Here is a 115,343-nt window from a genome sequence, read left to right on the forward strand (position 1 = left end):
TTCTTGTGTCGACAATGTCAATAACCTATATTAGGTGGTTATTGCAGTGGGGTCCCACCTCTTCCCATTCCGAACAGAGAAGTTAAGCCCACCTGCGCCGATGGTACTGCAATGCAATGCGGGAGAGTAGGAAGCCGCCGTCTTTTTTTAAAGAAAAGCCTCGAGGATACAATATCTTCGGGGCTTTTTCGTTTTATATATGTATGCAGTGGACAGACAGAATCAGACAAACCAAGATTATCGCTTTTGTAAGATATTTTAGTATGTTCTTGTTGGTCGTGCTTAAGCGTGTCGGCCTTAAAAGTGCGAGCTCCAAGCGGTTGATGACCTCTTTCTTACGTGAGATCTTTAGAATACTTTCTTTCATGTTTTTATTTATTGATTAATTAATACTATTTTCTAGGTTGATTATTACTCTTTTCTAACTTGAAAAGTACCCATTTCTAACTTAGAAAATAACGTTTTCTGCCTTAGAAAACGGTTGTTCCGAGGTTCCTGGCCCTGAATAGGGATAAGCTGATTGCCGCTTAGCATGCTAGTAGGGTATAACTCCCGCTCTCTTAACTTCTAAACAAAAGAAAATGCTCTTTTTCCTGAATAAAGCTTTTGTATTTCAAATTTGTTTTGTATTTTTGCAGTATGAAACGATTACTAACCCTACTTTTGGCGGTTTCACTTGCAGTGCCCGCCATATCTCAAACCCTATTTCAGCATCCTTGGCAGGGCAAGCGTGTGGGCTATTTTGGCGATTCTATCACCGACCCTCGCAACAAGGCTGCCAATAAGAAGTATTGGAGCTATCTGCAGGATTGGCTCCAGATTGCACCCTATGTTTATGGTGTGAGCGGTCGGCAGTGGAACGACATTCCCCGTCAGACCGACAAATTGAAAGCTGAGCACGGTGATGATGTGGATGCCATCTTGATTTTTATCGGCACCAACGATTATAATGCCGGTGTTCCCATTGGTCAGTGGTTCACCGAAGTCTCAGAGCAGGTGATGGCCGGCATACACGAGCCCAAGCACATGGTGGATCGTCGTCATCGTTATCCCGTCATGGCCGACTCTACTTATCGTGGTCGTATCAATCGAGCCCTCGATTATGTCAAACGCATGTATCCTGGAAAGCAGGTTGTGTTGCTCACTCCCATCCATCGCGCTCAGTTCTATGCCAACGATCAGAACTGGCAGCCTCGCGAAGACTATACCAATAAGTGTGGCGAGTATATCGATGCCTACGTACAGTCGGTCAAGGAGGCTGGCAACCTGTGGGCAGTTCCCGTTATCGACCTCAATGCCCTGTGCGGCCTTTATCCTCTGATGGACGAGCACGCAGAGTTCTTCAACAACGCTGCCACCGACCGCCTTCATCCCAACAACGAAGGTCATCGCCGCATGGCCCTCACCATCATGCAGCAGCTCCTGGCTCTGCCAGTGTTTTAGCAATCTGATTTTTATTAACTTTTTGATATATAACTATAGGAATGAAAACATTTAAAACATGGATGAATGCCGCTTTGCTTTTGGGCGGTTTGCTGTTAACAGCTTGTACTAACTATGATTCACCTGCCAGTTCACCTACCGGCGATGTTGAGCAACAACTACGAAAGATGACCCTTCGCGATAAAGTAGGACAGATGTTCTACGTACGCCCTGAGGCCCTCGACACCACCATCCACTGGAGCAGTTTCGAAGAGCTTTCGCCCTACAAACTGCAGCAGATTAACAGTGTTATGTCAGGCGTTGTCAAGAATTATCCCATAGGTGGCATGATTCTCTATGCCTGGAACATCGAAGACGAAAACCAGCTCGAAGCGTTTATCTCGCAGATACGTACACTCAACGGTAGTCCGCTGTTGTGTATCGACGAGGAGGGCGGTCGCGTGTCACGCCTAGCCAACCATCCTAACTTCGATCTGCCCAAATATACGTCGATGGAGGCGATTGGCGAAACCGGCGATCCCGCCAATGCCTATGAGTGCGCTAACACCATCGGCACCTATCTTACCCGTTATGGTTTCGACATTGATTTTGCCCCAGTGGCCGATGTCAACACCAACCCCGACAATGTAGTGATTGGTGCGCGTGCCTTTAGTGGCGATCCTGCTGTGGCAGCACCCATGGTAACCAGTTATCTGCAGGGACTTAAAGATGCCGGTATTACAGGCTGTATCAAGCATTTCCCCGGACATGGCGACACCACCGCCGACACCCATTATGGCTATGCCCAATCGATGAAGACCTGGGCCGAGATGATGGATTGCGAGATGGTTACCTTCCGTGCAGGAATCGCTTGGGGCTGCCAGCTGATTATGACCGCCCACATTGCAACCCCCAACGTCACCGGTAGCGATGAGCCCGCCACCATGTCGCCCGTCATCCTTGAAGATAAGTTGCGTGGTGAGTTAGGCTATCGTAACATCATCGTTACCGATGCCATCAGTATGGGCGCCATCACCAATCAGTACACCAACGCCCAGGCAGCTGTCGGCTGCATTAAGGCCGGTGCCGATATCGTGCTCGATCCCCGCAACTATGTCGAGGCCTTCGAAGCCGTGATAGCTGCCGTTAACGATGGCACCCTCACCGAGGACCGCATCAACCAGAGTGTTCGCCGCATCCTGAGACTCAAGAATCAGATACGTAACCGCATGAAGTAACAACCTGATGGAACATGTCAAAAAACTTATAGCCCTTGCTCTGCTGGGCGCCATGGCACAAGGCGCATGGGCCCAGATAGAGCGCTCGGCCGCCTTCAAGACCAAGTATCAACTGAAGCAAGTGGTAGTGATGAGCCGCCACAACATCCGTTCGCCGCTGACGTCGGGTGGGGCAGTCCACATGCGTGTCACCCCCTATCAGTGGTTCCAATGGACCTCTCCCTCCAGTCAGCTGTCGTTGCGTGGCGGTCTGGCCGAAACCGTCATGGGGCAGTTCTTCCGCAAGTGGGTAGTAGGCGAGGGATTGCTGCCCGACAACTACCGTCCTGAAGGCGAAGAAGTGCTGTTTTACGCCAACTCTCGCCAGCGCACTTTTACTACAGCCAAGTATTTCTCGGCTGGTTTCCTGCCCTTTGCCAATGTAGAGATAACCCACAAGTTGGCCGAGGACAAGATGGACCCCGTGTTCACGCCCCAGTTCACCAAGATGAACGATGCTTACCGCCAGCAAGTGCTCAGCGAGATCAACGCCATGCATGGCGGTCCCCAGGCTTGGATGCAAAGCATGCGCCCCACCTTGCAGTTGATGGAGCAGGTGATAGATATGGCCCACTCGCCAGCCGCCCAGAACGACACCACCCATTTCTGGTTTGACGACACAAAGTTTGTCATCGAGAAAGGCGATGAGCCCCGCATGACGGGCGGTTATAAGCTGGCCAACAGCGTGGCCGATGCCCTGGTGCTGCAGTGTTACGAAAGTGAGAGTATGACAGCCTTCGGCACCGAGCTCACCACCCAGCAGTGGCGCGATATCTGCCGTGTAAAGCAGGTTTACGATGCCCTGCTTTTCACCACCCATTCGGCCGCCATCAACCTGGCTTATCCGCTGATTAGTCGCATCCGTCAGGAGCTCAACCGCACCGATCGTAAGTTCATGTTCCTGTGTGGTCACGATAGCAATCTGGCCAGTATCGGCGCCGCCTTGCGCCTTATCTATCCCGAAACCCAGAACGCCTTTGAGATTCACACCCCCATCGGTTCAAAGCTGGTGTTTGAGAAGTGGAGCGATGGCAGCGAAACCTACGTAGGCATCAACATGGTATTTGCCAAAGTCAGTCAGCTGCAGAACCGCTCGTTGCTCACCCTCCAGGAGCCACCTATGGTGCTGCCCGTAACCGTTGATGGCCTAACGCCCAATGCCGACGGCCTCTATCGTCTTTCCGACCTCGACCACCGCATGCAGGAAACCATAGCAGAGTACGAGGCCATCGAAGATGCCGCCACCGTCATCAACAATACATCGACCGCTGCCGCCACTCCAGACACCTATATGACCTATACCCTGAGTGGCATGCCAACCACCGATAGCACCCACGGCTTAGTCATCAAAAACAAGCGCAAGGTATTCAGGAAATAACGCCTAGATATTTTTTAGGAAATACAAATAATAAGGTGAGCATAACTAATATGCTCACCTTATACATCATTTAAACTAACAAACTCAAACTCTTTAAAATTGATGTACGCGTCCATATCATCATTCTCCATCTCCCATTCTTCGATAGCATCATAAACATCCTCTTTCGTAGGTTCAATTTTGCGACCGATGTAGTTGCCAACGCGTTCTGCCACTTCTTCGATGGTATCATAATAGTCGTTTTCTGGTGGCATGTCGAGTTCAAACCTACTCGTAAAGAAGCGTCCTTCGGCATCATTGGTTAGATATGTGTCCCAGCCATCCCCCTCAGCCGAAAAGTATATCTCCAGTCCCGGATACACCTTTTTAATTAAGTGTAGCACATCAAAAGGCGCTTGCCAAGCTGACTCTGTGAAAAAGTAAAGACTTTTGTTGTTAATCTTTAAGTAGTCCCACGTGCCACGGCAATACACCTCATGCCAATCTCCACCTAGTCTCGCTACCAGGTTACCCAACCAACGTTTAGGGTAGTAGAAACCATTCTCAATCAGTGGTACTTTACGATTTTGCAGTCTAAGCATCTTTTGATAAAGCGACCTCATTTGTCGCCTATCGCCCACGATGCTAACGGACATAAAAGCAGGGTTACTCATTTTTTGTAGCAAAGGTAGAAGATCGCACTAACCTGGCCAAACAATTTTGATCAGTTTAGATCAAATTTGAATTGTTTAAATCAGTTTAGAATATGTGAGGTTAAAGCTAGATTATACTCTTGAATTATTTTTCATTGTGACAAATTGGCAATATATTAAATTGGCTTAGTTTTTGTTATTATTACTATAATAAAACTAACCTTTATGAGAAAAAAAGTAAACGCAAAAAATCCACAAGGAGTTAAATATTCAGAGGCAAATCTTGCCGATGGGTCGATAGTTTATGCACATAAAATAGATAAGTCTCAAGAGGAATGGAAAGGGATTCGTTTTTATTTCCTTGGATGCGAAGGTGATGATGAGGAGGAAATGGTATTTGTTAAGAGGAAGAACGGAACTGGTTTTACAAAGTTTTTCCGCCATCGTCCTGGATATATTAAGACAAGAAACGAACCAGACAGATATCTTCATAACTATTCGGAGCTAAGGATAAAACAACGCTTTGACGACAGTAATGAATTCTTGATAGAATACTATGAGGAAGAAATTTGTCCTAACTATAAAACATGTAAACTTGCAAAAATAATTGATTGTAAAGCTTCTGGGAAAGCACGTAAAAAGACAATAAATCTTAGAGACATGTATGATACATGTACGCCGGAGAAAAGTGAAGATAAGTATATTGCAGATTTGCTTTTAACTAATAGTAAAGATGATACAATACCTCCCCTTTTTTTAGAAATATATGTCACTCATAAATGCTCGAAAGAAAAAATAAATTCTGGATATAAAATTATAGAAATCTCAGTAAGTAAGAAAGAGGACGCAGAATGTGATATAATTGAGAATATGGGTGATGTGGTAAATAGTTACAATTTTTTGAGTTATGCTAATCAAATATTGCCGCCACCAATATGGTTTCATGGTTTTGTGAGGGATTCTTCGTTCTATGATTATATTCAATTCGCTTTTTTCTATTTAATTGCTAATGGTGACGGTAGTTATAGAGGGGAATGTAAACAGGTTAATTGTCTAGAAGTCAATACTTCTTCTATACCAGAATATGAACGGTGCCTTTATAGACCTTTAAGTGATATCTCATGTGCTGACCTCTATGAATTGGGTATTGCAAAGGCTTACATTGAAAAATATAATGTACGGGACTGCTCTATATGTACAAAAAGAAATCAATGCAAAGATAGAGGAATGATAGATATTTCTTTAGGTTGTTTTTTATTTGAAGTAGACATTAATCATGTCAGAAATATAATTGATAGTAGGGATACTAGATGGATAGATTTAAGATAAAAAAGTATTTAGAATGGCTCTTTTATGGCTGTTCCAACTATCCTAAGTGTAGATATAGTGTTAAGTAAAAACTATCTTTTTTTGTCATTTATCTGTCTTTTAGAAAAAAAGTTTTATCTTTGCAAGCAATTAGATAAATTGCTATATGATTGAGCTGGGATTATACGAACAGATAATCAATAAATTATTCGAGGTGAAACTTGGTGAATTGGATCACCAAGAGTTTTATATTGGCAAACAGCCGATGACAAAGGATAATGTGGCTACTTACCTGTCACGATACCTTTATGGGTTGTTTGTTGATGTTTTTTCTCAGTTCAATCAGGATGATGAAAGTGTTGAGAAGGCAGTTAAACTTGCAAATGATATCATTAAGCATTTAGCTCAAAAATTCTATATTGAAGATACTAACCTGCTGTCGGCTAAATCAGAGATTCTTACAGCTGTAATTGACAAAACAAAGTGCGAATTTCCAGATATAGCAGAACATATTTGCGAGATAACTCCAATAACATCACTTGTTCGCAGTACATTGTTTACTGGTTCAAGTAAACAGGTTTCGTTAGAAAGTGAACTGAAACGCGAAATATTATCTGCCGACGAGATATGCTTGCTGGTGTCATTTATTCGTAGCTCGGGTTTGAATCTGATTTTTAATCAGCTGAAGGATTATACCCAGAGTGGAAAGAAACTTCGAGTAATCACCACCACATACATTGGAGCAACTGACTATAATGCTATCAAAAAGTTGGCCACATTGCCAAATACGGAGATTAAAATCTCATATAATTCTTCTCTTGATAGACTACATGCTAAATCATATCTGTTTCTCAGAAATACAGGTTTCCATACGGCTTATGTAGGTTCGTCAAATCTTTCTGAACCAGCATTGACCGAGGGCCTGGAGTGGAATGTAAAAGTTACCCAACAAGAGTTACCACATATCATTAAGGAAATACGCCATACTTTTGAGTCATATTGGGGAAATCCCTTGTTTGAAACCTTTGTTTCTGGTAGGGATGACGAACGATTAAAGGAGGCTTTGTCGGGGGTAAAGACTGAGACGATAGATTATAGTGTGCTCGATTTGATAAAGGCGCATGATTATCAGGATGAGATATTGGAAAAGCTAAAACTTGAACGTGAGGTGTTTGGGCATTATCGCAATCTGGTGGTAGCTGCTACAGGTACTGGTAAAACGGTTATTGCTGCATTTGACTATAAGAATTTTAGGGAGCATAATAGTCGATCCAACTTCTTGTTTGTTGCTCATCGTGAAGAGATCTTGAAGCAATCTTGTAGAACGTTTAGAACTGTATTGCAGGATGAGAACTTTGGTGACTTGTGGTATGGTGATGTGGCGCCTCAGGCTTACACACATCTGTTTGCTTCGAAAGATATGTTGAATAATCATTTGGATGAGTTAGAATTAACTGACGATTTCTTTGATTATATAATTTTCGATGAGGTACATCACATTGCTGCTGATTCTTACAGAAAGATACTTAGTAGGTTTAAACCAAAGATATTGCTTGGCCTAACTGCAACGCCAGAACGTATGGATGGTGAAGATATTACCAAGGATTTTGATGGGAAGATATCTGCAGAAATTCGTCTTGATGATGCTTTGAATAATCGCCTGCTGGCTCCATTCCATTATTATGGAATAACTGATAGAGTTGACTTGACTACTGTAACTTGGCGAGGCGGAAGATATGTAATATCAGAGCTCTCGAAAATATATACAGAAAACGACTTACGTACAGGATTGATTCTTAGAAAGATTGAAGAATACCTCCCTAATTATCACGATGTGCGTGCACTTTGTTTCTGTGTGGATGTAGAGCATGCAAAAAATATGGCTGCTAAGTTCCAACTGGCCGGATTAAAATCGGCATATCTTGTTAGTGACAATGGGGCTGAGCGTGTGAAGTGGAGCAGACAGCTAAGAGAAAAGAAAATAAACTATCTGTTTGTAGTAGATATGTTCAATGAAGGTGTAGATATACCAGAGGTTGATACTATCTTATTCTTACGTCCTACTGAAAGTTTGACTGTATTCTTGCAGCAGTTTGGACGTGGACTTCGTAAAGCAGAGGGTAAGGATTATGTAACTATACTCGACTTTGTTGGTCATTGCAATAAGGAGTTTAACTATACTGATAGATTTAGAAGACTCATAGGACGAACATCTATGAGTGTAGCCGAAGAGTTTGAAAAGGATTTTCCACATTTGCCATTAGGTTGTCATATAACCCTCGAAGCAAAAGCTAAGGAGTATATCCTTGAAAACATCAAGGCTGCAATAGGCACTTTCCGTAAGAACAAAGTTATTACATGGATTCAGGCGTATAGTAGCGAAACTGATAGACCGCTTACGTTAGCAAACTTTATTCATTTGCATCAGATTCCACTTGAAAAATTTTATAAGAACTTTACTTGGCAAGGAGTGCTTAATTTGGCCGGAAAAATATATCGCAGGTCTCGATTTGAAAATGAGTTGAAACGTGCTGTGTATAAAAAATGGTTGTCAACAGATTCGTATACCTATTTTTCTTTCATAGAACGAATAGCATCTCAAAGTTTTAAAGTAAGAGTCGATGACATGAATTACATAGAGCAGAAGATGGCTCTGATGCTTTATTATGATATGTTCCAAGAGGCCGGTAAATACACAAATTTGCAAGGTATGTTTGACGACCTTTCTTTGGATGATCTTTTTTGTGAAGAAATGAGGGAGCTTGTTGGGCTGCTTAAAAATAGATGTGAAGCATATGAGATGGTAGATAATTCTTCTATCATGAATTTCCCGTTAAAGCTTCATGGTGTTTATACCAAAGATCAGATTTTTGTTGCATTGGAGACTTCAAGTATTGATAAGAAGTCTTCATGTCGTGAAGGATGCGAAAGAAATAAACGTTTGAATCTCGAAGCCATGTTTGTTGATATTATCAAGGATAGGGAAGAGGGCTCAAATACTAATTATAACGATTTCGCTATTAATGAGTTGTTGTTTAACTGGGAAACACAGAACAAAGTCAGTCCTACGTCACAAGCCGGTAAGAACTATATTAATGAAACCCAAACGATGCTTCTCTTCGTGCGTCAACAAGATAGCTATCCTGATGACAAAGGTAGAACCATGGGATTTACATATCTTGGAGAAGTAAAGTTAGTTAAGTGGCAAGGTGCAAAACCAATAGAGATTGTTTGGCGACTTAAGACACCAATGCCTGCATCAATGTTGAATATTGCTAAACATAGAGCTGTAGTATAAAATATGAAAAAAATAGAAGTAGTAGCTGCGATTATTCGCAAGGATGATAAGATATTTGCCACGCAGCGTGGATATGGGGATTTTAAAGACGGATGGGAGTTTCCTGGGGGCAAGGTTGAACCTGGCGAAACGCCTGAAGCAGCTTTGAAACGTGAGATACGCGAAGAACTCTCTACAGAGATTAGCGTGGATAGTTTCGTGTGTACCGTAGATTATGATTACCCGCAATTCCACCTTACCATGCATTGTTATTATTGCAGTTTGCTGGATGATGCCTTGCACCTTAATGAGCATGAGGCGGCGCGATGGTTAACCAAAGAACAACTTGACAGCGTGGATTGGTTGCCTGCTGATTTGGAGGTAGTTGAGAAAATTGAAAAAGAGGAATAAGCATCGCTGCTGATTCCTCTTTTTATTTTCTTTTTATTGAAGCAACTTCTCGGCTTGGAGCTTTAGTTGTGCTTTCTGTTCATCGGTGAGGGTGAGCACGTCTGTGGTCCAGGCCTCTGGTGGTACGGCGACGCCGGTTTGTTCTGGGAGTACGTCGGCCCTGATGAAACTAAGCAGTTCTGATAGTTTCTCACGGCATTTGGCTGTAGCCAATTTTCCGCCTGCACCACTCAGCGCCACGCGCTTGCCATTGATGCAAGTGGGCGTTTCGTAATCCAGTGGTTTTACGGGGCGAGAGAGCCAGTCGAGTAGATTCTTCAGATGGCCGGGATAACTGAAGTTGTACTCGGGGGTGAAAATCCACAGTGCGTCGGCCTCTGTTATGGCTTTGCGAATGCGAGCCACCTCGGCTGGTTCGGGCTGCTCGATGTCTTGGTTTACCCAGGGTAAACGACTGTAATCAAGCTCCTGCACTTCGGCCTGATTACCAATAATCTCCTTAGCCACTTCGGCCATCTGGCGGTTAAAGGACTTGGCCCTTAACGAACCGATAATAAATAAAATTTTTTTCATATTCATTCCATCATTAGACTGTTTGGTTGCAAAGATAGTATTTTTTATTGAAATAAAAATCAAATAATGAATTTTTCTATTTTTTTTTTATATCTTTGCAGAATGAAAAAGAAAATATTACTAGTAGCTATGGCTGCCATAATGGCGCTGGGAACAAAGGCGCAGGTGGTGATGCCGAAAGAGACGCCGGAATTGGAATTTGCCTTGCAGCTGAAAGTGACGCTGGGCGAGGCATTTGGTATTAACAACATGCAGCACGGACGCCGCACGGTGATTCCTATCACTGGGGGTACCTTTGAGGGGCCGCACATCAAAGGCACTATCATGAATGGTGGAGCCGACTACCAGTTGAATGCGCCGGATGGGCGTACGGAGCTGGAGGCTATCTACTGCATAAAAACTGACGACGGGGTGTATATCCACGTGAGAAACCGTGGTATCATTGCCAATGGTAAGGATGCTGACGGTAAACCTACTTTCTACTTCAAGGCGGCACCGCAGTTTGAAGCGCCTGCCGACAGTAAGTATGGTTGGCTGAACAACACTCTGTTTGTATGTGCGCCTGATTTCAATCAGGATTTTAAGGGCATCGTGCTCAATGTGTGGCGCGTAAAATAAATCAAAAAAATATAATCTGTGAATATCGGTATTATAGGTACTGGCTGGATAGCCGAGAAGATGGCACTGACCCTGCAGGGATTGGCTAAGCGAGAAGACGGACGCGACTGTAAGGCTTACGCCGTGAGCTCGCGTAGTAAGGAGAAAGCTGAGGCTTTTGCCCAGCAGTGGGGATTTGAGAAGGCCTATGGCTCGTATGAGGAAATGGTGTGCGACCCGGCGGTTGACTTGGTGTATGTGGCCACGCCGCACTCGCACCACTATGCTCACACCATGCTGGCACTGCAGCATGGCAAGGCGTGCCTGGTGGAGAAGGCGTTTACGGCTAATGCCCGTGAGGCTGAGGCTCTGCTGGCTGAGGCCAAGCAGCGCAAACTACTGGTAACAGAGGCTATCTGGACGCGCTACCAGCCTATGCGCCAACTGATTCAGCAGGTGCTGGATGCTGGTACGATAGGACCGGTGAAGATGGTGTATGCCAGTCTGGCTTACTCGATGGGGCAGAAGGAGCGCATCATGCGGCCTGACCTGTGTGGCGGCGCGTTGCTGGATCTGGGGGTGTATGCCATCAACTTTGTACGTATGTTTTGTGGGGGCGACTGGCGCGAGGTGCACTCACACTGCTCGAAAGCTGAAACGGGAGTGGATCTGCAGGATGCCATCTCGGTGGTTTACGGCGATGGTATGATAGCCAACCTGCAGGCTTCGGCTTGTTGTGCCAATGACAAGCACGGCGTGCTGAGTGGCGAAAATGGATATATCGAGGTGGATAACATCAACAATCCGCAGCGGGCCACAGTGCACGGCCGGGATGGCGAACTGCTGCGGGTGATAGACTGTCCGCCACAGATAACGGGCTACGAATATCAGGTGCTGGCATGCCGCGACGCGCTGGAGGCCGGACAGCAGGAGATAGCTGCCATGCCTCATCAGGAGACACTGGAGGTGATGCGCATTATGGATGCGCTGAGAAAAGAGTGGGGCGTGGTTTATCCAATGGACTAAACGGAGGGACGGAGCTACTTGCGCTTGAACTCGAGCGTCTTGGGTAGCTTCTGCCACTTACCTTTGTTGGGCACCTTGAGGGTGCTGCCGCTTTCTTGTTTGAGGATATACACAGAGTCGTTCTTCTGGGTGAGGGTGGCGGTGAGGTCTTCGCTTCCGTAATCGTTGATGAGCTGCAGCTCGGCCTTATGGCCTTTCACCTCAGCCGAAGTGATAATCCAGGCAAAGGGATTGTAGCGCTTACTGAGGAATCCGGGCACCTGCCCGATGAGGTCCTGACCGGGGACGGTGATATCCTGTTCGTAAAGATTAATGCGCAGAAAAACATCAAACTCACTATTTATGAGGTATGCACGAAAAGGCTCTTTGGCGTTCTGGCCACTGGCTGAAAGGGTGGCCAAACAGAAAAGTGCTATCGTAATTAACTTGTTCATAATTTAATACTTATGGATTTTTGGGTGCAAAGATACCTAATCTATATCATCTTTTAAACGTTTACGGAGAAAAAATTGCAATAAATGTTGTATATTTAAGTATTTTTTAATTATCTTTGCAGCGAATTAGTTAGTTTATCTATGGTTAATAATCGATTAGTGCCGGACTACATCTTCGAGTCAAGTTGGGAGGTCTGCAACAAGGTAGGGGGAATATATACAGTGCTTTCGACACGAGCCAAGACCCTACAAGACACTATGAAGGACAGGATTCTTTTTATAGGTCCTGATTTTTGGAACGAACATGAGTGTCCCTATTTTAAGGAAGATGCCTCGCTGTTTGCTGATTGGCAATGGGAGGCTAAAGAGCAGGGACTGAAACTTAAAGTGGGTCGCTGGACTATTCCAGGAGAACCTATTGCTATTCTAGTAGATTTTAAGCCGTTCTTTGAAAAGAAGAATGAGATATATGGCTGGCTGTGGGAACACTACGGCGTGGACTCATTGCATGCTTATGGCGACTATGATGAGGCCTCGATGTTCTCGTATGCTGCTGCGCTGGTTACGGAGAGCTTCTATAAATGGAAGAGCGTGAAAGGCGAGTGGAACGAGAAAACAAAGGTGATATACCATGCCAACGAGTGGATGTGCGGACTGGGTGCACTGTACCTGAACAACCGATTGCCACAGGTTGGTACGATGTTTACAACCCACGCTACTAGCATCGGAAGATCGATCGCTGGCAACATGAAACCTCTCTACGACTACCTGTTTGCCTATAATGGCGACCAGATGGCCGGCGAGCTGAATATGCAGAGCAAACACTCGATTGAGAAGCAGACTGCTCACTACGTGGACTGCTTTACAACGGTGAGCGACATTACCGCCAAGGAGTGTGTGGAGCTGCTCGACAAGCCCGTGGACGTGGTGCTGCCTAATGGTTTTGATAATAGTTTTGTGCCAAGCAGCGCGCAGCAGTTTGCTCGCAAGCGCAAGGCTTCACGACAGAAGATGCTGCAGGTGGCTAGTGCACTGCTGGGTGAGGAACTGACCGACGACACGCTGATTGTTTCTACATCGGGTCGCTACGAGTTCCGCAATAAGGGTATCGACGTGTTTATTGAGGCGATGAACCGGCTGAGGTTCGACAGCAGTCTGAACCGCAAAGTGGTGGCTTTTATCGAGGTGCCCGGTTGGGTAAGTGAGCCCCGCAAAGACCTTCAAGATCGTCTTCAAACCACCACCACCCATCACCCATCCCCCAATACTCCGCTCGACTTGCCAATGGTGACCCACTGGCTGCACAATATGGATCACGACAACGTGCTGGGCATGATGAAACATTACGATATGTATAACCGTAAGGACGACAAGGTGAAGGTGATATTCCTGCCTTGCTATCTTGATGGTAATGATGGTATCGTAAACATGACATATTATGATGTGGTGCTGGGTAACGACTTGTGTATCTATCCATCCTATTATGAGCCTTGGGGCTACACACCGCTGGAGGCTGTTGCCTTCAAGGTGCCTTGCATCACGACCGACCTGGCTGGATTCGGACTCTGGGCCAACACCGTGTTTGGCAAGGAGGGGCAGCTGGCTGACGGCGTGAAGGTGATACACCGCACAGACTACAACTACAGCGAGGTGGCTGATGCCATCAAGGAGACTGTGGCAGAATTCTCAAACATGACTAAAAAGCAGGTGGATGCCTGCCGCAAGAATGCTGAGGCTCTGTCGAAGAAGGCGCTATGGAGTGAATTCATAGCCTACTACTATGAGGCTTACGATATCGCACTCAGCAAAGCGGAAGAACGTAAGAAGAACTATCTATAGAAATAATAATACATGTTTAAATAATACGTAACATTATGAAAATTAAAGCTGATTATGCAAATGCTCCAATGTGGAAGGACCTGACCGTGAAGTCGAGTCTTCCTGAACAACTGAAGTGTTTGGACGAGATTGCCCACAATATGTGGTGGGTATGGAACTACGAGGCACGCGACCTGTTCCGCGACCTGGACCCTGAGCTTTATCATGAGGTGAAACATAACCCAGTGATGCTGCTGGAACGCTTGAGCTTCTCGCGTAAAGAGGCTATCGTAAAAGATAAGGCGCTGATGAAGCGTATCAAGAATGTTTATGACTTGTTTCATCAGTATATCGACGTAGAGCCTGACAAGAAACGTCCTTCAGTGGCTTACTTCTGTATGGAGTATGGTATCCACTCTGCTCTGAAGGTTTATTCTGGTGGTCTGGGTATGCTGGCCGGCGACTATGTGAAAGAGGCTTCTGACTCTAATGTTGATATGTGTGCTGTAGGTTTCCTGTATCGTTTCGGCTATTTCACACAGAGCCTCTCGATGGAGGGACAGCAGATTGCTAACTACGAGAGCCAGAACTTTGGTAGCCTGCCTATCGAGCGCCAGCTGGACAAGGATGGCAACCCAATGGTGATCGACGTGCCTTACACCAACTACCAGGTGCACGCTTATGTTTGGCGTGTGAACGTAGGTCGTGTGAAGCTGTATCTGTTGGATACCGACAACGATATGAACTCTGAATTCGACAAGCCTATCACCCACAGCCTGTATGGTGGCGACTGGGAGAATCGCTTGAAGCAGGAGATTCTGCTGGGTATCGGTGGTATGCTGCTGCTGAAGAAGCTGGGCATCAAGAAGGATATCTATCATTGTAACGAGGGACACGCTGCTCTCTGCAACCTGCAGCGCTTGTGCGACTATATTGATGAGGGCATGACTTTCAACCAGGCACTTGAGCTGGTTCGTGCTTCTTCACTCTACACTGTTCACACTCCTGTACCTGCTGGTCACGACTACTTCGACGAGGGCCTGTTTGGTAAGTATATGGGTGGCTACCCACAGAAGTTGGGTATCTCATGGGATGAGTTCATCGGCATGGGTCGTACCAATCCTGACGACCACAGCGAGCGCTTCTGCATGAGTACATTTGCCTGCAACACCTGTCAGGAGGTTAATGGTGTGTCTATGCTGCATGGATGGGTTTCACAGAAGATGTTTGCACCTATCTGGGCTGGCTACTATCCAGAGGAGAACCACGTGGGCTACGTGACCAACGGTGTGCACTTCCCAACATGGTGTGCTACCGAGTGGCGCAAGGTGTATGCTAAGTACTTCGATCCGAAGCACATGAGCGACCAGAGCAACGAGGAGATCTGGCACGGCATCTATAACTGTCCTGATGAGGAGATCTGGGCCACACGTATGGCACTGAAGCAGAAGTTGTTCGACTATATCAAGGAGCAGTTCCGTGAGACTTGGTTGAAGAACCAGGGTGATCCACAGCGTGTGGTTGGACTGATGGAGCGTTTCAATCCAAACGCACTGGTGATTGGTTTCTGCCGCCGCTTTGCTACTTATAAGCGTGCTCACCTGCTGTTTACCAACCTCGACCGTCTGTCGAAGATTGTAAACGATCCTGAGCATCCAGTAGTATTCCTGTTTGCCGGTAAGGCTCACCCAGCTGATGGTGCTGGTCAGGGTCTGATTCAGCGCATCTACGAGATCTCGCAGCGTCCTGAGTTCCTGGGTAAGGTGCTCTTCCTGGAGGACTACGACTTCCTGCTGGCTCGCCGACTGGTATCGGGTGTAGATATCTGGATGAACACCCCAACACGTCCGCTCGAGGCTTCGGGTACATCTGGCGAGAAGGCCGAGATGAACGGTGTGGTAAACCTGTCAGTAAAGGACGGCTGGTGGCTTGAGGGCTATCGCGAGGGTGCCGGATGGGCGCTCACCGAGAAGCGTACTTACAACAACCAGGGTTATCAGGATCAGCTGGATGCTGCTACCATCTACCACCTGTTGGAGAACGAGATTATACCTCTTTATTATAATAAGAATAAGAAGGGCATCAGCGAGGGCTGGATCAAGGTGATCAAGAACAGTATCGCACAGATCGCTCCTCACTACACTATGAAGCGCCAGCTGGACGACTACTATGAGAAGTTCTACAACAAACAGGCTAAGCGCTTCAAGGAGTTGGCTAAGGACAACTGCCGTCTGGCTAAGGAACTGGCTCAGTGGAAGGAGACCGTGGCTGAGCGTTGGGATGCTATCAACGTGGTTTCATGCGAGTGGGATTATCCTGCTGCTGGTATTGAGACCGCTCAGAAGTACACCATCCGCTACGTGATTGACGAGCAGGGTCTGGACGATGCTGTAGCTCTGGAGAAGGTGAATGTGCACATCGACAAGGAGGGCGAAGAGCGTGTATTCTCTATCGAGCCTCTGAAGATGGTAAAGCGCGAAGGCAACCACTATACCTTCGAGGCTACACTCTCACCACAGCAGGCCGGACAGTATAAGAGTGCCATCCGTATGTATCCTACACATAAGGCACTGCCTCACCGTCAGGACTTCTGCTACATCAAGTGGCTGGAGCTGCCTAACCACACCGTATAATAAGAGGTGGTTACATCATAAAAAAAATCCCGGGTTCAATGTTTATTTGAACTCGGGTTTTTTATAGTTTTCTTGAATGTATTTTCCTAATACGTTGTCGCGGTTGCGCTGACCTGTCTCGATGATGCAGTCTGACAGGCGACGGTGCATGCTGTCGATGCGCTGCTGCAACTGCTGGCGCGGCAAGGGGGGATGCTGCAGGGTGGAAACCTGAGCCAGGCGGATGAGCTGGGTGCCCAGCTTCTGGACGGTGTCGTTGAGGGCCTGCCATTCGTTGTTGAGTACGGTGCCCGACACGCGGGATGGCTTGGGGTGGCGATTCAGCTCGATGGTGATATTGCCAGGCTCAAGAAAGAAGCTGATGCTGGTGAGCCGGTCGCTGTTGAGATATGCACGGCAGAAAAGGGTAGTATCCGTGGTGCCGGCAAACTTGAACACGCCATCCTCGACATAGGCTTGGCCCAGAACCTTCTGGGGTGGGTCTTCGAATGCCAAAGTGATGGTGTCGCCATTGTGCAGCTGGGGCGCGCAACCATTTATCTGATAAACATCAGACTGGCAGGAGCACAGCACAAGGCCGGCTACTACCAGTCTGAAAAGGTTCTTATTATTCATTTACTTATACGATGTACAAGTCGCTGATGCTCTTATTGTCGATGACGCGGCGGATGGCCTCGGCAAACATGTCGGCTACTGAGAGCTGCTTAACCTTGGCGCAACGCTGGGTATATGGAATTGAGTCGGTGAAGACAATCTCTTCGAGAGATGACTCCTGCACACGATCGCTGGCAGGACCGCTCATCACGCAGTGGCTGGCACAAGCGCGAACGGTGAGTGCACCATTCTCCTTCATCAGGTCGGCTGCCTTGGTGATGGTACCGGCGGTGTCAACCATATCGTCGATAATCACAACGTTCTTACCTTTCACATCACCGATAATCTGCATAGAAGCTACGACGTTGGCACGGGCACGTGTCTTGTTGCACAGTACCAGTGGGCAACCCAGATACTTGGCGTAGGTGTTGGCACGCTTTGAACCACCAACGTCTGGCGAAGCGATTACCAGCTCGTCGAGATTAAGCGACTCGAGGTAGGGGATGATAACGTTTGACGCATACAGATGGTCAACAGGTACATCGAAGAATCCCTGAATCTGGTCGGCATGCAGGTCCATTGTGATAACACGGTTTACACCTGCAGCGCTCAGAAGGTCGGCCACCAGCTTGGCGCCAATGCTAACACGTGGTTTGTCCTTGCGGTCCTGACGGGCCCATCCGAAGTAAGGGATAACAGCATTGATGGTGCGGGCAGAAGCACGCTTGGCTGCATCAATCATCAGCAGCAGCTCCATCAAGTTGTCAGAATTGGGGTAGGTGCTCTGTACCAGGAATACATCGCGACCGCGGATGCTCTCCTCGTAAGAAACAGCAAACTCTCCATCAGAGAATTTAGTGATTTGCAACTGGCCTAATGGGCAACCCAGACTTTGGCAGATTCGCTCTGCCAGGTATCTCGTTGCTGTACCTGAGAATACCATATAAGAGCTTTGTTCACTCATTTTTAATACCTATTTATATTTTATATATTAGTACTTTAGTTTCGCTAATCTATCGTTTTGCGCAGTTTCTCAAAGTGATTGAGCAAGGCTTTGTAGTCGATTTCATTGTGAATGTTGAACCTGTTCCACAGGTCGCCACATATCACCATGCCACCGAAACCTAGTTCCTTGATCTCTTTCACACGATCGAGATTCATACCTCCCAGAGCATATACTTTCTTATCGATAAGGCCCTGACTGGCTGCCTGACGCAACTCATCCATTGTGAACGACTGCTTCTCGTTTGCGTTGGTCTGACTGTCGAAGATAGAGTGAAGAAAAACGTAATTCGATTTCTTCTTGGTTTCCTTCAATTCACTGATAGCATGACATGTGCGACTGATGTTGCCTTTATAGCCAACAGGAGCCTCGGTGTAAGCATCGTCTATATGAATGCCGCGCAAACGGTACTCTTCTTTCAGATAGAAGTGTCCATGCACGGTTATCTTGCTATGATAGTCGGAACCGAGTAGGGTCAATAAACGCTCAGAATACATGGGCGATGCACCTGGCTTGTACAGGTGCAGATTATCCAATCCCTCCTCGAAGAGGTTCGCTAGAATCTTGTCCTCTTCGACGAAGAATGTGGGTTTCGTCATTACAATAAGCTTCATTTTTGCCATCTGTTCTCTTTCTAACTGCAAAATTACACAGATTTTTCGATATTCAGACTACTTTCAGCAAAAAAATGGCTATTAGGGTGCATTTTTCAGAAAGTTTTAGTAATTTTGCATCCTGAAAATAGCAAAATCGCTAAATTATCTCAATTAGAAATAAATAATAATTAGTAAATTCATAAATTGTAAATTAAGATGAAAGCATTTGTTTTTCCCGGACAGGGAGCACAGTTTGTAGGAATGGGTAAGGATCTGTATGACACAAACCCACTGGCAAAGGAACTTTTTGAGAAGGCTAACGAGATTCTCGGTTACCGCATCACCGATATTATGTTCGAGGGTACCGATGAGGAGCTCAAGCAGACTAAGGTTACTCAGCCTGCCGTGTTCCTTCATAGTGTTATCTCTGCACTCTGCATGGGCGAGGCTTTCGCTCCTGAGATGACTGCTGGTCACTCTCTGGGTGAGTTCTCGGCTCTGACTGCTGCTGGTGCTCTGAGTTTTGAGGACGGACTGAAGCTGGTTTACGCTCGTGCAATGGCTATGCAGAAGGCCTGCGAGGCTCAGCCATCTACCATGGCTGCCATCATCGCTCTGCCCGACGAGAAGGTTGAGGAGGTTTGCGCTGAGGTGAGCAAGCTGGGTAAGGGTATCGTTGTACCTGCCAACTATAACTGTCCTGGACAGCTGGTTATCAGCGGTAACGTTGAGGCTATCGAGGAGGCTTGCGAGCAGCTGAAGGCTGCTGGTGCTAAGCGCGCATTGGTGCTCAAGGTGGGCGGTGCTTTCCACTCGCCACTCATGCAGCCTGCTAAGGACGAGCTCCAGGCTGCTATCGAGGCTACTGAGATCAAAACTCCAAAGTGCCCTGTATATCAGAATGTTGATGCTAAGCCTCATACTGATCCTGCTGAGATCAAGGCTAACCTCATTGCACAGCTCACAAGCTCAGTTCGCTGGACTCAGAGCGTACAGAACATGATTGCTGATGGTGCCGACGACTTCACAGAGTGTGGTCCTGGTAAGGCCCTCCAAGGCATGATCGCTAAGATCAACAAAGAGGTTTCTGCCCATGGCATCGCCTAAGATTATAGTTTATCAGGTTTTTACGCGACTTTATGGCAATCGTTGCACTAACCGCATAGAGGATGGTACGATAGCCGAGAATGGTTGCGGAAAACTGAACGACTTCACGCCCACTGCCCTGAAGAAAATCAGGGAGATGGGCGTGAGCCATATTTGGTATACGGGTGTCATCAGGCATGCGTCGCAGACTGACTATAGTGCCTATGGTATTCCTAAGCAGCATCCGGCTGTGGTGAAGGGTAAGGCTGGATCGCCTTACGCCATCACCGACTACTATGATATCGACCCAGATTTGGCCGAGAACGTAGCGCAGCGTATGCAGGAGTTTGAAGCGCTTGTGGAGCGCACACATAAGGCAGGGATGAAGGTGATTATCGATTTCGTGCCTAACCACGTGGCGCGCCAGTATCACTCGATATGTAAGCCCGAAGGGGTGAAAGACTTGGGTGAGGGCGACAACCCACAGAACGGATTCGACCCGCAAAACAACTTCTACTACTGTCCTGGTCAGCGCTTTGCACCTTATCTCGACCTGTATCATGGCGAGAATGAGGCGTATCTGGAAGAGCCGGCGAAAGCTACGGGCAACGATTGCTTTAATAACGCACCAGGCATGAACGACTGGTACGAAACGGTGAAGCTGAACTACGGTCTGGACTACTATGCCGGCAGAGTGGGGCATTTCGACCCTATACCCGACACATGGAACAAGATGACGGAGATTCTGCTGTTCTGGGCGGCTAAGGGTATCGACGGTTTCCGCTGTGATATGGCTGAGATGGTGCCTGCTGCCTTCTGGCACTGGGCTACCAGTAAGGTGAAGAGCCGCTATCCCGACTGTGTGTTTATCGGTGAGGTGTATAATCCCGCAGAATATCGCAACTACCTGGGGGCTGGCTTCGATTATCTATATGATAAAGTGGGCATGTATGACACGTTGCGCGGTGTGATGTGCGGATATCAGAACGTGCACGCTATCACTGGCGCCTGGCAGCAGACTGATGATATCAAGCAGCACATGCTCTACTTCCTGGAGAATCACGACGAACAGCGTATTGCCAGCGACTTCTTTGCTGGCGATGCACGTAAGGGTGTACCGGCACTTGTGGTGTCGGCCTTGCTGCAGCAGAACCCGCTGATGATTTACTTCGGACAGGAGTATGGCGAGCGTGGTATGGATAAGGAGGGCTTCAGCGGCTGCGACGGACGCACCACCATCTTCGACTACTGGAGTGTGGATACGATAGTACGGGCGGCTCAGCGCAAATACACGCTTCGCGAAAAGCATCTCTATGATACCTACTGCAAGGTGATGAACCTGGCGAAGAGTCAGAAGGCGGTGACCGACGGACTGATGTTCGACCTGATGTATGCCAACGGTCATCTGCAGCGGCAGTTTGCCTTTATTCGTAAGGCGGGAACTGAGGCGCTGTTGGTGGTGGTCAACTTCGACGATGCACCAGCTGCCATTGATGTGAACCTGCCTGCTCATGCCTTTGATTATCTGGGGCTGAAAGAGAAGACGGCAACGGCCGCAGATCTGCTGAAAGCACAAAAAGAAAAACTCGCTCTTAAGCGCGATAATGCGGTTAGATTAGAACTTGAGCCGCTTGGCGCTAAAGTGCTGAGTTTTAGAGTATAAACAAATCATCCCAACCGGTCTGGTTGGGATGATTTGTTTTAAAGTTCACTGATGCTACCTATACCCGTTCGCTTGGTGTTTTTATGTTTGGGATGACCAGCATAATCGAGTGAGCCAACACCTGAAACGTTGCCGTCAATCTCGTCGCTGGCATAGCACTTGATGCTGCCCACGCCTGATACATTGGCCCTTACTTTCTGAACTTTGAAGTGCTCGGCTTCGATGCTGCCCACGCCGCTGTTGATCAGTACTGCTTCGTCGGCCACGCCGCTGATTGCAATCTCGCCAACGCCACTGACAACGGCTTCAAGGCGGTCGGTATCCAGGTTGTCGATGTTGATGCCAGAAGCACCGCTATTGATCACTTTGGTAAGGTCGGCAGTGTAAACCTTGATTTTTACATCTTTGGTATCGAGAGAGAGATTCTTCTTGGTGTAGCCGATGCGGAGCGCACTGTCGGCGCTGTCAAATTTGTAGTATTCTACATAGTTGTCGGGGGCGATGAGCTCTATGGTACCGCTCTTTTTCACGTCCTGAATGATATCTACATGACCCACGCAACTCATGTTTACTGCTTCGAAAGCATCTACCTTATAGGTCTTGGTTACGATGTTGTCGCTGGGAGTAATCTTGTTGATACCCAGATCTACCTTACATGATGTGAGCGCTAAAACGCAAACCATCAGAAACAAAATCTTTTTCATACTCTTTCTTATTTTAATTGGTTATTTTATCTGTTAGACGTAACAGACTGCCGAAAAGTTGCGAATAATTTGTTTTTTATCGATTTAATTTGTATTTTTGTGCCCAAAAATTTAATGATATGGCTGATTACGTATTCAATGAGCACAACAAAGAGGAGTTTCCACCAGCGCATACTGCTGAGCATCTGCTGAATCAAACCATGATTAGGATGTTTGATTGCGGACGTTCGTTTAATGCCCATGTGGAACGCAAGAAGAGTAAGATGAGTTTTCATCTTGACCAGAAACCTTCGCGACAGGACGAGCGGGAGATAGAGCGCCGTATGAACGAGCTGATAGCAGAAGACCTGCCCGTGACCTTTGAGTATGTGACTCGCGACACATTGCCCGACGATGTAAGTGTCGACCGCCTGCCGGAAGATGCCTCAGAGACCATCAGATTGGTGCGTATCGGTGATTATGATGTGTGTCCCTGTATCGGTAAGCATGTGCGTTCTACCTCGCAGATAGGACGCTTCGAACTGTTGGGTACCAACTGGGACGAGCAGGAACGCTCGTTCAGGGTGCGTTTTAAGATAGTACAGTAACAAAAAAAGAATCCCACTCAAATGAGCAGGATTCTTTTTTGGGGTTTATTGCTTGTGGATGGCTATCTTAGAGAATACCGGGTTGTGGTCGGAGTAGTTGACGTCGCGCTTGTAGTAGCTTACGGCCTGCATACCCTTGTCGTGGAAGATGTAGTCGATACGTACTTTCTTGTTGCCACCACGGAAGGTGTACATAAATCCGCTACCAGCCTCAGTAAATCCGTCAACCTTATCGCCCAGCATGGTGTTATAGACGTAAGAGTAGGGCACATCGTTGAAGTCACCACATACGATGATAGGCTTTTCGCAATCACGCATGTCCATAGCCAGAACGTTGGCCTGGCCAGAACGGGCAATCATACCTAAGGTATAGTTGCCATAGAAGGCGCGCATCAGAGCGTTGCCCTCAATGTCGAGGCCCTGATTCATGAGCTTGCCGGCCTTGTGGAGTGTGCTGTTGATACCAGTAGTCTCCAAGTGGGCATTATACACACGGATGACGGTGCCTTGATAGTTTACCTCGGCCCACATAGCACTGTTGTTGGTCATCTCGAAGTTCATGTTCTTCGACTTGACGATGGGGTAGCGGCTATAGATCATCATGTCGCTCTCGCCCTGTGCCATATAGGGGAAATATTCTTTATACGATGTTGAGTTGAGTTTGTCGCCACACTGGTCGTTGTACTCCTGGAAGCAGACTACATCTACCTTCTGGCGCTTCATCTCGCTCAGGATGTCTTGTGCGATAAAGCCAGATGTTTCGCGACCGAACATGGCCACGTTGTAGGTGGCAATCTTGATGCCTTGAGTGGCTTCTGCATTCTCGTTGGCTGAACCGAACTGATAGATGGTTCCACTGTATGGAATACTGCTCAGGATGGCAATGACTGGAATAATGGCCCAGTGCCAACGGCGCATGATGAGCCAGTAGATAAGAAGCACTACATTGGCTGCTATCAGGATGGGCAGAGCATATACCAGCATGGCGCGTGCTGTATTACCAGCAGGCTGAACGTCACCTCCGTAGAGACCTACGATGGTGAAGATCATAACGAGAAGTGTAATAATAAGAATGGTGAATGAAAAGTACTTTTGTACAGCTAGTTTTCCCATAAAAAGATATTTATAAATCAATTGTCGAGATATTTGCCAACCAGCTCAATCAGGTTTTCTACCTTGAATGGTTTGGCCATGAACTCATCGCAGCCTGCATTTCTGGCATCGCGGATGTTCTCTTCGAATGCATAGGCGCTCAGAGCTATCACTGGGGTGTCGGTATCTACCTCTTTGATGATGCGGGTGGCATCAAGACCGTTCATCTCAGGCATACGGATGTCCATGAGTATCAGGTCGGGATGCTCTTCTTCGTTCAAAGTAACAGCTTCGATACCGTTGTGTGCACGAATCAGGCGATAACGCTTGTGGAGCACAATCTTTACCAGCTCGTAGTTGCTGTCCTCGTCTTCAGCCACCAGAATGGTCTTCTTGTTTCTGTCGTCGGGGCGACCGCTCACACGGATAGTACGCACATTGGATGTGGTGGTGTTGCGAGCTGGGGTCATGCCGCCAATGGTGCCCTCGAAGGGGAGAATGAAACGGAACAGGGCGCCTTTGCCAAGTTCTGACTCTACATAGATCTTACCGCCCAGCTTCTCAACGATAATCTTACAGAGTGCCAAGCCCAAGCCATAACCGTTGTTGCTGTTCTCGGCATCACGTGATACGTAGGTTGTGAAGATGTGCTGCAGGTCGTCGGGGGCTATACCTGTACCGGTGTCCTGAACAAAGAACTCGATATTTGTGCCTTCTTCGAGCATGCGGTAACCATACTTGATGCTACCCGAAGAGGTGTGTTTCAAAGCGTTGCTAATGAGGTTTGAGAATACCTGGGTGATGCGGTTGGCATCGGTATTGAATGTGACAGTCATGTTGGGCTGCTCCCATGAGAGCTTCACTGTCTCGGGGCAACGGAACTTAAAGAGGTTCTTGATGCTGTCGCATAGCTGGTTCAGATCGGTGCTGGTCTTCTTCATCACAATTTCGCCTGACTCTACACGCGAAAGGTCAAGAATCTCGTTGACAAGGCTCTGCAGACGATTGTTGTTGCTCTCGATAATCTCGAAGAACTTCATACGGTCGTCTTGTGAGTCGGTCTCAACAAGCACACGTGAAAAACCTTCAATAGCATTCAGTGGGGTGCGGATTTCATGGCTCATGTTAGCCAGGAAAAGCGATTTCATCTTACTCGCTTTTTCTGCCTTCTTAGCTTTCTCTTCATATTCGGTTAGCTTTTGATTCGCAATGTCTAGTTGCTCTTGGGCAATGGTAAGCTTGCGATTAGCATCGGCTAATTTTTGAAGCATAATTTCTTTTTCGCTGTATTCCATGAGTCTCTTTAGCGCTATATTTCGCGACAAAGGTAATGCTTTTTTTTTATATATGAAAGAAAAATGAAAAAAAAATCAACTTCTTTTTGCTTTTTCCCATGCTCCACTGTTATTTTGACGTGAAAGATATGCCATTCCGCGGAAAACATTGAGGTTCATGAACACAAAATAGTAAATCGTGTAGAAGAGTTTCTGCTTGATACCTCGGCGCCCTAAGAACCAGCCGATAAAGGCGCTGAAGTAGAATAAAACCTGCAGGATGAGCATGACGTCGAAGAAGACTCCGGCGCGAAGAATTGTTAGTAATGCGTTGGAAACCAGTAGGATAACCAAAGCAATTGGAGTGACGCTCCAACGCAGCACGCGATGACTGATATACTGGAAGCTGACCAATGGGTACTTGAAGGGGTTGAGCAGGCTGCGCAACCACCAGATGCTTTGAAGGCCTCCGGCGGCGATGCGGCGCTTGCGTTTGCTCTCTTCAAAGATATTGGCCGATCCGTATTCCTGTGCATAGGCATCTGGCGTGTAGGCTATTCTACTGCCATCTTTTACAACAAGCATCGACATCATGAAGTCGTCGAGCAGGGCATTGGTGGGTACCTGGTGTACGAGTTTCGGGTCGATGGCGTAAAGTTCGCCAGCTGCTCCCATGGCTGAATAGAGTTCGCTGTCCCAGCGCTTCAGGGTGCTCTCGTAGCGCCAGTAGAGGCCTTCGCCTTCGGCTGCCAGTTCGCCTTGCTGGCGTGCGGCAACGCGTTTCTCGCCCGACACGCAACCCACGGTGGGGTCTTCCATAAACAGGCGGGCTATCTCGCGCATCGCTCCTGGATTAATCATGGTGTTGGCATCGGTAAAGGCTACATAGCGTGTGCGCAGTTCCTGCAGTCCGTGCTGCAGGGCGGCTGTCTTACCGCGTCGCTCAGGACTGAACACGACATCTACTTCGGGGTAGGCTGCCAGGAGTTCGTTGGTGCGATCGGTGCTGCCATCGGTGACCCACATGATGCGGAATTTGTCGCGAGGGTAGTCGATGGCCAGTGTGTTGGCCATCTTCTCGGCTATAACGTCTTCCTCGTTGTAGGCACAGATGAGCAGTGTCATGGTGGGTAACTGTTCATCAGTAGGCATGACGGCTTTGCGGGGAGTACCCGCAAAGAGCCGTTTTAGCCTGATGATCATGTATAGTAGAATTCCATACCCGATGTAGGTGTAGAATGCTATGAGCAGCATGGCCCAAAATAGGATTTTAAGTGTCAGCATAGGCTTAGGTGTAAGTTCAATCGTTTTACTTTGTTTCGATTTCCTCCTTCATATCTATGAACTGTCCGTTGTTGTCATAGAACTCGTATTGGAGGAAAGCCAGCTTCTGCGAGGGGATGACCTTAACGCCCAGTCCGTATTTCATTTGCCATTTCATCTTCAGGCTGATAAGGCCTTGATTAATGTAGGCAGCCACGTAAGGATGGACGTGCAGGGTGAACTTGTGGATTCCAATCTTATTGACGAGGGTGTCAATCTTACTCTCCAGAGTATCAGTGAACAGGATGCTCGACTTGATAGTTCCTTTTCCGAAACAAGTGGGGCAGGTTTCTTCCACATTCACGCTCATGGCAGGGCGCACACGTTGGCGGGTAATCTGCATGAGTCCGAATTTCGACAGAGGCAGGATGTTGTGCTTGGCTCGGTCCTTCTGCATGTTCTTGCACATGCGTTCGTAGAGCAGCTGGCGGTCCTCGGGCAGTTTCATATCGATGAAGTCAACGATGATGATACCTCCCATATCCCTGAGTCGCAACTGGCGTGCCAACTCGTCGGCAGCTCCAAGGTTGGTCTCCAGGGCATTGGCCTCTTGGTTGTTCTCCTTTTTGATGCGCGTACCGCTGTTTACATCCACTACATGCATAGCCTCTGTGTGTTCGATAATCAGATAAGCACCATGCTTGTAGTTGACTGTCTTTCCAAAGCCCGATTTGAGTTGCTTGGTCACATCGTAGTTGTCGAAGATGGGCACAGAGCCATTGTAGAGCTTCACAATGTCCTTCTTCTCTGGTGCGATGAGACCCAGGTAGTTCTTGATTTCTTCATAAATGCCGCTGTCGTTCACGTGGATGCCGTCGTAAGTGGGATTGAAGAGATCACGCAACAATGCTACTGCTCTGCTTTCCTCCTCGAAGCAGAGTTGTGGGCGCTCTGTTGTCTTCTGTACTTTGGTGATCACGTCTTCCCAACGCTTCAACAGTACCTTCAGCTCGGCATCAAGTTCAGCTGCTCGCTTGCCCTCGGCCACCGTACGTACGATGACACCGAAATTCTTGGGCTTGATGCTCTGTATGAGCTGCTTCAGGCGGCTTCGCTCTTCGCCTTTCTTAATTTTGGTTGAAACAGAAACACCGTCTTCGAAAGGAATCAGTACCAGATAACGACCGGCGAAGCTCAGTTCGCAGGTGAGTCGTGGACCCTTGGTGTTGATAGGTTCCTTTACGATTTGAACAAGTATTTCCTGACCAACCTTCAGTGTGTTGGCGATGCTGCCATCCTTTTTCAGTTCTGGCTGGATGTGGGCTTTCTGGATAGGGTAGAGCTTCTTGCGGTCGCTCACAACCTGTTTCAGATATTTCTCGTAAGAGTTGAATTGAGTTCCCAGGTCAAGATAATGCAGGAATGCCACGCGCTCAGCGCCGACATCAACGAAACAAGCGTTGAGTCCTGGCATCAGCTTGCGAACCTTTGCCACATAAATGTTGCCCACCGAGAAGGATGCTGTGCGCTGCTCCTCCTGGTATTCCACCAGTTGTTTGTCTTCGAGCAGGGCGATGCTTATGTCCTTTGGTTGCACATCAATGATAACTTCACTTGTCATGTTTTCTTTGATTTGATTATTCTGACGGGTTGTCTCGTTAATACTAAAAAGGGTGTGCCGTAATCCTTGTGAGATTAGTTTGACACACTCCTTTCATTTCTTTTCTATTGGTCACAGAGGATCAAGATTTACTTGCTCTTATGACGATTCTTGCGCAGTCTCTTCTTACGCTTGTGTGTAGCCATCTTGTGGCCCTTCTTTTTCTTTCCGTTTGGCATAATACTAATAATTTATAATGTTAATTACTTCATTCTCTCAATAAAGCTCTTCGAGGGCTTGAAAGCGGGATAGTCGTGAGCCTCTACAACCAGGGTTGTGTTCTTAGATATGTTACGGGCGGTTTTTTGGGCGCGGCGCTTTACAACAAACGTACCAAAGCCACGGAGATAAACATTCTCTTTAGTATCAGCGAGACTCTCGCGAATACAGCTCATGAATGCTTCTACAGAGACTGCTACGTCTTTCTTCGCCAGGCCTGTTTCGTCAGCAATTCTGTTGATGATTTCTGCCTTTGTCATTTCTTTATTAGATATTTACTTCTTTATATATTAATAATGTGTAAACTCGAAACTCTTCGTTTTCGGACTGCAAAGTTACTAATTTTCAGCAGATTACGAAAATATTTCTCGTTTTTTTTTCAAAAAATGGTGAATTTCTATGCTTTTTGGGCGTTTTTTTGTACCTTTGCACCACAAAAGAACGAAAAATAACATGAAGCAGACAAAGATTGTAGCTAGCATTAGTGACAGAAGATGTGATCAGGATTTCATCCGTAGTCTTTTCGAGGCCGGTATGAACGTTGTAAGAATGAACACGGCACATGCCGACGAGAAAGGTATTAAGAACATTATTAGTAATGTACGTAGTGTGAGTCATCATATTGGTATCCTTATAGATACCAAGGGCCCCGAAGTGCGCACCACTGGTTGTGCAGAGCCTATCGCTTATAAGACCGGCGATGTGGTGAAGATTTTCGGACGTCCGGAAATGGACACTACACACGACATTATCAATCTCTCGTATGCCGACTTCGCAGCCGATGTGTATGAGGGTTGTCACATCCTTTTTGATGATGGTGCACTGGATATGCTTGTGATTGGCGTAAACGGTCCTGCCGTGATTGCACAGGTGCAGAACGACGGTGTGCTGGGATCGCATAAGAGTGTCAATGTGCCTGGTGTGCATATCGCTCTGCCTGCGCTGACCGAGAAGGATAGAAAGAATATCAAGCTGGCTATCGACGAGAATATCGACTTTATCGCTCACTCGTTTGTTCGTTCGGCTGCCGACGTACGCGCTGTGCAGGCTATCCTTGATGCCTATAACTCTGACATCAAGATTATATCTAAAATTGAGAATCAGGAGGGTGTGGATAATATCGATGAGATCATCGAGGCTTCTTATGGTATCATGATTGCCCGTGGTGATCTGGGTATCGAGGTGCCCATCGAGCGTATTCCTGGCATCCAGCGCCAGATTATCCGCAAGTGTGTGCGCGCCAAGAAGCCGGTTATCGTAGCTACACAGATGCTTCATACGATGATTAATAATCCTCGCCCCACACGTGCCGAGGTAACAGATATCGCCAATGCTATCTACTATCGTACCGACGCACTGATGTTGTCGGGTGAGACTGCCAGTGGTAAGTACCCTGTAGAGGCTGTGCGCACAATGGCTGCCATTGCAGAGCAGGCTGAGAAGGACAAGATGCGTGAGAACGACATCGAGGTGCCCCTGTCGGCCGACTGCGATATCCGCGAGTTTATGGCTCACTCGGCTATCGAGGCTACTGAGAAGCTCGGCGTAAAGGGTATCATCACCGATGCCAGCTCGGGCGACACTGCTCGCAACCTGGCTGCCTTCCGTGGTCCTAACCCTGTGCTGGCCATCTGTTATAATGATAAACTGCAGCGCCTGCTCAATCTCTCTTACGGCGTGATTCCTGTTTACCAGAAGGAGCATATCGCTCCCGAGGAGCTGTTCCACGCTGCTGTGCGTATGTTGCGCCAGAAGGGGTATGTGCAGGATGCTGATAAGATTGCCTACCTGAGTGGTAACGTAGGCGAGGGTGGTGGCACCAAGTTCCTGGAGATCAACACCGTGAAAGAGGTGATGACCAACCAGTATAAGTTCCACCTGCCACATACTAAGGGATGACCCAAAAACCAACTAAAGAATTAATGGATATGAAAGTAACAAGAAAGCTCATGACATTGAGTTTTGCAGCAATGATGCTGCCTACATTGGCTGCTGACAATCTGCCGCAGGGAGCGCCTGATTTCAGCAAGATTAAGGAAACCGACTATCTACCCGCTATCGAGAGTGCTATCAAGCAGAAGCGACAGGAGGTGGAGCAGATTGTGGCCAACAAGCAGAAACCAACCTTCAAGAACACCATTCTGGCTCTGGAGACCAGTGGCCTGGAGCTCGACAAGTGGCTGAATGTGTTTGAGGGCCTGACCAGTGCCCACAAGACACCAATTCTGGCTGATACCGAGAAGAAGGTGACGCCTCTGTTGACCGAGCTTGAGAACGAGATCTCGTTTAATAAGGCTCTGTTTCAGAAGATTAAGTTTGTTTACGACAAGGAGTATAAGAAACTGAAGGGCGAGGACAAGCGCCTCACCGAGGTGGTCTATAAGAACTTTGTGCGCTCTGGTGCTCTGCTCGACGACCAGAAGATGGCGCGTATGATGCAGATTAATCTGCGCATCTCTGAGCTTCAGCAGCAGTGGGGCGACCTGCTGCCCGCTGCTACCAACGGTTCAGTGGTATGGGTAAATACCAAGGAGGAACTGTCTGGCTTGAGCGAGGCTGACATTGCCCAGTGTCAGAAGGATGCTGAGAGTCGTGGTGCTATCACGCCATATGCTATCGTCATTGTGAATACCACCCAGCAGGCCATCTTGACCAATCTGGACAACCGCGACCTGCGCCGCCGTGTGTATGAGGCTTCGCGTCATCGTGCCGATGGTACCCGTCAGTTCAATACATTCCCCATCGTCGTTGAGATAGCCAAGTTGCGTGCTGAGAAGGCTGCACTGATGGGCTATAAGAACTATGCTTCTTACTCGTTGGAGCGCACGATGGCTAAGAACTCTGATAATGTGTATGGTTTCTTGAAGCAGCTCATTGCTGAATACACTCCTAAAGCCCAGGCTGAGACCAAGGCTATCGAGGATTTTGCCAAACAGCAGATGGGGGCCGACTTCAAGTTGGAGCCTTACGACCGCTTCTACTATTCGGCCAAGATGAAGCAGCAGATGCTGAATCTGAGCGATGATGATGTGAAGCCTTATTTCAATATCGACAGCGTGATTGTGAACGGCGTGTTCTATGCTGCTCACCGCGTGTATGGTCTGAACTTCGTACAGCGCAAGGATATCCCTACCTATCATCCTGATATGAAGGTGTTTGAGGTGCGCGACAAGGATGGCAAGATGCTGGCTCTGTTCTACAGCGATCCCTATCGCCGACCCACCAAGCGTGGCGGTGCTTGGATGAGCGCTTTTGCCAAGCAGAGCGGTCAGCGCAATCAGTTGCCTATTATATATAATGTGACGAACTATGCTAAGGCTCCTGATGGTCAGCCCACACTCATCACCTGGGACGAGGTGACAACCCTGTTCCATGAGTTTGGTCACGCCCTGCACGGTATGCTCTCTAACTGCTACTACAATACCCTGAGTGGTACTGCTGTGGCACGCGACTTTGTAGAGATGCCTTCGCAGTTCAATGAGAGCTTTGCTTCTATCCCCGAGATTTTTGACCACTACGCTAAGCACGCAGTTACTGGCGAGCCTATGCCTGCCGATCTGAAAGAGAAGATGCTGAAGAGCATCAACTTCCAGACTGCCTATGCGTTGGGTGAGAACCTGGCAGCTACCTGTCTTGATCTGGCTTGGCACCACCTGTCTGCCGACGAGATTCCAACAGCAGCCCAGGCACCACAGTTCGAGATCGACGCGCTGAAGCAGATTGGACTCTATGATACCCAGGTACCTCCACGCTATAGCACCTCTTACTTCAATCACGTATGGGGTGGTGGCTATGCCGCCGGCTACTATAGCTATCTGTGGACCGAGGTACTGGCCTGCAATGTGGCTGATACATTCCAGAAGTTGGGCGCACTGAAGCCCGAGACTGGTGATGCTTTCCGCCAGAAGGTGCTGAGCCGTGGTAATACCAAGGATCAGATGCTGATGTTTACCGACTTTACGGGCATGAAGAACCCCGATGCCTCAGGATTACTGAAGTACAGAGGTTTGTAAGAACTCGGCCTTTGGTTAATAATTCCTAAATGATAACCAAGATGTCGGTTAATGTCAAATAAATGGCGTAATTTTGTAGGTCAAAAAGAAGGATATATTAAGTTGTTTAACATTTAAATGTTTTATTATCAATGATTTATTCAAAAGAAGTGGAGAACATGTGTAGCGTTTGTAAGGGCGCTTACCATGGACCTGCACCTATCCCCGAGGAGGGCAAATGGGTAGCAGTAAAGGAAATCAAGGAGATCTCTGGTTACACCCACGGTATTGGCTGGTGTGCCCCTCAGCAGGGTGCCTGCAAGCTGAGCCTGAACGTGAAGGACGGTGTTATCCAGGAGGCTCTTGTTGAGACCATCGGTTGCACTGGTATGACTCACTCTGCCGCTATGGCATCTGAGATCCTGCCTGGTAAGACCATCCTCGAGGCTCTGAATACCGACCTCGTTTGCGATGCTATCAACACCGCTATGCGCGAGCTCTTCCTGCAGATTGTTTACGGACGTACACAGAGCGCTTTCTCTGAGGGCGGTCTGGCTATCGGTGCTGGTCTTGAGGACCTCGGTAAGGGTCTTCGTTCACAGACTGGTACACTCTATGGTACCGTTGCCAAGGGCACACGTTATCTCGAGCTCACCGAGGGTTACATCACCAAGCAGTACCTCGATGCTAACAACGAGGTTTGCGGTTACGAGTATGTACACCTGGGCAAGATGATGGAGGCCATCAAGAATGGCATGGATGCCAACGAGGCTATGAAGAAGTTCACCGGTTCTTACGGTCGCACAACCGAGGAGCAGGGTGCAGTTAAGGCTATTGACCCACGTAAAGAATAATAGGAGGATACGACAATGATTAGAAAAGTACAGTTTGAGAGTCAGGAGCGCCGTATCAACCAGGTTCTTGCTGCTCTGAAGGAGAATGGCATCAACTCTATCGAGGAGGCCAATGAGATTTGTGAAAAGGCAGGTATCGACCCATATCAGATGTGTGAGGACACTCAGCTCATCTGCTTCGAGAATGCTAAGTGGGCTTATGTTTGTGGTGCTGCTATCGCCATCAAGAAGGGCGTAAAGACAGCTGCCGAGGCTGCTGAGGCCATCGGTATCGGTCTGCAGAGCTTCTGTATCCCTGGATCAGTAGCCGACGATCGTAAGGTAGGTATCGGTCACGGTAACCTCGCCGCTCGTCTGCTCCGCGAGGAGACAGAGTGCTTCGCATTCCTCGCTGGTCACGAGAGCTTCGCTGCTGCTGAGGGTGCTATCAAGATTGCTGAGATGGCTAACAAGGTTCGTAAGAATCCTCTGCGCGTTATCCTGAACGGTCTTGGTAAGGACGCTGCTCAGATCATCAGCCGTATCAACGGTTTCACATACGTACAGACCAAGTTCGACTACTTCACTGGCGAGCTCAATGTTGTTAAGGAGGTTCCTTATGGCAACAACCCAAGCCGTCTGAAGGTTAAGTGCTATGGTGCCGACGACGTACGTGAGGGTGTAGCTATCCTGTGGAAGGAGAACGTAGATGTATCTATCACTGGTAACTCTACAAACCCAACACGTTTCCAGCACCCAGTAGCTGGTACTTACAAGAAGGAGCGCGTACTCGCTGGTAAGCCTTACTTCTCTGTAGCTTCTGGTGGTGGTACTGGTCGTACCCTGCACCCAGATAACATGGCTGCCGGTCCTGCTTCTTACGGTATGACCGATACCATGGGTCGTATGCACTCTGACGCTCAGTTCGCAGGTTCTTCTTCTGTTCCTGCTCACGTTGAGATGATGGGCTTCCTGGGTATGGGTAACAACCCAATGGTAGGTGCAACTGTTTCTGTAGCCGTTGCTATCGACCTGGCTATCAATAAGAAGTAATATTTGTTTTTCAACAATATTTAATCTTCTGAGAGGAATTTGCCACGAGGGTGAGTTCCTCTCTTTTTTTTAAAAAACAACATCTGATGAATATTGTAATACTAGACGGTTATACAGCCAATCCAGGCGATTTGTCTTGGAATGAGCTGGAGAAGTTGGGTGATGTAACGGTTTATGAGCGTACGGCACCCGAGGAAACAGTGGCGAGAGCAGCCGACGCTGAGGTGGTGCTTACCAACAAAGTACTGCTGACCAGCGAGGTGATGGCACAGTTGCCCAAGTTGAAGTATATCGGCGTGCTGGCAACAGGCTACAACGTGGTGGATATCCAGGCTGCGCACGAGCGCGGTATTGTGGTAACAAACGTGCCGGCTTACAGCACCGAGAGCGTGGCGCAGATGGTGTTTGCACATCTGCTCACAGTAACTAATCGCACAGAGCACTATGCACAGCAAAACCGTGAGGGTAAGTGGAGTAGGAGTAAGGACTTCAGTTACATCGATACCCTCCTGCCTGAGATAGCCGGTAAAACATTCGGTATTGTGGGCTTGGGAAACATCGGTATGCGTGTAGCCCAGATTGCACTGGCCTTCGGCATGAAGGTAAAGGCACTGAGCAGCAAAGAGGTGCTGCCCGATGGTATCGAGAAGGTGACGCTCGACGAGTTGCTGGCTACATCTGATGTATTGTCGCTGCATTGTCCGCTAACCGACAATACCCGACACCTTATTAATAAAGAGAGTATCCAGAAGATGAAGTCGTCGGCCATCCTGATCAATACAGGTCGTGGACCGCTGATCGACGATGATGCTGTGGCTAATGCACTGGCAGAGGGCCGACTTTATGCTTTCTGTGCCGATGTGATGACGGTAGAGCCACCTGCTGCCGACAATCCTTTGCTGAAGCAGCCTAACGCTTATATCACACCACATATTGCTTGGGCAAGTACTGAAGCAAGAGTGCGACTGATACAAATAGCAACAGATAACGTTCGCGGCTTTATTAATGGAAGTCCACAAAACGTTATCTGATAAGATTAAACTAAACTTGCGAAAGTTGAATGTAAGATATTAAATCTCGAAGTCAAGGCAGCTGCGCTGAACGGTATAAGGGCGAACCTTACCATTGGCTACGGCTACGTGTTCGGGGTGAACAGCATAAGCTTTCAAGGCCTCCTCGCTCTCCAAAGTGCTGTCGAGCATGACGTCGGCATTGGATGAAGCCAGGCGGCCTTCAATGTGTACCTTCACGTCGAGAAGTCCGGGCACCTTGCCTACCAATCCTTCCAAACCAGCCTTAATACCGGCCTTCACTGTCTGCTTCTCCTCTTCAGAGAGTTCTGGATTCAGAGTCCAGAGAATAATATGCTTTACCATAACTTTTAATTATTAATGTATTGTATCTGCAAAATTAGACAAAATAGTTGAATAATGCTTCTATTTTCACTTTTTTTTTGTATATTTGCCGACAAATCAAATAAATAGATATATATGGCAACAGTTGACGACAAGAAAGTGATATTCTCGATGGTAGGCGTGAGCAAAACCATTCAGCAGAATCAGAAGCAAGTGCTTAAAAACATTTACCTGAGTTTTTTCTATGGCGCCAAAATTGGTATTATTGGACTGAACGGTGCTGGTAAATCTACCCTAATGAAAATCATTGCAGGGCTCGACCAGCAGTATCAGGGCGACGTGGTGTGGAGCCCCGGCTACAGTGTGGGTTATCTGCCACAGGAACCACCACTGAACGAGGAAAAGACAGTGAAGGAGAACGTGATGGAAGGCGTGCAGCATGTGTATGATGCGTTGGCCGAGTACGATGAGATAAACGTAAAGTTCGGACTGCCCGAGTACTACGAGGATGCCGACAAAATGGATAAGCTGATGCAGCGACAGGCTGAACTGCAGGATATCATCGACGCTACTGATGCTTGGAATATGGACTCGAAACTGGATCGCGCGATGGCTGCACTGAACTGTCCGCCGGGCGACTGGAGCGTGAAAAATCTCTCGGGTGGTGAGCGCCGCCGTGTGGCACTGTGCCGACTGCTGTTGCAGAAACCCGACGTGCTGCTGCTTGACGAGCCTACCAACCACTTGGATGCTGAGAGCATCGACTGGCTGGAGCAACATCTGCAGCAATATGAGGGAACGGTGATTGCCGTGACCCACGACCGCTACTTCCTGGATGATGTGGCTGAGTGGATTCTGGAGCTTGACCGTGGTGAGGGCATCCCCTGGAAGGGCAACTACTCAAGCTGGCTGGAACAGAAGAGTCAGCGCCTGGCTCAGGAGGAGAAGAGTGCCTCGAAGCGTCGCAAGACACTGGAGCGTGAGTTGGAGTGGGTGCGTATGGCGCCCAAGGCCCGTCATGCCAAGGGTAAGGCCCGTCTGAATTCGTATGAGATGATGCTGAACGAGGAACAGAAACAGAAGGAGGAAAAACTGGAGATATTCATCCCCAATGGTCCACGACTGGGCAACAAGGTGATTGAGGCTGAACACGTGGCAAAGTCGTTCCCCGAAAAACAGCTCTTTACCGACTTGAACTTCAATCTGCCACCAAATGGTATTGTGGGTGTGATTGGTCCTAACGGTGCGGGTAAGACTACGCTGTTCCGACTCATCATGGGCTTGGATCAGCCCGATGCAGGTCAGTTCTCAGTGGGCGAGACGGTGAAGTTGAGCTATGTGGACCAGCAGCATAAGGATATCGACCCAACCAAGTCGGTCTATGAGGTAGTGAGTCAGGGCAATGAGACTATCCGTATGGGTGGCAAGGACGTGAACGTGCGTGCCTACCTGAGTCGATTCAACTTCAGTGGTGCCGACCAAGAGAAAAAGTGCGGCGTGCTGTCGGGTGGTGAGCGCAACCGTCTGCATCTGGCCATCGCGCTGAAGCAGGAAGGCAACGTGCTGTTGCTCGACGAGCCTACCAACGATATCGACGTGAACACCCTGCGTGCACTGGAGGAGGGCTTGGAGGCCTTTGCTGGTTGTGCCGTCATCATCAGTCACGACCGTTGGTTCCTGGATCGTATCTGTACACATATATTGGCATTTGAGGGAGAGGGCAATGTGTTCTACTTCGAAGGCAACTATAGCGAGTACGAGAGCAACAAGGCTCAACGCCTGGGCTTAGAGGAGCCTAAGCGTGCTCGATACCGTAAACTGATGGAAGAGTAATTCTTAAAACAAATATCATAACTAAAAAATGAAAAAACTAACTTTATGTGCTGTGCTTTTGGGGGCTAGTATGGGCACCCAGGCACAGACACAACAATTATTCGACAACGGCTGGCATTTCAGCCATGATGGCAAGACCATCAGTGTAAACCTACCTCATGATTGGGACATCTCGTATGCCTCTAATCCAGAAACCGGTGCCACGGGAACCGATGGCGGCTGGTTTCCTGCTGGCAAAGGTGAGTATCGCAAAGCTTTCGCCACCCCTAAGGGGGAACTGGTGAAACTGCACTTCGAGGGCGTTTATCAGCGTGCCGAAGTGTTTGTGAATGGTCAGAAGGCTGGGCAGCATGCTTATGGCTATACCCCCTTCACTGTGGACGTGACACCTTATTTATATAAGGACAAACGACTGAATGAAGTAGTGGTGAAGGTGGACAACAGTCAGCAGGTGAACTGTCGCTGGTATTCAGGTTCAGGTATTTATCGCCACGTGTGGCTGCAGACGATGCCTGCCCTGCACATCGCCGAAAACGGTGTGTATGTTACCACGAGTGACGTATCTGCCAAAGAGGCCACAGTGAATGTAGAGGTGACGGTGCAGAACGAGGCTGCCACCGCTGGTCAGGCCATGGTAGAAGTGGAAGGCAAGCAACAGCAGTTAGAGCTGCAGGCAGGCGAGAGCAAGACGGTATGCTTTAGCTATACCATCCAGAATCCCCGTCTCTGGTCGCCCCAGGATCCCTATCTCTACACCCTCAACACTAAACTCTCAACCCTCAACCCTCAACCCTCATCACTCAACATTAAACACTCAACAAAATTCGGCATACGCACTTTCAGCTATGATGCTGAGAATGGATTTGTGTTGAATGGCAAGCCTGTGCTGCTGAATGGTGCCTGCGTGCACCACGATGACGGTGTGATAGGCGCCATGGCCTTCGACGATGCTGAGATACGCAAGGTGCGCTTGATGAAAGAGGCTGGATTCAATCTGATTCGTACCAGTCATAACCCCACCACACGTGCTTTCCTGGATGCCTGCGACTCGTTGGGTATGCTGGTTATCGGAGAGGCTTTCGATGGTTGGCGCACAGCTAAGAAACCGTATGACTATTCTACACTTATCGATTCGTGCTATCGTGAGGATATCCATGCCATGGTGATGCGCGACCGCAATCACCCTAGCATCATCTCATGGAGCATCGGCAACGAGGTGATAGAGCGCAAGGAGATAGCTGTGGTAACCACAGCCCGCAAGTTGAAGGCAGCCGTGCTGGAGTGCGACAAGACACGCCCTGTGACCGAAGCCCTCTGCGCCTGGGATCGTGATTGGGAGATTTATGACCCACACTTTGAGGTGCTTGACATCGCAGGTTATAACTACATGATATTCAAGCATGCTACCGACCACAAACGCGACCCCAAGCGTGTGATGTGGCAGACAGAGAGCTATCCCCGTGGGGCTTTCCGCAACTGGGCTACCGTGCATGATTATCCTTACGTGATTGGTGATATGGTATGGACAGGTCTCGACTATCTGGGCGAGTCGGGTATCGGTCGCTACTATTATGAGGGTGAGCGCCCAGGCGAGAGCTATGCTGAAGGCGGACAACCCGATTGGCACGGCGCTTGCTGCGGCGATGTGGATATGACCGGTTGGCGTCGCCCCATCAGCCATTACCGCAGTATGCTGTGGAATGACAACGAACCTCTCTACATGGCTGTGAAGGAGCCAGATGGCTATCATGGAAAGATATATGAAACCTCTTGGAGCGTTTGGCCCACATGGGAGAGCTGGAACTGGGCAGGATGGGAAGGTAAGCCCATCGATGTAGAGGTGTATACCAAGGCGCCCGAGGTGAAACTCTATCTGAACGATAAACTGGTGGGCACTAAGAAGGTGGGCCGCGATACAGAGTTTAAGGCTGTGTTCAACTTGCCTTACGAGGCTGGCACACTGCGCGCTGAGGCTGGTGGCGAGAGCGTAATCCTGGCTACTGCTGGCGAACCTGCTAAGTTGCGCCTGACTGCAGACCGCACCAAGTTGACTGCCAACGGACAGTCGCTGGCCTATATCACCGTTGAGGTGGTGGATAAAGAGGGTAGGGTATGTCCTGATGCTGCTATTCCTTGTGAGGCTATCGTGAAAGGACAGGCCACGCTGATGGCTTTTGCTTCGGCCGACCTGAAGGACCGCGAGATAAAGACATTGCCACGCGCCACTACTTTTAAAGGTCGTGCCATCATCGTGGTACGTAGCACCAATAAGAAAGGTAAGGTACAGGTGAGTGTGAAGAGTAGTCTGCCTGTAGCCACTACAACCATCAATTAAATCCCGGATTATTGGGAATTTAATCGTCTGTCCGATATTTCTTTTAATATCGGACAGATTTTTTGAAAAAAAATATTTATATTTGCACCCGGGAACGTAATAAAGATAATAACTAAAGCATTGTAATCATGAAAAAACTACTGATTGTGATACTTACTATCCTGATGACGTCATGCGATGGAGCTTTTGATATCCATCCTTATGATGTGAATGTAAAGGGTGAGATTGGTATCAATGCCAAACAGATGGCCATCATCGAAAGTAGATTTGCCGATAAGGAAACACTACGCGTGGCCTTTATCAGCGATACCCACTTGTGGCTATCGGATGCGCGCGCCCAGGTGGCAGATGTGAATACCCGTAACGTGGATTTTGTGGTGCATTGTGGTGATCTGACCGACACTGCCACGAAAAACGAGTTCGAGTGGAGCCGTGACATCCTGCAGAAATTGAATGCACCATGGGTAGCTCTCATTGGTAATCATGACTTTCTAGGTACTGGCGATCAGACTTACGAGGTGATGTATGGCGCATTTGACTTTTCATTTATTGCCGGCCGTATCAAGTTTGTATGCCTGAACACCAATGCCACAGAGTACGACTATCTGGCCGCAGTGCCTAATTTCGACTATATGGAAGAGGAAATGACTAAGGACTCCGACAAGTTCGACCGCACGGTGCTGGTGATGCATGCACCGCCATATAGTGACCAGTTTAACAACAACGTATGTAAGGCATTCCGCCGTTATCTCGACTATTTCCCCGGTCTGATGTGCTGTGTCTATGGACATAATCACAACGACACTGTGGTTGACTTCTACGATGACGGACTGATTTTCTATGGCATCGACTGTGCACAGCATCGCAATTATCGTATCATGACTATAACACCCGAGGGCTATGAAATGGAACAAGTATTTTATTAGTATAACAATGCTGATGTGCTCAATATGCGCCACGGCTGCCGATAGTATCTCGGTTGTAGATACACTGAATAGTAAGTATGAGCAGCGCATGTTGCGAAAGCAAAAGGCATGGGCATCGCTGGTGCCTACACATTTTGTGATACAGAATGCTGGAAACATGGGTGTTGTGTCGATGGGATTGGGATGGAGCTACGGCAAGCGGCACCAGTGGGAGACCGATCTGCTGTTTGGATACATTCCTAAGCATCAGTCCACGCGCGGCAAACTCACATCAACCCTCAAGGGCAACTATATCCCCTGGCATCTTAATATTAATTCAAAGGCTGATCTGAATAAAACGTGCAAGTGGTCTTTCGAACCTCTTACTGTTAGTCTCTATATCAACACGGTATATGGGCATGAGTTCTGGAAAAGTCAGCCAGGGCGTTACCCCGACAAGTATTATGAGTTTATGAGTACCAAGTTTCGCTTGAATTTGGCTTTGGGACAGCGCATCACTTTTGATATCCCCAAGCGAAAGCGCCTCATGCACAATCGCATCACACTGTTCTACGAGGTGGGAACATGCGACCTCTATGTGCGCTCTATGTTCCAGAGCAGTATTCCGCTCAAGGATGTGTTAGGACTCTCTATCGGACTGAAATTCTATAATCTGTGAGTATTGATACCTATTTCATTTTCCTTGTGAAACTGTTGACAAATTAGATTTCTGAAATTCGGATGGAGTGACACCATATACTGCTTTGAAGTTCATGGTGAAACTCTTAACGGTAGTGAAGCCCACAGCATAAGCTATTTCCGTAATCTGCATCTGTGAGGATTCGAGCAAAGCACGACCTCGTTTGATGCGGATGGTACGGATGAATTCGGCTGGGCCTTGCCCCGTGATGGCCATGAGCTTCTTGTAGAGTGTAGAGCGCGACATAGCTACTTCGGCTGCCATCGCCTCTACTGAAAATTCGGAATCGGAAATATTCTTCTCTACCAGTGAAATAACTTTCTGGATAAACTGTTCGTCGAGTGGGGTAATGGTTATCTCGCTAGGTTCGATGTTGAGTTTCTGGCGGAACTGATGGTGATTGTTTTGCTCCCAGTCGATGAATTTCTGTACACGCAAGCGCAGCACTTCGACATTGAAGGGCTTGGTGAGATAATCGTCGGCACCCAACTGCAATCCTTCGATACGACTCACGTCGGTGGTGCGGGCTGTGAGCAGGATGACGGGGATATGCGACAGGTTGATATCCGTCTTAACCCGGCGGCAGAGTTCGAAACCATCTATTCCTGGCATCATCACATCGCTAATCACCAGATCTATCTGTTGCTGTTGCAGCACCTGCAGCGCTTCGGCGCCATCGCTGGCAGTATAAACATCAAAATACTCTTTCATGCAAGAGCTGACAAACGAGAGCATGTCCTGATTATCATCTACCACCAGAATCGACTTGCGGGTGTTGGACTGTGGTTCTACGAATGGTTCTGTCGTTGCAGCCCCATCTGTAGCTGCTTCGGCTTTGATCTGATGGCTATTGGAGGCTATCGGCAGGGTGATGGTGAAAATACTGCCCTTGGGATGATTGTCGGCTACGCTGATGGTGCCATGATGCAGCTTCACATAGTCGTTGGCGATATGCAGACCGATACCGCTACCTGTTTGTGAACTGTCGTTCGACGACGACTGATAGAAGCGCTTGAAGATGTTGGGCTTGTCGGCATCGGGAATGCCTTTGCCTGTATCGGCAACCGCTATCAATACATATGTTGATGTGAGGTTGATGCGTAGGGTGACGCTGCCGCCAGCGGGGGTGAACTTTAAGGCGTTGGAGAACAGATTATAGATTACCTTGTTCATCTTCTCACGGTCGTAGTCCAACACATAACTATCCACTTCGTGCTCGAACGCCAGATGGATGCCGCGTTCTTCGGCATAATCACCAAACGACACCAGAATGCTATTGAGATGATCCACGATATCACCACGTTGCAGGTTGAGTGTCTCACCACCAGCATCCAAGCGGCGAAAGTCGAGTAGGGAGTTGACTTCTTGCAACAGCAGTTGTGCATTCTTATATACATTGTGAAGCTGGGCTTGCAGACTGTTGATGGAGCTGCCTTGTTCCAACTTCTTAATGATCTGTTCTAAGGGTGAGATGATGAGGGTGAGGGGCGTGCGCAGATCATGACTGATATTGGTAAAGAACTGCAGTTTCATCTCTGTGATCTGCTCTATCTTCTGGCGTTCCATCATCTGGCGCTGCTGTTCGGAGCGTGCTTGCTGGCGCTTGTGCATCTGACTCCTGATGAAGAGCAGAATGGCTATCGCCATCAGGGCATAGACGCAGTACATCGGTATGGTGCGATAGAAGGGGGGCGCCACATTGATGGTTAGCTCCTGTGGCGGACTCATGCTGCCATCCTCGCGGCACACACAGAGCTGCAGCGTGTATTGTCCCGGTGGCAGGGCATGAAACGATACGGCAGGTTGGTCGGTCAGCACCCAGTCGCTTGTCTGACCTACCAGGCGATAGGCATAACGGGTGTGGCGCACATTCTCCAAACTGCCAGCAAAGAATCTCACCGAGAGATAAGCATCATCATAGTTCAGGTTGATGGTGGTTGTGCGTTCGTTGATCAGACTATCGCCAACAGCTATCTCGCTGATGCTGAGTGGACGGTCTTCGGCCTTGGATGCCATGAGCTGATGGGGATTGATGCTCATATATCCCTCGGTGCCACCCATCAGTATCTGACCGTTGGGCGAAAGGGTCATGGCATCACCATTGAAGTAGAACTGCGGCATGCCTACATAGGGTTGGAAACTGCGACGTATCAGCTCAATGCCGCCCCGATGGCGCTGTGGCAGAATACCTACTACCGTGCCGCTGGTGGTGCATACCCAGTAGGTGCCCTCGTGGTCGCTCACCAGACCTTTGATGATGTCGGTAGTACGCTGAATATAGCTGAGCGTGTCGCGCTTGGTATCAAATACTGTCATGCCATCAGGGTGAACGAGTATCATCAGCCCTTGGCGCTTGTCGGTCTTCACATCGATAATCATCTGGCTCATCCATTGCTGGGTTTGATGTTTGTTGCCGAATGACACACTGCACTTATTAGTGGCCAGTTGATAGCGCCACAAGCCATATACCGAACCGATATACATGGTGCCGTCACCATCATAACGTACAGCATTGCCGCGTATGTCCTCGCCATTGTCTGTGGTCACCACATGGGTGCTCTCATCCTGCGGGTTAAAGATAACTGTCTTGCCTATGGGTGATGACGACCATATACGTCCGTTGTTGTCGGCAGCCAATGTCCATACTGTTTCTGAGGGGAATGTGCCAAGCTCGGTGGCGTAGCGTTTCCATTGTGAGGCATTGACAAGGTGGTAGAGTCCCTGATTATAAGTGCCGGCCCACATGCCGCCATGACCATCGCTCAGCAGGCTCATCACTGTAATATTGGGTAGCGAGGTCTTGATGATGCTGCCATCGGCTTTCTCTATATACACGCCGTCGCCATCGGTGCCCATCCACAGATGGCCATGGGTGTCGTAGGCCATGGCTAGGATGTCGCCACACTTCAGGGCATGGGGCTGCATGATGTTATTGGCATTGCTGGTGTAGGAGAGACCTGCCTTGAGATGCCCCACCCAGATGGTGCCGTCGCGGTCGCTGGTCAGGCAGGTCACATTATCAGAGGGCAGCGAGAGCTGCTTTTCGCGTTGGTGGCGCAGCGACGTGATGGCACCTGTATTCTTATTATATATAAACAACCCCTTGTGGTCGGTGGCTATCCAGATATTGCCGCGCTGGTCGTCCATCATGTCGCGGATGGCATTGTTGAGCGATGCTCCTGAGGTGTAGGGCAGGTTTACCATCTCGTTTACGTAGCGCCCGCCAACAATCAATCTGCAGATATGCTCTTCGCGCGTGCTGTACACCCACAATGTTCCATCGGCATCAGCCATCATACTGGTCTCGCCAATTGACTGATTCATCACTTCGGGCAATTTCTCCTTATACAGTTCGCCCGTGCTGCTATGAAAATGCCACACTGCATGGTTGGCGCTGAAATACAAACCATCCGAAACTTCGGCCACCACATGAGCAGTCTTACCTGGTAGTGGCGTTTTTTTCTCCCACGAATTAAGTTCTTTGGTGTGATAGTCGTAGCGGAAGATACCATGCTCGGTGAGCACCCATAATGCACCTTTAGCACCTACTTTTACCTTGAAAGCACCATTGAAATGCATGCCAAGACTGTGGAGCAACTGGAGTGGGTTGGCATTGAACTGCGCTATGCGGGTGTCATAGATACTGTAGGAACCGCTTTCTGTTTCTATCCAGATATGACCGGCAGCATCCTCTTCTATCGAAGTGATGGTCTGGTCGAATACTTCATGCAGCTGGGGGATAGAACTCTCGGGGAAACGGATCTTCACCTGATGCCCATCGTAGCGATTCAAACCTTGGTAGGTGCCTATCCATAGATAACCTCTACTATCGGCCAACAAACTGGTGACGGCATTGCTCCGCAAACCATCAACGATTCCTAAGGTCTTGAATGTTGTGTTTGTGACGGATTGTGCCAGCATTATCTGGGTGAAGAATAGTAATAGAGGTAATAAATATCGTTTCATATTTACAGCGGTTATATTGACGTTGCAAAGTTAACACTTTTTTTGGTAATAGCTCATGCTGCGCCAGCTTTTTTGAGGGGGTGTAGGAGTCATCATGTTTCCAAAAAGGGAATTGATGTTTCGATGGCGACAAAAAAACGCGCTGCAACACAAATCTTCCTTTTTTTGAAACATCGTTTCCCCTTGCTTCGGAATAAACGTACTACATTTGCGGTGTGATCAGATTTAAAAACTTGAGACCAATAATTAATTAACAAATTCTACTTATGCAAAAAAACAGTTTAAAGCAATCTATGCTCATCGTGCTCTTTGTCACGATGCAAGCTGTGTTTAGCACCCTTTCGGCTAAGCCGATTACTGGTAAAGTGACATCTGCTACAGATGGCGAACCACTAATTGGCGCAACCATTCAGGTGCAAGGAAGTCATGCAGGTATCGTTACCGATCTGGAAGGTAACTATACCATCAATGCAGAACAAGGTCAGACCTTGGTATTCTCGTATGTGGGTTATCTCACTAAAAATGTAAAAGTTGGTAATGGCAGTACTATCAACGTAGTGCTGGAAGAAGACCGACAGTCGCTCGACGAGGTGGTTGTGATTGGTTATGGTGTGCAGAAGAAAAAACTGCTCACGGGCGCCACTACGCAAGTGAAAGGTGAAGACATTGCCAAACTGAACACCACCAATCCGCTGCAAGCCATGCAGGGACAAACACCTGGTGTGAGCATCCAGTCAACATCCGGACAGCCTGGCTCTGGCATGAAGGTGAACATCCGTGGTATTGGTACCGTGGGCAGTTCTGGTCCATTGTATCTTATTGATGGTATCGGTGGTGATATTTCAACCCTGAACCCTGCAGACATCGAGAGTATCGATGTGCTGAAGGATGCTGCCTCGGCAGCTATCTATGGTGCCCAGGCTGCCAATGGCGTGGTGCTGGTTACTACTAAGAGCGGTAGAGCTGGTAAGGCCGAAATCAGTTTCGATGCCTATCAGGGCTGGGAGAACGTGGCCCGCAAAGCAAAGATGCTGAACTCGCAGGAGTATATGACCATCATGAATGAACAGCAGATAAACTCGGGTAATCAGCCATACGACTTTACACAGATGAAGAGTATCTATGACCCCAATGGCAATCTGTATGACACCAACTGGATTGATCAGATGTTCAAGGATAATGCCAAGGTTGAGAGTTATAATCTGGGTATTACTGGCGGTAATAAGGTATCAACCTATGCCCTGTCGTTAGGTTACATGAGTCAGGAAGGTATCGTGGGCGGTAAAGACGTTTCGAACTATGAGCGCTACAACTTCCGTATCAACTCTGAGCACAATGTGATAGACAAGTTGTTGAAAGTGGGTGAGCAGGTAAGCTATATATATACTAAGAGTACAGGCGTAGGTGTGGGCAATCAGTATAACAACACCCTGCGTGGCGCTTTTGGCACTTCGCCACTGGCACCTGTATATGCTACCAATATCTTTGATGGAAGTCAGGCTGATGCTGGTGCTGAGGCCAGTCAGTATAACGGCTTCTACGGCAGTCCGTATAATGCTACCGACTATAGTGATTGGTATCAGTATGATGGCAACCCTTATGGCAGCATGATGACCAATACCAATAATCAGAACAAGAGTGCCAACTTCAGTGGCAATGTGTATGCAGAACTCACCCCGCTGAAGGGACTGAAACTGCGCAGCGTGTTTGGTGCTGTTTATAGCACCAGCGAGTATCGTGGCTTCTCTACGTTCTATCACTTCAGTCCATATAGTTATAACGACACCCGCACCTCTGTTAGTCAGAGTATGAACCATGGCTTGTCGTTGACGTGGACCAACACGGCCCAGTATGATTTTACTTGGAAGGATGACCATGCCTTCAGTGTGCTGGTTGGTATGGAAGCTAGCCGATATGAGGGGACATCGGTAAGCGGCAGTCAGGGCTATCTGAAAGAGGGTTTCGACGATTGGCGTCATGCTTATGTGAACAATGGTACTGCCACATCGAGCGACGATGGCTTGGGAGCAGGCGGCAGTCCTCATGGTGAGTCGCGCAATGTATCTTATTTCGGTCGTCTGGGATGGAACTGGAAGGAGACCTATATGGTGAATGCCACCCTGCGTGCTGATGGATCGAGCAAGTTTGCCAGCGGTCATCGCTTCGGCTATTTCCCATCGGTATCAGCTGGTTGGACCGTTTCTAACGAGCAGTTTATGAAACCTATTGCCTCTTGGCTCGATTTCTTGAAACTGCGTGTGAGCTGGGGACAGGTGGGTAACCAGAATATCTCCGACTACCAGTATCTGGCTCCTGTAAAGAACACTAATACCCACTATCTGTTTGGTACATCGGGCTACGACGATACAGAGTCGGTATCGGTAATCGGTACCAACTGGGGCGCATACCCAAGTCGTGTGGCTAATCCCAATGTGACTTGGGAGACATCAGAGCAGTTCAACGTAGGTATCGATGCCCGCATGATCGGAGGACACCTGAATGTGAATCTTGACTATTATATCAAGACCACCAAGGACTGGCTGGTTACAGCTCCAGTGCTGGCTACAGTAGGAACAGGTGCACCAACCATCAATGGCGGCGACGTGAAGAACACTGGATTTGAGTTCAATCTGGCATGGAATGACATGATTGGCAAGGAGTTCCGTTACAACATCGGCGTAAATGGTGCTTACAATAAGAATAAGGTGGGCAATATTCCTACCGACGATGGTATTATCCATGGTGCTACCAATCAGTTGTATGACAACGCACCTGAGTTCTATCGTGCACAGAACGGACATGCCATTGGTTACTTCTGGGGATACAAGACTGCAGGCCTGTTCCAGAATCAGCAGGAAATCAATGAGTGGATTGCTAATGGAAACGGCGTGCTGCAGGCTGATGTGAAACCTGGTGATGTGAAGTATTACGATGTGAATCATGATGGACAGATCAATGACGACGATAAAGTGGATCTGGGTAATGGTATGCCCGACTTCACTTATGGCTTTACATTAGGATTCGACTGGCGAGGTCTCGACTTCTCTGTTCAGGCCAACGGTGCTGCTGGCCAGAAGATAGTGCAGACCTACCGTAATCATGCCAATGCACAGGCCAACTATACCACAGAGATACTGCAGCGCTGGACTGGTGAAGGCACCAGCAACCGCATACCTCGCGTGACTACTACCAACATCAACTGGCAGTTCTCTGATTTGTTTGTGCATGATGCCGACTATCTGCGCATCTCTACTGTTACACTGGGTTATGACCTGGCTCGTATCTGGAAGAACAAATACTGCAAGCAGTTGCGTTTGTATGTGCAGGCTCAGAATCTGCTTACATTCACAAAGTATAAGGGAATGGACCCAGAGATTGGTTATGGTACAGATGGATGGGTGAACGGTGTAGATGTAGGTTACTATCCACGTCCACGTACATTCCTGATTGGAGCAAACGTTAAATTCTAAAATAGGAGGAATCAATATGAATATATCAACAATATCAAAGACTCTTCTTGTCTTGTTGTCATTCGGGATGATGTCGTGCACAGACAGTTATCTGGATGTAGAGTCAAAGACAGAGTCAAACACCAGTAATTTCTATAAGACACAGAACGATGCCTATCGCGCACTGATAGGTTGCTACGACGGTTGGCGCCAAACGAGCAGTAATCCTGGGTTTGCATTCTACGTCGCTTCTGAGGTGATGGGTGCCGAATGCTTTGGCGGTGTCGGAAATACCGACGGACGCGGCTATCAGGTTGTGGATCGATTTGATATCGCACAGTCGTCATCAGACCTGAATCTTTTCGAAGCCGATTGGGCACGTTATTACGAAGGCATCTACCGTTGTAACGAACTCATCAAGTACGAAGAGCAGATAGAGTGGAAAAACGAGACGCTTCGTGGTACCTATATGGGTGAGTGCCATGCCCTGCGAGCTATCCTGTATTTCGATCTGGTACGTATGTTTGGCAATGTGCCTCTGCTCACAGTAGCTACCGAGGATAATGTGCCACAGGCTACACCTGCAGAGGTGTATCAGTTGATTTTTGACGATCTGCAGTATGCCATCGACAATATCCCTGCTGGTGCCTATCCTAAGGCTGATGCTGCCAACAACGATGGACATGTGACCAAGTATGCTGCCGAGGCGCTTTATGCTCGTGCCTACCTCTTCTATACTGGTTATTATGGTGCCAATATCGATGGTGTGACCAAGGAGAAGGCGCTTGCCTACTGTGAGGACGTGATTAACAGCGGCGAGTACGAACTGGTATCAGAGTATAAGAACCTGTGGCCCGCAGCTTCGGCTGGTATTGCTGAGGTGGGCGATGCCGAGACACTGTTGGGCACCTATGCCGGCGATGGTAACAGCGAAACCATATTGGCCATGAAGTTTACCAACACCCAGGACTATAATGGCAATAACGACTCTAACCGTTGGCAGGTGATGCTGGGTATGCGTAATCTGCCTGTTGCTCCTTACGGACGCGGTTGGGGAGCCCTCACGGTTAATCCACAGTTTGTCAACCAGTTCGAGGCAGGCGATTTACGTAAGAAGGCCTCGATTATCGACATCGTGAACGAAGGTATCACCAAGAACGATGCTTTCGATGCCAGTTACAAGGACCAGCGCGAATATACCGGTTATGTGATAAAGAAATACTCCCCCCTGTGCTTTGCCGATGGCACAAGTGCAACGAAGATGGATGGTAGCGGTGGATTCCAGGAGCAGAACCATCAAGACTGGGTGATTATGCGTTATGCCGACGTGCTGCTGATGGCTGCCGAACTGGGTAGCAGCAAAGCCCAGACCTATCTCGACAAGGTGCGTGCTCGTGCTGGCTTGCAGCCAGTGGCTGTTTCTCAGACTGCTATCATGAAGGAACGCAAGTTTGAGTTTGCTTTCGAGGCTATCAACTACTGGGATCTGCTCCGCCAGGGTGTGGATTATGCAGCCCAGCAGATAGCTACTAGTGGTATTGATGTGATGTCGGGTGGCAATGCTGATAAGGTGGTGATCTCGGCTGAGAATATCAAAGCCAAGAAGGGACTGTGCCAGATTCCACAGAATCAGATTATCCTCTCTAATGGAGTGTTGAAACAGAATGCCGGATGGTGATTTTAGTTAAGAGTTAAGAATTAAGAGTTATGAAAACAAAGAATCTATTATATGGGTTGATGATGAGCTTGGTTTGGCTGATGGTTGCATGTACACCAGAATCAGACAGTATGGGCAACATCGACCTCTCGCCAGCTCAGTTGGCCGAGAACACAGGCTTCTCTGTGGCTGTTGACCAATCAACGAATCAGGTGACGTTTAAAAGTCTGCTACCAAGTAGCTACTCTGTTTACTGGGAGTATGGTCCTGCACCTACTTCCGACGATGTGAGCGTCTCGGGCACCAGCACCAATAGTACCTATCAGGTAGGTGTGGCCTTCGATGGCGATTACTATGTACGTATGGGTGTGCAAACACGAGGTGGAATCGTATTCAGCGACAGAGCTGCATTCCATATCAATGCAATGAACCCCAACCTCATCTCTGATGCCGCATGGACCATGCTGACAGGTGGTGTAGGTCATTCCAAGACCTGGGTGCTCGACTTGGATGCGGCAGGTTCCTGTTTGAAGTTTGGTGGACCTAAGTGGTTCTATACCTCTGGCATGAACTGGGATACCTTCCACAATGTGGCTGGCGAGAACTATCTCGACTCAGAGCAATGGGACTCTTCTACAGCTATCGACCCAACACATGCCAGCGACTGGTATTGGAGTGCCGACTGGGCTGGCAACAGTTGGATCTGTGGTGCTGCCGATTTCGGTACGATGACCTTCGATCTGATCAATGGTGCGAATGTGGATGTGAATGGTACTAAAGGTTCGTTCAATATGGATGTGGCCAGTCATACCATATCATTCACAGGTGTGATTCCTTTGAGCATTAATCCTGATGATGTAGTAGGGCAGCGCGCTGATGGAAACTACAAGGTTATCTATCTCACAGAAAATGCCATGCAGATTCTCTTTGATGGTGGGTCGGACGACAATACACCTTTCTCTCTGAACTATATTGCAAAGGATTTTAAGGATAGCTACGTGCCTCCTGTTATCACTACCATCACGCTGCCAGAGGACTGGAAGAACTATCTGCAGCCATTCAATCAGACTACCACCACTTATAAGTTTGATGAGGACATGCCGTTTGGATGGTTCACACTGGCTGGTGAGGAAATCTCACGCACAGGCTTTGCAGGACATGCAGATATCGCAGATGCAGAGTTTGAATTGAACTCAAAGACTAAGACATTCAAGATTACCGATATCTCAGGAAATGTCACCGAGGGTACTTACAGCATCAGCGACGACGGCGTACTGAGTTTCTCACAGCTTCCATCATTTGGTATTTCTACCAATAAGAACATCAAGTTTGCTTCTGTCACCAATGAGTTGCAGGTGATCTCTTATGAGATTAGTGATCGTACAGGCGATCTGACCGACTTGTGGCTGGGAGCAAAACAGTATGACGATCAAGGCAATGCCTATGAGTATCTGGCTTATCATTTCAAGAAGCAGACTGGTGGTGCACAAGTAGAGAGCTTCACAGGCAAACTGAGCTACTCAGATACTGGCTGGGCATTCTTGGAGAGCTCAGAGGTTTACATCACAGGCGAAGGCGACTACACCTTTACGCTGACACCTAACGGCTCTACTAATACCCAGGATCCTTATCTGATGTTCCTCGATGTAGCCAAGATTCTGAAGAAGCATCCTAACACCGATCTCGTGCTGAAGAGCATTAAGGTGGATGGTAAAGAAGTGCTTGGATCTGAACAAGGTATGGACGATGAGACTATCTCTCGCCAGGTTGGTGATGACCCAACAACAGGTCGCCGTTATATTCTGAATCCTTGGAACGACGAGTCGGCTTCGCATACAAGTCTATTCAAGTTCAGTAGTTCTATCGAGGTTACCATCGGTGTGAAGTTTGATGTAGGCGATGTGGTACTGAAGTAATAATTGATAATTCATAATAGAAAATTGATAATTATATGAAACATAGAATAATATCGGGTATGATGCTGCTCACGGCTGTCGTTTTTCAGACAGCCTGCAGCAACGATGAGGACTATAGCATCAGTACGAGTGCTGTCGTTAGCTCTATAACTACCGACGATGCTGCAGTGACAGCCATCTCTGCCACCACCTATGGTACGATACAAGACTTGTCGGGACTGGCATCAAGTTCCTATCAGGTGGGGTCGGTCTATAGTACTAGTGGTGATCCTACACAGGGTGGAACACGTCAGATAGGCGCTATCGATGAGAATGGTAAGGTGTCGGCTCAACTGTCGGGACTTGCCGAGGGCACCACTTACTACTATGCCACTTTTGTTACCCTGCAGGGTAAAGTTACGAAGTATGGTGAGGTGAAGAGTTTTGTGGCTACCGATGCCGATGTGGCTACACAGGCTGCAACGGATATCACTGCCTGCAGCGCCTTGCTGAGCGGACAGGCACAAGGTGTCAATGATATTCTGGCATCTACTGCCGTAGGCTTCAAGTATGCCCTTTCGGAAGAGGAAGTACCAACAGGTGTTGACGTGGCGCTGGATGAGGCTAATGGCAACTTCTCGACAACGGTAAAATCACTTCTTCCAGGCACTACCTATTATTATGCTGCTTATACCAAAGTGGGAGATGGATTTATCTTAGGTAATATCCAAAGCTTTACTACAGCCAGTCAGTCTATGGAGTATGTCGATCTGGGCTTGAGCGTGCTGTGGGCCAAGTATAATCTCGGTGCCGAGAAGGAAAACGAAAACGGACTGTTGTTAGGCTATGGCGACCAGACATTCTATAATCGCTCTACCAGCAATGATGATTATACACCATGGGATATTGCTGGAACCGACGATGATGTACTGGCTTCGCTGGATATCGATGGTGATGCCAAAATGAAGAGCAAAATGCCTACTATCGACCAGGTAGAAGAACTGATTAGCAAGACTACTCAGGATGTTGTGACTGTGGATGGTGTTGATGGCATTCGCTTCACGGCCAAGAATGGTAACAGCATCTTCCTGCCAATGGGTAGCTATTGGTCGGGTACTATCAATGAGATTAATGATGCTTATAGCAAGACCTTGAAGGTTGCTGCCGAGGGTGCTTCTGCCGGCTTGTCGCAGCGCGCCTTGCAGCTGGCTATCCGTTCTGTACGTCAAGAGGAACCTGTGGAGGAGGGTATCACCATCCGTAATTACAATGCCGTTCAGGGCGATATCGAGGGCAATGGTAACTATCGCTTCGATATCTATAACGAATGGGATGGCTCGGGTACTGGTACGGATGATACTTCTGTACTCATTCGCAGCGAGGTTGACTTCAAGGAGTCTATTTCTGCCACATTTACCATAACAGGTATTGGTAACACAGAGTGTCAGGCCACCATGATCTTTGCTGATGGCACTTGGGGCTGTCAGAACTGGGGCTACAACGACAATGGCGAAGGTTCGGTGATGATTAAGGGTGATGGCACCTATACCGTAACACTGCATGGTGCAGGTTCGGGTATCGCTATTTTTGCCATCGACTTTATCGGATTGTCGAATGCTGTTGGTGCAGAGAATATCAACGTGAAACTGAACACCTGTGTGATGGACGATTGGGGTACCAAACTGCCTTTCGATAACACCAAACTTGTTACTGGCGACATTGAGAAGAATGGTAACTTCAGAGCAGATATCTACAACGAGTGGGATGGCTCTGGTGCCAGCAGTGATGAGACCTGTGGCGTGGACCGCAGTAAGGTAAACTTTGACAAGCGCATCGGTGTCACCTTCGCTATATCTGGTATCGGCGATGCTGAATGTGATGCTACTATGATTTTTGCTGATGGCACGTGGGGCACTCAGAACTGGGGATACAATGCCGATGGCACGGGCTCGGTTCATGTCAAGGGCGACGGCATCTATACCATGACATTGGCTGGTGCTGGTTCGGGCATCGCTATTTTTGCAATCGACTTCCTGGGGCTTTCAGAAGCAGTAGGAATGGATAAGGTGAAAGTGCGGATATCGTCTATTAGAGTAGAATAATACATACTTAAGTTTTTTTTGTTAGTAGTTGATATGTAATGGTTAGTATTAAAAAAACTCTCTTGATTCTGGCGGTGCTTCATTGCACCGCCGGTTTTTCTCAACTTCCTCATGCTGAGGAAATAGCCCCAAAGATGTATCCTGGTTGGAACTTAGGAAATACGCTTGAAGGTGGTGGCTCGGATAATATCTATACCAACAAAGGTGGCTTGGGGGCAGAGAAGGCATGGCAAGGCACCACCACTACACAAGCTATCATTGACTTTGTGGCAGCCAAGGGTTTTAAGTCGGTACGTATTCCTGCTGCATGGGTGATGGGACATATCACCGATGCCGACGAGATGACTATCGATTCCGACTGGATGGCAAGGGTGAAGGAAATCGTTGACTATTGTATCAATGCCCATCTCTATGTGGTACTGAACGATCATTGGGATGGTGGATGGATACAGGGCACCTTTAAAAGTGATATCTCAGAGCCGACAGTAGAGAAGAACTGCATCAAGATGAAGAAACTCTGGACCCAGATTGCCGAGGCCTTCAAGGACTATGATGAGCATCTGCTCTTTGCTGGACTCAACGAACCCGAAGCAGAAACAGAGCCACAGATAAAGGCACTGATGACCTATGAGCAGGCTTTTATCGATGCTGTCAGAGCTACGGGGGGGAATAATGCTTCAAGAACGCTGGTTGTACAAGGCCCCAATACCAGTATTGAGCTGTCAAGCAAATATGTGGATATGAGCAAGTTTGTGGATTCTGCCTCCAAGGCGCTGATGATAGAGGTGCATTACTATAGTCCGCCACAGTTTACCGGTGTATGGGAAGGACCTAATGGCGATGAGCCTTACTATTTCTGGGGCGCTGCCAACCATGTGCCATCGGGGTCGTATGTAAAGTACAACTCTACGTGGGGCGAAGAGGCCTATGTGCGTGAACAGTTTGATATGGTGAAAGAGGCTTTCGTGGATAAGGGCTTTCCTGTGATACTCGGTGAGTATGGAGCTAACTGGCGTGAGTTCTCTAATGGATCTATCCAGAAAAAGCATGATGCTAGTATCCGGTTGTTTCATAAAACAGTGAATGAGGAAGCTATCAAACGGGGCATCATCCCATACGTGTGGGATATTAATAATCCCAATCGATATGGTACGGGTGGAATCATGTGCATTATTGATCGCAGTACATTGTCGGTCTTCGACCAGAATTCACTCGATGGCATTATCGAAGGTTGTGCTGCTGCCACTTGGGGAGGACCTACTTCTGGCATTCGGTGCATCAATTCATCGGCTGCTACCACAAAAGCCACTGGTCAGTGTTATAATCTGGCAGGCCAACGGGTAGCAGCTGATACAAAAGGAATCTTAATTATTGATGGAAAAAAGAGAATAATTAGATAAAAAGTTGTATATTTGCAGTCGAATAATTAAAAAACTAAAATGATAAATAGCAGAAAGATAGCAGTTGGTACGCTCATGGCCCTTCTGACGCTTCAGACTAATGCTCGGGTGCGGTATGATGCCCCTTGCGGTCCTGTGCCTACTCAGAATCAGTTACGCTGGCAAGATATGGAGATGTATGCCTTCATTCACTACTCGCTTAACACTTATACCGACCAGGAATGGGGCTTTGGAAATGAGTCTCCTCAACTGTTTAATCCAAGTAGATTGGACTGCAGGCAGTGGGCGCGTGTCTGCAAGCAGTCGGGCATGAAAGGCATTATCTTTACAGCTAAACACCATTGTGGATTCTGCATGTGGCCATCAGCTTACACTTCGTATAGTGTGAAGAATTCACCATGGAAAAATGGTAATGGCGATGTAGTCAGAGAGTTGGCCGAAGCCTGCCGTGAGGAAGGATTGGCATTTGCGGTTTATCTCTCGCCTTGGGATAGAAATCATCCAAAATATGGCCATCAGGAATACGTTACTTATTTCCGTCATCAATTGCGTGAACTGCTTACAAACTATGGCGATATTTTTGAGGTGTGGTTTGATGGTGCTAATGGGGGAGATGGTTGGTATGGTGGTGCTAACGAGACGCGTAAGATTGATCGCACCACTTATTATGAATGGCCAGAAACCTATCGGATGATAAGAGAGCTACAGCCTGGATGTCTTATATGGAATGATGGCAGTGACCGTGGCGACCTGCGTTGGGTTGGAACAGAGGCAGGAGAGGTGGGAGAGACCAACTGGAGCCTGCTGAATCATGATGGCGAAGTGACATGGCCTATGTTGCACTATGGACTTGAGGATGGCGACTCGTGGGTGCCAGGCGAAACCAACACCAGCATACGTCCGGGATGGTTTTATCACGAAACAGAGGACGACCAGGTCAAGAGTTTATCGAAACTGATGGAAACCTATTATAAATCGGTGGGACGTAACTCCACATTATTACTAAATTTTCCCATAGCCCCTAACGGACTCATACACCCTAACGACAGTATGCGTGGCGTTGCTTTCAAACAGATGATTGACAGGGTGTTTAAGGATAATCTGCTCAAGAAAACAAAGAGAAGTACCAAAGAGCGTGTTACGACCTTCAGTTTCAAACGCCCAACGGCGTTCAATCGTTTCTTGGTAGAAGAAGATATCGCTCAAGGGCAGCGCATAAAAAAGTTTGCACTCGAAGCACTGGTTGATGGACAGTGGCTGCCACTAAAGGACGAACTCGTAGAGAATGGCGACGGACTTACCACCATCGGTCATCGCCGTATCATTTGTTTCCCTACCGTAAAAGCTACTAAACTTCGTTTCACCGTTATTGATGCCAAATGTGAGCCTATTGTCAAGACGTTTGGGGCCTATTTGGCACCGGTTATCGCTGACGACGAAACCAGTGAGAGCGAACCTGCTGTGCCCGACTGGGAGAACCCTGCTGTGCTGGGCATCAATAAACTTCCCTATCATGCCACCTTGCAACTGCCGTCGAAATGGAAGGACTGTCCCGAGATCATCAGTCTTGATGGCGTATGGAAGTTCCATTGGTCGCCTAATCCCGAAAGTCGTATCAAAGGCTTCCAACTGGTGAACCTCGATGTGAACAGCTGGGATGATATCAAAGTGCCCGGCAACTGGCAAACACAGGGCTTTGGCACACCAATCTATACTAACATCGACTATCCCTTTAAGCGCAATCGGCCTAGTGTGACGAGTGAACCGCCACGCGACTGGACCGCTTATGAGAACCGCAATCCTGTGGGACAGTATGTCACTTATTTCGACGTGAACAGTGAGATGCTCACTAAGAACCTTATCCTGCATTTCGGTGGTGTACATTCTGCTATGTATGTCTGGATAAATGGAAAGAAAGTGGGCTACAGTCAGAACTCGATGTCGCCAGCCGAGTTTGATGTGACAAAGTATCTGCGCGAAGGTAAGAATAAACTGGCTGTCGAGGTGTATCGTTGGTGCGATGGTAGCTACCTGGAGGATCAGGATATGTGGCGACTTTCTGGTATTTTCCGTGAGGTGCAACTGTGGGTGCGCCCGTTGGTACATATTGCCGACTATCACGTGACGGCTGTACCCAACCGCCATTTTACGAAAGCCTTCGTGACTGCCGATATCGCCATTTGTAATACAGGTGTTCAGAACGCTGAACATCTAACAGCTCAGCTGAAAATAGATGGGCATACAATCCAAGGAACTCTGAAAACTCTGGTTGCTGGTGATACCATGCATGTCAAGTTATCGCATTTGATAGATAAACCGCTCCTTTGGTCGGCTGAGAAGCCTCATCTCTATCCGTTTAGCGTTGAACTCGTAGATAAGAAGGGTAACGTGGTTGAGCATTTTGATTATCATCTGGGAGTGAAACGGGTAGAAACCGTTGGAGAGGTTTTCAAAATCAACGGCAAGAATGTAAAGTTGCGCGGCGTGAATCGTCATGATCATCATCCTATCACAGGTCGCTATGTAGATGATGCTACCTATGAGACGGACATTCGACTGATGAAGCAGGCCAATATTAATTTTCTGCGTACGTCGCACTATCCTGATCGCGAATATCTTTATGAACTCTGCGATAGATGGGGGCTCTATGTGATGGACGAGGCTAATCAGGAGAGTCATGGCTATGGCTATGCCAACGAAGAGATGGGGCATGATGAGGCTTGGAAGCAGGCGCATGTGGATCGCGCAGAATCGTTGGTGAAACGTGACTTCAATCATCCATGCGTCATCCTTTGGAGTCTTGGAAATGAGGGTGGGGTAGGTCCTAATATTCAGGCAATGTATGACAAGGTGTGCGAGCTTGACTCTACACGCCTGCCTTTCTACGATTGTCATCCACGCTACTCCGCTCTGCACGACTTTGGTTATCCTGCACCCGACGAACTGCGCAGTGAGGCTATCAAAGAAACTGAGAAACCGCTGATAGCACGCGAATATGCCCACGCCATGGGTAACTCCGTGGGTAACCTGCAGGAGTACTGGGATGTGATATATGCCGACTCAAGTATCTGTGGCGCTGCCATTTGGGATTGGGTGGACCAGGGCCTCGTTAAGAAAGATGGGGATAAGAAGTTCTGGGCTTATGGAGGCGACTTTGGTGATAAACCAAACTTAGATGCCTTCTGTATCAATGGTTTGCTGGCACCCGACCGTACGCCACATCCTCATTACTATGAGGTACAACATGTGTATCAACCTTTGCAGTTTGTGTTACAAGGGGATAGCATTCATATTATCAATCGTGACAGTTTTACTGATGTGAGTGAGTACGACATCACGTGTGATACTATCGTGATTGATGGTGAACGACTGTTGAATGTGGCTGCGCATTTGCGTCAGGATATGCCTTGGGCTCAGAAAGGATTTGTGGTAGCCAGTGAGCAGTTTGTACTTTCGCCTTATGTGTTCCCGAAACCAGTAGTGACTCCTTCTGATTCTCTTGTTGCAGGTAATGGCATTACCATCCGTGGTAACGCACTCACGTCATGGATGATAGATGGGCGCGAAGTGCTGCAAGCCCCCCTCGAACCATATTTCTGGAAACCAGAAAATGACAATCAGCATGCCGCTGGTTTTGCGGGGCGTGTAGCTATGTGGAAAGAGGTAAAAGATGTGAAGGTGCGTTACACCGTGCTTAATGAGCGTAGCATTCTTGTTGATGTTGACTATCAGCCCACAGAAACAAATCGCCCAATTATACCAAAGTTGGGCATGCGTATGCGTTTGGCAGCTGATATGACAAATATAGCGTATTATGGTCGTGGACCCTGGGAAAACTATCCTGATCGCAAACGGAGTGCTTTCCTCGGTCTTTATCAGATGCCATTGTCACAATTCGAAACCGAATACATACGTCCTCAAGACAATGGATGCCGTACTGATGTGCGTTGGTTCAGTATATCTAATGGTTCTAACACATTGCGTATTGATGGATTACAACCACTCTGCATTCGTGCCTGGGATTATGGTGAGGAAAACCTTGAGGCGGCTCGTCATCCGTATGAAATTCAGCGTGGGCAGTTTGTAAATCTCAATATCGATTTGAATATTCATGGTGTTGGTGGCATCGACACTTGGGGGCGCCGCACCCTGCCGCAATATACCATTGATGGTAATAAGCCATATCACTATGCGTTCATTCTAACTTGTATTTAGCTTGTTGGTGCATAAAAAAAGCCGCTCAAGGGTCATCAACGACTCGAGGGCGGCACCAACAATCTATGAATAACTAAAAACCTTTTCTGAGAAAAAACGGAGTGTCACCACTGCGTCTTTGTTATCCTTACTAACAAATCTTTTCTAACACCTTAGAAAAACCTATCTCCAATTTAACTAATAAACCTAAAACCAAATTCTAACTAACTATTAACTCTAACTAAAACCTAAATCAATCTATATTACCTAACTAATACCTCTGTATCTTTTTGTCGATGCAAAGGTACGACGATTTTCGTTACCTCACAAGAAAAGTGATATACTTTTCGCAAAAAAATGCACTTCTTTTGATATACATCAAGCGGTTGTGTGCGAACACAATCAATTTGTGTGCGAAAACACGTCTTTTTTACACTTTATAACAATCCTTTCGTTTTGCAAAACAAACTTAATGTCGCCAGCGATTGTTTCGCCAGCGTGCGTGAGGCTTTTCATGTAAATCAGTGAGCTTATGCCTTATGGTTATAGTGCCTGATGAGCAGGGCTACACCAATAAACGACAGCAAAAACTCAATTGCAACAACTAGAATGTACTGCATAATGACTTTTGTAAAATAGTAAAACTTGCGCCGCACGCCCTTACATCGAGAGCTGATTGGCTGGTTGCCGATAAAGGCTGGTCTTCAGACTTTACTCCACTGCCAAGCGCCTTCTCACCCAAATGGGCAATGGCTTTGATGCTTGGAAGCCATAATGGAGTTCACTGCTGCGGGACAGTTGGAGATTCTCACTCACATTCCCAATTAATCGCGGCTAAGCGAACCTTTCCGGGCGAAGTAGAAGCTGCGCCTCTACATTCACATTGCAAATGTACAATAAAAATATGAAAGGTGGCATTAAAAAAGTGAAAAGTTGCTCACTTTTAAGTAACTTTTCACTATCAACAGAGAAAAACGTAGTTGTCAAACGATGTTATTCTGTGTAATTATGGTCGATCACAATGATCACTTGCATATCGGGCACCAATGGCTGAATCTCTCTGGTAAGCTTGGTGGCAAGGTCGGCCTCTTCGTTTACTTCAACATCCGGTACGATATCTACCGACAGAAGATTGTCTTTCTCAGAATACCAAAATCCGTGCACCTGCAGAATCTCGGGGTGAGCAGAGAGTGCCTGCATCACTTGGGCCTGAAGTTCGGCGCGACGGTTATAGCCTGTGGCGATGGCATAAACTCCCACCGTCATGATGATATTGTAATGCTCTACCATGTGCATGGTAATCTTGCGTGTGAGTCCGTGGATATCATGGGCTGGCATCGTGTCGTAAACATTGATGTGCAGCGAGCCAATCTTTACGTCGGGGCCATAGTTGTGCAGTATCAAGTCGTAAACGCCGTGCACGCCCTCAAAAGCCAATACATCCTGGGTGATTTGTTTGGTGAGCGTGGCAGGAATGCTGGTGCCTAAAAGTTCGTTGATGGGCGAGGCGAGCATCTCTATACCGGCTTTGATGATGACAACAGATATCAGCGCACCGAGGATACCATCCAGCGATACGCTCCACAACAGCATGATGCCTGCCGAGATGAGGGTTGAGAAGGTGATGACAGAGTCGAAAAGGGCATCGGAGCCCGAGGCTATCAAGGCATCGCTACTTAACTGCTCACCTTTGCGCTTGACATACCAGCCCAACGCCAGTTTAACCACAATGGCCACAATGATGATGATAAGGGCCGTGGTGGTGTATTCGGGGGTTGAGGGGTTGAAGATTTTCTTGACCGACTCGATGAACGAGGTGATACCTGCCGACAGCACGATAACAGCAATGATGATGGCACTGAAATACTCGATACGCCCAAAGCCAAAGGGATGCTTGCGATCGGCAGGGCGCTGCGATAGTTTGGTGCCAACGATGGTGATGACGCTGGCTAGTGCATCGCTCAGGTTGTTGACGGCATCCAGTACAATAGCTACCGAACTGGATAAGATACCAATAAAAGCTTTAAAACCAGCCAGCAGTACATTAGTGATAATGCCTATCCAGCTGGTTTTTATGATTTCTTGATTTCGATTCATATTATTATAGGGTCATCACACGTTTCATCTCCAGATTCTCATAGCCCTCAGGACAGTGGGTTGAGAGATAAACGGTGGGATTGTCTTTGATAAACTGGCGTACACGGTCGAGTGTCTGGCGAGCTGCTGCCAGGTCTTCGAACACGATGCTCAGTCTGTTGGCCTTCAGGGCTGCATCGCAATAGGTCACGTCGCCATGGAACATATAGAACAGTCCATCGCACTCAGCAATAATGATGCTATTACCTTTGGTATGACCTTTGGCCTCAATAAACCATACGCCGGGTGCTACCTCCTGTGCATTGGGGAAGTTCTTGAAAGGTTGTCCATACTGTGCACGGATGATGTTGCCACCTTCGGGCAGTTTCATGTCATCGGCATCTTCTGGGCCCATATAAATCTTGGCGTTGGGGAAGTACTGCAAGGCAGCTGAGTGGTCGGGATGCTTGTGGGTAACAAGAATCTTGCTTACCTGTTCGGGCTTATAACCTAACTCAGCAAAGGCTTCCATATAATCTTTCAGCTTCTCACCCATATAGAGTGGAGCACCCAACTTCTTCTCGGGGGCCTGCATATCGTTCTGAAAACCTGTATCAACAAGGATCACTTCTTCTCCTGTATCAATCAAAAAGTTCTGCAGACTGCTGCGATAGTTAATTTGTGGGTCGGTTCCTTCCTTGCTTTCGCCACCAAAGGCAAACTCCTGGTGCATGAAACCTCCATCAAACATGCGAATTGCTTTAATTTCCATAATTGTTTCTGTTTAGTAGTAAATATTATTAGATTATCAGTGGCAAATATAAAGAAAAAATCCCAAAGCTATGTGAAATAGCTTTGGGAGTTATCATTTTTTAAGATTTTTATTTGATGAACTTCACTTTTTCGGCTGCGCGAGGCTTGGCAGCAGGCTGCTCGTCGGGATAACCCACGGCCAGAATGTAGTCCAGCTTATAGTCGGCTGGAAGGTCGAGGCTATCTAAGAAGAACTTATACTTCTCGTTGGCCACCAGCATGCGTACAGGACCGCCCAAACATACGGTGCCGAGACCCATAGCCTGTGCAGCTAGCATGATATTCTCGCTCAGCAAACCAGCATCTCTTAAATTGTTTTGGGAAATTACATGCTCTCCTTCAGAATTTCAGTGATGTCGTCCTTGCTCAGGTTCAGATAACCGGCAGGATAGATGACGGTAGTCTCGGTGATGCCAGGGATCATCTCCTCGGTAGCACCTAGCTCACTGATGGTGAGTGGCAAGCCAATTTCGAGCATCCATGCCTTCAGTGCCTCGAGACCTGCCTCGGCAATCTGCTGATCGGTCATGCCCTCGCCGCTGATGTTCCATACGTTCTTGGCAAAGCGTACGAACTTCTGCAATCCGTTCTGCATGGCGCGACGATAGTAAGCCATAGATACAGATGCCAATGCGTATCCATGAGGAGCGTGGGTCCATGCGCCAACGCTATGACCAATCATGTGCACCATCCAGTCCTGGTTCTTACCCAGACCGATAAGGGTGTTCAGTGCCCAAGTGGCTGTCCACATGATATTTGAGCGTGCCTCGTAGTCTTGAGGATTCTTCACAGCAATGCGACTGCTATAGATAACTGAGCGCATGAGTCCCTCAGAGAGGTAGTCGCTGGTGTTATCGTCGAAGTCAGAGAAGTACTGCTCCATGATGTGGTTCATGATATCGTAGATACCAGCCTTCATCTGGTTCTCGGGAACGGTCATAGTGAAACGTGGGTTCAGGATAGAGAACTTTGGCATCAGACGGTCGTCGAACACGTGGCCCAGTTTCAGGGTGTGCTCAGCATCGGTGATGACTGTGCCGGCATTCATCTCAGAACCAGTGCCAGCCATGGTGAGAATGCAACCCACGGGCAGCAACTTCTGGTCGGCAGCAGGCTGTTGCTGTTTGAGCCAGAACTGATCCCAGTAGTCGCCCTCATAGCATACTGATGCTGCTACGGCCTTTGAATAGTCGCATACGCTACCGCCACCTAAGGCCAGAATCAGGTCAACATCATTTTCGCGAGCAATCTTAACGCCTTCGTTCAGCTTCTCAAGTGTTGGGTTGGTCATCACGCCAGGGTTCTCTACTACAGTCTTGCCAGCCTCCTTGAGGATGGTTACTACCTGGTCGTAAATACCGTTGCGCTTTACACTGCCGCTACCATAGTTCAGCAGCACCTTGTCTCCGTAGTTCTTCAATTCGTCCTTCAGATAATTCAAGGCATCTTCACCAAAATACAATTTGGTGGGATTGTAATAAGAGAAATTTCCTTGCATAGTTGTGTTGTTTGTTGAATATAAACCTAAAAATACTTTTTATTTCTTCTTCTCAGTAGTAGTCTCGGCTTTCACCTCTGTGGCTTTATAGCCAAACTTGTCGAAACTCTTGATGATGGCTTCTGCGTTGGTCTTCTCTGCATCATACCATTCAAGGGCCCCGCCAGTTTGCGAGTACCTGATCGGCGCGAGGTAATCGTCACGTTCTGAAGATCTTGGGTCTTCATCGTGTCGGTTTCCAACGAGTCTGTGACTTGTCCTAATGCCGACTGTGATAGCATCAAAGCTACGCTTGTAAATAGTAGTTTCATATCGGGTGCAAAGATAGATAGAAAACATTATATCGCAAGCGATTCGTACAAAAGTTTAAGTATGTTTAACTATAAATCGTGTGCGATATTTAAACAAGCCTTTGGTAAGCCAGGCGTTCATCGCCATTAGCAAGATAGATGATGCCGCAGTAGGTAAAGCCATGCTTCAGTAGATTGTGTTGCATAATCTTGTTGTCGCGGTGGGTATCAACACGCAGGTTGGTTTCATGCGCTGTGCAGAAATCAATGATGCTGCTGAAGATGCCATGAACTTGCGGGGTACTGGCAATGCGGTGCACCACATGATACGTTTGGGTGTCGTCGAGCCATTCGCCATTATATATATTATAATAGGTGGGATCGGGTGAGGGTAGGAAGGCAAAATAACCCACCACTTTGCCTTCATCCTCAATCACAAAGCTGCCATGCTTCTCCATATCGGCTGCGATGACATCCTCCGACGGGTAGCCATCGCCCCATTGGTGCATGTTGCCCGATTGGCGCATGATACCTTTGGCAGCTTCCATTACCTGCATAATGTACTGTATGTCAGTCCGTTTCGTTTCTCTGATAATCCTGTTTAGTTGCATATCAATCACAAATTCTCTTAAATGTTGGCACAAAGATAGTGATTTTTGACTAATAATTAGTACTTTTGCGCCAAAATTGCATATATAATGACAAAAGTTAAGATTCAAACCAACTTGGGTGACATTGTGGTTCGCCTGTATGACGAGACACCTATCCACCGTGATAACTTTGTGAAACTGGTGAAAGAGGGCTATTATGATGGCACATTATTCCATCGCGTGATTAAGGATTTTATGATTCAGGGTGGTGATCCTGACTCGAAAGGGGCACCTGCAGGCAAGATGCTGGGAGTGGGTGGACCTGACTATACGCTCGAGGCTGAGATTAAGGACAATATATTCCACAAGCGAGGTGCTTTGGCTGCCGCCCGTCAGGGTGACGAGGTGAACCCTGAGCGCCGCAGCAGTGGTTCGCAGTTCTATATCGTTTGGGGACAGGTGTACAATGAAGGTCAGCTGCGCCAGTTCTCCAAGCAGTTGCGCATGCAGAAAGTGCAGGATGTATTTAATCACCTGGCTTCAGCGCATCGCGACGAGATTATGCAGATGCGCCGCGAGCGCAATCGTGCCGGACTGCAGGAACTGCAAGATAAGTTGGCTGCTGAGGCTGAAGCAAAAGTGGGTAAGGACGGACTTACCGATGAGCAGTTGAAATTGTATTCTACCATTGGTGGCACACCCCATCTCGACGGGCAATATACCGTGTTTGGCGAGGTTGAGGAAGGACTCGATGTAGTAGAGATGATTCAGAACGCTGCCACTGGTCGAGCCGACCGTCCTGTTGATGACATTGAAATGAAACTCTCTGTATGGACAACCAATTAGAGATATTTCCCCTTGTGGATGAGGAGGGCAACGTAGTAGGAAAGGCCACTCGTGGCGAGTGTCACAGTGGCTCCAAGCTACTGCACCCTGTGGTTCACTTGCATGTGTTCAATTCTCATGGCGACATTTACTTGCAACGCCGTCCGGATTGGAAAGATATCCAGCCCGGCAAGTGGGATACTGCCGTAGGTGGGCATATCGACTATGGCGAGATGCCGGAAGAAGCTTTGCGCCGTGAAGTTCGCGAAGAGTTGGGTGTCACCGATTTTGAACCTGAGTTTATCGGTAAATATGTGTTCGAAAGCAAGCGCGAACGCGAACTGGTGTACGTGAATCGTACTGTGTATGATGGACCGATACAACCTTCGACCGAAGAGTTGGACGGAGGTCGCTTCTGGACGATGCAGGAAATCCGCGAAGCCATGGGCAAAGGAATGCTGACTCCCAATTTCGAGAGTGAGTTTAAAAAGTTTTTTAAAAACTATTTACCACTCTAACATTACTTTTGCAACCATAATGAAACTAATTAATAAGAAATAGATGAAAATGACTAAAAAACAATGGATGCGTTCTGCCATTTTGATGGCAGCATTCTCTGGGGCTTCACTTCAGGTGAATGCCAGTCAGGCTATTACACCACTCTGGTTGAGGGATGTGGTGGTGAGCCCCGATGGAAATCAAGTACTATTCTGCTACAAAGGCGATATCTACAAGGTATCTACAACAGGGGGAACAGCAGTACAGTTGACAACACAAGACAGCTACGAGTGCTCGCCTGTATGGAGTGCCGACGGCAAGCAGATAGCTTTTGCTAGCGACAGACATGGAAATTTGGATGTGTTTACGATGGCTGCTGATGGTGGTTCGGCCACCCGACTCACCTATAACAGTGCCGAGGAGGTGCCACAGTCTTTCTCTCCCGACGGCAAGTGGGTGCTCTTTGGGGCCGTTATCCAAGATCCTGCCGAGAGCGTGATGTTCCCGACAAGTTCGTTGGCCGAATTATATAAGGTTCCTGTTAAGGGGGGGCGCACACTTCAGGTGCTGGCAACACCAGCCGAGATGTTGAGCTTTGCCGCCAATGGTAAGAGTTTCTTTTATCAAGATTGCAAAGGTTATGAGGATGAGTGGCGCAAGCACCATACTTCATCTATCACCCGCGACGTGTGGTTTTATGATGCCCAGAGTGGTAAGCATACCAACATCACAGCCCATGCTGGCGAGGATCGTAATCCGGTGGTTAGTGCCGATGGTAAAACGCTCTATTTCCTGAGTGAGCGCAATGGTGGCAGCATGAACGTGTATGCTATCAAGGGTGATATTACCAAGCCTGCTGCACAGCCAACACCTATCACCAGTTTTAAAACACACCCCGTGCGCTTCCTGAGTGCAGCCCGCAACGGTCTGCTCTGTTACACCTACAATGGGGAGATATATACGCAGAAGGGTGGGGAGAAACCCAAGAAACTGAATATCACCCTGACACGCGATGACGAGCCGGTTATCTCCGACTTGAGTTTTGCAAAAGGTGCACGCCAGGCGGTGGTGAGCCGTGATGGTAAGCAGGTGGCTTTTGTAACGCGTGGTGAGGTGTTTGTCACCAGCACGGAATATGCCACTACTCGTCGTATCTCGCAGACAGCTGGTGCTGAGGCTGATGTGGATTTTGCTCCTGATGGTCGCACCATTGTTTATGCCTCAGAGCGCAATGGTAACTGGCAGCTCTATACAGCCAGCATCGTGAGAGATGAGGACTTGAACTTTGCCAATGCTACATTGATCAAGGAAGAAAGCGTGTTCCCTGAGTTGCCAGCACTGAAGTTGGATGGCAAGATTGATTTCTCGCAGGTGGAGCGCCGCAGTCCTAAATATAGTCCTGATGGTAAGAAACTGGCTTTCATCGAAGACCGTATCAAATTGAAGGTGGTTGACCTGAAGACCAAGAAGGTGACAACGGTTACCGATGGTAGCAAATGGTATGATCAGGATGATAACTTCGACTTTGAGTGGAGCCCCGATGGCAAGTGGTTTGTACTGAGCTATATTGCCAACAAGCGCGATCCTTATGCCGACCAGGGTATCGTGAGTGCTGAAGGTGGTGAGATTCATCCCATCACGCAGAGTGGCTATATGAGTAGCCGTCCCCGTTGGGTGTTGGACGGTAAGGCCATCCTCTTTAAGAGTGAGCGTTATGGTATGCGTAGTCATGCTTCATGGGGCAGTCAGAACGATGTGTTCCTGGCTTTCCTCACACAGGATGCCTACGATCGCTATCGCCTCTCGGCCGAGGACTATGCACTGCTGAAGGAACTGGAGAAAGCAAAGCCTGAGAAGAAAGATAAAAAAGACGATAAGAAAGCGAAAGATAAGAAGGCTGATGCCGATTCTGTTAAGACACTGAAGATTGAGTTTGATGGTATTGAGAACCGCATTGTGCGCCTCACTCCAAACAGTAGTCGTCTGGGTGATGCCATCATCAGTAAAGATGGTGAGAATCTTTATTACTTCTCTGCTTTTGAGGGTTCGCTCGACCTCTGGAAGATGGATCTGCGCAAGCACGAAACCAAGATGCTGAGCAAAGGTGGAAGTGGCGTGCTGCAGATGGATAAAGACGGCAACCTCTACTCATTGGGTAGCAACATGAAGAAGATAGAGAAGGGCGACAAGACCACTACTATCACCTACAATGCACAGATGAAACTCGACTTGGCTGCCGAGCGTGAATATCTGTTGCGCCATGTGGCTAAGCAGATTAATAAGAAGATCTTCCGTACCGACTATAATGGTTGCGATTGGGATCTGATGGTGCGCAACTACGCCCGATTCCTGCCGCATATTGCCAACAACTACGACTTCTCTGAGATGCTGAGTGAGCTGTTGGGCGAATTGAATGTGAGTCACACTGGTGGTCGTTTCTATCCATCTTCAAGGGGTGATGCTACCGCACAGCTGGGCTTGCTCTACGACCTGACACAGGCCACCGATGGTATCAAGATTACAGCTGTTCTGGAAGGCGGTCCTTTCAGCAGAGCCAATAGTAAGGTGAAAGCTGGCGACGTGATTACAGCTATCAATGGTCAGCCAGTGACTAAGGATACCGACCTGGCACAGCTGCTGAACCTGTGTCGTGGCAAGAAAACACTAGTGAGCCTGAAAGGCAATGCCGGTACATGGGAAGAGGTGGTGTTGCCCATCAGTCGTTCGGAACAGTCGGGTCTGCTCTACAAGCGCTGGATCAAGAGTCGTGCCGCCGAGGTAGAACGCCTGTCGAATGGTCGTTTGGGCTATGTGCATATCGAGGGTATGGACGATGCCAGCTTCCGCGATGTATATTCTGATATCCTGGGTAAGTACAACCTGAAGGAAGGTATTGTTATTGATACCCGTCATAATGGTGGTGGACGTCTGCACGAGGATATCGAGATCCTGTTCTCGGGCCATAAATATTTCACTCAGGTAATCCGTGGTCGTGAGGTGTGCGACATGCCAAGTCGTCGCTATAATCATCCCAGCATCATGCTGCAGGCCGAGGGTAACTACAGCAATGCCCATGGCACACCTTGGGTGTATAGTCATCAGAAGATTGGTAAGCTGGTGGGTGCGCCCGTGCCAGGTACCATGAGTTCGGTGAACTGGGAAACACTGCAAGACCCATCGCTGATATTCGGTGTGCCTGTGATTGGCTATCAGTTGCCTGATGGCAGCTACCTGGAGAACACACAGTTGGAGCCCGATGTGCTGATTCTGAATCGTCCTGAGACCGTTGTCAAGGGTGAGGACCTGCAGTTGGAGGCCGCTGTGCGCGAGTTGCTCAAGGAGCTGAAATAAAACCTTTGAAAGAAGATAATAAATAGACAAGAATATGAAGTTTTTAGATTTAGTGAAACAAAGATATAGCTGTAGGAGCTATCAGGAGAAAGCTGTGGAACAGCAGAAACTGGACTACATCATGGAGTGTGTACGCCTGGCCCCATCAGCAGTGAATAAACAGCCTTGGAAGTTTCGTCTCGTAACAGACGAAACTTCCAAGGCTAACCTCCAAACGTGCTATGGTCGCGAGTGGTTCAGTACCGCTCCGATGTATATCATCTGCAGCATCCTTCACGATGAGGAGTGGGTGCGTGCAGATGGTAAGCCTCATGGTAATATCGATATTGCTATTGCCGTAGAGCATCTGTGTCTGGCTGCAACGGAACAGGGGCTGGCTACTTGCTGGGTTTGCAATTTCGATGCAGAAAAATGTAAGCAGCTCTTTACCTTTGCTGAAAATGAAGAGCCTGCAGTACTCATCCCCATCGGCTATGCTGCCGACGAGCTGAGGGAGAAAAAACGTAAAACAATTGCTGAGATAATGTGATGCATTATCTCAGCAAATATATTAATAGGTATTAGTATTATGGATTTCTTACCACAAGACCCAGCTATTTTGGTTTCGAGTGTAAATATGCTGCTTCGCGATGAAGAGTTCGATAGCCTTGAATCGCTGTGCTATGCTTTCAATAGAGAACCCCAAGAAATAAAAGATTATCTCATGAAACACGACTTTGTGTGGAGTGAGCCACAAAAGCAATTCCGACCTACCGGCTACGACGAATGATGACACGCTACAGTATAGAAACCGCCTATGCTTTTCTGCATCAGAAGCGTAATGTATATATCCATTCCCAACTCGACTGGCAAAAGGATGATATCGAGTATGCCATTGCCAGCTATGTGGATGATATGAGTCAGGAACTGTATGAGGCCATTGCTGATGGCCGTACAGATTTCCTGAGAAATCATCTGCAGTTTCAGACCGATATCACCCAGGCTGTGAATAGGTTAGAACAGATGCTGGCATTATAATCAGCTGTCTGTTAATTCATCTTTGTCATGTGGTAGCCCATGCGCTTTAGCTGGATGGCGGCTCCCATGTGGTAGAGCTGGCGCAGGCAGGCTATATAACCATTGAAGGCTTCCTTAGTGCCTGGCTCCAGATGTTGGTGCATCAGGGCATTATAAACGCGTGATGCACATTCGCCAGTTAGCTTTTCAAGTTGGGTATAGTCATCGCCCTTCAGCAGCAGCACCTCCTCACGTATATACTCATCCATGGCGTCGTAGCCGCGCTTATCTCTTATATAAGTGTACAGATCTTCAATCTTTGAATAAATGTCCCATTCGGTGTCCCACATCTTGGCTACTGCCATACCGATATACATCATCCATCCAAGCGAAGCCGAAGGGTAGTTCTGAAATTCTCGGATGCCATCTGGAACATATGATTTAGCTATTTCTTCCCATTTCTCTTCAACATCGGGGCACTCGGGCAGACGCTCGTCTACCTCTTTCATACTCAGCAGAAACTGCTGTAAATCTTTGTGTAGTTGCTCTTCAAAATTCTCCATAAATATTATATTACATGATAGGCATAAATCAGAAAATGGTTTTCTTATCTGATGAAGTTCATGGGCTTCCATGGCTCGCGCTCGGGATAGTCGGGCGTGCCGTTGGCGTGAATCTTCTTCAGAAGGAAGGCCATGTTGTCGGCCAGTGTGCGCATGGTTTGCATACCCTCGGTGTCGAGCTTTACCTCGCCCTTTGCTGAGCCGTAGGCGATGTTCCAATATTGTGATGTGACCACAGGCATGTTCATCATCTCAAACATCATATTCAGTGTTTGGAGTGTGGCTGTGGCGCCTCCACGTCGGCACACGGCTAAAGCGGCAGCAGGCTTGTTTCTCACCAGGTTGCCGGCAGAATAGAACAAGCGTTGCATCAGTGAGAGAATACCACCGTTGGGCTGACCATAATATACCGGACTGCCTACAATCATGGCATCAGCCTCTTTCATCTTCTCGGTAACTACGGCGCACATGTCATCATTGAACACACAACCGGCACCGTTGTTCTGGCGGCAACCGCCACAGGCGATACACATGCGGACGGGTTTGCGACCTATCTGAACAATCTCGGATGCGATGCCCTGCTTCTCAAGTTCTGCCTCAATTTCCTTCAGGCAGCAGAATGTATTGCCATCGTTTCGCGGACTGCCGTTTACCAACAATACCTTGAGCGTTTTTCCCGATTCTGTATTTGCCAGCATGGCTGATACGGGTGAGGTGATAGCTGCACCAGCAGCTGCCAGTGTTGTCTTCTTGATAAAATCTCTTCTGTCCATATTTTCTCTAATTTAATTTGTTTCTGGGTGCAAATTTACACATATTATTTTGTAAAAGTATAAAACAAATGCTTTTTTCTTCATAAATTTGCAGGCGATATGAGGAAAATTTGTAAATTTGCACCTTATATGGCCATACAAGATAACTGAGGCTCGAAAAGAAAATAGATAATTTAGTTATAATAAAAAACAAAAACGCTATGACGAAGAAAATCGTTTTAGGTGCTGCAATGGCACTGGTATTACTTGCAAGTTGCAATAATGGTAGCAACAATGTTAAGGAAGCAAATGAGACAGCATCGTTCGACGAAGTACTAACCTCACGTAGAAGTGTGCGTAACTACGATGCTACGAAGAAAATTTCGGAAGCAGAAGTACGCGATCTGCTTAAAGCCGTTCAGGATGCACCATCATGGGCCAACCAGCAGCCAACGAAGTATTATGTAGCTATCAGCGATGAGAAACTGGCAGCTGTTCAGGATATGGTGGGTGGTAACAAGGAGCGTATCAAAAATGCCCCAGTACTTATCGTTTCTACCTTCGAGCGTGGCAAGTCGGGATTCTTCCAGGGTAATCAGACCAACGAGGTAGGTGATGGCTGGGGAGCTTACGACAACGGCTTGAGCGACTGCTATCTGATTCTGAAGGCACGTGCGATGGGCTTTGATACGCTAATCATGGGTATGCGCGATGCCGACAAGTTGAGAGAGGCTTTTGCTATTCCTGGCAACGAAACCATCATGGCTGTTATCGCTCTTGGCTATAGAGCTGAGGAGCCCACTCGTCCAGAACGCAAGAGTTTTGATGATTTCGTGAAGTTCTTCTAATATGAATAGGTGTAAAATCATTTTGCTTGCTTTGTTGGGCTGTGCTTGTCAAGTTAAGGCACAGGACAACTTGATGATGCTGGTTGGTACATATACCGATGGCGGCAGCAGGGGCGTTTATTCCTATAGCTTCAATCAGAATACAGGAGAATCTGCGCTTCTTGACTCTCTGCAGCTGCAGAATCCTTCATACTTGACGATTTCTGATAATGGTAAGTTGGCTTATGTTGTCAGCGAGACTAACGATGACAGAGCAGCGCTTAACATTATTCGTCTAAGCAAGAATGGCGGGATACAATTACTCAATACAGAGAAGACAGAAGGGGCTGATCCTTGCTATGTAGCCAGCAATGGTAACGTGTCTGTAACTGCCAATTACTCAGGTGGCTCCATGAGCGTATTTAACCTTCGCGATAATGGAGAAAAGGCTGCGCTTGGTACCAAATTCCTTGGTGCTACAGGCGGCCCTGACGTCTCTCGTCAGGAAGTGCCCCATGTGCATTGTGCATGTTTCACGCCTGATGGTGGATACATTTTGGCCACAGACTTCAGTGCGGATAGGATTCTCTCTTTCCGCTTGAAGGGGCAAAAGGTTATTGCTAATGGCGTTGCAGCTAAAGTGAGTGCCGACTCTGGTCCGCGTCATCTGGTGTTCAGCAACGATGGGCGTTTTGCTTATCTGATGAATGAACTTTCTGGGAAGGTAACGGTATTTGCTTATGCGCAAGGACGATTGGAGCAGCTTCAGGAAATAACGTCAGATTGTGTAGGTGCTCGTGGTGGTGCCGATGTTCACCTGAGTCCAGATGGCAAGTTTCTTTATTCCAGCAATCGTTTGAAAGCTGAGGGTATAGCCATCTTCTCTGTGGATACTGCTACAGGACTACTCACTCGTATCGGTTATCAGCCAACGGGGGCTCATCCTCGTCAGTTCAATATTACACCTAACGGTAAGTACTTGTTGTGTTGCTGTAGAGATAGTAATTGCATCCAGGTATATCGTCGTGATATGAAGACAGGCTTGCTAACTGAGCTCCATCACGAAATCCCTGTCAGCAAAGCCGTTTGCGTGCAGTTTAACGAAGTAGCAGATAGTTTATGAGTTGTTTAGATATACAAAAAGCAACAAAGGCGCAAGCTGCTGACATAGCGCGTTTCATCATGATGGCGATGACAGACGAGTGCTGTCTTCACTTCTGTGGAGAAGGCCACGGACTGGATGATTTCTATGCAACGATGACTGAACTGGCCATGCGCGAAGATTCGCAGTACAGCTATCTAAACACATTGGTTGCAGTGGCCGACGGTAGAGTGGTGGGCGTTGCTGTAAGTTATGATGGTGGCAGGTTGCACGAATTGCGTCGCACTTTTATTGCTGAGGCTAAAATGCGCTTGGGCAAGGATCATTCGGGCATGGACGATGAGACACAGTCTGGTGAACTCTATCTCGATTCGCTAGCTGTATTGCCCGAATATCGTCGCAACGGCATCGCTAAGCGTCTATTGAAAGCTACTAAATTGAAGGCCGACTTGATGGGGCTGCCTTGTGTGGGCTTGCTCGTAGATAAAGGAAATCCTGCAGGCGAGTCGCTCTACAACTCAGTTGGTTTTCGCTATGTGAACGATAGCGAGTGGGGTGGTCATCCGATGAAGCATTTGCAATGGTAAAAGTAATCATACATCTATTGAACAAAGAAATATGGCAAAGCGAGAGTATATACAAGCCAACAAGGAATGGTTGGAAGCGAAAGCTAAAGAGGACGGTGTGAAAGCACTGCCTAAAGGCATCTATTATAAGGTGCTAGGTGAAGGAAATCAAGACAGCACGAAACCAACGGTTCGTAATATCATTACCGCCCACTATACAGGTAGAACTATCGACGGAAAACAGTTCGATAGCAGTCGTGGTGGTGTGCCATTGGCATGCAGACTATGCGACCTTATTGAAGGGTGGATTATCGCTATACAGCAGATGCACATCGGCGACAAATGGGAATTGTATATCCCTGCTGAAATGGGCTATGGCAAGTTTTCGCAGCCTGGTATCCCTGGCGGATCCACGCTTATTTTTGAGATAGAATTATTAGGTATATCATGAATGAATTCAGAGAAATGAGGCGCAAGCGTCAACTGCTACCCGAAGAGGAGAGTGTCGCTATATTGCAGAAATCCACATCAGGTACGTTGGCATTGCTAGGCGATAATGATTATCCGTATGCCGTTCCTATCAGTTATGTGTATCAGGCGGGTCGACTTTACTTCCATAGTGCTATGGAAGGACATAAAATCGATGCTATCCGCAAATGTTCAAAGGCGTCTTTCTGTATCATTGATCAGGACGACGTAAGGCCTGAAAAATATACTACGTACTTCCGTAGCGTAATAGCATTCGGTAGAATCCATATTGTGGAAGATGAAACCGAGAAGTTGGCAATGGCCCGTATGCTGGGTAATCGCTACAATCCTAATCATGATGAAGACCTTCAGAAAGAGATAGAATGCGGGTTATCCCATATGTTGGTCATCCGCTTTGATATCGAGCATCTTACAGGAAAAGAAGCTATTGAACTGATGAAATCAAGGCATGAAAGAAACAATATTGTAAGAAAAAAGGATTGCTAGAATAATGGGAAGATTTGAGGTGAAATAACTAGGTATATTAATTCATTTTGTCTATTGAGTTAATTCGATAAGTCTATTGAGTTAACTCATGAAATCAATCGAGTTAACTCATAGTTTTCATAAACTCCTGCATATGTTAGATATTATGCAGGAGTTTATGATGAATGGTAGTATACATGGAAAAGGTATCTGTAGTTATTACAATCTTGTTACGCTGTTGTTACGCTCGTGTTACAATCCTGTTGTATGCGTTCGTGTAACCTATCTATCACACGAATGAAATGTTTTTGTAACATGCTCAGCTTACTTTTGTAATGTCAATCACTAACGGTTGGCAAAGTCATTTATGAATATAGAAAAAGCAGAAAGAATTCAGAGAGTCTTTAATTGGGTGAGGTTTGTCATCCTTGTGTTGTTTCTCACATTTGTTTTCATTGGACTATCTAGGGCTTAAACTACACGTGATTTTGATAATCAACTAAATAGAAATGAATACATTATTTTTAGGAATAGTTATATTTCTTATAGTGCTTGCGGTGTTCGACCTAGTGGTTGGCGTAAGCAATGATGCTGTAAACTTTATGAACTCAGCTATCGGAGCCAAGGTGGCAAGATACAGAACGGTGGTGGCGATAGCTGCTGTTGGCGTGTTTGTTGGAGCTTCTCTGAGTAATGGTATGATGGACGTAGCCCGACACGGCATCATGACGCCACAGTATTTCTCGTTCTACGACGTGATGTGTGTATTCCTGGCTGTAATGGTGACCGATGTGATACTACTCGATGTGTTTAATACGCTCGGTATGCCGACATCCACTACCGTCTCGATGGTTTTCGAACTGCTGGGTGGAGCCTTTGCCATAGCCCTGTTACACATATTCCATGGGGCAACGGCGGCTGACGGTACATTACTCTCATTAGGTGATCTGCTGAACACAGAGAAAGCCATTTCGGTTATCCTTGGTATTTTCCTCAGTGTTGCCATTGCGTTTGTCCTCGGCATGATGGTGCAATGGGTGGCACGCATCGTTTTCACTTTTACATATCGTGTGAATGGTAGAACGACAGCTCAGTCGGGCAAGATGGGAAGTTTGGTAGCATCGTCGTTAAAGATTGGTATCTTTGGTGGACTATCTGTGACGACAATTGTTTGGTTCCTGCTTATCAACGGATTGAAGGGAAGTACTTTGATGACTCCAGAGGTGAAAGAGACTATCAGTCAGAATACATGGTTGATTATTGGCGGCGGCATAGCAGTGTTCTCTGTGCTGATGACATTGCTGAGCGCCATGAAACTGCCTGTACTGAAGTTTGTGGTATTGTTGGGTACCTTCGCCTTGGCAATGGCATTTGCAGGCAATGACCTAGTGAACTTCGTGGGCGTCCCACTGACGGGGTTAGAGGCATTTCTGGACTATATGGCTAACGGCAATGGCGAAGCGCAGAATTATATGATGCGTTCGCTGATGCATAGTGTTCATACCCCCGCATTCTATCTCGTCGCGGCAGGAGTGGTAATGGTGCTCGCACTGGTCTTCTCAAAGAAGGCGCAAAATGTGGTGAAGACCTCGGTTGACCTCTCGCGCCAGGATGAGGGCGACGAGATGTTCGGTTCGAGTGGTGTCGCACGGACCTTGGTTCGCTCGTCGAGAAGCATTGCCAACGGTCTGACGACGTTAGTGCCGAGTGGTGTAGCTCGATGGATTGACTCACGTTTTAATGCCGATGCTGCTGTGCTGAAGCGGGGAGCCGCCTTCGATGAGATTCGTGCAACAGTCAATTTGGTGCTTGCAGGTGCATTGGTGGCCTTGGGTACATCGCTCAAACTGCCGCTATCTACCACCTACGTCACCTTTATGGTGGCCATGGGGGCTTCGCTGGCAGACCGAGCATGGAGTCGCGAAAGTGCTGTGTTCCGTATCACTGGTGTGCTATCGGTCATAGGTGGTTGGTTCATCACGGCTGGTGTGGCGTTCATGTTGTGCTTCCTCGTCTGCATTACTCTATTCTTCGGCTCGTTTGTGGCAATGGCCGCTGCCATCGCTATAGCCATCTTCTTGCTTATCCGAAGCCACCTGCGCTATGAGAAAAGCAACAAGACTAGCGAGACCGACGAATTGTTTAATCGCATTGTTCGTAGTAGCGATAAAGCAGAATGTTGGGTGCTGCTTCGACAACATGTAGCACTAACCATCACAAACCATCTACAATTGATAGCAGAAACTTATAAATCGATGACCGATGCTTTCTTTTATGAGGATTATCGCACACTGAAGCATACCACAGCGGTGATTGAAAGCCAACGCAAGAAGATTAAACGTCAGCGACGCAAACAGATTATAGCCCAGCGGCGGATAGACCCTGTGTTGAGCATAGAGAAGGGCACTTGGTACTTCCTGACTATCAACTCACTAGCGCAAATGGTTTATGGATTGAAGCGTATGGGTGAGCCATGCTTAGAGCATGTAGGCAATAACTTTAGTCCTGTGCCAAGCAAATATATCCAAGAGTTCATACAGATGCGTAATGAGATATTGCAACTCATCAATCGTGCCTGCCATGCTGAAACAATGGCGTTGATACGCGGTGATGCTGATAAACTGCAATCACAGTTCTCCGATTATCGACGGACCATCATTCACGACATGCAAGCCAAGCAACTAAATATTGAGAGCATGACTGTATTTCTGAATTTGATCCAGGAGTCACAACAACTTCTCAGTGCATTGCGCCATACAGTGAGGGGAGCAAACAAATTTGAGCTTACCACTTAGATTCCTGTTACGGGTGCATTTATGGTGGCATCTTCTCTGGCATTTCTTTGACTGTGTTCTTCAGCTCACGCAATACGATTAGCATACTTGGGATGAAAACCATTTTCCCAGGTACAATGATTATATTTCATTTTGCAAATTTTAATAGTAGAGTAGGCTCCTTTATTGAAATCTTCATTTATGCCTTTTCCGACGCAAGCGAGTCACATTTACTTTTCAATACAAAAGTTACTCAACTGATAGATTTATACTCGCCAGGCGTCATGCCTGTGAGCCGACGAAAGTATTTCGAGAAGAATGAAGGATTGGCAAAATACATCTCTTCGGCTATCTGGGCCGCAGGCTTATCCGTGTGGCGAAGTTCTATTTTGATGAGAGTGATTAAGGCACAGTCAATCCAGTCTTTGGCGGTGGTCCCGCTGGTTTGGCGGATTACGGTACTCAGATAACGCTCGGTGAGGCACATGCGGTCGGCATAGTATCCTATCTGATGATGTTCGGCACAGTGTTGGGTAACCAGTTGGAGGAAGCGATCGAAGATGGTCTGCTCGCGCGAGCGACTGCTGGTCTGTTGGTCGATCTGCTGCTGGAACAGCTGGTTGTAGTGGTGCATCTGGGCTGCTACGAGGGCTGTGACGGTGGGACGATGATAGTCGTCAGTGGCATGAATCGTTTGCCAGATGGCGTCCATAATATGTGTGGCAGTAGCGATATTCTCTTCGCTGACAAGTAACTGGAAGTCGCGCACCTGCCCGTTGAAGGCCGACGGCATCTGTCCCTGTGCAAAGGGCATGGGGAAGTTAGAAAAAAGTCCCATTCCGAAGATGCGGAGGTCAGGCGACAGACGCTTGGGGTGGATGATGGTGCCAGGACCGATATAGACGAGTGTGCCGCTCGTAAGGTGGCGGTCTTGCAGGTTGATGGTAATTTCAGCCTCGCCGTTCATGATGATGCCCAAACGGTGATCATTGATGGTAAAAGGTGGCTTTTGGCGCATCAGCAGACTGAACACCGTGCTGTCGCCGCGAACCATTGCCAGTTCGCTATTCATGAATATATGCTCGCGCATTTGCGAGAGGTGTGGTGTGAGAATGTCGCGCATTCGTGTGGCATCCATCAGTTGCGGTTGTCTGTTCATAATACGTCCTTTTTTGTTGGCAAAGATAATCATTTTCCGCGAAACAATGCTCTGTTTATGTATAAATCGAACAAAAAGAACATTTCCCCATTCTTACAGATAACACCACGATGAAAAAAACATCGTACTTTTGCATCCGGAATTCAATGACAAAAGATGATATGAAGAAATTGTTTTTAGCTTTGACGATGTTGCCCATGCTGGTACAGGGGCAGACGCTGGAAGAGTGTCAGCAGGCAGCAGAGAAGAATTATCCGTTGATACAGCAGTATGGACTTGTCGAGAAGACCACCCAGCTGACGGTAGCCAATATCCAGAAGGGATGGCTACCGCAAGTGTCGGCAACCGCACAAGCCACCTACCAGAGTGATGTGACGGCGTGGCCCAGTGAGATGAAAGCGATGATGAGCGGTATGGGCATCGACATGAGAGGACTGACGAAGGATCAGTACCGAGTGGGTATCGATGTGCAGCAGACTATCTACGACGGTGGTGTCATAGGCAGTCAGAAGCGTATAGCCCGTGAACAGGGCAAGGTGCAGGCGGCACAGAACGAAGTCAATATTTATAATGTTCGCAAGCGTGTGAATGAGATGTATTTCAGTTTGTTGCTGATTGACGAACAAATCAAGTTGAACAATGACCTACAGACATTGTTGGCAGGCAACGAACGCAAACTGGAGTCGATGACCAGGCGGGGAACAGCAGCCGAGAGCGACCTGCAGAATGTGAAAGCGGAGCGACTCAATGCAGTACAGAAAGCCACCGAACTGGCATCGCAGAAGCAGATGTTACAGCGCCTGCTGAGTACATTCTGTGGGATGGAGGTGACGGAGGTACGGAAACCACTGGTGAAGGCTGATGGCGGAGGTATGATGGCTGAAAACCGTCGCCCGGAACTGAAGGCGATGGATGCACAGATCAGTGTGCTGAATGCACAGGAGAAGGCGCTGAACGCTGCGCTGATGCCGAAAGTGGGTTTGTTTGCTCAGGGATTTTATGGTTATCCAGGTCTGAATATGTTTGAGGACATGATGCGCCATAAATGGAGCCTGAACGGGATCGTCGGTGCACGGGTTACATGGAACATTGGTGCCCTCTATACCCGCAAGAACGACAAGGCAAAACTGCAGTTGCAGCGTGATATGACGGATAACAATCGTGAGGTGTTCCTCTTTAATAACAACTTGGAACAGATTCAGCAGCACGAGAACATCGCACGCTACCAGAAACTGATGGTCCAAGACGGCGAGATTATCGCGCTGCGACAGGCTGTGAGAAAAGCGGCAGAGTCGAAGCTGGCACACGGCATCATCGACGTGAATGACCTGGTGCGCGAGATCAATCAGGAGCATGCTGCCTGTGTGCAACAGTCGGTACACGAGATAGAAATGCTGAAAGAGATATACGACAACAAATACACGACAAATCAATAAGTATATGAAAAAAATATATGTATTGGCAGGTGTGGCGCTGATGATGACAGCCTGCGGAAGCAACGAGAAAGAATACGATGCAACGGGTACGTTTGAGGCAACCGGGACGACCGTGTTTGCCGAACAGAGTGGGGCATTGCTGTCGTTTGACGTGAACGAGGGCGACAAGATGGAGGCAGCTCGAGAGGTAGGACTCATTGACACCACGCAGACGTGGTTGAAGATTCAGCAGACGGATGCCACCAAAGCGGTGTATCAGAGTCAGAAACCCGATATGGAACGTCAGATAGCTGCCACACGCCAGCAGTTGGCTAAGGCCAAGCAGGACGAGCAGCGCTACCGCGAACTGGTGGCCGACGGGGCTGCCCCCTCGAAGATGCTCGACGATGCCACGAACCAGGTGAAGGTGCTGCAAAAACAGTTGGATGCGCAGATATCATCGCTCAACACTCAACTCTCAACTCTCAACTCTCAACTTTCGACTGCTGAGGTTCAGAAAGCACTGTTACAGGACATGCTGCGTAAGTGTCACATCATGACTCCCATCAAGGGTACGGTGCTCGAGAAATATGTGGAGCGTGGTGAGTTCGTGAGTGTTGGAAAACCATTATTTAAGATAGCCGATACCGAGTCAATGAAACTGCGTGCCTATGTTACTTCTGCTCAGTTGCAGAATCTCAAGATTGGACAGAAGGTAAAGGTATTTGCTAACTATGGTGACGGGCAGCGCAAGGAGTATGCAGGTACGATCAGCTGGATATCATCTCGTTCGGAGTTTACACCCAAGACCATCCTCACCGACGATGAGCGAGCCGACCTGGTGTATGCCGTCAAGGTGGCTATCAAAAATGATGGATTCGTGAAGATTGGTATGTACGGCGAGGTGAAATTACATGAAAAGTGAATAATTTGCTACCGCTATGGATGCTATTGTTGTTAATAACGTATCAAAGTCGTACGGGCGGGTGCAGGCACTCAGCGATGTGTCGTTTGCTGTCGGCAAGGGCGAGGTGTTCGGACTGATAGGTCCCGATGGTGCCGGCAAGACATCGATGTTTCGCATCCTCTGTTCGCTGTTGCTGCCCGATGCAGGCACGGCGACTGTAGATGGCTACGATGTGGTGAAACAGATGCGCGAGGTGCGCTCCCGAGTGGGCTATATGCCGGGCAAGTTCTCGCTATACCAAGATCTCACTATCGAGGAGAACCTGAACTTCTTTGCCACGCTTTTCGGAACGACTGTTGATGAAGGTTACGATAGTATCAAAGCCATATACTCGCAGATAGAACGCTTCAAAGATCGCAAGGCAGGAGCACTCTCGGGCGGTATGAAGCAGAAGCTGGCGCTCTCGTGTGCATTGGTACACCACCCCAGTGTACTCTTCCTCGACGAGCCCACCACGGGTGTTGACCCCGTGAGCCGTAAGGAGCTGTGGGAGATGCTGCTTATGTTGAAGGAACAAGGAATAACGATCTTGGCTTCAACGCCTTATCTTGATGAAGTTCGTTGCTGTGAACGCGTCGCTTTTCTGGATCAGGGGCAGGTGCGCGGCATTGGCACTCCCGATGATATTCTCTCTCAGTTTGCCAGTATCTTCAATCCGCCAGGCATAGATAAGAGTGAAGAGTTAAAAGATAAGAGTGAAGAGTCGGAGAATGTCATTGAAGTAGAACATCTGGTAAAAGCCTTTGGCGATTTCCATGCAGTTGACGACATCTCGTTCAGTGTAAAAAGGGGCGAGATATTCGGATTTCTGGGTGCCAACGGTGCAGGTAAGACGACGGCGATGCACATGCTGACAGGCCTGAACCAGCCCACCAGTGGAACGGGTAGAGTGGTAGGTTTCGACATCCGTACGGAATATGAACAAATTAAGAAGCATATAGGCTATATGTCGCAGCGGTTCTCGCTCTACGAAGACTTGACCGTTGCCGAGAATATCCGTCTCTTTGCTGGCATCTATGGCATGAAGGACGATGAGATTCGTCGCAAGACCGATGAACTCATGGAACGCCTGAAGTTCACGGAGCACAAGAACGACCTCGTTGGCTCGCTGCCATTGGGTTGGAAACAGAAGCTGGCCTTCTCCGTCTCTATCTTCCACGAGCCGGGCGTGGTGTTCCTCGACGAACCAACGGGAGGTGTTGATCCCGCCACACGCCGCCAGTTCTGGGAACTCATCTACGACGCTGCTCGTCGCGGCATCACCGTCTTCGTGACTACCCACTACATGGACGAGGCAGAGTATTGCGACCGCATCTCTATCATGGTGGACGGGAAAATCAGCGCCCTCGGCACACCCGATGAACTGAAACAGTGTTTCCACCAGCCCGATATGGACCATGTGTTTACCTATCTGGCCCGTCAGGCCACCCGTAGTGACAGTTGAGCGTTTAGATTTTAGAGAAATGAAACAGTTTATAGCATTTGTAATCAAGGAAACCAAGCATATTTTGCGCGACAAGCGTACGATGCTGATACTCTTCGGAATGCCTGTGGTGATGATGCTGCTCTTCGGCTTCGCCATCACCACCGATGTAAAAAATGTGCGCACGGTGTTGGTCACCTCTGAGATGTCGCCCCGTACGCAGCAGGCCGTAGAACGACTGGCACAATCGGAATACTTCATTATCACGCAGACGGTGAACACCCCACAGGAGGCCGAACGGCTCATCCGCAGTCAGCAGGCCGATATGGCGCTGGTGTTCACACAGAATCGTGTTATGCAGATGATGGTTGACGGCAGCGACCCCAATATGGCAACGCAGTGGACGAACTATGCGCAGGGCGTGCTGGCAAACATGCAGGGTAGTATGGTAAACTCCAAGATGCTTCATAATCCCCAGATGCGTTCTGCCTATAACTTCGTTCCTGCCATCATGGGTATGCTGCTGATGCTCATCTGTGCCATGATGACCTCGATATCGATTGTCCGCGAGAAAGAGAAAGGTACGATGGAGATACTGTTAGTATCACCCGTTAAGCCCCTGATGGTAATCATTGCCAAGGCGGTGCCCTATCTGGTGCTGGCCTTCGCCATCCTCATCACCATCCTCCTGATGGCGCGTTTCGTGCTGGGAGTGCCCCTTGCTGGTTCGCTGTTCTGGATTCTGGCTGTGAGCACCCTCTATATTCTGCTGGCGCTCTCGTTAGGACTGCTCATCTCCAACGTGGCACAGACGCAACTCGTGGCACTGTTGATGTCGGCTATGGTACTGCTCATGCCTGTGGTGATGCTGTCGGGCATGCTGTTTCCAGTAGAGTCGATGCCTCAAGTGCTGCAATGGCTGGCTGCTGTGGTTCCACCACGCTACTATATCGAGGCTATGCGCAAGCTGATGATTATGGGTGTAGGTTTTGGCGAAGTGGCTCGCGAGGTAGCTGTGCTGGCTGGTATGACGGTAGTGTTGCTCGCCATCGCCCTGAAGAAGTTTGATGTAAGACTGAGGTGGTAAGAATTCTCAATTATGATAAAATATCTCATACAAAAAGAGTTCCTGCAGATACGCCGAAATGCGTTTCTTCCCAAACTCATCATCATGTTCCCCATCGTCATCATGTGCGTCATGCCGTGGGTGATGCAGATGGAAGTGAAGAACATCGTGGTAGATGTGGTTGACATAGACCACACCGTGGAGTCGCAGCGGTTGGTACAGCAGATTGCTGCCTCTAATTATTTCATCTTCGGTGGACAGAAGGCCACCTACGCTGAAGCGATGAAGGACATTGAGAAGGGTAGGGCCGATGTCATCCTCGAGATTCGCGGTGGCAAGTATCTCATTGCAGCCAATGCCGTCAACGGCACCAAAGGCTCAATGGGTAGCGCCTATCTGAGCCAGATAGTCACCTCAAACGTCACACATCACACATCAAACATCACGCCTCTCACCTTATACAACAAAGGTCAGAACTACAAACTCTTCATGATTCCGGCCCTCTTTGCCATTGTGATGATGCTGATGACAGGCTTTCTGCCCACACTCAACATCGTTGGCGAGAAAGAGGCAGGCACCATCGAACAGATCAACGTTACGCCCGTTTCCAAGTGGTCGTTCATCCTCGCCAAACTTATCCCTTACTGGCTCATTGCGCTGTTTGTCATCACCGTGTGCTTGTTGTTGGCGTGGTTCGTTTATGGCATCACACCTGCTGGTCCCGTGTGGCTCATCTATGTGCTTGCTATGCTGCTGGCGCTGTTCTTCTCTTCTTTCGGACTCATCGTGTCCAACTACTCCGACACCATGCAGCAGGCCATGTTCGTGATGTGGTTCTTTGTGGTGAGCATCATGTTGCTGTCGGGACTTTTCACCCCTACGCGATCCATGCCCCAGTGGGCGTATCTTACCACCTATATCAACCCCATGCACTACTTCATTGATGCCATCCGCACCGTCTTCATCCGTGGTGGTGGGCTGCACGAAACTGCCCATCAGGTCTTAGCCCTTGCTGGCATCGGTACGCTGATGGGTTGTTGGGCCGTACAGAGCTATAAAAAGAATTCATAAGGTCGATGCCGTAGATCTTTGTGACTTCCTTAAAAACTCGCTGGGAGTGAGACCGAAGTGTTTTTTGAATACACGAGTAAAATGTTGCGGATATTCAAAGCCGAGGAGTTCAGAAGTTTCTGAGATGGTTTTTCCGTCGTGCAAATAGGCGGTGGCTCGTTGCATCACGAAGTTGCGGATGATGGCTGTGGCTGTCTCGCCTGTAGCCTGACGGATAAGGTCGCCGAAGTAGTTAGGCGAAAGGAACAGTTCCTGAGCACAATAGCGGACGGTGGGCAGGCCGAGCTTGCGCTGCCGTCCTTCGCTGTAATAGTGTTTCAGTAAATCATCGAAGCGTTTCAGAAGGTCGTTGTCAGCTGTAATCTCAGTCTTGAATTGACGCTCATAGAATCCAGCGCAATACTCCAGTATCAGTTCGAGGTAGGCGATGATGATGCGGCGCAGATGCTCGTTGTCTGGTTTAGAACGCAGTTCATTGCGAATCATCTTAAAGCAAACTTCTATCGTTCTTTGTTCTTCTGGCGTAGGATGCAACGACTCGCTTTCATAGTAGGAGAAGAAATGATAGTCATCTATGCGTCGTCCGAGGTCTGTGCCGTGAAGCAGTTCAGGCGAGAACAGTAGTACCCATCCTTTAATATGTATAATCTCACCATTGTCGCTCACACCTCCCGTCTGCCCTGGAGCCACGCAGAGCAACGAACCAGAACTGTGGCTATAGTGACCCTGCCCGTATGTAATGGTGTAAGGGCTTTCCTGCAACAAGAACACACCGTACACCTGATAGTTGTTCAGCGAATGGCGACAGTGCTCCAGCTCGTCGTAATGTATAATCGAGACGAGCGGATGCAACTCCTCTGCTCCGACATAGCGAGCGTAGTCGTTAACTGACTCAACATTCAAACTTTGCTTCATTTCGGGTACAAAGATACACATTTTTTGCGAGACAAAGATGTAAAATTGGTAGAATCCGTAATTTGGGTTGATTTATCAGTAAATCAGTTAGGCAGAAGTTGCAAAAATCCCCGTACCTTTGCACCATCAAATCAAAACAATTAGAAAACTATGGCAAAGATCGCATTAGGAACCTGGGCCTGGGGCGCAGGAGCATTTGGAGGAGACGCAGTATTCGGCAGCAAGACCGACGTAGAGAACTTGAAGCCCGTATTCGACGCGGCTATGAAGAACGGACTAAACCTCTGGGACACAGCTACCGTGTATGGTATGGGCGAGTCGGAGAAGATTCTTGGCTCGTTTGTAGCTGGCAAGAAGCGCGAGGATGTGGAGGTTTCAACTAAGTTTACCCCGCAGCTGGCAGAGGTTTATGAAAATAGCGTTGAGAAAATGGCTCTGGCCTCAATGGAGCGCATGGGCATCGAATACATCGACATGTATTGGATTCACAATCCGATGGACGTGGAGCGTTGGACACCAGGACTGATTCCCCTGCTGCAGTCAGGCAAGGTGAAGCGCGTAGGCGTGTCGAACCATAACATCGCAGAGATTCGTCGTGCCAATGAGATTCTCGCCGAGGAAGGCTTTAAGGTTTCTGCCGTGCAAAACCACTTCTCGCTGCTCTATCGTTCGAGTGAGAAAGGTGGTGTGCTGGACTACTGCAAGGAGAACGGCATCGAGTTCTGGGCCTACATGGTGCTGGAACAGGGTGCACTCTCAGGTAAATATAATAAGGAGAACCCGTTGCCCGCAGAGAGCGACCGAGGTAAGAAGTATAACCCCGTGCTGGAACAGCTTGAAGCCCTCACTAATGAGATGACCACCATCGGCAAGAAGTACGGCGCATCGTGCTCGCAGATCGGCATCGCCTGGGCTATCGCCAAGGGAACACAGCCCATTATCGGAGCCACCAAAGAGCGTCACGTCATCGAGGCTGCCGAGGCTGCTAAGATTCAGTTGACCTCAGAGGAAGTTGCACGCCTCGAAGCTCTCGCAGATGCTACAGGTATTGATACTCGCGGAGGTTGGGAACACTCAATGGAATAGCCTCCCCCAACCCCTCCAAAGGGAGATGAGAAATAAAAAAAGATAGTACTTTTATGAGAATAAGGACAACGATTATAGCAACGCTGTTTGCAACGATGATGCAGGCTCAGGGCGTGATTGATATGCACTCGCATATCATCACACCTGAGTTTGTGTCTGCCCTCGACAAGGAGGGAAGACTATTTGACGAGGGATTCCCTCTTCCGAAGTGGGACGCAGAAGCGCAATTAAAGTGGATGGACGAAGCGGGTATTCATACATCAGTCTTGACATTAGCGGCTCCTCAGCCGACATCTGCGAAGGTTGTACGTGCCACCAACGAGGCAGCAGCCAAACTGAAATACGAGCACCCTGACAGATTCCGCTTCTGTGCAGCTCTGCCACTACCCGATGTAGATGCAGCCATCGAGGAAGCCCGCTATGCTCTGGATGTACTGGGTGCCGACGGTATCAAACTGGCAACGAATGTAGGTGGTCAGTATCTCGGAGCACCAGAACTCGACCCCCTCTTCTCGTTCCTCAATGAGCGGAAGGCCGTTGTCATCCTACATCCCCATCGTCCAGACCCCGTCAACAAACAGGTGATGCAGCAGACACCCCTCGCTATGCAGGAATATCTCTCAGAGACCACCCGTGCCGTGTCGAATATGATCAGTCGTAATGTGCTGGCTCGCTACCCCAACGTCAAGGTGGTAGTGCCGCATTGCGGAGCCTATCTGCCGCTGATGGTTCCAAGGATGAAATCGCTCACCCCCGTGATGCATGCAAATAAACTTGTGGGCGACATCGACTGGGAAGCCAACCTCGCAGCCCTTTACTACGACCTCGCCGGTGCCCACTCGCCAGAGGTCATCCGCATGTTGCTCACCATCACCACGCCCGACCATCTGCTCTATGGTTCCGACTATCCCTACGTCGCCCCGCAGGTGCTCACCCAGAGCCTCCAGCGCATGCAACAGTACCTGATTACTGAGCCAGATCTTGCAGCGTATCGCGAGATGATTCTCCACAAGAATGCCGAATGGCTGTTGGGACTGTCCTCCGACAAACCGACAGTGAAAAAGCATGAAGATACGATGCTCGTTCGCATTGCCGAGATAGAAGTACATCCTGAACACCTCGAAGCCTATCTCACTGCTGCAATAGAGATTCAGCAGAAGAGCTTGGCCGAAGAGCCCGGTGTGCTCTGTCTCTTCCCAAATCAGATGAAGGAGGATAGCACTCAAATAAGAATCCTTGAAATCTACGCTTCGCAACAGGCTTATCAGCACCACATCCAGACCGCGCACTTCCAGAAATACAAGCAGGGCACACTCCACATGGTGAAGTCACTGAAACTGCAAGACCTCGCACCGCTTGCCACTGAGACGATGAGCAGAATTTTCAAGAGAGTTAAATAAAACGGAATATATGAAAATTCATTTTTATTTCCGAACGTGAGCAAGTTCAACAAAGTTAAGATTATCAGATGAAAAGAATAGTAACATTTATAATAGCAGTAATGACTATGGCGACAATACAAGGTCAGACGATGACCGAAAGACAAAAGGGATTGGCAGCATGTGCCTGCCTGATGGCACAGGGTGATTTAGAACGGTTGGAGCCTGCCGTGAAGATGGCACTCGACAACGGCGTGACTATCAATGAACTGAAGGAGGCTTTTTCACAGCTCTATGCCTACACGGGCTTTCCACGCTCGCTGAATGCATTAGGCGTTCTAAATAAGGTGTTGGATAACGGACGGAGCAGCGAGAGCCATCCGAGCTTGCTCGAAGATGGTCGAGTCGTGACGGACGAAGGCAAAGCCAACAAACAGCCCTCATGGCAGGAAGGAAAGTCTTGGAAACGTCCTGAAATATGGGATGACGCTGCAAAAGCTCTGAAGCAAGGTACAGAGGTGCAGACGAAACTCTCTGGCCGTTCTTTCGATTACCACTTCTGTCCGCAGGATGACTACTATCTAAAGTCGCACCTCTTCGGTGACATCTTCGCCAGCGACCAACTCTCTGCTGCCGACCGCGAGATAGTGACCGTTGCTGCCCTGAGTGGTCTCGAAGGTGTTGTTCCACAGTTGGCTGCCCACAAGCAGGGAGCCGTGAACATGGGCAATAGTCAGGAACTGGTTGATGAACTCTGTGCCTGGCTCGACAGCGAGGGGTATACCTTGCGCAGCAAATGGCCGAAAGGCGAACCGAACCCTTACGGCAAGTATTTCATCGGTCAGAGTTATCTGGCTGACGTTGGCGGTGGTGTTATAAACGTTACCTTCGAGCCTCGCTGTCGTAACAACTGGCATATCCACCACAAAGCAGTACAAGTACTCATCTGTGTCAGTGGTCGTGGCTGGTATCAGGAATGGGGCAAGGATGCCGTCGAGATGACTCCTGGCATAGTCATCGCCATTCCTGCAGAGGTAAAACACTGGCACGGAGCCGCCAAAGATTCATGGTTCCAACACCTTACTTATCACCGTGATGCTCAGGAAGGAGCCTCGAATGAGTGGCTTGAGCCTGTGACTGACGAAGTGTATAACAAACTGAAATAAGATATAATAATGGAATACGTAAAACTTGGAAACTCAGACCTCAACGTGTCGCGCATTTGCCTCGGCTGCATGGGCTTTGGAGATGCCAGTATCGGACAGCACTCGTGGACGATTGACGAAGAGCCGACACGCGAAATCATTCGTCGGTCACTCGACCTCGGCGTGAACTTCTTCGACACGGCGATAGCCTATCAGCTGGGCACTTCGGAGCAGTTCGTGGGCAGGGCGCTGAAGGATATGGCACGCCGCGAAGACGTGGTGGTGGCCACGAAGTTCCTGCCTCGCACAGAGGAGGAAATCACGAACGGCATCGATGGTCGGCAGCATGTACTGAGCAACATCGACAGCAGCCTGCAGCACCTCGGCATGGACTATGTGGACTTGTACATCTATCACATCTGGGACTACAAGACACCGGCAGAGGAAATTCTGGATGGCATGAACGAGGCCGTGCGTGCAGGCAAGGCACGGTATATCGGCATCGCCAATGCCTACGCCTATCAGGTGGCGAAGATGAACGCGATGGCCGAGAAAAACGGTTGGGCAAAATTCATAAGTGTGCAGAACCACTACAACCTGATTATGCGTGAGGAAGAGCGCGAGATGTTCCCGTTCTGCCGCGAAGAGAGCATTGCCATGACCCCATACAGCGCACTGGCATCAGGCAAGTTGGCCAAGCGTCCGGGCGAGACTTCGAAGCGACAGGCCGAAGACTCGTTCATGCACTTCAAATACGATGCCACCGCTGAGCAGGACAACCGCATCGTGAATCGCGTAGTGGAACTGGCCAATCGCTATGATGTGGAGATGACTCAGATTTCCCTTGCCTGGTTGCTGACCAAGGTGGAGTCACCCATTGTGGGAGCCACCAAGCTGCACCATATCGAAGGTGCCGTAAAGTCGCTTGATGTCCGTCTGACCGCCGATGACATCCGCTATCTAGAAGAGCCATACGTGCCCCACAACCTCTCAGGTGTGATGGCAGTCAACAAGCCAGCCATGAGTGAAGAGCCTGTATGGGTAAAGGCAGCAAAGAACAAGTAAATAGAAGACAATATGAAACTGATTACAGTTATTTGCACGGTATTAATGGCATTCAGCCTCACGGCCTGTGTGCAGAAATTAGAAAAAATGGCACGGATGTACTGGTTTGTTAAATTGTTTGACAAATATCGCTAAGAGCAATCTATGAATTGATGCAGATTTTAGAATCTGCAAACATCTGCGCCGCTTTTTTTTTTATTTGATATTTCTCATGTTGTGGATTGTAACATTAAATTGGGCCGAAGTCTGTGCAGCGATAGCTCTGGTTATTTAGGCTATCTCGTATTGGCTCACTATATCCGTGTGCACATGAAGTGGAGTCAGCAGAAGAAGTTGACCGTTGGGGCAATCTGCTTCGTAGTAGGCGGTCTGTTTACCGCATGGAGTTTCTGGTGGAAGGCTGTGCCCGGTATGCAGATGGATACACCAATCACGTTCCTATGTTGTGCAGTAACAACGAAACTCATCTCGCAGATTCCTGGCAGTAAATATATAATAGGTTAATTATATAGAAGTATAAAATCTCAATACTGTACAATTTTTGAGCATTTTGTTTTAAAAGACATACAATTTTATAGCAATCACTCAGCAAATATCTGCACCGGACCTTTCAGTCCATTGGCTATTCGCCCTGAGTTCGCAATCGAGGAGAATGTGGCATCGCCCTCACGACCACGTAGAACCTTCGTATTATAATCAGATGCCTTCACGCGGATTTCAATAGCATTCTCACCACTTTGTACATAGTCTGTAATGTCGAACCTGAACGGTTTCCAGCTACGTTTTCCAACAGCCTTTCCGTTTATATACACTTCTGCTGTGTAGTAGACATCTCCTAAATCGAGCACATACTTTGTGGCGGTCTTTTCCAGTGAGAATCGGGTGGTGTAAACAGATTCACCGCAGGAGTCGGCCAGCTGCGGAATATTCCGCCAGTCTGCCAGTTGAGCGTCGCGGATGATTTGTTCTCCAATTTGCAGCGCCCATTGTCCCCATTCAATGGTCTTGGAATCCTTGGTGGTAGACGGAGTAGGCTGGGGAGCCTTCGCTTCCTGAATGGGGGAATTAGTGATATAAAGGAAGCGAGTTGAAAGCGGAGGAAGCATGCCTTTGATTTCACCGGAAGATGTTCTATCGACAGTTGTCACACTCCCGTCTTCAGCATCGAACCAGTAGGCATAGGGAGCAGCGACGGCCTGAATGCTGATTTCCTTCCAACGGTTATCTACGTTCCAATAGAGTTGAACCAGTTCATTGTCAGAAATTCGACGACGGGCTGTCCTGACCCGTTCTCCTCCAGCCAACGTTGTCAGAGGGGTTGAAACCACCCAATTGTGAATGCTGTTGCAGACATGTTTCCCAGACGCCACTTTCTTCATCAGCTTAGCTGTTTCTTTATCGTTCTTCGCATAATCCTTGAAGGAAGGCTGTTTGACTGGCAGGTCACCAATAATCAGCAGATTAGCAGTAGATTGCTGCTGGAGGTTCTGGGCTGTTTGCATTTGAATCCAAGGAAGATTAAACAGGACAAGTCCCCCGTAGCTGTTGCCACGGATATGCAAGCGTCCGTCAGGAGTTGCCGTCATCTCCTGCAGGGATTCGTCATTGACCCATGACCAGGTGAGTCCACGTCTTTCTAATTCGTTCAATATAGGCCATACGGCGCTCTGCCATTTGCTCACAGCATCTTCCGATACTTTCTGCTCGTTGTCAGCCCCAGGTTCTGTCTCTGGAAGCATTCCGTAATAGAGAATTTCCTCTGGATTCTTAACACTGCTGCTGTATTCCAAGAACGGATAATATACCAGGATGTCGGCTTCGGCCTTTCCTTTGCGCATCAAGTACTGAGCACGCTGTACATATTGATTCACATCTGCCAGTTCGTTCCAGAAGACGTTTTCTTCATATAGGTCAGATGAGAAATTAACTCCAATCATGGAATTATAGAAGGGTTGCCAGGGAATGCCCCCAACTTCATATTTGTAAGGGGAACCATGCCAGATAATTTGATTGACACCGCAGGAAAGGAGTTTGTCGGCAGTGGAACGTAATTTTTGGGGCGTAACCATCAAGGCTCGGTTGATATGGACTCCGGATTCTGCGCTGACAAGTGGTTTGTTGTACAACATAGCCCCAGAGGAAATCATTTTTAAACCTCCTTCACTACCGCCACCAAAGATCATATTTTCTGTTTCTGGAATATCCGCATCCCCTGCAGCCCCCATATAGTCCATAGGAAGACCGTATGGTTGAGTCTTATGCAGCAAGCCGCGCTCTTTTGTCCAGTGGGAAGAACCTTTGAGCAGATGCATTCTTACTAAATCGCTTACGGTTAAATCATAATCGTAACGGAGACGGGTGTCCACATCGTCAAAACTGAATTCAGCATATTTTTTCCCGGGGTCATACATGTTGTTATAACCATACCAGATGTTGGCTGGCATCCAGGGTAACGGATCATATCCTCGGTTATGCAGGAATACATCTCTGAAATCGGCTGTTATGTGACGATCAACCTTGAACTCATAGCTGTCGTTGAAGATAGAACGGAAAGGTTTTCCGTAGAAGGGAGTTAGACCTGAACGTGCTCCGAAGTAATGATCGTAGGTCTTTTGGACTACAATAGAGTCGAAATGGTCAATCACTTTACCGCCGTCAGGTCGTGCGGTAATCATATTTATTTCCTGTGATGGAACTGACCAGAGGGCAATCAGACTTCTCTGCCATCCTTTCTCTACTTTTGCTGGTGAGAAGGTGACCGTCGTATCGGTATGGGGAAGTTCTTTCACATCTTTAATCTGCCAAGGACCATTTTCGTTTTCCTTTACCTGCGCTTCCAACAGCCCTATCAAGGTGGCAAATTTGCTATCCTTTCTCTTAGAACGGGGAATGGCGACGGTGCCTCCTGTTTCTGGAATAATGGTCAAGCCAAATTGTAGTGAACGATTCTCTTCGGCTTCAGTAATGGCGGGCGAAGCTGCAGGCCACCCGCTGCCGTTGGTCATATCTACGGTCATGCCAAGTTTGGCGGCTGTTGCCATCACGGTAGAAAGATGCTCGTAATAAGCATCCGAATCGAAACTCATGATAGCTCCGACTCTTTCTTCCGGCATAGGAACAACCAAGGCAAAAGGCTGAATTTCCACGCCACCGATATGGTTAGAAGCGAACAGCTCTAGCTCTCTCTTGAGTTCCGTGTTGTCTACGTCATTTCCTGGCCACCACCAGCGTACTGAAGGAGCATACTTCAAATCGGGATTCAAGAACTGGCTTGCCTGAAAACTTCCCTTTTCTTCTTTACGTGCCGGGAGGTTCAGCGCCTTCAACAAGGAGTCATTCCACTGCCCAGTCTGTTCGTCAAAGGCCTGGAAGATATCACGGTGGTAAGTCCAGTAGTGTGAACTCATCCCATACTGCTCAATAAGACTGCGGATGAAAGCTACGTAACGAGTACGGGATGCATCATCGGCATTGGCGCAAACACCGTATTCTCCGATGCAGACTGGGCGTCCTGTACGCTGGCTCCAACGGGCAAGGAAAGAAAAATCATGTTCTATTGGAGATTTGTCGGCCTCTGTTCCCATCCAAGGAATGTCGTGCAGATTCCCTGCCATAGCATATGAGAGTCCTTGATGGGTAAACGTCTGTGGCAAATAATAATGTGCATCCACAATCATATTCCAGTCGTCGGGAAATTCCAATAGGCCGATAGTCCAGTGTTGCCCCAGACTAGGGGTGCCAACTAGAATAGTCTTTCCAGAGTTCTGCTCACGGATAATCCGAGTAACCCTTGCCACCACTCTATTCCACAGAGCAGGAGCTAATGCAAGACTTGGTTCGTTCATCAATTCAAAAAAGACATTCTGGTCAGGATAATCTTTATAATGAGCTGAAATCTGGTTCCATATACTACAAAGCCGCTCAATGTTGGGCTCTGTTTCCAAATCCTGAGGTCCAAGATTAAATGACAAACCGGGATAGTAGTGATTATCTAAAATGACAGCTAAGTCATTATGCAAACATTCTTTCACGATGTTATCCACAGCCTCGAAGAAATCTGGATCGATGGTATAAGGAGCCTCTTTGGAAACATGGTCGGCCCAGCGGATGGGAATGCGTATGCTTTGGAAACCTGCATCGGCAATACCTTTGATGCTTCCAGCTTTTAAAGGGGTGCCGTTGGAGTTGCCATCCAGTACTGCGTTGAGATTGATTCCTACTCCCAAACGTCTGTTGCGTTCAAAGGCTATATGAGCTTTTGCAGGAACCTGAACGGGAGCAGTAGCTTTGTCTATGACCGCTTTGTCACGTGAGAGAGTCAGGTGCGTAGCAGCAGGATTTCCTTCACCGTCGGCAAAGGATTGGAGAGGCTTGACTTGTCCTGCAGCGCCAAAGACTAATAACAGATCAAGTGTTCCATCCTTGATCGTATAGAGTCCTTCGCCCGCCATTCCGGGTCCGACATCAGATACAGAAATTCTGCCATTACCTGATAGTGAATAGCTGCAAGTCATATTCATAGAAGAAAATGACTCAGCAGCCAACTGGAGTTTGTCAGTGAAAGACACGGTCACAGGTGACCCGCAATAGAGTCCATACCAGAAGCCAGAAAGTCTTTCCGTAGAAAAACCATGGGTGCTTAGCAGTAAGCACGTCAGAAAATAATAGAATCTTTTCATAGTTGTTTTATTTTTGTCCTGTTGCTTGTTTGTATTCTAAAAGCCGTAGTTGCATATCCGCATAGGCATCTGTACGGCGGTCGAGAGATTGCTGATAGAGCATCTGAGCTTCGAGTAAGTCGCTCGTCTTAGAGATACCTGCTTTGTAATAGTTGCGATTAAGGCGCAGGTTTTCCTCAGACTGTTCGATACTATGCTGAGCTAGGAGTAACTGTTGATACGACTCTTCCAACCCATTCCAGGCATTTTGCATACGGATCTGTAGCTGTTGGGCATTATCCTCTAACTGTTCTACAGCTTTCTGGTGCTCTATCTTGCGGCGCTTGATGGTATGAGAACCGCCCCACCAGTCGGAGATGGGCACACTAACGGTAGCAAACACCATCCCGAACGAGTGATTATTATTAAGCATATTGTGGTAGTTATAGCCTGCGCCGACAGCAACTGATGGCAGGTTCTGACCAACGGCCAGTTTCTTTTGTAGATTAGCAGCTTCCACCTGCTTGTCAAGCAGCTGATATTCTGCAGTTCCCAATAGTGCCTGACGATGGTCTTGTTTGGAAACCAGTGGTGAAGTAACGTCGGACTGATAAGATATGACGAATGATGTATCTCGCAGGCCACAATACTGCGACAACAACAGACGGACAATGGAGATGCCGTTATTCAGTTTCAGTCGCTGACTTTGGATGTCGTTCTGACGTAGCTGTACCTGCAGCAAGTCGTTGGGCATGATCAAACCAGCACGCACAGCCACATCTACATCTTTGTGAATACCGGCCAACAGGGTATCTACAGCCTCGATGGTCTTCATCTTCTCCTGCATCGAGACCAACTGCCAGAAATATTGTTCGGCAATCTTCTCCACCTCGTTTTCCGACAACTGCAACTGCAAGCGGCTCACGTCCTCACCAACTTTAGCGAGTTTATTGCCGTTGATGATCTGACCACCCGCAAATACAGGCTGCACGGCCATGAGCGAGCCGAGAGTACCATTCTTCATCATCGAGATGCTGACGGGGTTCCCCAAGGCCGCCAGGGCCTCTTGGGGCAACGACTGAGCCAAAGCCGCCCCCAACTCGGGCGAAATACCCGCTGAAGGGTTGATAGTGGTTTGTGCCATACCTTTATTGGCATTGAACCAAAGACCAGTACCACTCACACTGGGGAAATACTTGGTAAATGCCTCCTTGCGTTGCTGGCGGGCTGCATCGATGTTGTATTTGGCACTGCGGATAGCGATATTGTTATGCAGGGCAGAATCTTTTATCTGCTCCAATGTGTAGGTCTGTGCCGAGGCAGAGAGTGCACAGCCCAAAGCTATCAGTAATAATATCTTTTTCATAATTACTTTGTAGAAACTTTCCAATAAATAACGGGGAGCATAGTAACCACCATGATAAGCGAGCCGATACCACCAGCGAAGATGGTGACACCAACTGGCATCCAGAATGAACTTTGGGCAATAATCATCGGCACCACACCAACGGCAGTGGTGGCTGTGGTGAGGAAGATAGGTACCATACGTCGCTTGCCGGCTTCGTAAGCAGCCTGACGGACGGCATTGTTATATCCCTGGCGGTCCACTGTCCAGTCGCCATGCTCTGCCACATATTTCTTAATCAAGTCGATGGCATGCTCAAAGATGAGAATCTCGTTACGCATAATCATTCCCATCAGGGTGATGAGTCCGAAGATAGAGGTCAGTCCTAAGGCGCGGTTCATCAGTCCCAGACCGATGAGTGCACCAGGAATCATCAGAGCCAAGGCAGCCATACAGACAGTAGTCACGCCATACTTCCTGAAATTGAATAATAGGAAGAAGAACACGATAATCATCGCAATGGTAATACCACCGATAATCTGCGGCATAGCCTCGTCACCGTATTCAATCTCGCCACCCACCTCAGTACGCACACCTTGTGGCAGCAGGATTTCCTCCTGCATGATGCGGGCTATCTCTTTTTCAATAGGAGCGGTATAGACTCCCTGGGCAAACTGAGCTGTCACTGTGATGCAGCGTTCGCCGCCACGATGCATGATGCGGCTCTCACTCCACTTGGGAGCGACTTTGGCAATCTGTCGCAGAGGCACAGTAGAATTGGTGCTGTGCAGACCTCCTGATACAAGCGATGCAGGCGATGCAATGCCCAGATTGGCCACATCCGAGAAGGTCATATCGGTATCGTCCTTCACCACAATAGGCAGTTCGTAGTTATCCTCCCAGATCTGTCCTACACGCAGGTCGCTTGACGTGGCACTCAGAGCCAGCTGGGCGGTAGTGCGTGTAATACCTAATTGAGCAGAGGTTACAGGATCGAGTTCTACGTTGATGATGGGATAAGGCTGCAGATAGTCGGTATGTACCCACTCCAGTTCCGGCATCTGGCGCATACGCTCCATCAGCCGTTCTGCCACCACATGCAGTGAGTCGAGATTGTCGCCATAAAAACGATACTCCAATTCACTCACTTCTAGATAGTCTAGGCGTTTGAACTTCACATAGGCATTGGGGAACGCCTCACTCAGTTGTGGCTGATATTGGGCCAGAAGGTCGAGCGTAGCTTTGTCGCTCTGAGTATTCACAATGAACTGTGCATAGTTATTACCCGCCATCTGAGGTGCGTAGGCATCCATGAATCGGGGCGATGAACAGCCTATGAAACCTGTTATGCCTGTGATACGCTCATCCTTCTCAAGCACGTGCTGTACCGAGTCGGCAATCAGCTCTGTTTCTGCCAGTCCCTTACCATCGGGTAGGAATATCTCTACGGCAAACTGGTCGCGGTCTGCGTATGGGAAGAGACGTATCTTCAGCGTGGGAGCTATCAGTGTTGAGAGCAGAATGACGGCGATGCCACCACCGATGGTTAGCCACGGGTTGGCAAAAGTCCAATCTAACACCTTATTATATGTACTCTGCACCCATTTGGTTATTTTGTTGCCATCGGTACTTACCTTATCAGGCTTGATGATGCGTGTCTCGAGGAATGGAATGACCGTGACAGCCAGTACCAATGACACCATCAGGTTGATGGTAATCGTGACGGGGAAATCCTCCAGACAATCGTGGAACATGCCCTTCATCGTGATGAGGAATGGATAGAAGATGGCACAGATGCAGATGGTAGCCAAGAACATAGGCATGAAATACTGGCGGGCCGACTCAATGGCAGCATCAAAGGGCTTGAAGCCTTTGCCCAGATACTCCAGATAGCCATCGATGACTACAATCGAATTATCTACAATCATTCCCAACACTACAATCAGTGCCGCCAGCGTCACGATGTTCAGTTCGATACCCATCATATACATCACAGCCACACTCACAAAGGTGCTTAGCGGAATGGTGATAGCTGCCACGATGGCCGAACGGATGGGGAACAGTACCATCATCACCAGAATAATGATAGCCATCGAGATGAGCAAGTCGCGCAGGAAGTCGCTCACGCTCTTCGCCACCACTTTGGGTTTATCAGCTATGCGGGTCACGCTTACATCCTCGGGCAGTTCGTTCTCTCTGAAATTTTTCAGCACCCGATCAACCTCCTGACCATACTGCACCACATTATTACCTGGTGTCATCTCCATCGACAGCAATACACAGGGGTGTCCATCCTGCTCAATACGACTCGACATCGGTTCGTATTCACGCACCACACGGGCCACATCACGAACACGTACCACCTTACCCGTTGCTGGGTCAGAGAAGATGATCTGGTTGGCTATCTCTTCTTCGCTGTTCTCCTGAGCCTCCACGTGGATGGGTATCTGCTGGTCATCATCGCTGATATTGCCACTCATCGTGGTGATACCCTGAGCCTGCAGACGCGAAAAGAGCATCTGTTGACCTATACCATAGGCTTGCAGGCGCTGGCGGTCTATATAAAGACTGATCTGCTCTTTCTGCTCGCCGAAGAGTTTTACATTTGCCACCGACGGGATGCGACGCAGGCGGTCGCTCAAATCATCGCTGTATTGTTTCAACTCGCGGTAGCTGCGCTGGTCGCTCTCGATGGCGATAAGCAGCGCCGAGGTGTTTCCAAAATCATCGTTCACCACGATAGCCAGCACACCACTGGGCAACTGCGCCTTAAAGCCATTCAGACCGTGTTTTATCTTCGACCACACCTCGTCTTTGTTGTTCACATCATCGTTCAGTTTCACCATCACGATACACATGCCATTCTGACTCTGCGTAGTGGTCTTCTTGCGATTCACCTCGCCAAAGGTAAACAGATAGCGCTCCAAAGGGCGGGCCACCTGCTGCTCAACCTCTTCTGACGTAGCACCTGAATATACCGCCACTACCACACCTTGTCGGATGGTGGCATGTGGAAATTCGTCTTTCGGCATGATATACATGCCATAGATGCCCATCACAAACAGAATGCCTACGATGAGCAATGATATTGAGTAATGCTCCAACGGCCATCGGAGCCAGTTAGTCCTATTTCCCATATTAATACACTACTTTGGTTCCTTCACTCAGTTTCTGATACCCCTCGGTAGCTATACGGTCGCCCATATTCAGCCCGTCGATGACCCTCACAAAATTACCTTGTGGCTGACCGATAGTAACAGTTGTGCGATGAGCCGTGCTGTCCTTGCCAACCGTCCAGACAAACAAGTTGCCGTCTGACTTTCTCTGTACTGCCGTTACAGGAACCATTTTACCACCATCTGCCTGCGAGCCATCAGATAAAAAACGCACATTTGCCACCATCCCTGGCAGCAGCTTGCGGTCACTATTTGCTACATTTATTCTTATATCGTACGTATGCGTGAGGGCATCGGCCTGCACGCCCTTCTCTATCTGTCCTCCCTGATAACTGCCATTGATGGCTTCAATCTGGATACTCGTTGGCGTATGGGCATTGATACCGCCAACTTCAGCTTCTGGTACTGCCACTTTTACCTTTACCGATGAGATATCAAGGATATTCACAATAGCCTGCGAGGGCATGGCTGTTTCACCCGCCTCAATCAGTTTCTTACCGATGACGCCACTAACAGGCGCTACCAACCGGCAATCGGCGAGATTCTTTTTGGCTACCTCCAGCTGCGATTTGGCCTGAGCTACCTTGCTCTGTATCTCTACCCACTGCACCTCGGGCAGCGAGCCGTTGTCGTGCAGCATCTTGTAGCGTGCCAATGCATCATTGACCTGCGTCATCTGCGCCTCGGCACCACTCAGCAGATTGCGGGCCTGAGTGTCGTCCATCTCTGCCAGCAACTGACCTTTGCCTACAGCCTGGCCTTCGCGCACCAATACACGCTTAACTACCCCCATCCCTGTAAAACTAACTGCGGTAGCCTTGCTTTCTTCCACCATACCCACATACGTCTGAGCATTATCCACCATATTGGTCGATACTACCTGTGTTTTCACTCTCGTCGGAGCCTTCATGCTCGATTTTGCCCCTTGCTGTTGGCAAGAACTGCCCAGTAATATGACTGATAGCAGTATCAAATAATCTTTTTTCATACTCAATTGTTTTATTTTGAGTGCAAAATTAATCCCAAATCGCCTATCATTCATGTTTGATTTCGCTTCATATCTTACCGATTTGGCATCATGATGTCAAAAAAAACAATATTGATACCAAATAAGACATTAAAATTGAAAAATATTAAGTACTTTTGCAACATGAAACAGCATGAAGAAGTAACATTTCAGACATTAGCTAACAATGAGGATATCCAGATTGGCTATTCCGACAACGATATTGTGGTTGTTGACAGTATTCAGCAATTTACCGAAATCAATACAGCCCATGTGGCCATGAATACTGTCGTCATCTGCACCAATGGCAAGATACAGGCTCAGATGAATGGCATACAAATGGAACTCCATAAAAATCAGGTGGCCATCGTCCCCCAGAACGTCACGGTGACCGATGTAATGGTCAGCCCTGACTTCAACCTGAAGGCTATGTTTCTCACCAACCGCATCCTTCAGAGTTTTCTGCGCGAGAAAATGAACATCTGGAACGACATGATGTACATACATCGCCACCATATCGTCACCATGGACGAGGACGAGATTCTTTTCTACACCCACTTCTACGACATGCTGACACTGGCTATTACCAAGGGGAAAGACTACCCATTACATACCGATGTCATACAGTCGCTGCTACGTTCGGCCATTCTCGGGCTCTGCGGTCGGATGAAACAGATGTTATCATCAGAAACAAGCCTGGATAACTCTGCCACTATGCATGATAACGAGAAGATGACGTCGAAAGTCCACTTCCAGCATTTTCTTGACTTGCTGCACTCCAACGATGTGAAACGTCACACGGTAGAAGCTTATGCCAGCGAGCTGTGCATCTCGCCTAAATACCTCACGGCCCTCTGCAAGAAGAATTCTGGCAAGACCGCCAACGAGTGGATTACGGAACATGTGTTGGAGGATATTCGTTACTACTTGCGACAGACAGATCTCAGTATCAAACAAATTTGTGAAAAGCTCGCTTTTCCCAACCCCTCTTTCTTTGGTAAATACGTGAAAGATCATTTCGGCATGACGCCATTGGAATTAAGAAACAGTTAAATCAAATTTCCTAAACTATTTAAATTTTATGAATACAAAAACGATGTAAGCCATTGCCTTTATAGTTTTAACGAGTTACTACTGAATGTCACCACGGGGGACAAAAAACATCTTTCGGGGGACAAAAAAAGGCAAAAATCTGCAAATATGACTGCCGTTTCTGCTTTCGTGAGTCGATGAAATTAGGTTGCAAAGGTAACTGTTGTTCCTTCATCTACCCAAGGTGATCCAATGGTATGCCTCAAAATCTCCACACCATACGGGTTGTATTTGGAGCCATAACCTTGTGCTGATGGTCACAACACCTTGTACTGCTTGGCAACGGAGACAACGAAACGGAGATTCGCAGTCACCAATTTATTCTTTGCTTCTTCTCCTTTCTTTCCGCCCTTCCTGATAATCTGGGCTAATTCGACCTCCTGATCTGGGGTGATCATAGGTATACGGTTTATCTCTACAAGGTACTTGTCAAGTGACTCTTCAGAACGATTGGTGTAATTCTTGTTAATCTTAAACTGTTTCATTAGCACATTTTTTTATAATTGTTTTCATGCACAAATATATGAATCTCTTTTTCTATAATATAGTTGATAATATGTATAAATTCAAAATTACGCATGCAGGGAAGGTGGAAAGAAGCAATAATAATGTGAAAATCGCAAAAAATCCAATGTCATTCGAAAAATAATTGTTATTTTTGTGGCATAAAATAATCAGCAGACTTTTAGATGATATGAAGAATTTGCTTATTTCCCTGCTGCTCTGTATACTGGCAATGGGAGCACAGGCACAACGGCAGCCTCGCCTGGAGCATCGTGATAATAGTACGGCTAGGATTGTTGTCAACGACAGGCCTATGCTGATGATTGGTGGTGAGTTGGGTAACTCGTCAGCCTCGACGCCAGAGGACGTGAAGCGTACGTTTTCGCATCTCCACAAGATGGGACTCAACACTGTGCTCGTTCCCGTGTCGTGGGAGTTGATTGAGCCCCAAGAAGGTGAGTTCGACATGGGGACGCTCGACGTGATTCTGAGCGAAGCAAGGCATAACGAACTGAAAGTGGTGCTGTTGTGGTTTGGGGCTTGGAAAAACTCGATGAGTTGCTATGCGCCAGAGTGGTTTAAGCGAGACGTGAAGCGCTTCCCTCGTGCCCATACGTCTGAAGGGGTGCCCGTTGAGGAGGCTTCTTCGCTGAGTAAGAATGTGCTGGAGGCCGACAAGCGTGCCTTCTGTCATGTGATGGCGTATCTACGTGATCATGATGCTCTGGAGCAGACGGTGATCATGGTGCAGGTGGAGAATGAGATCGGTATGATTGAGGTGCCGCGCGACTATTCGGCGAATGCGACGCGGTTGTACCAGAGCGCTGTGCCCAAGCAGCTGACCGACTATCTGAAGAGGTATCAGAAGTCGCTGCACCCTTATCTGAAAGAGAAACTACAGCCGCAGGCTAAAGCGGGTGCCAACTGGGCGCAGCTGTTTGGGGATGACATCTATACGGAGGAGATCTTCCAGACGTGGACCTACGCCACCTATGTGGAGCAGATAGCCAAGGCGGGACGTGAAATCTACAATCTGCCAATGTACGTTAATGTGGCTCTCAACAGCCGCGACCGGAAGCCTGGGCAATATCCGTCGGGCGGTCCGTTGGCTCATCTCATCGACCTGTGGCATTGTGGGGCTCCATCTATCGATGTGCTGGGGGTGGATATCTACGACAAGGGCATCAAGTCGTGGCTGGCAAAATACCACCAGCCCAACAATCCGCTCTTCGTGCCAGAGATACGACTGGAGGATAAAGACGCGATGTATGCTCTCTACGCCTTCGGGCATCATGGGGCGATGGGGTTCTGTCCGTTCAGCATCGAGAACTATCCGCTCACAACGGTTTCTAATGCCAACGACTGGAAGCAGATGGATCTCTCGCAGGATGATCAGCTCAATGCCTTCTCTGCCGTAGGCACATCGTGGTCGCCGCTTGTGGCTGCCTACCAGCTGTTGCGACAGGCAGAACCGTTGATTCTTGAGCGACAGGGCACGAAAGATATGGATGCTGTGCTGCTCGACAACGAACAGCGAGAGGCTGAGATCGTCACTGCTGATGGTTTCCGCTTCACCATCAGGCATAGTTATTCGCTGGGTTGGGAACCAGGTGCAAAGGGGGCGGAATGGCCAGAGACGGCTTGCATCATTCTAAGACTGGGTAAAGAGGATTATCTGGTGATAGGCAGTGGGGTGGTGGTTACCTTTCAGCAGCGCATCGGGTTGGCGAAATGCGAGGAGGTGAAGATCGTTGATGGCAAACAGCGCATCATCCGTCATCTGAATGGCGACCAGACGCATCAAGGTCGTCATGTGCGCATACCCGTAGGAGCATTCCAGATTCAACATTTCAAATTATACAGATACTGATGAGAAAGAACTTGCTTTTTTTCCTGCTACTCTGCCTTCTGACAACGACAGCGAGGGTAGCGAACTGATTATCCGTCTGGCTGACGAGAAGGATGAGCGCCCCATCTGGGTTTGACGCCTTGCCCGCTTATCGCAGAGTCATCATCAAACCGACAGAATGACGAATTTGAAATAGGTGCAGGTAATGACAAATTGATATAACGTAGTCTCATATCACTTTCCCACGCAGAATCTACTTTCCCACGCAGGAAATGTAAGTCGCCGAAAATCAGTTAGTTACAACGAAAAGGTAGAAATAGGATAAACCCTTTCTAAAAATTTGTTTTTGAGAGACTTACGAATGCCTCATAGTGACGGGCAGTGGTGGTTTTTGTCTGCTTTGTCCGTAGTTTTTACGGATTCTAGCCTGATGTAAGGAAATTTTAGTTTTAAGCAAGTTTAACCATCCGTTTTCCCGTTTTGACTCGAATCGATCTCTTACCATCGATCTTGTCGGTTGCAAAGGTACGACTTTTATTTCAAAGAGCCGCATCTTTGCAACTGTTTTTTCGGTCAAAAGAAAAAATCGCCTCAGGTTGTGCCTCTGGGGTTTAGGTTTAAGTTTAGGGAGGCTTAAATACATATAAGAGGTAAACTAAACCCACCATGTGATTCAGGTACGTTTGATTGAGGTTATGAAGACATGTATATATACATGGTTAAACCTAAACCTTAAACCTGTTTTTTTTCTTGACCGAATACAGGTCTTATGACGCATCTGTTAAAAGATACCCTCAGATTCGCATATTTACCCGAAAAAGTTTGGATGATTGGAAAATAATGCTTATTTTTGCAGCCATAAACATTCAGTATTGATGTGTTATTATTAGATTTAAGGTTTAAGAATACATAATTGTAAGGCTATATGGAGGATTTTTCGGATTATTCAGCACCAGAACTGGTGAAAATGCTTGGCAGTCGATTCAAGGAATACCGGTTAAGGGCTAATATGACGCAGAAGGAGGTTGCGGAGATGGCAGGCTTGTCTGTGCTGTCAGTCTATCGCTTTGAGAACGGTACGGTAACGAATATTTCGTTGAGTACGTTCCTGCTGCTCATGAAGGCTGTAGGGTGTATCAATGACTTGAACGATCTGATGCCTGAACAACCGGAATCACTCTATCTATATAATAAGAAGAATAAGAAGGTACAACGTGTAAGACATAAAAAGGTATGACTGAGGTTTTGAAAGTGCTTCTTTGGGGGCAGGAGATTGGCCGACTGGCTTGGCATGATGCCCGCAAGACATCGTTCTTCATGTATAATCCGGAGTTCTTGAAAGGAACTCTGGACATAGCACCTTTGGCTGCTTCCATCCACAATCCGCTCAGTACCCGTGCCATCTTCGGTGAGGCAGAGCGAATCTACCAGAAGCTGCCTTCGTTTATAGCAGACTCTCTGCCCGACGCTTGGGGTAATATGCTCTTTGAGCAATGGCGCAGGGATAATCGTCTTACGGAAAGAAATGTGACTTCGATTGAGAAACTGGCCTTCATCGGAAAGCGAGGCATGGGTGCCTTGGAGTTTGTCCCAGAGATAAAACGAGGTTCGATGACTGGCCGGATAGACATCAAGGCATTGGCAGACCTGGCCGAGAAGATAGCTCTGGAGAGAGAGAACGTGAGGATCCTGCCAGACGAGTCGCTAACCTTGCAGTCGTTGATAGCAGTCGGCACCTCTGCTGGTGGTCGTCAACCAAAGGGTATTATTGCAATAGACAGAAAAACGGGAGTGATTCGTAGCGGACAGATAGACGTGGAGCCGAACCTGGATTATTATATCTTGAAGTTTGGTGACAAGGCTCGTTCTTCAGCCGAACTGGAGCAGACCTTTTATGAAATGGCTTTGGCTGCTGGCATCAACATGATGGAGTCACGGCTGCTTGAAGTGGATGGGACAAATCATTTCCTTACAAAACGCTTTGACCGTAACGAGACGGGAAAGCTACATACCCAAACATTAGCAGCGATGGATCCTGAAGCAGACAGTTACGAAAAGCTCTTTGCCGTATGCCGTAAGTTGCATCTGCCCGAGGTGGATTGCCAGGAACTGTATCGTCGTATGGTATTCAATATCCTTGCCAACAATACCGATGACCACAACAAGAACTTCACGTTCATCATGGATCGTCAAGGTACATGGCGGCTGTCACCAGCCTATGATATGACCTATATCTTCGATACAGGCGGCTATCTGCCCAATAAGGATCATTGCCTGATGATTGGTGGTAAGTTGCAAGGCATCACTCGTGACGACGCCATCCAGTTTGCCCGTGACAACGGCATACGCCGACCTGATGCCATCATCCGTGAGGTAGTTGCGTCCCTGAAGCAGTTCAGAGCCATTGCCACGAAATACGGAGTGTCAGAGCAATGGACGGGTAGGGTAGAAACTACCATCATTGACCACCTGAAAGCCTGGGGTGAATGGCAGGAAGACGCAGCAATGCCAGAACTGACTATCAACGGTCATTCGGTTGCCAATATCCGCATAGAGCAAGCCTATAAAGGCAATTTCCACTTGCTTGCTGAAATCGATGGCAAGGAACGGAAGTTCGTCATCGGAAAGAACAAGGAGGAGTTCTCGCTGATTGAGAAGACTGGTATTGCCAACCTGTCGGCTGACCAGCTTAATGCTATGGCAGAGAAATACTTTTTCTCTTGACGGAATAACGATGAGTAGCCTTGTTATAGCCATATTCCTGCTGAGCATCGGGGCCAGTTTCGTGCAACGCACCACGGGCTTCGGCTTTGGCATCTTCATCATGACGATGCTGCCGTTCTTCCTGCCTACATACGGCGAGGCCACAACCCTTTCAGGACTTCTGGCCATTACCACCTCGGCTGTCATCGTGTGGCGAATGAGAAGCTATGTCACTTGGAAACGACTTTGGCCGATATTGCTGACGTTTATTGTTGTATCGACAATAGCCATCTTTGCTTTGACCCGCATCGAAGACCACATATTGAAGCGAATCCTAGGTGTAGCTCTCATCCTTATCAGCATTTATTTTGCGCTGTTCAGTCAGAAGATAAAACTGCCGACAACGAAGAAAGTACAGGTTGGTGCAGGAACACTGAGCGGACTGATGGGAGGCTTCTTCGGCATGCAAGGCCCGCCAGCCGTGCTCTATTTCATCCAGAGTGAGCCTTCGAAGGAACATTACATGGCGATGACGCAGACTTATTTTCTGATAGGCAATATAATGATGACCTTCGTTCGTGCCTACAACGGTTTCTTCACCACGACTGTCCTGACTGATTATTGTTTTGGACTTGGTGGAGTCATCATCGGCACAACCCTTGGAGCTTATGTCTTTAAGCGCATTCCCAATCGCATCTTCCGCTACATCGTCTATGCCTATATCGCCATAAGTGGTGTGATTATTCTAATGACAAATTGAAATGGTAATACAGGTAACATACAGGAGAACCAGGAAGGCTGCGATTAAGCGAGTGAAGATTGGAGCTTGCTCCGAATCATCCGAGTGTGAGCAGGCTCGACCGAAGGTCAAAGAAACAAGGCAAATCTGCAAGATGGAGGAAGACGAAGATGAGTAGCGTGATCGTACTCTTATCGTAGATTTATGCTTTCACGCCGATGATAGTTGCATTCGATGGCTTCATGCGGTGAATCTCAGTCTGGATGAAACCTGCATTGTCGAGCAGCGTCTTCAGTTCCTCCGGCGAATAGGCCGTCATGCATTGTCCAGCCATCCTGAATATTGACCAGTTTCAGTCCCCAGTTGGTCAGCGGTGCATGACAGAGATTCATAAACTTCAGCATCGCGCGTCCCATCCGTCCTTGCGGACAGGCACAGTTGGTGAAAAACGTTTTTAATAGTCCCATAACTCAATTTCCCTTTATAGTTGATACAAATTAATCGGGTGCAAAGGTACGGTAAATAAATAGAGTGCACAATACCTAAAACGCAGTGTTTTGAGCATTGCCCACCTGTGACGGCCAACAAAAGCAGATTAACATGAAGTAGGTATTTTGTTTTTGTCATGACTGAAGCCACCCTTTTGTTTCATCGTGGCATAACCCTATGCCATTCCATATATAATCCAAAAGGCCCCGGCTTGCAAATGCAGGTCGGGGCTTTGATAATCTGAAATCCTTTACCGCGATTATCTATGTTACGGTTTCAAATGATTAGAAACCTACCTTTCTTTCAGGTGCTGTAGTCGTTCTTGTTTGGCATTTCAATTTACAGTTCTTATATTCATAACTTGCGGATAACCCGGCATGGATTGCCAACAGCTATTGAATCAGAAGGGATATCCTTCACCACAACACTGCCTGCTCCAATGATGCAACGGTCACCGATGGTCACTCCTGGGCAAACTGTAACACCGCCTCCTAACCAGCAGTCATCACCGATGGTTATTGGAGAACATCGTTCTATAGGTTTGCGACGTTCAATGTAGTCAATAGGATGGTTCGGTGTCAGGAATTGGCAGTTGGGGCCAACCTGAGTGTTGGAGCCGATAGTTATCAAGCCTCCGTCGAGCATCGTTCCGTTGTAGTTGATGAACACATTTTCACCCAGTTTGATGCCATGCCCGTGGTCACAATGAAATGGCGGTGATACCGTGGATGATTCAGGAATACCGGGAATCAGATCTTCGATAGTCTCTCTGTAATCCGCATCCTCGATAGTCATGGTCTGCAGTTTTGCGCATATATGCTTTGCCCTATAGTAACTCGCCAAACATTCCTCGCTTGTAAAGTCATAGAACTCTTCACGGCGCATCTTTTCAAATTCTGTCATAATTATAAGCTAAATTGGAATTTACTTACCTGCTAACATTCCGATTGTTGGCAAAAGTTTTGTAAACTGCTCCGAATACTTCAGCATCGTGGTAGCAAATGTCTCTAAGACAATGGCACCTATCAAGAACAACCATTCTTTCATAATGCTCAGATTATATGCCCTTCTTATAGATATACGTGGTATAGCCAGGAGCGTACGAGTCATAGACCTCGCTGAGGAACTGACTTACCAGTGTGAAACCATGTTGTGGGTAATATTCGTGGGTGCAACTGGTGTCGGTCCAAAGGTATAGATGCCTCAGGTCTCTGTGCCGGAACTTATCCATCATTTCCTGCAACAACTTTTTCCCACATCCTTTCTGATTGCTGATGAAAAGTGATAGTTTCACTTCGCCGTTACTCATGCACTGTACCGTTTTCCCGTCAACCTCCAACATATAGTCGGCCAATAGACGGAAACGTTCACGCTCATGGTCGGTCATCTGTGCCTCAATGTTCTCGCGCCACTGACTGACATCTGCTTTGTCATCATGGAAGTTGGCAAACAACACCCCATGAATCATACCATCATCGCCCACAGCTTTCAATGCCAGCGAGGGATTGCTGTAGTTATAGCGGAGGATGTACTCTGCTACGGCATTGATAAACCAATGCCGTTCATCGGCATAAAAATCGCCCCATGCGCCTGCTGCCAAAGGAAAGGCTTTAGCAAAATCTTCGTTAGAAAATAGTTCTATCTTCATTTCAGTATTATTATTTTAATAGCGGAGTAATTTCAATCACTGCTGAAAGCATTATGATATTGGTTCTGCAAATTGGAATTCACAATTCTGATATACTTCAGATGTAGGTTGCCGTTTCTAAAGCAATATAAAGTTTGTTTAAACTATGGTTGGCATTGTTCAAGCCTTTGGCTTCATATCCATTTGTATCCAAAATGTCACCTGCTTCAAAAAAAGCATACAACTTCAAATTGTAGAAGTCGCACACAGATTGAACTCCAGCCAATTCCATTTCTACAGCGATGCACCCTTCTTCCATACGTTTGCGTACAAGTCCTTTTGTTTCTCTGATCATCGAATCTGTCGTCCATATTTTACCTGTAATATATGGTACAGATAATTTGTCGAAAATTATGGAAAGTTCCTTGCTTGCGGCTATATCAATATAGTCGGATGGTGCTGCAAAATAATATGAACACCCGTCCCCTCTGTAACTTTGTGTCGGTATGATAAATCTACCTTGTGTGGTTGTACGGTCAAGACTGCCACAGGAACCGAACATAATGAACTTTGATGCTCCAGTTAGCCAGCTTGCAAGATGACATTGAGAGGATGCTACTGCTGAACCTATTCCTGACAGGTAGAAAGTTATCGTAACTCCTTTATAAGTTGTTTTATAGATATGCGTGTCGCCATTGCAAGCCGACATAGTTGCAATAATTTCAGATTCGTAGGAATCAAGTAAATGCCGATGAATTTCCTTCGAGAATATTATCAGGCATATATCTGCAAAATCTCCACGTCTGCCGTAGAAATCAAACAGATTGATCATTGGTTCAGTTTCAATATCATAACTATCAGTAATCATAGCATATTGAATCAGATGTGAGTTTTATATTGCTCCGGTATCTCAAGATTGAAAGTTCTGCATAACAACAGAACATCGTGGACATCATTTTCATCGTATTCATATCCAAGATGGAACTGTACCTGTGCCTCCGGGTTTATGCAGAACACCTCAATATTCCCGATTTTTCCTTTACCTGAGAAAGTTTCGCTTGGGAAAGTGTATCCGTCATATAGAATTCCATCTTCGACATATTCGAAACAATGCAGATCGATTATTCTTCCGTTGTCATCTTTCCAGACAGTATGGCTGTCGGTCGTATAGTCCATTATAACTTCTCTGTATCCCTTCCCTGTAATCACGGATATGGTTATACAGTAGTCTTTCTTCTCTACGAACAGATCGATGTCGTTATGTATTCTTGTTTCTCTGCCTATAAGTGCATCGACACCCCAACCGCCGTCCAAAAATACCTTTACAGATGCTTCAGACAGCATTTCAAGAATCTCACATACATCAAAACAAGTTACCATAAAATTCGAATTTATAGGTTTCTGATCAATGATAAATCACCACTTGACAAAGCTTTGAAATTGCGCTCAATTTTCTCAATGTCCCAATCCCACCATTTCAGTTGCAGCAGAAAGGCGATGAATTCGTCATCAAAACGCATCCTGACCACTCGGCAGGGATTTCCCACGGCAACAGCGTATGGAGGAATGTCTGAGGCAACAACAGAGTTGGCTCCGATAATTGCTCCGTCACCTATGTGAACGCCTGGCATGATGGTAACATGCTGGCCAATCCAGACATCATTGCCCACAACGGTATCACCCTTCAGAGGCAATTCATCTTTCACCGGAGCAATGGCACTTCCCCAATCGCCACCAATGACATAAAACGGATAAGTCGTCACACCATCCATCCTATGGTTGGCTCCATTCATGACAAATTCTATACCTTTGGCAATAGCGCAGAATTTGCCAATAATCAGCCGGTCGCCTATGAAATCGTAGAAATGAGTGACATGCTTCTCGAACTGGTCAGCACCATCCACATCATCGTAGTATGTATAATCGCCGATGATGATACGCGGGTTCTTCACCACGTTCTTGATGAAGCAGAGGCTTGGAATCTTCGGATTCGGAAAAACCTCATTGGGGTTGGGTCTAATATTGATTTCCATAAATTCTGATTTATCTTAATGCACTTCCATTTTTGAGAACAGGTTGATTATGATAACACCTGCCATAATCAGCGCGATGCCGATATAGGCTGGCAGGTCGGGCACCTGCTTGAACACGAAAATGCCGATGAGCGTTATAAGCACAATGCCGAGGGCACTCCAAATGGCGTATGCGATGCCGATGGGCATGGTGCGCAGGGCATGGCTCAGGCAATAGAACGAGAACATATAGCCTACAACCATTGCGGTGGTGGGCAGCAGCTTAGTAAACTGCTCGGAGTATTTGAGCATCGAGGTGGCAAACGTCTCCAGGACGATGGCACCAATCAGAAACAGCCATTCTTTCATAAATTGAAATTTACCTAAAAGAGTTATTCAAACGTTCCATTCTCGTATTCTTGCTGGAATTGTGTACACGTCTTGCCTGTGGCTTTCTTGAAGAACCGCATCAAATGTGAAGGTTCTGAGAAGTGGAAGTCGTAGGCAATCTCGCTGACCGTCTTGTGGCTGAACAACAGTCCGTTCTTGATTTCGGCCAGCAGGCGTTGCTTCAGCAGGACGGTGGCTGGAACACCATATTGCGCCATGACGCTCTGGTTAAGCGTCACCCGGCTGACGTGCATCAGGTCGGCATATTCCTGCACACGCTGCAGGTCGCGGATGTGCTGCTCCATCAGTTCCACAAACAGGAAAGCGTAGTGGTTCTTCGGCAGTTCAAAGGGCAGACTATATGTCTCGGTATAGCGTCGGTTCAAGACGGCCAGCAGATAGTAGAGCACGCTGACGATGATATGGTAGCTGTCGGCTACAGGCTGGCGCAGTTCGCTGCGGATTTTCTTCAGCAGCCGTTCGTATTCCGTCAGTTCGTCGGCTGTTGCCATGAAGTATGGTGGCGTGTCGGTCTGCTGGCAGTACTGCAGGCGATAGACAAAGAACTTGTCGGCAATAAACGTACGCATGAAGTCGTTGCGGAAGATAAGGAAATCGTAGTCGAGGGCATCTTCGTCAATGTGCCATTCCTGCTGCTGGTGGGGCTTCAGGATGAGCACCATGCCATCGCGCAGTTCTATCTTCTGGTAGCCCAGCAACAGATAGCCATTGGCCTTACGGAAGAAGAACATCTCGAAAAAATCGGTCTTGAACACGGGGTATTCCGTCAGCACGCCCCTCCGCTCACTGCCATGGGCGGTGTTGATAAAGAAATCTACACCACATTCCGTCTTGCTGAAAGGCACCTCTACGAGCCTGTATGTTGTTTTTGCCATACCTCTTTATATGATTTCGGCTGCGAAGGTACGAAAAAAGCATGATTTATCAAAATGGCATAACAACATGTTGTTCTGGTATAGACATCTTTAACATTTCGCCGTACCTTTGCACCCAGAAATCAAAAAAACAGAAAAGAACATGAAGATTCAACAGATTAGAAACGCTACGATTAAGATTGAGTATGCCGGTAAGGTGATGCTGATAGACCCCATGCTGGGCGAAAAGGGCTGTATGCCTCCGTTCCCGTTCTCGCACCATCAGGAATTGCGCAACCCGATTCACGACCTGCCGATGACGGTGGACGAACTATTAAGGGATGTGGACTGCGTGTTGCTGACCCATCTGCACACTGACCACATAGACGATGCCGCTTATGAGCAGCTGCCGAAGGAAATGCTCATCGTCGTGCAGGACGAGCTGGACCGTGAGGTGGTCGTGTCGCATGGGTTCAAGCAGGTGAAAGTGATTGAGGGCGAGATGCAGCTGGGCGATGTTCGTCTGTCGAAGGCTGAGAGCCATCACGGCCACTGGTGGATGCTGCCGAAGGCCGGCCACACCTGCGGCTATGTGTTCCAGCACCCTGCGGAGCCTACGACCTATCTGGCTGGCGACACCATCTGGTATAGTGGTGTGCGTCGCAACCTTGACCGCTGGCAGCCCGATGTGGTGATAGTCAATGCTGGCGGCAACAAGTTTCATGTGGGAGGGCATGTCATCATGCACATTCCCGATGTGCTGAAGACGATGGACTACGCACCGAAGGCCACCTTCGTGGCCACCCACCTGGAGGGCGTGAACCACAATCACGTCACCCGTGCCGCACTCCATCAGGCTGCCAGGGAGCATGGAGTGGCTGGGCGCGTCCACATTCCCGAGGACGGTGAGAGCGTAAATGTCAGAAGGAAGACCTCGTTCCCATTATGGGGATGCAAATATGGTACAGGAGTTGCCACAGGAATTTAAGGAAGTATTAAAACAACAGGGTTATGATTATAAATGACAAACAAGTGCAGTCGGTGATGACAAAGTCATCGCTGCCTGTGGGCGGTTATTCCGTCAATCCGTACGTGGGCTGTACCCATGCCTGCAAGTACTGTTACGCCTCTTTTATGAAGCGCTTCACAGGTCATACCGAGCCGTGGGGGACTTTCCTCGACGTGAAGTACTGGCCTGCCATAACCAATCCGCACAAGTACGACGGCGAGCGCATCGTCATCGGTTCGGTGACAGACGGCTACAACGAGCAGGAGGCTGAATACAAGCGTACCCGTGCACTGCTGGAACAGCTACAGGGTGCCGACTGCGAGATTATCGTCACCACGAAGAGCGACCTCGTGTTGCGTGACCTCGACCTGCTGAAAACGTTCAAGCGCGTCACGGTATCGTGGTCTGTAAACACCCTCGACGAGCAGTTCAAGGAAGCGATGGACGATGCGCCCAGCATCGAGCGACGACTGGCTGCAATGAAGCAGGTCTATGAGTCGGGCATCC

At 48.1% G+C, this 115,343-nt stretch carries 91 protein-coding genes, 1 rRNA gene, 3 pseudogenes and 1 riboswitch (1 of these 96 running past the window's edge); of the genes and pseudogenes, 58 read left to right on the top strand and 37 right to left on the bottom strand.

Annotated features, from left to right (window positions below):
- The first annotated feature begins 30 nt into the window (after positions 1–30).
- From rrf to T360_RS15180, 4 genes are all read left to right on the top strand, one after another.
- Positions 31–143: ribosomal RNA gene (gene rrf / locus T360_RS0110665) — 5S ribosomal RNA — on the top strand.
- A 496-nt stretch (positions 144–639) separates the two neighbouring features.
- Entirely contained in the window at positions 640–1,443 is an 804-nt protein-coding gene (locus T360_RS0110675) for an SGNH/GDSL hydrolase family protein (protein WP_028912784.1), read from the top strand.
- Between the two features lie 41 nt (positions 1,444–1,484).
- Positions 1,485–2,660 (top strand): glycoside hydrolase family 3 protein, encoded by a 1,176-nt coding sequence (locus T360_RS0110680; protein WP_028912785.1) that lies wholly within the window; start codon positions 1,485–1,487, stop codon positions 2,658–2,660.
- Between the two features lie 7 nt (positions 2,661–2,667).
- Positions 2,668–4,077, top strand: coding sequence for a histidine-type phosphatase (locus T360_RS15180; RefSeq protein ID WP_051523524.1), 1,410 nt, complete (start codon positions 2,668–2,670; stop codon positions 4,075–4,077).
- Positions 4,078–4,136: 59 nt separating this feature from the next.
- Here T360_RS15180 and T360_RS0110690 read toward each other — a convergent pair whose 3' ends face one another.
- Positions 4,137–4,658 (bottom strand): hypothetical protein, encoded by a 522-nt coding sequence (locus tag T360_RS0110690; RefSeq protein ID WP_155949512.1) that lies wholly within the window; start codon positions 4,656–4,658, stop codon positions 4,137–4,139.
- A gap of 276 nt (positions 4,659–4,934) precedes the next feature.
- On the opposite strand from T360_RS0110690, the gene T360_RS0110695 reads away from it, so the two are divergent.
- The 3 genes from T360_RS0110695 (at position 4,935) to T360_RS0110705 (ending at position 9,705) form a co-directional block, all read left to right on the top strand.
- Complete coding sequence (locus T360_RS0110695; protein ID WP_028912787.1) at positions 4,935–6,038, top strand: hypothetical protein; 1,104 nt, start codon at positions 4,935–4,937, stop codon at positions 6,036–6,038.
- Between the two features lie 145 nt (positions 6,039–6,183).
- Positions 6,184–9,315, top strand: a complete 3,132-nt coding sequence (locus T360_RS0110700; RefSeq protein ID WP_028912788.1) for a DEAD/DEAH box helicase — start codon at positions 6,184–6,186, stop codon at positions 9,313–9,315.
- 3 nt (positions 9,316–9,318) lie between these two features.
- Positions 9,319–9,705, top strand: coding sequence for a (deoxy)nucleoside triphosphate pyrophosphohydrolase (locus T360_RS0110705; protein ID WP_028912789.1), 387 nt, complete (start codon positions 9,319–9,321; stop codon positions 9,703–9,705).
- 33 nt (positions 9,706–9,738) lie between these two features.
- Here T360_RS0110705 and T360_RS0110710 read toward each other — a convergent pair whose 3' ends face one another.
- Positions 9,739–10,278 (bottom strand): NADPH-dependent FMN reductase, encoded by a 540-nt coding sequence (locus T360_RS0110710; protein ID WP_028912790.1) that lies wholly within the window; start codon positions 10,276–10,278, stop codon positions 9,739–9,741.
- A 102-nt stretch (positions 10,279–10,380) separates the two neighbouring features.
- Between T360_RS0110710 and T360_RS0110715 the strand changes: the two genes are divergently transcribed.
- Both T360_RS0110715 and T360_RS0110720 read left to right on the top strand, forming a co-directional pair.
- Positions 10,381–10,896, top strand: coding sequence for a DUF3237 domain-containing protein (locus T360_RS0110715; protein ID WP_028912791.1), 516 nt, complete (start codon positions 10,381–10,383; stop codon positions 10,894–10,896).
- Positions 10,897–10,914: 18 nt separating this feature from the next.
- Positions 10,915–11,901, top strand: a complete 987-nt coding sequence (locus T360_RS0110720; RefSeq protein WP_028912792.1) for a Gfo/Idh/MocA family protein — start codon at positions 10,915–10,917, stop codon at positions 11,899–11,901.
- A 14-nt stretch (positions 11,902–11,915) separates the two neighbouring features.
- Here the strand turns inward: T360_RS0110720 and T360_RS0110725 are convergent, their stop codons facing one another.
- On the bottom strand, positions 11,916–12,335 hold the full coding sequence (locus T360_RS0110725) for a hypothetical protein (protein WP_028912793.1): 420 nt from the start codon (positions 12,333–12,335) through the stop codon (positions 11,916–11,918).
- A gap of 141 nt (positions 12,336–12,476) precedes the next feature.
- Between T360_RS0110725 and T360_RS0110730 the strand changes: the two genes are divergently transcribed.
- On the top strand, positions 12,477–14,174 hold the full coding sequence (locus T360_RS0110730) for a glycogen/starch synthase (protein ID WP_028912794.1): 1,698 nt from the start codon (positions 12,477–12,479) through the stop codon (positions 14,172–14,174).
- A gap of 35 nt (positions 14,175–14,209) precedes the next feature.
- Entirely contained in the window at positions 14,210–16,786 is a 2,577-nt protein-coding gene (gene glgP, locus T360_RS0110735) for an alpha-glucan family phosphorylase (RefSeq protein WP_028912795.1), read from the top strand.
- 42 nt (positions 16,787–16,828) lie between these two features.
- Here glgP and T360_RS0110740 read toward each other — a convergent pair whose 3' ends face one another.
- Genes T360_RS0110740 through T360_RS0110750 form a run of 3 tightly spaced genes read right to left on the bottom strand, consistent with a single transcriptional unit; the run spans position 16,829 to position 18,997 of the window.
- Entirely contained in the window at positions 16,829–17,401 is a 573-nt protein-coding gene (locus T360_RS0110740; protein WP_028912796.1) for a DUF4369 domain-containing protein, read from the bottom strand.
- Between the two features lie 4 nt (positions 17,402–17,405).
- Complete coding sequence (locus tag T360_RS0110745; RefSeq protein WP_028912797.1) at positions 17,406–18,344, bottom strand: ribose-phosphate pyrophosphokinase; 939 nt, start codon at positions 18,342–18,344, stop codon at positions 17,406–17,408.
- A 44-nt stretch (positions 18,345–18,388) separates the two neighbouring features.
- A complete protein-coding gene (locus T360_RS0110750) occupies positions 18,389–18,997 on the bottom strand; it encodes a thiamine phosphate synthase (RefSeq protein ID WP_028912798.1) in 609 nt (202 codons plus the stop codon).
- 198 nt (positions 18,998–19,195) lie between these two features.
- On the opposite strand from T360_RS0110750, the gene fabD reads away from it, so the two are divergent.
- Both fabD and T360_RS0110760 read left to right on the top strand, forming a co-directional pair.
- On the top strand, positions 19,196–20,086 hold the full coding sequence (fabD, locus tag T360_RS0110755) for an ACP S-malonyltransferase (RefSeq protein ID WP_028912799.1): 891 nt from the start codon (positions 19,196–19,198) through the stop codon (positions 20,084–20,086).
- Positions 20,073–21,728: an alpha-amylase family glycosyl hydrolase gene (locus T360_RS0110760; protein WP_036929495.1), complete on the top strand. Its 1,656-nt coding sequence runs from the start codon at positions 20,073–20,075 to the stop codon at positions 21,726–21,728. Before fabD ends, T360_RS0110760 begins: the two co-directional genes overlap by 14 nt.
- A gap of 38 nt (positions 21,729–21,766) precedes the next feature.
- On the opposite strand, the gene T360_RS15840 is transcribed toward T360_RS0110760, so the two are convergent.
- Positions 21,767–22,432: a GIN domain-containing protein gene (locus T360_RS15840; protein ID WP_051523525.1), complete on the bottom strand. Its 666-nt coding sequence runs from the start codon at positions 22,430–22,432 to the stop codon at positions 21,767–21,769.
- A 122-nt stretch (positions 22,433–22,554) separates the two neighbouring features.
- On the opposite strand from T360_RS15840, the pseudogene T360_RS0110770 reads away from it, so the two are divergent.
- Positions 22,555–23,019: pseudogene (locus tag T360_RS0110770) on the top strand (hypothetical protein); the annotation flags it as partial.
- A 45-nt stretch (positions 23,020–23,064) separates the two neighbouring features.
- Here the strand turns inward: T360_RS0110770 and T360_RS0110775 are convergent.
- From T360_RS0110775 to T360_RS0110800, 5 genes are all read right to left on the bottom strand, one after another.
- On the bottom strand, positions 23,065–24,132 hold the full coding sequence (locus T360_RS0110775; protein ID WP_036929497.1) for an endonuclease/exonuclease/phosphatase family protein: 1,068 nt from the start codon (positions 24,130–24,132) through the stop codon (positions 23,065–23,067).
- Between the two features lie 17 nt (positions 24,133–24,149).
- Positions 24,150–25,382, bottom strand: a complete 1,233-nt coding sequence (locus T360_RS15190) for an ATP-binding protein (protein WP_197019306.1) — start codon at positions 25,380–25,382, stop codon at positions 24,150–24,152.
- 99 nt (positions 25,383–25,481) lie between these two features.
- A complete protein-coding gene (locus T360_RS0110785) occupies positions 25,482–26,669 on the bottom strand; it encodes a glycosyltransferase family 2 protein (protein ID WP_028912804.1) in 1,188 nt (395 codons plus the stop codon).
- A 25-nt stretch (positions 26,670–26,694) separates the two neighbouring features.
- On the bottom strand, positions 26,695–28,269 hold the full coding sequence (locus T360_RS0110790; RefSeq protein WP_028912805.1) for an Rne/Rng family ribonuclease: 1,575 nt from the start codon (positions 28,267–28,269) through the stop codon (positions 26,695–26,697).
- A 242-nt stretch (positions 28,270–28,511) separates the two neighbouring features.
- Positions 28,512–28,787, bottom strand: a complete 276-nt coding sequence (locus T360_RS0110800; protein ID WP_028912806.1) for an HU family DNA-binding protein — start codon at positions 28,785–28,787, stop codon at positions 28,512–28,514.
- Positions 28,788–28,980: 193 nt separating this feature from the next.
- On the opposite strand from T360_RS0110800, the gene pyk reads away from it, so the two are divergent.
- From pyk to T360_RS0110825, 5 genes are all read left to right on the top strand, one after another.
- On the top strand, positions 28,981–30,426 hold the full coding sequence (gene pyk, locus T360_RS0110805; protein WP_028912807.1) for a pyruvate kinase: 1,446 nt from the start codon (positions 28,981–28,983) through the stop codon (positions 30,424–30,426).
- 23 nt (positions 30,427–30,449) lie between these two features.
- Complete coding sequence (locus T360_RS0110810) at positions 30,450–32,540, top strand: M3 family metallopeptidase (protein ID WP_028912808.1); 2,091 nt, start codon at positions 30,450–30,452, stop codon at positions 32,538–32,540.
- A gap of 131 nt (positions 32,541–32,671) precedes the next feature.
- The gene (locus T360_RS0110815; RefSeq protein WP_013065322.1) at positions 32,672–33,373 is read left to right on the top strand and encodes an iron-sulfur cluster assembly scaffold protein; all 702 of its coding nucleotides are present in this window, start codon (positions 32,672–32,674) and stop codon (positions 33,371–33,373) included.
- 15 nt (positions 33,374–33,388) lie between these two features.
- Entirely contained in the window at positions 33,389–34,405 is a 1,017-nt protein-coding gene (locus T360_RS0110820) for a GGGtGRT protein (protein WP_028912809.1), read from the top strand.
- A gap of 86 nt (positions 34,406–34,491) precedes the next feature.
- A complete protein-coding gene (locus T360_RS0110825) occupies positions 34,492–35,436 on the top strand; it encodes a D-2-hydroxyacid dehydrogenase (RefSeq protein ID WP_028912810.1) in 945 nt (314 codons plus the stop codon).
- Positions 35,437–35,475: 39 nt separating this feature from the next.
- Here the strand turns inward: T360_RS0110825 and T360_RS0110830 are convergent, their stop codons facing one another.
- Complete coding sequence (locus tag T360_RS0110830; protein ID WP_028912811.1) at positions 35,476–35,781, bottom strand: Dabb family protein; 306 nt, start codon at positions 35,779–35,781, stop codon at positions 35,476–35,478.
- 114 nt (positions 35,782–35,895) lie between these two features.
- On the opposite strand from T360_RS0110830, the gene ettA reads away from it, so the two are divergent.
- The 4 genes from ettA to T360_RS15195 all read left to right on the top strand — a co-directional run bounded on the left by ettA (position 35,896) and on the right by T360_RS15195 (position 41,512).
- Positions 35,896–37,593, top strand: a complete 1,698-nt coding sequence (gene ettA / locus T360_RS0110835; protein WP_028912812.1) for an energy-dependent translational throttle protein EttA — start codon at positions 35,896–35,898, stop codon at positions 37,591–37,593.
- A gap of 28 nt (positions 37,594–37,621) precedes the next feature.
- Positions 37,622–39,928 carry a glycoside hydrolase family 2 TIM barrel-domain containing protein gene (locus T360_RS0110840; RefSeq protein WP_028912813.1) on the top strand — a complete coding sequence of 769 codons (2,307 nt, stop codon included), beginning with the start codon at positions 37,622–37,624 and terminating at the stop codon, positions 39,926–39,928.
- A gap of 128 nt (positions 39,929–40,056) precedes the next feature.
- The gene (locus T360_RS0110845) at positions 40,057–40,854 is read left to right on the top strand and encodes a metallophosphoesterase (protein ID WP_028912814.1); all 798 of its coding nucleotides are present in this window, start codon (positions 40,057–40,059) and stop codon (positions 40,852–40,854) included.
- A 7-nt stretch (positions 40,855–40,861) separates the two neighbouring features.
- Positions 40,862–41,512: a hypothetical protein gene (locus tag T360_RS15195; protein WP_051523527.1), complete on the top strand. Its 651-nt coding sequence runs from the start codon at positions 40,862–40,864 to the stop codon at positions 41,510–41,512.
- Positions 41,513–41,527: 15 nt separating this feature from the next.
- Here the strand turns inward: T360_RS15195 and T360_RS0110855 are convergent, their stop codons facing one another.
- On the bottom strand, positions 41,528–45,499 hold the full coding sequence (locus tag T360_RS0110855) for a two-component regulator propeller domain-containing protein (RefSeq protein WP_081772781.1): 3,972 nt from the start codon (positions 45,497–45,499) through the stop codon (positions 41,528–41,530).
- A 266-nt stretch (positions 45,500–45,765) separates the two neighbouring features.
- On the opposite strand from T360_RS0110855, the gene T360_RS0110860 reads away from it, so the two are divergent.
- The 6 genes from T360_RS0110860 to T360_RS15215 are packed head-to-tail and all read left to right on the top strand — an operon-like array spanning position 45,766 to position 60,217.
- Positions 45,766–48,969, top strand: coding sequence for a TonB-dependent receptor (locus T360_RS0110860; RefSeq protein WP_028912816.1), 3,204 nt, complete (start codon positions 45,766–45,768; stop codon positions 48,967–48,969).
- Between the two features lie 16 nt (positions 48,970–48,985).
- Entirely contained in the window at positions 48,986–50,626 is a 1,641-nt protein-coding gene (locus tag T360_RS0110865; RefSeq protein ID WP_028912817.1) for a RagB/SusD family nutrient uptake outer membrane protein, read from the top strand.
- Positions 50,627–50,655: 29 nt separating this feature from the next.
- The gene (locus T360_RS0110870; RefSeq protein ID WP_155949514.1) at positions 50,656–52,521 is read left to right on the top strand and encodes a hypothetical protein; all 1,866 of its coding nucleotides are present in this window, start codon (positions 50,656–50,658) and stop codon (positions 52,519–52,521) included.
- Positions 52,522–52,556: 35 nt separating this feature from the next.
- Complete coding sequence (locus T360_RS15200; protein ID WP_155949516.1) at positions 52,557–54,602, top strand: hypothetical protein; 2,046 nt, start codon at positions 52,557–52,559, stop codon at positions 54,600–54,602.
- 38 nt (positions 54,603–54,640) lie between these two features.
- Positions 54,641–56,002 (top strand): glycoside hydrolase family 5 protein, encoded by a 1,362-nt coding sequence (locus T360_RS15205; protein WP_081772782.1) that lies wholly within the window; start codon positions 54,641–54,643, stop codon positions 56,000–56,002.
- Positions 56,003–56,041: 39 nt separating this feature from the next.
- Positions 56,042–60,217, top strand: a complete 4,176-nt coding sequence (locus T360_RS15215) for a glycoside hydrolase family 2 TIM barrel-domain containing protein (RefSeq protein WP_369793514.1) — start codon at positions 56,042–56,044, stop codon at positions 60,215–60,217.
- Positions 60,218–60,873: 656 nt separating this feature from the next.
- Positions 60,874–61,059, bottom strand: a riboswitch (cobalamin riboswitch).
- A gap of 130 nt (positions 61,060–61,189) precedes the next feature.
- On the opposite strand, the gene T360_RS0110895 is transcribed toward T360_RS15215, so the two are convergent.
- The 5 genes from T360_RS0110895 to T360_RS0110920 form a co-directional block, all read right to left on the bottom strand.
- Positions 61,190–62,293: a cation diffusion facilitator family transporter gene (locus T360_RS0110895; RefSeq protein ID WP_028912819.1), complete on the bottom strand. Its 1,104-nt coding sequence runs from the start codon at positions 62,291–62,293 to the stop codon at positions 61,190–61,192.
- Between the two features lie 4 nt (positions 62,294–62,297).
- Positions 62,298–63,044 (bottom strand): MBL fold metallo-hydrolase, encoded by a 747-nt coding sequence (locus T360_RS0110900; RefSeq protein WP_028912820.1) that lies wholly within the window; start codon positions 63,042–63,044, stop codon positions 62,298–62,300.
- 109 nt (positions 63,045–63,153) lie between these two features.
- The gene (locus tag T360_RS0110905) at positions 63,154–63,381 is read right to left on the bottom strand and encodes a nitroreductase family protein (protein WP_051523530.1); all 228 of its coding nucleotides are present in this window, start codon (positions 63,379–63,381) and stop codon (positions 63,154–63,156) included.
- Positions 63,382–63,410: 29 nt separating this feature from the next.
- Positions 63,411–64,583, bottom strand: coding sequence for an iron-containing alcohol dehydrogenase (locus T360_RS0110910; RefSeq protein WP_028912822.1), 1,173 nt, complete (start codon positions 64,581–64,583; stop codon positions 63,411–63,413).
- Between the two features lie 400 nt (positions 64,584–64,983).
- Positions 64,984–65,430, bottom strand: a complete 447-nt coding sequence (locus tag T360_RS0110920; protein ID WP_231488150.1) for an N-acetyltransferase — start codon at positions 65,428–65,430, stop codon at positions 64,984–64,986.
- 141 nt (positions 65,431–65,571) lie between these two features.
- On the opposite strand from T360_RS0110920, the gene T360_RS0110925 reads away from it, so the two are divergent.
- The 6 genes from T360_RS0110925 to T360_RS0110950 all read left to right on the top strand — a co-directional run bounded on the left by T360_RS0110925 (position 65,572) and on the right by T360_RS0110950 (position 71,154).
- Positions 65,572–66,309, top strand: a complete 738-nt coding sequence (locus T360_RS0110925; protein WP_036929506.1) for a peptidylprolyl isomerase — start codon at positions 65,572–65,574, stop codon at positions 66,307–66,309.
- A complete protein-coding gene (locus tag T360_RS0110930; RefSeq protein WP_028912826.1) occupies positions 66,294–66,806 on the top strand; it encodes an NUDIX domain-containing protein in 513 nt (170 codons plus the stop codon). Before T360_RS0110925 ends, T360_RS0110930 begins: the two co-directional genes overlap by 16 nt.
- 67 nt (positions 66,807–66,873) lie before the next feature.
- Complete coding sequence (locus tag T360_RS0110935; protein ID WP_028912827.1) at positions 66,874–70,137, top strand: S41 family peptidase; 3,264 nt, start codon at positions 66,874–66,876, stop codon at positions 70,135–70,137.
- A gap of 34 nt (positions 70,138–70,171) precedes the next feature.
- The gene (locus tag T360_RS0110940) at positions 70,172–70,666 is read left to right on the top strand and encodes a nitroreductase family protein (RefSeq protein WP_028912828.1); all 495 of its coding nucleotides are present in this window, start codon (positions 70,172–70,174) and stop codon (positions 70,664–70,666) included.
- Between the two features lie 39 nt (positions 70,667–70,705).
- A complete protein-coding gene (locus T360_RS0110945; RefSeq protein WP_028912829.1) occupies positions 70,706–70,906 on the top strand; it encodes a DUF4250 domain-containing protein in 201 nt (66 codons plus the stop codon).
- Complete coding sequence (locus T360_RS0110950; protein ID WP_028912830.1) at positions 70,903–71,154, top strand: hypothetical protein; 252 nt, start codon at positions 70,903–70,905, stop codon at positions 71,152–71,154. The genes T360_RS0110945 and T360_RS0110950 overlap by 4 nt, the downstream gene beginning before the upstream one ends.
- A gap of 11 nt (positions 71,155–71,165) precedes the next feature.
- Here T360_RS0110950 and T360_RS0110955 read toward each other — a convergent pair whose 3' ends face one another.
- Both T360_RS0110955 and T360_RS0110960 read right to left on the bottom strand, forming a co-directional pair.
- Positions 71,166–71,642 carry a hypothetical protein gene (locus T360_RS0110955; protein ID WP_231488152.1) on the bottom strand — a complete coding sequence of 159 codons (477 nt, stop codon included), beginning with the start codon at positions 71,640–71,642 and terminating at the stop codon, positions 71,166–71,168.
- 98 nt (positions 71,643–71,740) lie between these two features.
- Positions 71,741–72,469, bottom strand: a complete 729-nt coding sequence (locus tag T360_RS0110960) for a flavodoxin family protein (protein ID WP_081772783.1) — start codon at positions 72,467–72,469, stop codon at positions 71,741–71,743.
- 200 nt (positions 72,470–72,669) lie between these two features.
- On the opposite strand from T360_RS0110960, the gene T360_RS15220 reads away from it, so the two are divergent.
- The 6 genes from T360_RS15220 to T360_RS0110990 all read left to right on the top strand — a co-directional run bounded on the left by T360_RS15220 (position 72,670) and on the right by T360_RS0110990 (position 78,692).
- Positions 72,670–73,296: a nitroreductase family protein gene (locus tag T360_RS15220; RefSeq protein WP_081772784.1), complete on the top strand. Its 627-nt coding sequence runs from the start codon at positions 72,670–72,672 to the stop codon at positions 73,294–73,296.
- A gap of 1 nt (position 73,297) precedes the next feature.
- Complete coding sequence (locus T360_RS0110970; RefSeq protein WP_051523532.1) at positions 73,298–74,398, top strand: lactonase family protein; 1,101 nt, start codon at positions 73,298–73,300, stop codon at positions 74,396–74,398.
- The gene (locus tag T360_RS0110975) at positions 74,395–74,964 is read left to right on the top strand and encodes a GNAT family N-acetyltransferase (RefSeq protein ID WP_028912834.1); all 570 of its coding nucleotides are present in this window, start codon (positions 74,395–74,397) and stop codon (positions 74,962–74,964) included. Before T360_RS0110970 ends, T360_RS0110975 begins: the two co-directional genes overlap by 4 nt.
- 31 nt (positions 74,965–74,995) lie before the next feature.
- Positions 74,996–75,394 (top strand): FKBP-type peptidyl-prolyl cis-trans isomerase, encoded by a 399-nt coding sequence (locus tag T360_RS0110980; RefSeq protein WP_028912835.1) that lies wholly within the window; start codon positions 74,996–74,998, stop codon positions 75,392–75,394.
- Positions 75,391–75,918, top strand: coding sequence for a NimIJ family nitroimidazole resistance protein (locus T360_RS0110985; protein WP_028912836.1), 528 nt, complete (start codon positions 75,391–75,393; stop codon positions 75,916–75,918). Before T360_RS0110980 ends, T360_RS0110985 begins: the two co-directional genes overlap by 4 nt.
- Positions 75,919–76,406: 488 nt before the next feature.
- A complete protein-coding gene (locus T360_RS0110990) occupies positions 76,407–78,692 on the top strand; it encodes an inorganic phosphate transporter (protein WP_028912837.1) in 2,286 nt (761 codons plus the stop codon).
- Positions 78,693–78,924: 232 nt separating this feature from the next.
- On the opposite strand, the gene T360_RS0111000 is transcribed toward T360_RS0110990, so the two are convergent.
- Entirely contained in the window at positions 78,925–79,830 is a 906-nt protein-coding gene (locus T360_RS0111000; protein ID WP_197019307.1) for a helix-turn-helix domain-containing protein, read from the bottom strand.
- A 161-nt stretch (positions 79,831–79,991) separates the two neighbouring features.
- Here T360_RS0111000 and T360_RS0111005 point away from each other — a divergent pair, with 161 nt between their 5' ends.
- The 5 genes from T360_RS0111005 to T360_RS0111025 are packed head-to-tail and all read left to right on the top strand — an operon-like array spanning position 79,992 to position 85,772.
- Positions 79,992–81,266 carry a TolC family protein gene (locus T360_RS0111005; protein WP_028912839.1) on the top strand — a complete coding sequence of 425 codons (1,275 nt, stop codon included), beginning with the start codon at positions 79,992–79,994 and terminating at the stop codon, positions 81,264–81,266.
- Positions 81,267–81,270: 4 nt separating this feature from the next.
- The gene (locus T360_RS0111010; protein WP_028912840.1) at positions 81,271–82,170 is read left to right on the top strand and encodes an HlyD family secretion protein; all 900 of its coding nucleotides are present in this window, start codon (positions 81,271–81,273) and stop codon (positions 82,168–82,170) included.
- A gap of 16 nt (positions 82,171–82,186) precedes the next feature.
- Positions 82,187–83,656 carry an ATP-binding cassette domain-containing protein gene (locus T360_RS0111015; RefSeq protein ID WP_028912841.1) on the top strand — a complete coding sequence of 490 codons (1,470 nt, stop codon included), beginning with the start codon at positions 82,187–82,189 and terminating at the stop codon, positions 83,654–83,656.
- A 19-nt stretch (positions 83,657–83,675) separates the two neighbouring features.
- Positions 83,676–84,722 (top strand): ABC transporter permease, encoded by a 1,047-nt coding sequence (locus T360_RS0111020; RefSeq protein ID WP_028912842.1) that lies wholly within the window; start codon positions 83,676–83,678, stop codon positions 84,720–84,722.
- 9 nt (positions 84,723–84,731) lie between these two features.
- A complete protein-coding gene (locus T360_RS0111025; RefSeq protein ID WP_028912843.1) occupies positions 84,732–85,772 on the top strand; it encodes an ABC transporter permease in 1,041 nt (346 codons plus the stop codon).
- On the opposite strand, the gene T360_RS0111030 is transcribed toward T360_RS0111025, so the two are convergent.
- A complete protein-coding gene (locus T360_RS0111030; protein ID WP_036929509.1) occupies positions 85,767–86,687 on the bottom strand; it encodes an AraC family transcriptional regulator in 921 nt (306 codons plus the stop codon). The genes T360_RS0111025 and T360_RS0111030 overlap by 6 nt on opposite strands.
- 150 nt (positions 86,688–86,837) lie before the next feature.
- Here T360_RS0111030 and T360_RS0111035 point away from each other — a divergent pair, with 150 nt between their 5' ends.
- From T360_RS0111035 to T360_RS0111060, 5 genes and pseudogenes are all read left to right on the top strand, one after another.
- Positions 86,838–87,773, top strand: a complete 936-nt coding sequence (locus tag T360_RS0111035; RefSeq protein WP_028912845.1) for an aldo/keto reductase — start codon at positions 86,838–86,840, stop codon at positions 87,771–87,773.
- A 53-nt stretch (positions 87,774–87,826) separates the two neighbouring features.
- Complete coding sequence (locus T360_RS15225; RefSeq protein ID WP_231488154.1) at positions 87,827–89,173, top strand: amidohydrolase family protein; 1,347 nt, start codon at positions 87,827–87,829, stop codon at positions 89,171–89,173.
- Between the two features lie 107 nt (positions 89,174–89,280).
- Complete coding sequence (locus tag T360_RS16040) at positions 89,281–90,318, top strand: carboxymuconolactone decarboxylase family protein (RefSeq protein ID WP_155949518.1); 1,038 nt, start codon at positions 89,281–89,283, stop codon at positions 90,316–90,318.
- A gap of 9 nt (positions 90,319–90,327) precedes the next feature.
- Positions 90,328–91,362 (top strand): aldo/keto reductase, encoded by a 1,035-nt coding sequence (locus tag T360_RS0111050; RefSeq protein ID WP_028912847.1) that lies wholly within the window; start codon positions 90,328–90,330, stop codon positions 91,360–91,362.
- Between the two features lie 261 nt (positions 91,363–91,623).
- Positions 91,624–91,866, top strand: a pseudogene (locus T360_RS0111060) (hypothetical protein); the annotation flags it as partial.
- 77 nt (positions 91,867–91,943) lie between these two features.
- Here the strand turns inward: T360_RS0111060 and T360_RS0111065 are convergent.
- The 4 genes from T360_RS0111065 to T360_RS0111080 are packed head-to-tail and all read right to left on the bottom strand — an operon-like array spanning position 91,944 to position 101,529.
- The gene (locus T360_RS0111065) at positions 91,944–96,041 is read right to left on the bottom strand and encodes a cellulase family glycosylhydrolase (RefSeq protein WP_081772785.1); all 4,098 of its coding nucleotides are present in this window, start codon (positions 96,039–96,041) and stop codon (positions 91,944–91,946) included.
- Positions 96,042–96,048: 7 nt separating this feature from the next.
- Positions 96,049–97,386, bottom strand: coding sequence for a TolC family protein (locus T360_RS0111070; protein WP_051523534.1), 1,338 nt, complete (start codon positions 97,384–97,386; stop codon positions 96,049–96,051).
- 2 nt (positions 97,387–97,388) lie between these two features.
- Positions 97,389–100,502 (bottom strand): efflux RND transporter permease subunit, encoded by a 3,114-nt coding sequence (locus T360_RS0111075; protein ID WP_028912851.1) that lies wholly within the window; start codon positions 100,500–100,502, stop codon positions 97,389–97,391.
- 1 nt (position 100,503) lies between these two features.
- Positions 100,504–101,529, bottom strand: a complete 1,026-nt coding sequence (locus tag T360_RS0111080) for an efflux RND transporter periplasmic adaptor subunit (protein ID WP_028912852.1) — start codon at positions 101,527–101,529, stop codon at positions 100,504–100,506.
- 162 nt (positions 101,530–101,691) lie between these two features.
- Here T360_RS0111080 and T360_RS15850 point away from each other — a divergent pair, with 162 nt between their 5' ends.
- The gene (locus T360_RS15850; RefSeq protein ID WP_051523536.1) at positions 101,692–102,600 is read left to right on the top strand and encodes a helix-turn-helix transcriptional regulator; all 909 of its coding nucleotides are present in this window, start codon (positions 101,692–101,694) and stop codon (positions 102,598–102,600) included.
- Positions 102,601–102,905: 305 nt separating this feature from the next.
- Here T360_RS15850 and T360_RS0111090 read toward each other — a convergent pair.
- Positions 102,906–103,124: pseudogene (locus tag T360_RS0111090) on the bottom strand (sigma-70 factor domain-containing protein); the annotation flags it as partial.
- Between the two features lie 209 nt (positions 103,125–103,333).
- Between T360_RS0111090 and T360_RS0111100 the strand changes: the two are divergent.
- The 4 genes from T360_RS0111100 to T360_RS0111115 all read left to right on the top strand — a co-directional run bounded on the left by T360_RS0111100 (position 103,334) and on the right by T360_RS0111115 (position 108,455).
- A complete protein-coding gene (locus T360_RS0111100; protein WP_028912854.1) occupies positions 103,334–105,013 on the top strand; it encodes a DUF5597 domain-containing protein in 1,680 nt (559 codons plus the stop codon).
- A gap of 904 nt (positions 105,014–105,917) precedes the next feature.
- Complete coding sequence (locus T360_RS0111105; RefSeq protein WP_028912855.1) at positions 105,918–106,229, top strand: helix-turn-helix domain-containing protein; 312 nt, start codon at positions 105,918–105,920, stop codon at positions 106,227–106,229.
- Positions 106,226–107,716 carry a type II toxin-antitoxin system HipA family toxin gene (locus T360_RS0111110; protein WP_028912856.1) on the top strand — a complete coding sequence of 497 codons (1,491 nt, stop codon included), beginning with the start codon at positions 106,226–106,228 and terminating at the stop codon, positions 107,714–107,716. The genes T360_RS0111105 and T360_RS0111110 overlap by 4 nt, the downstream gene beginning before the upstream one ends.
- Before the next feature lie 10 nt (positions 107,717–107,726).
- On the top strand, positions 107,727–108,455 hold the full coding sequence (locus tag T360_RS0111115) for a sulfite exporter TauE/SafE family protein (protein WP_028912857.1): 729 nt from the start codon (positions 107,727–107,729) through the stop codon (positions 108,453–108,455).
- A gap of 181 nt (positions 108,456–108,636) precedes the next feature.
- Here T360_RS0111115 and T360_RS16645 read toward each other — a convergent pair whose 3' ends face one another.
- The 9 genes from T360_RS16645 to T360_RS0111160 all read right to left on the bottom strand — a co-directional run bounded on the left by T360_RS16645 (position 108,637) and on the right by T360_RS0111160 (position 113,848).
- Complete coding sequence (locus tag T360_RS16645) at positions 108,637–108,768, bottom strand: hypothetical protein (protein ID WP_255326925.1); 132 nt, start codon at positions 108,766–108,768, stop codon at positions 108,637–108,639.
- 509 nt (positions 108,769–109,277) lie between these two features.
- Positions 109,278–109,826 carry a sugar O-acetyltransferase gene (locus T360_RS0111130; protein ID WP_028912858.1) on the bottom strand — a complete coding sequence of 183 codons (549 nt, stop codon included), beginning with the start codon at positions 109,824–109,826 and terminating at the stop codon, positions 109,278–109,280.
- 21 nt (positions 109,827–109,847) lie between these two features.
- Positions 109,848–110,033 carry an SMR family transporter gene (locus T360_RS16650; RefSeq protein WP_081772789.1) on the bottom strand — a complete coding sequence of 62 codons (186 nt, stop codon included), beginning with the start codon at positions 110,031–110,033 and terminating at the stop codon, positions 109,848–109,850.
- Positions 109,981–110,571 carry a GNAT family N-acetyltransferase gene (locus tag T360_RS0111135; protein WP_028912859.1) on the bottom strand — a complete coding sequence of 197 codons (591 nt, stop codon included), beginning with the start codon at positions 110,569–110,571 and terminating at the stop codon, positions 109,981–109,983. The genes T360_RS16650 and T360_RS0111135 overlap by 53 nt, the downstream gene beginning before the upstream one ends.
- Before the next feature lie 97 nt (positions 110,572–110,668).
- Positions 110,669–111,418 carry a nucleoside phosphorylase gene (locus T360_RS0111140; protein ID WP_028912860.1) on the bottom strand — a complete coding sequence of 250 codons (750 nt, stop codon included), beginning with the start codon at positions 111,416–111,418 and terminating at the stop codon, positions 110,669–110,671.
- 11 nt (positions 111,419–111,429) lie between these two features.
- Complete coding sequence (locus T360_RS0111145; protein WP_028912861.1) at positions 111,430–111,930, bottom strand: nucleotidyltransferase domain-containing protein; 501 nt, start codon at positions 111,928–111,930, stop codon at positions 111,430–111,432.
- Positions 111,931–111,941: 11 nt separating this feature from the next.
- Positions 111,942–112,583, bottom strand: coding sequence for a Vat family streptogramin A O-acetyltransferase (locus T360_RS0111150; RefSeq protein ID WP_036929511.1), 642 nt, complete (start codon positions 112,581–112,583; stop codon positions 111,942–111,944).
- Between the two features lie 15 nt (positions 112,584–112,598).
- Positions 112,599–112,931: a multidrug efflux SMR transporter gene (locus T360_RS0111155; protein WP_028912863.1), complete on the bottom strand. Its 333-nt coding sequence runs from the start codon at positions 112,929–112,931 to the stop codon at positions 112,599–112,601.
- 23 nt (positions 112,932–112,954) lie between these two features.
- Positions 112,955–113,848: an AraC family transcriptional regulator gene (locus tag T360_RS0111160; RefSeq protein ID WP_024990708.1), complete on the bottom strand. Its 894-nt coding sequence runs from the start codon at positions 113,846–113,848 to the stop codon at positions 112,955–112,957.
- Positions 113,849–113,990: 142 nt separating this feature from the next.
- Between T360_RS0111160 and T360_RS15235 the strand changes: the two genes are divergently transcribed.
- Positions 113,991–114,815: an MBL fold metallo-hydrolase gene (locus T360_RS15235; protein WP_081772790.1), complete on the top strand. Its 825-nt coding sequence runs from the start codon at positions 113,991–113,993 to the stop codon at positions 114,813–114,815.
- A gap of 23 nt (positions 114,816–114,838) precedes the next feature.
- Positions 114,839–115,343: the 5' portion of a radical SAM mobile pair protein B gene (locus tag T360_RS0111170; protein ID WP_027454042.1), read on the top strand. The gene runs 362 nt beyond the window's last position; the window shows 505 of its 867 coding nt (coding positions 1–505); the start codon lies at positions 114,839–114,841; the stop codon falls past the right edge of the window.

The sequence above is a fragment of the Prevotella sp. MA2016 genome, from assembly GCF_000619825.1.
GTDB lineage: Bacteria > Bacteroidota > Bacteroidia > Bacteroidales > Bacteroidaceae > Prevotella.

Bases quoted from the DNA above. Each gene is read 5' to 3' on its own strand.
- T360_RS0110730 (WP_028912794.1), top strand. From the start codon at position 12,477: ATGGTTAATAATCGATTAGTGCCGGACTACATCTTCGAGTCAAGTTGG.
- T360_RS0110865 (WP_028912817.1), top strand. From the start codon at position 48,986: ATGAATATATCAACAATATCAAAGACTCTTCTTGTCTTGTTGTCATTC.
- T360_RS0110985 (WP_028912836.1), top strand. From the start codon at position 75,391: ATGAATGAATTCAGAGAAATGAGGCGCAAGCGTCAACTGCTACCCGAA.
- T360_RS0110980 (WP_028912835.1), top strand. From the start codon at position 74,996: ATGGCAAAGCGAGAGTATATACAAGCCAACAAGGAATGGTTGGAAGCG.
- T360_RS0110725 (WP_028912793.1), bottom strand. From the start codon at position 12,335: ATGAACAAGTTAATTACGATAGCACTTTTCTGTTTGGCCACCCTTTCA.
- T360_RS0110775 (WP_036929497.1), bottom strand. From the start codon at position 24,132: ATGGGAAAACTAGCTGTACAAAAGTACTTTTCATTCACCATTCTTATT.
- T360_RS0110940 (WP_028912828.1), top strand. From the start codon at position 70,172: ATGAAGTTTTTAGATTTAGTGAAACAAAGATATAGCTGTAGGAGCTAT.
- T360_RS0111070 (WP_051523534.1), bottom strand. From the start codon at position 97,386: ATGAAAAAGATATTATTACTGATAGCTTTGGGCTGTGCACTCTCTGCC.
- T360_RS0111160 (WP_024990708.1), bottom strand. From the start codon at position 113,848: ATGGCAAAAACAACATACAGGCTCGTAGAGGTGCCTTTCAGCAAGACG.
- T360_RS0111075 (WP_028912851.1), bottom strand. From the start codon at position 100,502: ATGGGAAATAGGACTAACTGGCTCCGATGGCCGTTGGAGCATTACTCA.
- T360_RS0110760 (WP_036929495.1), top strand. From the start codon at position 20,073: ATGGCATCGCCTAAGATTATAGTTTATCAGGTTTTTACGCGACTTTAT.
- T360_RS15195 (WP_051523527.1), top strand. From the start codon at position 40,862: ATGCTGATGTGCTCAATATGCGCCACGGCTGCCGATAGTATCTCGGTT.
- T360_RS0110785 (WP_028912804.1), bottom strand. From the start codon at position 26,669: ATGCTGACACTTAAAATCCTATTTTGGGCCATGCTGCTCATAGCATTC.
- T360_RS0111065 (WP_081772785.1), bottom strand. From the start codon at position 96,041: ATGAAAAGATTCTATTATTTTCTGACGTGCTTACTGCTAAGCACCCAT.
- glgP (WP_028912795.1), top strand. From the start codon at position 14,210: ATGAAAATTAAAGCTGATTATGCAAATGCTCCAATGTGGAAGGACCTG.
- T360_RS0110960 (WP_081772783.1), bottom strand. From the start codon at position 72,469: ATGGACAGAAGAGATTTTATCAAGAAGACAACACTGGCAGCTGCTGGT.
- T360_RS0110870 (WP_155949514.1), top strand. From the start codon at position 50,656: ATGAAAACAAAGAATCTATTATATGGGTTGATGATGAGCTTGGTTTGG.
- T360_RS0110715 (WP_028912791.1), top strand. From the start codon at position 10,381: ATGAAAAAGAAAATATTACTAGTAGCTATGGCTGCCATAATGGCGCTG.
- T360_RS15215 (WP_369793514.1), top strand. From the start codon at position 56,042: ATGATAAATAGCAGAAAGATAGCAGTTGGTACGCTCATGGCCCTTCTG.
- T360_RS0111020 (WP_028912842.1), top strand. From the start codon at position 83,676: ATGAAACAGTTTATAGCATTTGTAATCAAGGAAACCAAGCATATTTTG.
- T360_RS0110810 (WP_028912808.1), top strand. From the start codon at position 30,450: ATGGATATGAAAGTAACAAGAAAGCTCATGACATTGAGTTTTGCAGCA.
- T360_RS15220 (WP_081772784.1), top strand. From the start codon at position 72,670: ATGACGAAGAAAATCGTTTTAGGTGCTGCAATGGCACTGGTATTACTT.
- T360_RS0110695 (WP_028912787.1), top strand. From the start codon at position 4,935: ATGAGAAAAAAAGTAAACGCAAAAAATCCACAAGGAGTTAAATATTCA.
- T360_RS0110840 (WP_028912813.1), top strand. From the start codon at position 37,622: ATGAAAAAACTAACTTTATGTGCTGTGCTTTTGGGGGCTAGTATGGGC.
- T360_RS0111100 (WP_028912854.1), top strand. From the start codon at position 103,334: ATGAAGAATTTGCTTATTTCCCTGCTGCTCTGTATACTGGCAATGGGA.
- T360_RS0111155 (WP_028912863.1), bottom strand. From the start codon at position 112,931: ATGAAAGAATGGCTGTTTCTGATTGGTGCCATCGTCCTGGAGACGTTT.
- T360_RS16650 (WP_081772789.1), bottom strand. From the start codon at position 110,033: ATGACTCGTACGCTCCTGGCTATACCACGTATATCTATAAGAAGGGCA.
- T360_RS0110740 (WP_028912796.1), bottom strand. From the start codon at position 17,401: ATGAATAATAAGAACCTTTTCAGACTGGTAGTAGCCGGCCTTGTGCTG.
- T360_RS0110705 (WP_028912789.1), top strand. From the start codon at position 9,319: ATGAAAAAAATAGAAGTAGTAGCTGCGATTATTCGCAAGGATGATAAG.
- T360_RS0111130 (WP_028912858.1), bottom strand. From the start codon at position 109,826: ATGACAGAATTTGAAAAGATGCGCCGTGAAGAGTTCTATGACTTTACA.
- T360_RS0110690 (WP_155949512.1), bottom strand. From the start codon at position 4,658: ATGCTTAGACTGCAAAATCGTAAAGTACCACTGATTGAGAATGGTTTC.
- T360_RS0110930 (WP_028912826.1), top strand. From the start codon at position 66,294: ATGGACAACCAATTAGAGATATTTCCCCTTGTGGATGAGGAGGGCAAC.
- T360_RS15850 (WP_051523536.1), top strand. From the start codon at position 101,692: ATGAAACAGCATGAAGAAGTAACATTTCAGACATTAGCTAACAATGAG.
- T360_RS0111015 (WP_028912841.1), top strand. From the start codon at position 82,187: ATGGATGCTATTGTTGTTAATAACGTATCAAAGTCGTACGGGCGGGTG.
- T360_RS15205 (WP_081772782.1), top strand. From the start codon at position 54,641: ATGGTTAGTATTAAAAAAACTCTCTTGATTCTGGCGGTGCTTCATTGC.
- T360_RS0110855 (WP_081772781.1), bottom strand. From the start codon at position 45,499: ATGAAACGATATTTATTACCTCTATTACTATTCTTCACCCAGATAATG.
- ettA (WP_028912812.1), top strand. From the start codon at position 35,896: ATGGCAACAGTTGACGACAAGAAAGTGATATTCTCGATGGTAGGCGTG.
- T360_RS0110820 (WP_028912809.1), top strand. From the start codon at position 33,389: ATGATTAGAAAAGTACAGTTTGAGAGTCAGGAGCGCCGTATCAACCAG.
- T360_RS0110830 (WP_028912811.1), bottom strand. From the start codon at position 35,781: ATGGTAAAGCATATTATTCTCTGGACTCTGAATCCAGAACTCTCTGAA.
- T360_RS0111035 (WP_028912845.1), top strand. From the start codon at position 86,838: ATGGCAAAGATCGCATTAGGAACCTGGGCCTGGGGCGCAGGAGCATTT.
- T360_RS0111145 (WP_028912861.1), bottom strand. From the start codon at position 111,930: ATGGTAACTTGTTTTGATGTATGTGAGATTCTTGAAATGCTGTCTGAA.
- T360_RS15235 (WP_081772790.1), top strand. From the start codon at position 113,991: ATGAAGATTCAACAGATTAGAAACGCTACGATTAAGATTGAGTATGCC.
- T360_RS0111030 (WP_036929509.1), bottom strand. From the start codon at position 86,687: ATGAAGCAAAGTTTGAATGTTGAGTCAGTTAACGACTACGCTCGCTAT.
- T360_RS0110935 (WP_028912827.1), top strand. From the start codon at position 66,874: ATGCGTTCTGCCATTTTGATGGCAGCATTCTCTGGGGCTTCACTTCAG.
- T360_RS0110970 (WP_051523532.1), top strand. From the start codon at position 73,298: ATGAATAGGTGTAAAATCATTTTGCTTGCTTTGTTGGGCTGTGCTTGT.
- T360_RS0110745 (WP_028912797.1), bottom strand. From the start codon at position 18,344: ATGAGTGAACAAAGCTCTTATATGGTATTCTCAGGTACAGCAACGAGA.
- T360_RS15840 (WP_051523525.1), bottom strand. From the start codon at position 22,432: ATGAAAAAGATTTTGTTTCTGATGGTTTGCGTTTTAGCGCTCACATCA.
- T360_RS0110950 (WP_028912830.1), top strand. From the start codon at position 70,903: ATGATGACACGCTACAGTATAGAAACCGCCTATGCTTTTCTGCATCAG.
- T360_RS0110975 (WP_028912834.1), top strand. From the start codon at position 74,395: ATGAGTTGTTTAGATATACAAAAAGCAACAAAGGCGCAAGCTGCTGAC.
- T360_RS0110990 (WP_028912837.1), top strand. From the start codon at position 76,407: ATGAATACATTATTTTTAGGAATAGTTATATTTCTTATAGTGCTTGCG.
- T360_RS0111005 (WP_028912839.1), top strand. From the start codon at position 79,992: ATGAAGAAATTGTTTTTAGCTTTGACGATGTTGCCCATGCTGGTACAG.
- T360_RS0110945 (WP_028912829.1), top strand. From the start codon at position 70,706: ATGGATTTCTTACCACAAGACCCAGCTATTTTGGTTTCGAGTGTAAAT.
- T360_RS0110825 (WP_028912810.1), top strand. From the start codon at position 34,492: ATGAATATTGTAATACTAGACGGTTATACAGCCAATCCAGGCGATTTG.
- T360_RS0110815 (WP_013065322.1), top strand. From the start codon at position 32,672: ATGATTTATTCAAAAGAAGTGGAGAACATGTGTAGCGTTTGTAAGGGC.
- T360_RS0110860 (WP_028912816.1), top strand. From the start codon at position 45,766: ATGCAAAAAAACAGTTTAAAGCAATCTATGCTCATCGTGCTCTTTGTC.
- pyk (WP_028912807.1), top strand. From the start codon at position 28,981: ATGAAGCAGACAAAGATTGTAGCTAGCATTAGTGACAGAAGATGTGAT.
- T360_RS0111010 (WP_028912840.1), top strand. From the start codon at position 81,271: ATGAAAAAAATATATGTATTGGCAGGTGTGGCGCTGATGATGACAGCC.
- T360_RS15200 (WP_155949516.1), top strand. From the start codon at position 52,557: ATGAAACATAGAATAATATCGGGTATGATGCTGCTCACGGCTGTCGTT.
- T360_RS0111150 (WP_036929511.1), bottom strand. From the start codon at position 112,583: ATGGAAATCAATATTAGACCCAACCCCAATGAGGTTTTTCCGAATCCG.
- T360_RS0110680 (WP_028912785.1), top strand. From the start codon at position 1,485: ATGAAAACATTTAAAACATGGATGAATGCCGCTTTGCTTTTGGGCGGT.
- T360_RS15180 (WP_051523524.1), top strand. From the start codon at position 2,668: ATGGAACATGTCAAAAAACTTATAGCCCTTGCTCTGCTGGGCGCCATG.
- T360_RS16040 (WP_155949518.1), top strand. From the start codon at position 89,281: ATGGCGACAATACAAGGTCAGACGATGACCGAAAGACAAAAGGGATTG.
- T360_RS0111105 (WP_028912855.1), top strand. From the start codon at position 105,918: ATGGAGGATTTTTCGGATTATTCAGCACCAGAACTGGTGAAAATGCTT.
- T360_RS15190 (WP_197019306.1), bottom strand. From the start codon at position 25,382: ATGCTTCAAAAATTAGCCGATGCTAATCGCAAGCTTACCATTGCCCAA.
- T360_RS0110675 (WP_028912784.1), top strand. From the start codon at position 640: ATGAAACGATTACTAACCCTACTTTTGGCGGTTTCACTTGCAGTGCCC.
- T360_RS0110700 (WP_028912788.1), top strand. From the start codon at position 6,184: ATGATTGAGCTGGGATTATACGAACAGATAATCAATAAATTATTCGAG.
- fabD (WP_028912799.1), top strand. From the start codon at position 19,196: ATGAAAGCATTTGTTTTTCCCGGACAGGGAGCACAGTTTGTAGGAATG.
- T360_RS0110895 (WP_028912819.1), bottom strand. From the start codon at position 62,293: ATGAATCGAAATCAAGAAATCATAAAAACCAGCTGGATAGGCATTATC.
- T360_RS0111115 (WP_028912857.1), top strand. From the start codon at position 107,727: ATGAGTAGCCTTGTTATAGCCATATTCCTGCTGAGCATCGGGGCCAGT.
- T360_RS0111000 (WP_197019307.1), bottom strand. From the start codon at position 79,830: ATGAACAGACAACCGCAACTGATGGATGCCACACGAATGCGCGACATT.
- T360_RS15225 (WP_231488154.1), top strand. From the start codon at position 87,827: ATGAGAATAAGGACAACGATTATAGCAACGCTGTTTGCAACGATGATG.
- T360_RS0110800 (WP_028912806.1), bottom strand. From the start codon at position 28,787: ATGACAAAGGCAGAAATCATCAACAGAATTGCTGACGAAACAGGCCTG.
- T360_RS0110925 (WP_036929506.1), top strand. From the start codon at position 65,572: ATGACAAAAGTTAAGATTCAAACCAACTTGGGTGACATTGTGGTTCGC.
- T360_RS0110920 (WP_231488150.1), bottom strand. From the start codon at position 65,430: ATGCAGGTAATGGAAGCTGCCAAAGGTATCATGCGCCAATCGGGCAAC.
- T360_RS0110900 (WP_028912820.1), bottom strand. From the start codon at position 63,044: ATGGAAATTAAAGCAATTCGCATGTTTGATGGAGGTTTCATGCACCAG.
- T360_RS16645 (WP_255326925.1), bottom strand. From the start codon at position 108,768: ATGGCTGGACAATGCATGACGGCCTATTCGCCGGAGGAACTGAAGACG.
- T360_RS0110910 (WP_028912822.1), bottom strand. From the start codon at position 64,583: ATGCAAGGAAATTTCTCTTATTACAATCCCACCAAATTGTATTTTGGT.
- T360_RS0110955 (WP_231488152.1), bottom strand. From the start codon at position 71,642: ATGAAAGAGGTAGACGAGCGTCTGCCCGAGTGCCCCGATGTTGAAGAG.
- T360_RS0110845 (WP_028912814.1), top strand. From the start codon at position 40,057: ATGAAAAAACTACTGATTGTGATACTTACTATCCTGATGACGTCATGC.
- T360_RS0111140 (WP_028912860.1), bottom strand. From the start codon at position 111,418: ATGATTACTGATAGTTATGATATTGAAACTGAACCAATGATCAATCTG.
- T360_RS0110790 (WP_028912805.1), bottom strand. From the start codon at position 28,269: ATGACAAGTGAAGTTATCATTGATGTGCAACCAAAGGACATAAGCATC.
- T360_RS0110710 (WP_028912790.1), bottom strand. From the start codon at position 10,278: ATGAAAAAAATTTTATTTATTATCGGTTCGTTAAGGGCCAAGTCCTTT.
- T360_RS0111050 (WP_028912847.1), top strand. From the start codon at position 90,328: ATGGAATACGTAAAACTTGGAAACTCAGACCTCAACGTGTCGCGCATT.
- T360_RS0110750 (WP_028912798.1), bottom strand. From the start codon at position 18,997: ATGAAGCTTATTGTAATGACGAAACCCACATTCTTCGTCGAAGAGGAC.
- T360_RS0111135 (WP_028912859.1), bottom strand. From the start codon at position 110,571: ATGAAGATAGAACTATTTTCTAACGAAGATTTTGCTAAAGCCTTTCCT.
- T360_RS0111110 (WP_028912856.1), top strand. From the start codon at position 106,226: ATGACTGAGGTTTTGAAAGTGCTTCTTTGGGGGCAGGAGATTGGCCGA.
- T360_RS0111080 (WP_028912852.1), bottom strand. From the start codon at position 101,529: ATGAAAAAAGATTATTTGATACTGCTATCAGTCATATTACTGGGCAGT.